The sequence below is a fragment of the Kribbella sp. NBC_01245 genome, from assembly GCF_036226525.1.
Classification (GTDB): domain Bacteria; phylum Actinomycetota; class Actinomycetes; order Propionibacteriales; family Kribbellaceae; genus Kribbella.
Genome location: NZ_CP108487.1, coordinates 1,556,498 through 1,668,215 on the forward strand (window position 1 = coordinate 1,556,498; position 111,718 = coordinate 1,668,215).

Here is a 111,718-nt window from a genome sequence, read left to right on the forward strand (position 1 = left end):
CACAAGAGATCGAGCTAGTCCCCAAGCACTGGTCAGACCGCGATGCGGGTGGTGCGGTGTTGGCTGGGGCGGATGCCGCGGACTCGTTTGAAGGCGGTGCTGAAGGCGAAGCTGTCGGCATAGCCGACCTGGCGCGCGACGCTGGCCACGCTCGCGTCCGTACGTCGGAGGAGGTCGGCCGCGAGCGCCATCCGCCAGCCGGTGAGGTACGTCAGCGGCGGCTCGCCGACGAGGTCCGCGAAGCGCCGGGCGAACCCCGCGCGGGATACGCCGACGTGGCGGGCGAGACCTTCGACGGTCCAGGCGCGGGCCGGGTCGTCGTGCAGCGCGCGCAGGGCCGGACCGACGACGGGGTCGCCCAGTGCGACGTACCACGCGGGTGTCGCGGAATCGGGCCGGTCGAACCAGTCGCGCAGCGCCAAGACCAGGATCAGGTCCAGCAGCCGGTCGATCGCGATCTCCTGTCCGGGGCGGTCGCGTCCGAGCTCGAGGGCGAGCAGTTCCATCGTGGGACAGTCTTCGTCGGGGTTCGTGATGACGAAGACCTCGGGCAGGGCGCTGAGCAGCCGGTCGCTGAGGTCACCGCGCACCTGGTACGCCGCGGTGAGCATGACCATCTCGTTCGCATCGCCGCTCGGGCGATTGCTGAATCGCCAAGTGTGCTTGCCGTCCATCTCAACTTCGCCGATGCACTCGTCCTCATCGCGGATCACCACACCGACCTTGCTGGCCGGATCATCCGCCAGCACGAATCGCACGCCTTCGCGGACCAGCCCGACGTCGCCGCGCCGCAGCAGCATCGGCTCGCCCTCATCGGGGATGAGCCAGGCGTCGTCCGTAACGCCGCACACCAGGGTGAGTGGCGTCGTGATCTCGAATCGCAGGGCCCAGGGAGGCGCCGCGATGGAACGGCAGACCATCGCGCCATTCGCCCGGATACCGCGGAGGAGATCGCCCAGTGCGTCCATTCCGGCGATGTTAGACGATCACACAGGAGATCGAGCGTTATGCCCATGGATCGTCCAGCGCCTGGCTAGTTGACTCGACGCATGACGACACTTGTTCTCGCCGCGACCGGCAAAACCGGCCGCCGAGTCACCTCTTTACTCGGTCCGATCGCTCGTGGGGTTTCGCGTCGGTCGGCCATTCCCTTCGACTGGAACGATCCGAACACCTGGGCCGCCGCGGTGGAAGGCGCGGACGCGGCGTACGTCGTACCGCCGATCGAGAGCCTCGACTACTCGGCCGTACCGGAATTCGTCGACCTGGCAAAGCGCAGCGGCGTACGGAATTTCGTTCTGCTGTCGGCGCGTGGAATGGACCTGACGATGCCGCACGAGGCCGCCGTAAGTGGATCGGGTGTGGACTGGACGATCTTGCGGCCGGCGTGGTTCGCGCAGAACTTCAGCGAGGACATGATGTTGCCGGCCGTACTCGCGGGCGAGGTGGCGCTGCCGACGGGTGACGGCCGGCACGCGTTCATCGACGTGGACGACATCGCGGAGGTGGCCGTCGCGGCGTTGACCGGTGCGGGGTCGCATGCGGGTCAGGTGTACGAGCTGACCGGGCCGGAGGCGATCACCTTCGGCGAGGCCGTCGCGCTGATCGCGGCCGCGTCCGGCCGGGAAATCAAATACGTCGACGTACCGCCAGAGTCCTTCCGCGCCGAACTCGTCGGCCACGGAATGAACCCCGAATACGCCGACCTCCTGACAACCCTCCTCACCGCAATCCGCAACGGCCAAGACGCCGAAGTAGCCGACGGCGTCCAACGCGCCCTAGGCCGCACCCCCCGCACCTTCACCACCTACGCCCAAACCACCGCCACCACCCCCGCCTGGTCCTAACCCCACCCCACCCACCATCCGCCCGCGACCCGCCACCCCGCCGCCCAACTCCCGCCCACGGTCGGACGCAAAATGCGGCCCCCGTCCCGAAACCCCCCGCCACGGTCGGACGCAAAATGCGGCCCCCGTCCCGAAACCCCCCGCCACGGTCGGACGCAAAATGCGGGTGCTGCGCGGCAGCCCCCGGCCACGGTTAGACGCGAAATGGGGCCAGAACCAGGTGACGGTCGGACGCAGAATGCGGCCGACCCAAGCCCACGGTCCGACGCGAAATGCGGCCAGAACCAGGTGACGGTCGGACGCAAAGTGCGGACCGCCCCGATATCCCCGGCGCAAGACCCACGGGCGACTTTGTGGAAAACCCTCCCGCGAAGTGCCTCGTTACGTCGCGCGTGGGCAAACACAACAAGGCACCTCGCGGGAGGGTTTTCCACAATTTGGCGCAGGCTTGTGCGGGTTCCGCTTGTCCGCAGGTTCTGCGCGCCGAGTCCGGCCCCGGCCCAAGGTTCTGGCCGCATTCCGCGTCCGACCGTGGCCGGGGCTTCGGGCCGGGGTCCGTATTTCGGGTCCGACCGTGGATGGGGTTGGCCGGGCAGCTTCCGGATTTCGCGTCCGACCGTGGGCCGGGCTTGTCGGGAAGCTCCCGCATTTTGGGTCCGACCGTCGACGGGGCTGGCCGGGAAGGTCTCGCATTCTGGGTCCGACCGTGGGCGGGGGTTGCCGGGGAGCCCCGCACTTTGCGTCCGATCGGCGGGATGGGTGGGTTATTCGGTGCGGAGGGCGGTGGTGGTGGGGGTTCGGGCGGCCCAGGTGGCGGGGAGGAGGGCGCCGAGGATGGCTAGGGGGAGGCCGCCGGTTAGGAGGAGGGCTAGTTCGGGGGGTTGGTAGACGGCGAGGATGGAGGGTGGGAGTACGAGGCCGGCGCTGTTGCCCATGGCGGGCATTACCCAGCCGTGGAGGGCGATGCCTAGTGGTACGCCGATCAGGCCGGCGGCTAGGCCGGTGAGGGTTACCGAGGTGATGACCATGGCGATGGTTTGGCGTGGGGTCATGCCGAGGGCTTTGTGGATGCCGAGTTCCTGGATGCGTTCGCGGGTGTCGAGGACGACGCCGTTGAGTACGCCGAGGGCGGCCACGACGACGAGCATGAGCGTCAGCATTGCCGCGAGAGCGTTCAGCGTGACGACGATGCTGCTCCCGTTCTCGCCGCTGCCAACGTTGGCCGTCACGCCAAGCGGGTCAAGGGCCTTGTTCAACGAGGTGGTGTAGCTCGCGACGTCGACGCCGGGATCGACCGCGATGTGGTGGGATCTCACCGTCAGACCGGTCGCGCCGGCGAAGGTCGCGGTGTCGGCGAACACCTCGAGACCGTCGTTGCTGGTGTCGAAGACCTCGCCGACGATGCGTACGGTGTAGCTCTTGCCGTGGTGCTTGAGGGTGAGGGTGTCACCGACGCGGGTGCCCGTGGCGGTGAGCAGTGGCGTCGGGACCACCGCCTCGCCGACCTGGCTGAACCAGCGTCCCGAGATCATCCGATACCCGCCCCACGAGGCGTCACCCGTGAACGCGATGACGGTAATCGCGCCGGTCACGCCCGGTACGGTCGCCTCGGTCGTCGCCGCACCGTAGTGCGCGCGCGTGCCAGGCTGCGCCGCGATCGCTGCCGCAATAGCGACCGGATCAGGCTCCTTCTCCGGAGCGCCCGGACCATTCGGGCCAGGCTCGCGCTGGCCGCCAATGCCACCACCACCGCCGGCTCCGATCGTGACGTCGGCGACGTCGTGGGCCCGCGCGGACAGGACCTCGCTCAACGACGACGTCAGCCCCACGCTGAACGTCACGGCCGTCGTACCGAAGACGATCGCCGCGCCCATCGCCAACGTACGAGCGGGCCGCGCGAACGGCCGCGCCAATCCCAAACTGACCGTCCTCGGAACCCGCAACCGCGAGGTCAACCGCGAAGCCCAAACGCCGCGACCAGCATGCGGCGTACGCCCGACGGCAATCGCGTCGACCGTACGGAGGCGACCTGCGCGCCAGGCACTCGCCCAGGCGGCAAGCGCGACGACGCCGAGCACGAGGACGACGACGACCACGTTCACCCAGGGCGTGACGGCCAACGGCGTCGTGCCGTACGCCTCGGTGGTCTGGGCCATCACGGGGATGGCGAGAAGGTTGCCCACGACAACGCCGAGCGCCGTACCGACTGTTGCCGGGAGCAACGCCTGGGCGAGATACGCGCGTACGACCTGCGCAGGGGTGAAGCCGATCGCTTTGAGGATGCCGATCCGGCGAAGGCTCGCGCCGACCGTTCCCGCGACGACGTTGGCGACGATCAGCACCGACATCACCAGGCCGAGGAGACCGAAGGCCATGAGGAAAGGTACGAACAACGCGGTGTCGCGTTCGGCGGTCTTCTTGAGCGTGAGCCAGGACTGGGTGCCGACCACGGGCAGGCCGGCCGTCACCGCGTCCGCGTCAACCGAACCGCCGTTGAACCGATAGAGCATCTGGTAGCCGGCAAGGCCCAGCGACGCGATCTCGGAGGGCACCACCCAGCCATCGGCAGTACGACTGACCGACCGCGCCACGCCGACCACCTTCAGCGTCCGACCACCCGCGAGGGTGACCTGGATGCCGAGGCGTTGGGGGAGTGCGGCGTCGGTCGACACCACGATCTCGCCCGGCCCGGTCGCCCATCGCCCGGACGTCAGCGATACGCGGTCAACGGCCGCGTTGGACGGGTCAGCACGGCCAACGACCGACAGCGGGGCGCCGAACCTACCGGGCGCCATCTCCGGAGTGATCGTGGCGACCCCGAACGGGCCGGCGCTGGCCTCGGCCGCGGCGGCGCCAGCGGTGATCTTCGCCGCCGACGCCTTCGCGGCATCGAACTGCGCCGACAAATGGGCGCCCTGCTGCCGGGCAAACGCCTTCTCAAAAGGCGCGCGAGACGCGACGAGCAGCGAGACGCCGAGTACCGAAGCGGCCACCGCCATCAACGTGGCCAACCCGATCACGATGGTCGGCACCCGACGTCGCGCGACGCCCGAGCGAACGACCCGGCCCAACGCGCTCATCGGACCGCCGCCGTCAGGGTCGCGCCGTCGGACGCGATCCGGCCGTCGACCAGCTCGATCGTGCGAGTCGTGCAGGCCCGGGCCAGGCCGAGGTCATGCGTGACGACCACGATGGTCTGGCCATCCGCGTTCAACTCGGTGAGCAACCGGCACACCTCTTCGCCGGCGGCAGTGTCCAACGCGCCGGTCGGCTCGTCTGCGAGGAGCAACGCCGGCCGGTTCATCAGCGCCCGGGCCACCGCGACGCGTTGACGCTCACCGCCTGACAGCCGGCCCGGATACGCGCCGGCGTGACGGGCGATGCCGAGGTTCTCGAGCAACTCCTCCGCGCGCCGATGTGCCGTACCGCGCGCCATCCCGGCCAACTGCGCGGGCAGTACGACGTTGTCGGCGACCGTCAGATCGTCCAGCAGGTTGAAGAACTGGAACACCATGCCGATTTTGGCCCGCCGGTACAACGCCGAGCCGGCCTCGCCCAGTTGGTCCACGCGTACTCCGTCGACCGTGACCGTGCCCGCGTCCGGACGGTCGAGGCCCGCGATCAGGTTGAGCAGGGTGGACTTGCCGCTGCCGGACGGGCCGAGGATCGCGACCGCCTCACCGGCTCGCACGGCGAACGACGCCTCCTGCAACGCGGGCGGCCCATCGTCGTACTTGCGGCTCACATCGCGCAGCTCGATCACCGGCGTGCTCATATTCGCTCCCTAGCTTCGTGGTCCTCGGGTGGATGACCTTGAAGCTAGGTGCGTTCACGCTGCCGGTACGTCGGCCGCCCGGGCCATTTCGGCTACCGCGCTGGGCTGACGTCATCCTTGCGATGTATACAACCGATGTACAACATGTCGACGCGTGGTGGACGACAAGGCCCTGTCCAGGCGACGACAATGGGCCAGTGACGAGCCCTGGCCCCACCTCACGCTGGCCTGTGATCCGGTTCGTCACGCGTCAGACCGGCCCGCCCTGCCACCCAACTCGCCGCAATCAGCTCTTCGACGCGTTGCTGGCCCTGGTACTCGGCATCTTGATGTTCCGGTTCGCGGAGGACAACGCAGAGCAGCTCGAAGGCCCGGACAGGCCGCCCTTCATGTTCGGGCCGTTAGGACCCCCCGAAGACGGCCCAGGGGCGGCCTTGGTGGTGTTGGCGATCGTGGCGTCGGTCGCTCTCGCACTTCGCCGGCGCTATCCGCTGGCGGTGTTGTGGGTAGTGACGGCTGCGGCGATGGTGACGCCGACGGACCTTCAGAAGCTGACGTTCTACGCATCTGTCATCGCCGTCTATACCGCCGCGATGTACAGCCCGTACCGAGGGGCGACCTTGGTGACGCTGCCGCTCGCGGTGGTGCTCGTGACCACGGCGGGGGACTCGGCCACCTCGTTCATGCCCGACGAGTACGTGCCGTTGCTCGTCCTGATCCCGATCGCCGTGACGGCTAACGGCCTGCGCAACTGGCGTATGCGCAGCGATGAAGGCCAAGCCCGGCTGGCCCAGGTCGAGCGCGAACAAGCCGAGGCGCTCCGCCGGGCCGTCGAAACCGAACGCGCCCGGATCGCCCGCGACCTCCACGACGTGGTGACGCATAACGTCAGCGTGATGGTGATCCAGGCCGGCGCCGCTCGCAAGATCATGGCCAGCGATCCCGAGCAGGCGAGTACGGCGTTGCTCGCGGTCGAGGCCGGCGGCCGCGCGGCGATGGCCGAACTCCGGCACGTGATGGGGCTGCTCACCATGAACGACCCCGACGATCCGGCCGACCTGGAACCGCAGCCGGGTCTGGGCCAGCTCGAGAGCCTCATCGGCAGAGTTCGCGATACCGGTCTGCCGGTCGAACTGGCCGTGACCGGAACCGCGCGGCCGTTGCCGCCCGGGGTTGAACTCGCCGCATATCGGGTGGTGCAGGAGGCGCTGACCAATACGGTCAAACACACGTCGGGGGCTAGCGCCTCGGTGACCATCGAGTACGGCGACGACCAGTTGCGGGTGGAGGTCCTCGACACCGGCGGCGATCCGGGCGAACTCGTGGCCGACGGCAACGGTCGCGGGTTGATCGGCCTGCGCGAGCGACTAGCCGTGTACGGCGGGACCTTGCACACCGTACGACGTCCGCGCGGCGGCTACCGTGTCGAGGCGATCATCCCGCTGGCCGCGCCGACGCCGGCGGCACCGACAACGTCCGCACCGACTACGGAGGCACCGTGACCGAATTGCGCGTCGTCGTCGCGGATGACCAGACGCTGGTCCGGACCGGCTTCCGGATGATCCTGAACGCGGACGGGATCGACGTCGTGGCCGAGGCGACCAATGGCGCCGAGGCGGTCGACGCGGTACGCCGTACCCGGCCGGACGTGGTGCTGATGGACGTCCGCATGCCCGAACTCGACGGGCTGGAGGCCACCCGGCGCATTCTGACCGGCGCCCCCGGCGAACCGCGCGTGATCATCCTGACGACGTTCGACCTCGACCAGTACGTCTATGCCGCGTTGAATGCCGGCGCAAGTGGCTTCCTGCTCAAGGACGTCACGCCCGAGCACCTGGTCGCCGCCGTACGGACGGTGCGTGCGGGGGATGCGCTGCTGGCGCCGAGCATCACCCGGCGACTGGTCGAGCGATTCGCCCAGCGCGATGGTGACGTCGCCGCCGTACATCGGGACCTCACGGCACTCACGCCGCGCGAGCTCGAGGTCCTCGGCCTACTCGCCCGAGGCCTCAGCAACGCCGAACTGGCCGCGCGACTTCAGTTGTCCGAGGCAACGGTCAAGACGCATGTCGCCCGCATCCTCGGCAAACTCGGCCTGCGCGATCGCGTCCAGGCCGTCATCGTCGGCTACGAAACAGGACTGGTCAGTGTCGGTGGCCAAGGGACCGCACAAACCTAGAGGGCCGTACGGCTGCCTTCTGGATCAGCAAAGTGGCGATGCCCGCAAGCGTCATCCCGGCGAGGTTGATGCCGAGTTGGGCCGCGGAGCCGCCGATCTGGTGCGGCGCGCCGAGCGCCAGGGAGAGCGCGAGATCGCCTGCCGCCGGGACCGTCGTGACCGAGATGAAGACGCCGACCAACGCGTTCGAACGACCCGCCGTCTGCGAGAGCACCCCCGCACATCCGGCGAGCACCGCCACGACCGCGGACCACTTGTCCGGCCGCCAGATGAACCCGGTCAACGGACGCGCCGCCGTCACATCGGCGAGGTCGATCCACCCGACACCGCGTGCGACCAGCGCCGCCAGAGCCGTCGCCACGATCGCGACTAAGAACCCGGCCACCAACAACCGCAGCGACCGGACTGCCAGATCGCGACGACCGAGCGCCAGCCCGAGCGCAAGAGCCACCACCACCGCGAACTCCGGCCCGACCACCATCGCGCCGACCACCAGAATGGCCGAATCGGTGACGACGGCAACGGCCGCGATCATCGTGGCGAGGGTGAGGAACGTGTAGTACGCCCACGACCCGCGCGCCTCGCCGTACGCCTGATCGACCACGGCATCCCACACCACCGCGTCATCGGGCGCACCCGGCGCGGCCGCCTCGGTGGCCCGCGCGTTCTTCGAAGGGGAGGCGTCCACGACGGTGACGGCGACGGCGCCCTCGTCGTACATGCCCTCAGCCTTCAGCCAGGACAGGATGTCAGAGGTGGCCTCGCGGGTGACGTCGCAGTGCACGACGTCGCCGGCCGGACGGCGGGCGGCTCCGGGCAGTACGACGATATTCGTGGCTCGGTCGTCGGTCATCAGGGTGTCTGTGACCGTCTCGGTGCGATCCGCGGGGACGATCAGGCGAAGGTGCATCACGGTCACCATCTTGACAGGCCGCCCACTTGGCCAGGTTCTGACGCGACCTTTACCGGCCACGCCGGACAGGTGTACCCGTGGGATGGGACTGTGATGCACTGCATGAACAGGGACTGAGGAGGACAGCATGAGCGCAACTCCGCAAACGGCCGGGACGGACACCGGACGGCCTGAGCTGAAACGGGTGATGGGCCCAGGCCTGTTGCTGTTGTTCGTGGTCGGGGACATCCTCGGCACCGGTGTCTACGCGCTGACCGGTAAGGTCGCGGGCCAGGTCGGCGGCGCCGTCTGGCTGCCGTTCCTCTGCGCGTTCGTCGTCGCGCTGCTGACGGCGACGAGTTATCTGGAGCTGGTCACCAAGTATCCGAAGGCCGGTGGCGCCGCGGTCTATACGCACAAGGCGTTCGGGGTGCACTTCCTGACTTTTCTGCTCTGTTTCGCGGTGATGTGCTCGGGTCTGACCTCGGCCTCCAGCGCGTCCAAGGCCTTCGCGTCGAACTTCTTCGCGGCCGTCGGGATCGACTCCTCCCGGGGTTCGGTGCTGATGATCACCTCGCTGGCGTTCATGACGTTGATTGCCATCGTCAACCTTCGCGGTGTCGGCGAGAGTGTCAAGGCGAACGTCGTGCTGACCCTGATCGAGTTGTCCGGTCTGCTGATCGTGATCGGCGTCGGCGTCTGGGCGATCGCGGGTGGCGATGGCGACACCTCGCGGCTGAACGATTTCAACGTGCCGGAGGGTAAGACGGCGTTCAGTTCGGTGACCGCGGCGACGGCGCTGGCGTTCTTCGCGATGGTCGGCTTCGAGGACTCGGTGAACATGGCCGAGGAGACCAAGGACCCGGTCCGGATCTTCCCGAAGATCATGCTGACCGGTCTGGTCGTCACCGGTCTCATCTACATCATGGTCGCGATCTCGGCGGTCACGCTGGTCTCTCCGGAGAACCTGAACAAGGGCAATACCCCGCTACTGCAAGTGGTCAATGTCGGCGCACCTGGATTCCCGATCGAGATCTTCGCGTGGATCACGATGTTCGCGGTCGCCAACTCGGCGCTGATCAACATGCTGATGGCGAGTCGTCTGCTGTACGGCATGTCGCACGAGAAGGTGCTGCCGGGACCGCTCGGCCGGGTCCTGCAAACACGCCGTACGCCGTGGGTGGCGATCATCTTCACGACGCTGCTGGCCTTCGCGCTGATCGGGTTCGCGGACCTCACCGCTTTGGGTGGCACGACGGCGTTCCTGTTGCTGTGCGTGTTCGCGATCGTCAATCTCGCGGTCCTGGTCCTGCGTAAGGACAAGGTGGAGCACAAGCACTTCCACGCCCCGACCCTGCTGCCCATCCTCGGTGGGGTGCTCTGCGTCTACCTGGCGAGTCCGTTGTCGGGCCGCGCGACGAAGGACTACGAGATCGCCGGCTGGCTGATGCTGATCGGCGTTGGCTTGTGGGCGCTCACCTGGCTGCTGAACAAGTACGTCTTCAACCGGACCGCGGACTTCGACCCGACCCACCTCGACCCGAGCGGACCCGTCAACTGAGCGCGGGTTTGGTTCGGTAGGGCATCTTGGTTCCATGAGTTCGACATCGCCCGCCCCGATCCGCCGCCCGGGTAAGACCGGGTCCCGGATCGGCGGCGGGCTGCAATTCCTCGCGCTGCTGATCGGCCTGATGTGGATCAGCGAGGTGGTCGACACCGCGCTGAACAACTCACTCGATCAGTACGGCATCATCGCGCGGACTGGGGATGGGCTGGTCGGCATCCTTACGGCGCCGTTCCTGCATCTCGGCTTCGGGCATCTGATCTCGAACACGCTGCCGTTGGTCACTCTTGGTGCCCTGATCGCGATCGGCGGCGCGATGCGGCTGTTCTCGGTGACGGCGATCGTGGGGGTCATCGGTGGTTTCGCCACTTGGTTGTCCTCGCCGCCGAACACGGTCACGATCGGCGCCAGCGGTCTCGTCTTCGGCTACGCCGCCTACCTCGTCGCTCGCGGCCTGTTCAACCGCCGCATCGGCCAGGTCCTGATCGGCCTGGTCGTCATCCTCGTCTGGGGCGGCGCCCTCCTTGGCGGCCTACTCCCACAAGACGGCATCTCCTGGCAAGGCCACCTCTTCGGCGCCGCCGCCGGCGTCCTAGCCGCCTGGCTCCTAGCCGACGAGCGCCGCTCTAGCTAAGTGTGGCGGGGTCGGTGTTGGCGCCGCAGCTGATCAGGACGACGTGTTCATTGGGGGCTGGGCGGTAGGTGTTGGTGGTGAGGGCGGCGTAGGCGGTGGCTGTGCCGTGCTCTACGGCCAGGCGGTATTCGCGCCACAGCTCCAACCGGGCTCCGACGATCGCGTCGTCTGGCACGAGCAAGGAGTCCACGTCGTACCTCATCACCGCGTCGTACGCCAATGCGCCGAGTCGTCGCGCGCCCAGCGAATCGGCCGCGCAGCCGCCTACCTCGACGTCCACCGGCTTCCCCGCAGCCAATGCCTGGTGGAGCGTCGGGCACAACTCGGGCTCGACGCCGATCACGCGCGCTTGATTGCCAAGAGCGGTGGCGATTCCCGCGATCAGGCCGCCACCGCCGACCGACACCAGCACCGTGTCGAAAGCCTCGAGCTGTTCGAGTAGCTCCAGGCCGATCGTGCCCTGACCCGCGACGATCTCGGGCTGGTCGTAGGCGTGCACGAACAACGCGCCTGTCGCGGCGCCGTCCTCCTCCGCAGCGGCGAAGGCTTCGGCATATTCACGACCAACCTGTACGACGTCCGCGCCGAGGTTTGCCAGCCTGGCCAGCTTCGGCGCCGGGGCGGTTTCGGGGACGAAGACGCGGGCGGGTACGCCGAGTTCGCGGGCCGCGTACGCGATCGCCGTACCGGCATTGCCGCCGGAGGCCGTCACCACGCCTTGCCCGGTGAGCTTGCCCTGTTCCTTCGCGGACAGCATCCGGTTGAACGCGCCGCGTGGCTTGAACGAACCGGCGTGCTGGTGGTGCTCGAGCTTGATGCTGAGGTTCGCGCTCACCGGCAACACCGGAGTACGCCGTACGCGTCCGGCGATCCGCCTCGCAGCCGCCTCGACATCCACCACCGTCACACTCATACCTCCACCCTATTCGGCTGCCCCAGCGCATCCGTGGCCGGACCGCCACGTCCACGCGAAGGCCGGAACACGGCGGTTGAAGCGTTTCCACGGCCGTCGTGTGGACGTGGCGGTCCGCCTCGCGCCGCTCCGGGGGTCGTTTTGGTGCGCGATGTGGGGGAGACTGCGGCGGAGGACGAGCGGCGACGGCGAAGGGTTTGCGCGTGGGTGCTTATGGCGAGAGCTACCGCAGGAGCCTGGCTGATCCCGAAGGGTTTTGGCTCGAGGCGGCGCGGGCGATCGACTGGGTGGTTGAGCCGACGCGGGCGCTGGACGACTCGCGGAAGCCGCTGTACCGGTGGTTCCCCGACGCCCAGCTCAATACGTCGTACAACGCGCTCGACCGGCATGTTGCCGCGGGCAACGGTGATCGGCCCGCGCTGATCCACGATTCACCCGTGACCGGGACCAAGCGGACCCTGACCTATCGGGAGTTGCGCGACGAGGTGGCGACGTTCGCCGGCGCTTTGCGTGAGCTCGGCGTTGGCCGGGGCGATCGCGTGATCGTGTACATGCCGATGATTCCCGAGGCCGTCGTCGCGATGCTGGCGTGTGCGCGGCTCGGCGCGGTGCACTCGGTGGTGTTCGGCGGGTTCGCGCCCAAGGAACTCGCCGCCCGGATCGACGACGCGACCCCGGTCGTCATCGTGGCGGCGTCCTGCGGGATCGAGCCGACCCGCACGGTCGAGTACAAGCCGATCATCGACACCGCCCTCGGACTCGCGACCCATCGCCCTGACCACGTCGTCGTCCTGCAACGCGAGACGGCGCCCGCCGAGCTTGGCCCGGACGATCGCGACTGGGCGGAGCTGATGGCCAAGGCGTCTCCGGTCGAGCCTGTGACCGTGGCGGCGACGGACCCGCTCTACATCCTCTACACCTCTGGTACGACGGGTAAGCCGAAGGGCGTCGTACGGGACAACGGCGGGCATGCGGTGGCTCTTGCCTGGTCGATGGGCGCGATCTACGGCATTGGCGCCGGCGATGTGTGGTGGACGGCATCCGACGTCGGATGGGTCGTCGGCCACTCGTACATCGTCTACGCACCGCTGCTGGTTGGAGCCACGACAATTCTGTATGAGGGCAAGCCAGTCGGTACGCCGGACGCCGGCGCGTTCTGGCGGGTCATCGCCGAGCATGGCGCGAAGGCGCTCTTCACGGCGCCGACGGCCTTGCGGGCGATCAAGAAGGTCGACCCCGAAGCCGCGCTCGCGACGTACGACCTGAGCGGTTTCGAGGCGCTGTACCTGGCGGGCGAACGCCTCGATCCGGAGACGTACCACTGGGCGCACGCACACCTCGGCGTACCGGTCATCGACCATTGGTGGCAGACCGAGACCGGCTGGCCCATCGCGGCGAATCCGCGCGGGTTGGAGCAGCTGCCGCCGAAGCCGGGCTCCGCGACCGTACCCATGCCCGGGTGGGACGTGCAGATCCTCGACCAGGCCGGTGAGCGGCTCGAGGCCGGCCGGGAAGGCGCTATCGCGATCAAGCTGCCTCTGCCGCCTGGCGCACTACCGACACTCTGGGGCGACGACGAGCGGTACGTCGCTTCGTACCTGGCGCGGTACGACGGCTACTACCTGACGGGTGATTCCGGGTACTTCGATGCCGACGGCTACTTGTTCGTCATGGGCCGTACGGATGACGTGATCAACGTGGCCGGCCATCGGTTGTCCACTGGCAGCATGGAGGCCGTACTGGCCGCGCATCCCGCTGTGGCCGAGTGTGCGGTCATCGGGGTACACGACGCGCTCAAGGGTCAACTGCCGCGCGGGCTCGTCGTACTCAAGTCAGGCGTGTCGGTTGACCCTGAGGTGCTGACGGCTGAGTTGGTCGAAGCGGTACGACGTGACATCGGGCCGGTGGCGGCGTTCCGGCAGGTTTCGATCGTGGACGCGCTGCCGAAGACGCGCTCGGGCAAGATCCTGCGCAAGACGATGCGGGGGATCGCCGACGGACGCGAGGAGCCGGTTCCGTCGACGATCGAGGACCCGGCCGTGCTCGAAGCCCTGCGTTCGGTGCTTCGCCCCTAGGTTCTACTCGTGTAGATCCAGCGGCGGTGAGACCGTCTGAGAGCAGAGGTAGTCTCGGGCCTATGCGAGTCGTCATTGCTGGTGGACATGGGCAGATCGCGTTGCGCCTCACGAGGGTGCTCGCCGACCAGGGCGACGAGGTGGTCGGGCTGGTGCGCAATCCGGACCACGTCGCGGATGTCGCGTCGGCCGGTGGCACCGGGGTCGTGATCGACCTCGAGCAGGCCGACGAAAAGGCCGTCGCGGACGTTCTCGCCAATGCCGATGCGGCGGTCTTCGCGGCCGGCGCCGGCCCGGGCAGCGGCAACGCCCGTAAGGACACCGTCGATCGTGGCGCGGCGGCGCTGTTCGCTTCGGCGGCCGAGCGTTCGCGGGTGCGGCGTCACCTGCAGGTGGGGTCGATGGGCGCCGATCGGGCCGACGAGCCGGGGATCGAGGAGACCTTCGCGATCTACCTGCGTGCCAAGAAGGCCGCCGAAGACGATCTGCGCAGCCGGGACCTGGACTGGACGATCCTTCGCCCGGGCGCACTCGTGAACACGCCCGGCACCGGCTTGGTCCAGCTGTCCGACAAGACTCCGCGCGGGGACATCAGCCGCGACGACGTGGCCGTCGTACTCGCCGCACTGATCCCCGCGAAAACCTCCATCGGCCGGACCCTCGAGCTCATCGCCGGCGACACCCCGGTCGCCGACGCGGTCCGCGCCCTCTGACATCCTTCCTTGCGGTTTCCCCTTCTTCTGAACGGATTTGGTGATACATGGCAGACACCGAGCGCTCGGTCAGCATCGAGCGGGTCGAGAACAGCCGCTACCTGGCGACGAACGTCCGCGGTGGCAAACTCTCGATCGGCAGCGGCAAGGACGACGACTTCACCCCGGTCGAGCTACTGCTCGCGGCGATCGGCGCCTGCTCGGCCATCGACGTCGACGTCGTGGTCAGCCGCCGCGCCGAGCCTGACGAGTTCACCGTCGTGGTGCGCGGCGACAAGATCCGCGACGACGCCGGCAACCGGATGGAAAACCTCGACGTCGCGTTCACGGTCCACTTCCCCGACGGCCCCGAAGGCGACACAGCCCGCGAAGCCCTACCGCGCGCCGCCAAAATGTCCCACGACCGCCTCTGCACCGTAAGCCGAACCGTCGAAATAGCCACCCCAGTAACAATCACCGTCAACCCCTGACGCCTTGAGCCCAAGGCCGGTCGTGCGTGCGGACGGGGTGGTGTTGCGGGAGTGGGGGGAGGCGGATGTGGCGGTGATGGTGGCGTTGTTCGATACGGCGGAGATGGATCGGTGGACGCCGTTGGCGCATCCGTTTGATCGGGCGGCCGCTGTGGCGTATCTGGCGCGGGCCGTGGAAGGGCGGAAGGCGGGGACGTTGCAGTTCGCCATCACCGAGGATGGTGGTGAGGCGTTGGGGGAGGTGTTGCTCTTCCCGACCGAGGCTGACGGCGTTTGCGAGTTGGCTTATGCGGTCGGCGCGGAGTATCGCGGGCGGCGGTTGGCGGCGCGGGCGATCAAGGCGGTGCTGCCGGTTGCGGTGGCGGCTGGTTATCGCGAGGCTCGGTTGTCGATCGCCACGGACAACGTGGGTAGTCAGAAGGTTGCGGTTGCGGCCGGCTTTGCCCGCACGGAGCTGCCGACGATTCGGCGCGAACGCAAGGGCTACGTGCTCGACCTTGCGACGTGGGCTATCACACTCTGACCCATCCACCGCGTTCATTCGTCGGGATACGCCATAGATACAGGCCGTATTCCGACGAATGAACGCAAATAGGGGAGGCCGGTTGGGCAGAGCGGGGCCGGCTAGTTGGTTAGGCGGGTGGCGGCGGTGGTGGCGATGCGGGCGAAGTTGGTGGGGGTGATGCCTTTGCCCATTTCGCCGAAGGCTATGACGCTGATGACGGAGCCGGCGCGGGTTACGGCGTACGGGAATCCGCCGTCTTCGCTGCCGGGATCGCTCGGGAGCGGGTAGTCGTACCAGCGGATGATGCGGGTCGCGTCGCCGCCCTTGATCGCGCGGTCTTCGGTGCGCTTGCGGGCGTGCGTCGGTGCGGGTTTGCCGGCTGTGCAGACGCGGATCGCGGCGATGATCTTGTTGTACGCCGTGGTGGCGGCGGCCTCGTTGTCGTACGAGGTGAGCCATTGGCCGCCGGACGCGTCGAGGCCATTGCTGAAGTTCTTCGTGGCGGTGGCGCGGTTGCCCGGGCCGTGCGTGCTGACCACACCGCAGATCGGGGTCTGCGGCCGGCCCGAGATGGCGGCCCAGTCGCGGCCGGGATCGCCCTTGGCTACGTCGGATCCGCGCAGCTGCATCTCGGGCGTCAACGTCACCGGCCGCCCCGGCTTGGTGGGCGTCGAAGTCGGCGTCGACGAAGGGGTCGGCTTGACCGTCGGCGTCCCAGACGGACCATTCGTCGGCTGCACAGTCGGCGTACCAGGAGGCGTAGCGGAAGGGGTAGCAGTCGGCGCACCGCTAGGAACGACGGTCGGAGCCCCCGAAGGCGTGCCAGTGGGTTGGGTCGCGGACGGCGCACTCCCGGCCGGATTATCGTTGCCGCAGGCCACCAACAGCAGCCCGCTCGTCATTACCGCGACAGCCGTGAAGGCCTTCCTCGTCTCGCGCCGTCCCCGTACAGACATGCTGTCCAACCTTCGCTCGAGTAGTTAACGTCAACCTCTTTGACGCTAACCGCGAGACTTTGGTTGGAACGCACGCCGCGCGAGGCTTAGAGGGTGTCTCACGTGGCAAGGTTTCGCGAGCTTCTTGTAGCAGGTCAGGGCGGCGGCCATGGCCAGGCCTCGGCTCTGCCAGTCGTTGCGGCCACGTACGGGCTTTGAGACCACGGGCAGCCCATGGCAGGCTCATGCCGCATGATCGATGAATTCGCGAAAGACAACCTGCACGGGAGACTGCGGCGGGACCGCAAGGCGCTGCTCTGGAAACTCGACGGCTTGTCCGAATACGACGCCCGCCGACCTTTGACAGCGACCGGGACCAACCTCCTCGGCCTGGTCAAACACGTGGCCACCGTCGAGGCCAGGTACTTCGGCGAGGTCTTCGACCGCCCTTCCCCGGAACCGCTGCCCCGGTGGCAGGACTACAACGGCAGCGATCTGTGGGCGACCGAGGACGAGACCCGCGATCAGATCATCGGGTTCTACCGGCGCACGTGGGAACACTCGGACGCGACGATCAACGAGCTTCCCCTCGACGCCCCCGGCCACGTGCCGTGGTGGCCGGAGCCTTATCCCAACACGAACCTGTTCGCCATCATGGTCCATGTCCTCGGCGAGTCCATCCGGCATGCCGGGCACGCCGATATCCTGCGCGAGGGCCTCGACGGCCGGACCGGGGTGCGCGCCGAAAACGAGACGCAGATCGACGAGGAAGCCCGTGCAGCCTACTGCGCGAAGATCGAGCAGGCCGCCAGGTCGGCCGCACCAATGAAGGCTTAGAGGTTGTCTCACGTGACTTGATGCCGGTCGTGGGTGCTGATTCGGCACGTCGCCCGCCACCGCGCATCGCGCGGCCCGGCATCGAGTCCGGCGAACGCCTCGGTCGGCACTGCCGCCCTGTCCTGCTACAAGAAGCTCGCGAAACTTGCCACGTGAGACACCCTCTCAATCCAAACCGACGTACGACGACCGCGTCAGGAACGCCAACTGCGCCCGCTTATCCGGCAGCTCGATCTCCGGCCCCATGACGAAGCCGGTACGTTCGAGCCGCGCGACGGCCTTCGCGTTCCGCGCATCCGGCTCGACCACGATCCGCTGATTGGCCGGCTCGCCGAACAAGAACGACAGGAACGCCCGGAACAACGAGGCGGTGAATCCCGGCTCGTACGCCTCAGCCGGCCCGAGCAGCAGGTGTGCCCCGATGTCACCCGGCTGTACGTCGTAGCACTCGCCAACCGGATCCGCCGCCGGCTCATACGTTTGCAGCAACGCCACCGGCACCCCATCGCGATGGACCAGATACGCATGATGCGTCTCCAGCGAGTCGAGGTACTCGTAAATCTCCAGCACGTACGACCGGCTGTGCTCGCTCATTCCCCAAAAGCGCGCCCGCTCGGCCGTCACCCATCCGTAGATCAGCTCGATATCCCGCCGCGGATCCACCGGCACGATCGAGACCTCCCCGAAGCCCGGAATCACCTCCCGGTACGCACAGGAGACAGGCACCAACTCACCCCGCTGCCAAAGCGCCAGCTGATCCTGCTGATGAGCATCCCCCGGGATCCCGGAGGCACCGAGTGGCACGATCCACCGACTAGCCGACCGATCAGCCAAGTCCCACACATACCGAGCAACCGACCCCCGCACGCAAACATCGCTCACCCCAGGCACACTCGTCGTCGACATCACGCAATCGTTGTCCCCGGCAAGCATCACGTCCGGCGCCTCATACGCAGGCCCATCAGCCAACCCCGCGAATGCATGCAACGCGAACAACCGATGCGCCGCCCCCCACGGCTCACTGGCCACCTCGGTCTCAGCCAACGCCTCACCGATCACGACATCCAGATCGATCCCCGGCACCCCACGTACGAGGATGTTCTCCAGCGCAAACCCGATCCGCGTCTCCAGCCCGGTCCAAAGGTGAAAGATCTCCGGGTACGCCGCAGGATCGTCCAACCGAGCCAGTACGGGATGCGCCGCGAGCCGCCGAGCAACCGCCGACCTCAACCGCGCGAACGTCGCCGCCTCGTTGCTCGAAGCATCCATCCGCCGATCCCACGCCAACAACACATCCCGAACCTCAGAAGGATCGGCCTTCGCCACCAAGTCCAGCAACACCCCAGCGGCACCGGCATACGTGTCGGTATGAATCGACGCCATCCCCGCTGAATCCCACCGATCGCGCCCGGCCAGCAGGTCACCGATCCGCTCCGAACGATGCGGGGGAGCGAAGTCATGCCCGAGCGCCGCCGCCAGCCCACGCTCATTGGCCATCACCGCGACCCCGTCAACCGTTGCCCGAGGCATCGGCTTCCACCCTCGCCACTCGAACCGCGCGTCATCCGCCGGCACGACCGTCTCGCTGTTCACCGCCGACCGCTCCGGCACCCGGCCCGCGACCCGATGCAGCGTCCCACCCTGCGTATCCGCAGCCAGTACGACGTTCACCGGCTCGACCCATTCGTCGAGCGCGGCATCAACGTCCGCGACCGTACGCGCCTCCAGCAACAAAGGCAGCGCGTCGAACCCAACCGAACCCAACACCCGAGGCGGCAGCAGCAGGCACAACCCCTCGCCACTATCGGGACCACCCGCGATAACCGGCCCACACGCCGTCTCGATCACCTCGACCTCAACCGGATCACCGCCCGCCACCTCGATGACCTCAACGTGCGACGGTACGACGTACCACCCACCAACACCCTCAGCCTCAACCTGACCTTCACCTCGACGAAGACTCGAGCGATAGAGATCCTGGCTGTCGGCAACAGCGTTCGTGATCGCCCAAGCGACGTGTCCGGTGTGCCCGAAGTGGGCGATCCCCGGCACACCCGGCACCGCGAATCCGATCACGTCGTACGACGGGCAAACCAGGCGGATCTGCTGGTACACCCCCGGACTCTCGATCAACCGATGCGGGTCGCCCGCGATGATCGGCATACCGGTCGTCGTACGACTGCCATCCAGCAGCCACCCGTTGCTACCCGATGTCCCCGGCCCCTCTATCGCGAACAGCTCGGCCGCGGAGGGCCCAAGGTGGCGCGCGACCTGCTCCCGCCAGAGCTTGGTCGGGAAGCCGGCGAACAGCACGTGCGTCGTGAGCCAGATCCCGATCGGCGACCACGGCTGCCACCGGCCCGGCACCAACCCGGTCGCCGCGAACTCCGGCGCCGCCAGCGAGGCGTTGGGCAGTTCCGAGTTGACCCCATCGACGTACGACGTGAGCCAAGCCTTGGTCTCGTCGCGGAGATTTGCGAAACACGTCTGGGCGGTGTCGTCGAGCCGGACCTGGCGGGCGAACCGGTCCCAGGCGAGCGCGGTCGGGCCGAGTACGGCGGCGCTGGTGCCGAGACTGCGCCGGCGTTCGAGCTCGATCTGCCAGGCGCGATCGTGCGCGGCGTTCACGCCCTGGAGATGGGCAAGCTCGAGCGCGTCGGTCTCGCTGCGCAGGTGCGGAATCCCCCAGGCGTCCCGTGAGACCTTGACGGCCACAGACGTCCTCGTTTCGTTAGGTTAGGCTGCGCTAACTTACAAGTCAGAAACTGGCGAGGCAATCGGGCCGGCGAACCTTCGCCGCGGGTGGTCGGCCGGCAACAGGAGGTAGTCGTGGGGCATGGTTGGGAGGGCGTCGTCCTCAAGCTTTTCCGGGGCAAGGACTTCGTATTCATGGTGACCGGCGCCGAGCAGGTGGTGTCCGATCGGTACCGGCGGATCGACTTCACCGACGGCGGCATGCTCGCCGCGACCGGGGTACATCCGACCATGTGGGTGCGGCTGTGGTTCGAGCACGCGGGCAAGGCACACCAACGCGCGTACACGCTGGTGGATCCCGATCCGGAGGCCGGCACGTTCGGGATCGAGTTCGCGCTGCACGAGGGATGCGCCAGCGACTGGGCACTGCGCGCGCAGCCGGGGGAGTCGATCGACGCCACGCTGCAGGGGACCGGGTTCGCCGTGCCGAATCCGCTGCCGTCACGCCTGCTGGTAGTCGGCGATGCCGCGTCGTTGCCCGCGATCAACTCGCTGCTCGGGTCGATGCCGAGTGTGCCCGCGACGATCTGGTTCGAGACCGCGCACGACGACGACCAGCAACTGCCGCTACGCCGCGACCCCGCGCTGCACGACGTACGTTTTGTCGAGCGCCGCGGCGACGCACTCGAGCAGGAGGTCCGCAAGGGGTTCCCTGAGCACGCCGCCGACGCTTTTGTGTGGATCGCGTGCGACACCGTCACTACCCGCACCCTCACGACGTACGTCGGCAAGGAGCTGGGGGTGCCGAAGGAACGCATCAAGTCCCTCGGCTACTGGCGTCCGCCTAGCTGAACACGCCTTCTAGCCAGGTACGCCAGGCCTCCTCGGTCCCAGCGGTCGCCGGGTCGAAGAAGTGGTGCGCCACCCCGGCCGGCCAACCCCAGTAGTCGCGCCCGTAGATCCGGTAGAGGGCGTCAGCGGTGCGAATCCCCAGGAACGCGGGGGAGACGTAGTCCACGACGCCCTCGATCGCCGGCAGACCTTCAGGCGTCAGGTGCACCCGCTCACCGACGTAGGTGTCGCTCAGGCCGAGGGCTCGCGTGATCGCCGTCGTACCGCCCTTTGCGGAGCTCTCGGGCGCTTCCACCGACACGTACGTGCTGTCCCGCCCGGCGAAGTGGCCGACGTACTGCCCGAGTGAGTGGTAGTAGAACGCCGTGTGCTGACGGCAAGCGTCCACCTGGCGCTCGACGTCGTCGTCCATCACGCCGTTGTGCGTGTACGTCAGGTAAGTCCCGTGGTCCCGAGCCTCGAAGACGTAGTCGAGCCGGTTGAACCCGTTGGTCTCCGGTGCTTCCGTCCCGAAGTGCTTGCCCGGGTCCCACGCGGTGACCGTGCCACCGCCGCCACTGAGACCACGCTCGGCACCACCCAGGCGCGGCTCGTACTCGATGGCCCACAACCACCCGTCGCTGTGCCGCGTCACCGCGTCCCAGACCACCTCCGGCGTAGCGGGCAGCAGACCCTCCCACGTCACCTGGAATTCCTCAGCCATGTCTCGCACCTCCAGCATCGGGACCGCCCGTCGCGATCCCTTCTACTCGTGCGTCGACTGATCCTCGCCCGTTTCGACACTTTCGCTCAAGGTTCTCGCGGCGCGGGTGTGGAGGTAGCGCTGTTGCGGGAGGCTCGTCGTACGGGCGGCTGCTGCGCGGTAGGCGTCTCTAGCTGCCGGGAGATCGCCAGACATCTCCAGAAGATGAGCCCGTACGGCGTACCAGCGGTGGTCGGTATTGACCCGGTCATCGTCCGCGAGGTCGTCCAGGAGGCGCAGGCCTTCGGAAGGGCCTGAGGCCATTGCGACGGCCACGGCCTGGTTGAGCCGGACCATCGGGTTGTCGGCGAGCTGGACGAGTACGCCGTACAGCGCCACGATCTGCGGCCAGTCGGTCTCGTCGCCGGTCTGAGCCTCTGCGTGCACAGCCGCGATCGCCGCCTGCAACTGGTACGGCCCGACCGGTCCACGCGGTAGCGCCTTGGTCACCAGCTCGATGCCTTCCGTGATCAACTGGCCGTTCCACCGGGTACGGTCCTGCTCGGCCATCGGTACGAGCTCACCCTGCGGGCTGGTGCGACCCGGGCGTCGGGCATCCGTGAGCAGCATGAGCGCGAGTAGGCCCGCCACTTCGCTATCGCCTGGCAGTAGTCGGTAGACCAGGCGGGTAAGCCGTATCGCCTCGGTGGACAGCTCTACCCGGTGCAGGCTCGGGCCTGACGTACTGGCGTAGCCCTCGTTGAAGATCAGGTAGAGCACGTGGAGGACGGCGCCGAGTCTGCTGGCATCTGGTGGCAGGCGGAACGGCTCTGCGATCTCCTTGATCCGTTGCTTCGCTCGCGTGATCCGGCGGGTCATCGTTGCCTCGGGCACCAGAAACGCCCGGGCGATTTCGGCGGTAGTAAGACCTCCGACGGCCCTGAGCGTCAGTGCGATCTGTGAGGCAGGGGAGAGGGCCGGGTGGCAGCACAGGAACAGCAGCACCAAAGTGTCGTCCGTCGCTTCTGCAGGCGCTTCGTCCGGTAGAACCCACGTCTCCTCCCGGACGCGTCGAGCCTGCTCATTGCGCAACAGGTCGGTAAGCCGTCTAGAGGCAACAGTGATGAGCCATGCGCGCGGATTACTCGGCACACCCTCTTGGGGCCACTGCTGGACGGCTGCGAGCAACGCCTCCTGTACGGCGTCTTCTGCCGTGGTGAAGTGGCCATAGCGGCGTACGAGCGCGCCGAGGACCTGCGGCGCCAGCTGACGCAACAAGTCCTCGGTGGTTTCGCTGCCCGGCATGACGGCCTAGAGCGCCAGGTCCTCCGCCGACTCGGCAATCGGCCGTACGTCGGCGTAGTAGCTCGCAGCCGCGGCCTCCGGCCCGGGGCAGTCGTTGAGCTTCGAGGCGATCTCCGTGGCCCGGTCGAAGCTGTCGCACTCGACGATCCAGTAGCCGGCCAGTACTTCCTGGGTCTCGGCGTACGGCCCGTCAGTCACCACTGGCACGCCGTTCTGGGTCCGGATCCGCCGAGTGTGTACGGGCTCGGTAAGGCCGCGGGTCTCGACGAGTTCGCCCGAGTCGATCAGCTCCTGGTTGAACTTCGTCATGAACTCGGCGAGCGCCTGGAAGTCCTCTGGCGTCCAGTTCGACTCACCGTCCGCCTTGCCGACCATGCCGTCGTAGTCCTGCTGCGAGCCGTAGGTCAGGATCATGTACTTCACGATTGCTCCTTTCGGGTGACGCCTGCTTGGCGCCTTACACCGGAGACGTCGAGGCCGACGGATCCAGACCGGACATCCGTGCCCAGACTAATTTCCAACCGCTTCTTCCCGGCCATAGCTGGCTACAAGTTCTGAGCCGAGTCGGGCCAGTTCTGCCTGTACCGACGGCGGGCCGAGCACCTCGATCGTCGCGCCCCAGCCCGCGAGCTGCTGCGCGACCATCAATGGAGTATCCGCCGCCACTCGCACCCGCGACCGCCCGTCCTCGAACGTCTCCTCGACCTCGCAGTGCCGCCCGTAGTGCGTGTGCAGCACGTGCACGAACCGGGCGGGGATGAGCACCCAGGCCGAGACCAGCGAACGGCGCTTCTCGACCTCGGATACCACCTGCTCCCAGGCTTCGGACAACTCGAAGTCGTCCGGACGTTCTGCTGGTTCGTCGGTGACTTCGGCCTCGACCATGCGATCGACCCGGAACGTACGCTGCCCCTTCGGCGTACCGGCGATGAGGTACCAGATGTCGTCCTTGTCGACGAGCCCCCACGGATCCACGAGACGTTCGGACTGCTCGCGCCCGCGGCCGCCGTACACGAGCCGCACCTTCTTCCGCCGTACGACGGCCGTCTGCAGGCGTTCCACCATCGGCGGGCGCGTCTTGAGCCGATCGCCCCAGCGGGCCGGGTCGATCACCACGGCATCCGCAGCGGCCTCCGCGTCCTCCCGGAACGTCCCGGGCAGTGCGCGAACCAGCTTGCGCAACGCCGACTTGGCCTCGCCGGAGACACCTGCAGCCGGCCCGACCAACAGGAAGAGCGCCTGCGCTTCAGTGGCGGTTAGTCCCGTCAGGTCGGTCCGTGCGCCGCCGACCAATGACCAGCCGCCACCGCGACCCGCCTGCGGGTACACCGGAATACCCGCCGCTGAGAGCGCCTCAAGATCTCGACGGGCGGTGGCCACCGAGACCTCGAGCTCCTCGGCCAACTCGGCCGCCGTGACTCTGCCCTTGGACTGCATCAGCAGCAACGTGGCCACCAGTCGATCGGCTCGCATGACCCCAGTCTGCCAAACAAACTACTCAATCCATGAGCACTTTCTTCGGGGCGCATTTGGACCGGTGTGTGCGGCAGGCTTGGGCGGTGAACGATGACGCGATCCGCCGCCAGCGCGAAACCGACCTGATCACCTACTACGACAACGAGGTAGCCGCGCGCACGGACCGGCAGCTGCCGCAGTGGCGGATCGACCAGCGCAGCCAATTCGTCAAGGCACTCCTGGCCGAGCAGCGCAAGTCGATCCTGGAGATCGGCAGTGGCCCCGGCCGGGACGCGCAGGCCCTCGCCGAGGCGGGGCTCGACTATCACGGGGTCGACCTCGCGCCCGCGAGCGTCGCGGCCTGCCGGGAGCAGGGTTTCGACGTACAGGTCGCGTCGGTTCTGGACCTCCCGTTCGAGGCGAACACCTTCGACGCCGGCTGGACCATGAGCACGCTGTTGCATATAAGCGACGCCGACCTGCCCGCGGCTTTGGCCGAGATCGGGCGCGTGCTGAAGCCGGGCGCGCCGCTGGCGATCGGCCTGTGGGGTCACCCAGATGGGCAGGAAGGCGCAGGCGGTGACGATGACTACGGCCCCGCCCGATTCTTCAGCCTCCGAACCGACGAGCAACTCCACGCCCAACTCCGCCGCCTCGGCAGCCTCGAGCAAACCGCCCACCACGACATCGGCACCCCCTTCCACTACCAATGGTCCGTCGTACGCCTCTCTGCCTAACCGCCCGAGGCAGCCGGTCCGCGATCGGCGACACCGGCATGCGAGGCGCGCGCCTGTGGACAGCCCTGCCACGTTCGGGTCTAGGTGCCGTGGGCTCAGTGTCCACAGGGCGAACCGCATTCCGCGTCCGACCGTGGCAGCGCTATCAACAGGCGGGCCGCATTTCGGGTCCGACCGTCGTAGGAGTCTCTGCAGGGAGGCCGCATTTTCGGGTCCGACCGTCGCGGGGGAACCAGGTGCGCCGCATTTTTCGGGTTCGACCGTGCTGGTGTTGTCCACAGGTGAGTCGGTCGGCCCTAACTGAGCTTGAGTATGGCGGCGACGACTTCGTCGAGCGGGATGCTGGTGTCGATCTCGGTGTGGGCGATCGCGCGCAGCTGCGGCTCGACCGTTTGCTTGAACTCCAGGCTGCGGGTGACTTCCTCGGGGTGTTTGCCGTAGGCGTTGGTCGTACGGGTGGTCAGCCGCTCGACCATCACCTCTACCGGGGCGCTCAGCAAGACGATCGAGTCGAACTGGTCGACGAACTTGCCCATGTTGGACGCGCAACCACTAACGAAGAGCACCCCCGCATCGTCGCTCGCGAGCAGCTCCGCGACCCGGTCTTCGCGCCAGACCCAGTCCTTGCCAGGGTGCAGCGGCGACGGGCCGCCGCCGTCCGGACTGTCCGCCCACTCGGACCACGCCGAATCGTCGAGGTCGATCGCTTTGTGGCCCTGGGCAACTAACCGGGTGATCACGGTGGACTTTCCGACCGCCGACATGCCCGTGAGGAGGATCCGCTTCACGTCCTGTCGACCTGCTTTCGGATTGAGGTGAGGGTGGTTGTGGGGGAGTCGTTCGCGTCTATGACGGTGCAGGTTGGGCGGCGGGTGATCAGGTGGTTGATGGCGTGGATCAAGCCGGGGACGTCCTCGGGTCTGACGAGGGTGGCGTTGACCAGGTGCTCGGCGCGTTCGCGGTGAGCGGCACGGCTTTGGAGCCGGGAGAGCAGCACGTCGTGGTCGACGGACAGGACCAGTTCCACGAAGGACGCGTCATGTACGCCGGCCAGGGTCTCGAGCTCTTCGATGAACTCCGTGCGGGCGAGGAATTGGCCCACGATCACGTCTCGACCACTGCCGAGGTGTTCGCGGATGAGGGCGATCGCGAGTCGGCGCGCGGTGATTCCCGACTCGGGCAAAGCCGCTTGCCATTGCCCGAGTGAGTGTTTGAGGACGTCGATGTCGAGCGCCAGGGTCAACGGTTCGTCCTGTGCCAGGAGGTGCGCGAGCGTTGATTTCCCCGACCCCGGCGCACCATTGATCAGCACGAGCTTGGCCACGGGCCGAGGCTACTGCGTCGTCGGATCCCAGCGGAGCCGATACTCCCGGTCAGTCTCGCCGATCTGCCGGCAGCCGAGGCGTTCGTACAGCCTGCGGGCGTTCGGGTTGTCCTTCTCGACGCCGATATCCAGCGGGAGTCCGGCCCCGGTCGCCTCGGATTGCAGCGACTCGATGATCGCCGTACCAATGCCACGGCCTTGCACGCGCGGGAGCAGTTGGATGCCACAGAGCTCGATCGACTCGGCATTGCGCGCGATCCGCAATCTTCCGACGGCCTCGCCGTCGACCTCGATGACGCTGGTCGAGATCTCCGGATCGCCAAGTTGCGAAGCGGTCCAGTCGGCGAATCCCGTCCGCCAGGCCGCCTCGTCGAAGTCCGTCGGCCGCCTGTCATCGGCAGCGATGACCACATCGGCAAGGAAGTCGACGTCAGCGGAGAGCGCCTGTCGCAACCGGTAGGCGGGGTTGGGTGCCATGGCTCGTCAACCTATTCATAGTCAAGGCGATCGGCCACCGGTTTGACCATATGCAACCGATGGTTGCGCACCGAAGGATCGCGGACTATGGTAATGCGCAACCAAACGTTGCAGAAAGCGGGAAGCAGATGGAGTACGGAAGTATCGAGCGCCAGATCCACGTCGACGCCTCGCCCGAGGTGGTCTTCGACGTGATCAGTAGCCCCGAGCACCTCAAGGAATGGTGGCCCGACGAGGCGGAGCTGGATCCGACGCCCGGTTCGGCCGGTGAGCTCATCTGGGGGGACAAGGCCAGTGGCAATGCCCAGATCGCGCCGATCACGGTCGTCGAGGCCGACCCGCCGCGGCTGTTCTCGTTCCGCTGGATCTACCCCGAGGGGGAGGCGCCGACGCCGACGAACTCGCTGCTGGTGACGTTCGAGCTCGTCCCTTCGGGCGCGGGCACGGAGATCCGGCTCACCGAGACCGGGTTCCGCGAGAAGGGCTGGGAGATCGCCGTACTCGAGCAGCAGTACCAGGAACATGTCGAAGGCTGGGACCTCCACTTCCCGCGTCTTGGCGTGTACGTCAAGCGGCTGGTCTCGTCCCAATGACCATCGCGATCGACGACGACCTCTGGTCCGCGATCGGAGACCCGACCCGGCGGCGAATGCTCGACCTGCTCCTGGCCGAAGGCAACGCGACCGCGACCAGCCTCAGCGAGCAACTGCCGGTGACACGCCAGGCCGTCGCCAAGCACCTCGGCGTACTCGACCGAGTCGGCCTGGTCCACGTCACGCCGGCCGGCCGGGAGATGCGCTACCGAGTGGACGAGGCGCAACTCGCTCGTGCGGTGGCGCAACTGTCCACCGTCGGCGCCACCTGGGACGCCCGGCTGCGCCGCATCAAGCGCATCGCCGAGGCGATCCAGCGCAAGCAGGACAACCCGAAAACCAACTAGAAAAAGGGATTCGAAGATGGTGGACATTCTGCACCGGGTCGGCATCAAGACGCCGTCCGTGGACAACGTGTATCAGGCGATCACCACGATCGAAGGTCTGTCGAACTGGTGGACGATCGATACGAAGGGCGATGGCGCGATCGGGGGAGTGCTGGAGTTCCGCTTCCCCGCCGGCGGCTTCGACATGAAGGTGCTCGAGCTCGAGCCGGGCAAGCGCGTGCTGTGGCAGGTCGTCGACGGGCCGGCGGAGTGGATCGATACGACGGTGAGCTGGGAGCTCAAGCAGTCCGACGAGTACGTCATCGTGCTGTTCAAGCACCTGGGCTGGACCGAACCAGTCGAGTTCATGCACCACTGCAGCACCAAGTGGGCGACGTTCCTGATGAGCCTCAAGGCCCTGGTCGAAACCGGCCAAGGTTCCCCGGACCCCGACTCCGTCCGAATCGGCGACTGGCACTAACCGCACGCGCCTGACCGGCAGGTATTTGCCATCAGGCCCTACGCGCCTCGTCCCGCTGCCGGATCAGCTCCTCGACCGCGCTCGGCAGAGTCGTCTCGAAGTCGATCAGCTTCGCCCACGTCGGCGTGACGACGATCCGGACCATACCGTCGTACAGCGAACGCACCTCCGCCTCCCAGTGGACGCGTTGCTCGGGCGTCATCTCGTAACTGCCGTTCATCTGGAGGTACTCGTCGGGAATGCCCTCGACGACGTCCAGCTCGGCATGTCCCCGGATGAGCAGGGTCTTCGGCGGGTGCACCTCGGTATCGATCGTCAGGGCGACCATCGGGTTCTTGCGCAGGCCCGGGAGCTTCGGGGCATTCGTCGAAGTGCACATGACGATCTCCGAGCCGTTCCAGGTGAACCCGATCGGGACATTGCGGGGTGTGCCGTCCTTGGCGATATAGGCCAAGCGGGTCAAGTCGCGGGCCAGCAGCTCTTGGCTGATCGGCCGGTTCAGAACTTCGGTGATCTCGTTCGGTCGCATGGTCATACCTCCAGTCGTCGTTTAGTTGAGTCGCTCGGCGAACGCGACGATGATGCCCTCGGGGCCGCGGACGTAGCAGAACAGATAGTCGTCCCCGACCGGCACCACCTCGCCCATGAGTTCCACGCCGCGCTCTCGCAGGCCGGCGACGAGGGCGTCCAGATCCTTGACGCCGAACAAGACGCGACGAATTCCAAGCGCGTTCGCGGGTGCGTTCTTCGGCCCGGAGCTGACCGCGGCCGGTGAGTGGAACCTCATCAGCTCAAGCCGGCTCTGGCCATCCGGAGTCCGCACCATCGCGACATCGAGTCGCATGTTGTGGAGCCCCACGATGCGGTCCAGCCAATCTCCTTCGGCCGGCGCCTGGCCCTCCAACTCCATGCCGAGTTCGACAAAGAATGCGACCGCGGCCTCGAGGTCCTCGACAACGATGCCGACGTTTTCCATCCGTTCGATCACGGTGTGGTTCTCCTTCGTCCGTCGCGCGGCCCGATCTGGCCGCTCGTGCCCCTGGGACGCAGCCAGGACCACCTTCTCGACATCCGAAGGCCCACCAATTTGTTGCGTGGGGGTTATTGGCCGACGTGGGGGAGGCGTTCGAAGAAGGAGTCGAGGACGACGATCGTCTGGGTGCTGGTGACGCCCTCGACGCCGTGCAGTGATCGCAATGCCGCCTGCAGGTCCTCGGTGCTGCGGGTTCGGACCTTCACCAGGACGGTCGCGGGGCCGGCGATGACGTGAGCTTCCTCCACCTCGGGAATGGCGGCGATGGCCTGAGCGGTGGACTCGTCACCCATCCAGCTTTCCGCGTCCAGCAGGACGTACGCGAGGACGCCTCGGCCCAGCGCGCCCGGATCCACCTCGATCGTCGTACGGCGGATGACGCCGCTCGCCTTGAGCTTGCGAACTCGCTCGTGGGCGGCGCCAGGGGACAGGCCGACCGCCGCGCCGAGGTCGGCGTACGAGCTGGTCGCATCCTGCTGGAGCGCGGTCAGCAGACGCAGATCGATCTCATCAAGGGCCACGGCCGGATCCTAGTCGATTGAACGTCGACTCACCAAGATGGCATAGTGCCAGTTGAAGTTCAGCAAATTGACTCAACAGCAGAACGAGATTCGGTGGAGCGAGGAAATGACAGTAATGCTGGGAGACCCGATCGAGCGTCGTCGCGCAGACTTGGTGACGGTCGACGAGCGGTTCGCGCTGGTGGCTCGAGGCGATGAGAATGTCGAGCGGCTGTACGCCGGCGGACGTTGGCTGGAGGGACCGGTCTACGTGCCCGCCTGGCGATGCCTGTTGTTCAGCGACATCCCGAACGACCGCATCCTGCGTTGGGACGAGGTCTCCGGAACGGTCTCGATCTTCCGCCAGCCCGCCGGGTATACCAACGGCCATACGCTCGACGGGCTCGGCCGGCTGGTCAGCTGCGAACAGGGCAACCGCCGCGTGACACGGACCGAGGCCGACGGATCGATCACCGTGCTCGCCGATCGCTACGACGGCCTGCGGCTCAACAGCCCGAACGACGTGGTGGTGCGGCGCGACGGCTCGATCTGGTTCACCGATCCGCCGTACGGCATCACCAGCGACTACGAGGGACACAAGGCCGAACAGGAACTCGCCGGCTGTCACGTCTACCGACTCGATCCGTCGACCGGCGAGCTGCGGATCGTCGCCGACGACTTCGCCCGGCCGAACGGTTTGGCGTTCTCCCTCGACGAGTCTCAGCTGTACGTCGTCGACACGCCACGCAAGCACATCCGGCGTTTCGACGTGAAGGACGACGGTCGCCTGGCGGGCGGCGACGTCTTCGCGCCGTGCGAGGCGGGCGTCTTCGACGGGATCCGGATGGACGCCGACGGCAGGGTCTGGGCGGCGACCCACGAAGGCGTGCACTGCTTCGACCCGGACGGCACCCTGCTCGGCAAGCTGCTGATCCCCGAAGTCGTCTCGAACATCTGCTTCGGCGGCCCCAAACGGAACCGCCTCTTCATCTGCGCCACCACGTCGGTCTACTCCTGGCTGCTCACCACCAACGGCGCGCCTCAGCCGTACTCATGACGCACGTCACGCGGGTGCGCTGTCACAGATGCCGGGTCGTCGGCATCTTGTGTTCGAACAGTTGCCCGCCTGACGCTTCAAGGAGTACGTCGTGAATCTCGCCCTGTGGATCGTTACCGGACTGCTTGCCGTCGCCTACCTGGTCGGCGGCGGCGGCAAGGTGATCCTGCCGAAGGCGAAGATCGCCGCTGCTGGGCCATCCGCGGCATGGGTCGAAGACTTCAGCGCCGCCGGCGTCAAGACCATCGGAGCCCTCGAAGTCCTGGCTGCCGTGGGCCTGATCCTGCCCGCACTGCTCGACACCGCCCCGATTCTGGTGCCGCTGGCCGCATCGGGCCTGGTTGTCGTCATGGTCGGCGCGGTGATCACACGCATCCGCCGTCACGAGCCCAAGTACCTGCTGGCGGACGTCGTCTATCTCGTCCTCGCCGCCTTCGTGGCGTGGGGCCGCTTCGGACCCGAGGCTTTCACTGGGTGACCTGTGGGCTGTCCGAGTCCGTCTTTTCGGGGAGGGCGCCGGTGAAGGCCTTGGTGACGTTTTGCAGAGCTGTCGTCACCTCGGACGGGATCACCCAGAAGGTGTTGCCGGGACCTTTCGCCAGCTCCGGCAACATCTGCAGGTACTGGTAAGCCAGCAGTTTCGGGTCGGGGTCGTTGCGGTGGATGGCCCCGAACACCGTGTCGATCGCCTGGGCCTGGCCTTCGGCTCGCAGGATCGCCGCCTGCCGATCACCCTCCGCCGTCAGGATCCGGGCCTGCCGTTGCCCCTCCGCCGTGAGGATCGCGGCCCGCTTCTCGCGATCGGCCCGCATCTGCTTCTCCATCGACTCCTTGATCGAAGGCGGGGGATCGATCGCCTTCAGCTCGACCCGGTTCACCCGGATACCCCACTTGCCCGAGGCCTCGTCGAGAACGCCGCGCAACTGGGAGTTGATGTACTCGCGGGACGTCAGCGTCTTCTCCAGATCCATGCTGCCGATCACGTTGCGCAGCGTGGTGACGGTGAGCTGCTCGATCGCCTGGAGATAACTGAAAATCTCGTACGCCGCGGCGCGGGGATCCGTCACCTGGAAGTACAGCACCGTGTCGATATCGACCACCAGGTTGTCTTCGGTGATCACCGAGCGCGGTTCGAAGGACACCACCTGCTCGCGCAGATCGATCAGCGCCCGCGGACGGTCGATGAAGGGGATGACCACGTTCAGACCGGGCTCGAGCGTGCGCAAGTAGCGCCCCAGCCGTTCGACGTTACTCGCTCGGGCCTGCGGCACGATCCGGACCGTGCGCAGCACCAGTACGACGGCCAGCACGGCGGCGACCAGCCCTACGATCAGTTCGGCCATGGCTCCTCCCGGGGATGGACGAGGGCGGTCGCGCCCTCGATTGCGAAGACGTCGACAGTGGTCCCGGCCGGCAACACCAGGTCCGGATCGTAGGCGCGAGCGGTCCATTCCTCGCCGCCGATCCGAACCAGGCCGGCCTCGCGACCGACCGGCTTCAACACGATCGCCTCGCGGCCGATCAGCGCGGACACGCCGCTACGCAACTGCGGCGTACCGGTGAGATGGCGGCGAGCGACCGGCCGTACGAGTGTGATCATCGCGGCGGCCGTGACGGCGAAGGCGAGCAACTGCAGGCCGGTACCCAGGCCAATGGCGGCCACCCCGGCTGCCGCTGAGGCCGCGACGGCGAGCAGGAGCAAGTCGAGCGTGGCCGTCAGCAGCTCGACGGTACCGAGGACCGCGGCGATGGCCAACCAGAGAAGCCAGGACTGCATGCGATCACCTGCCGGAGGAAAGCGTCTCTCCTTCGAAGGTACTCCGCATACCCCGTGCCGTGGTCAGCCCGCAGCTATCGCTTCGGTCTCGCCCGCATCACCGAGAACTCGTTGCCGTCGGGATCGGTCATGGCAACCCGGCCTGCCTCGTCCTGACCGTTGTCGGATCGCTTCGCCCCGAGGGACACGAGGCGGTCGACCTCCGCCTGCAGATCACTGTCGGCCGGGGCAGCGAGGTCGAGCTGCAGACGGTTCACGCCGAGCTTCGGGTTCACCGGGGGACCGCCCCAGGAGATCTTCGAACCGCCCTCTGGCGCCTGGATCGCGGTCTCTTCGTCCTGATCCCAGACCAGCGGCCAGCCCAGGGCCTTGCTCCAGAAGTACCCGACTTGCTGCGTCCCGTCGGACGAAAGCGCTCCGATGACTCCGGTGTCGGCCAGGAAGTTGTTGCCCGCCGCGATGACGCAGAACTCGTTGTGCTCAGGGTCGGCGAGCACGACGTGAGTCGCGTCCGGGCCCTGGCCGATGTCGAGGTGCCGACCGCCGAGCTCGAGCGCACGAGCCACCGTCTGCTGCTGGTCTTCGGGGGACTTGCTGGTCAGATCGAAGTGCATCTGGTTCGGGCCGGTCTTCGGCCCCTGATACGAGACGAAGCGGATCGGGAACTCGGTGTCATCGCCGGGCTGGAGCACCAGACCGTCGTCGGACAGCTCCCTGCCCAGCACGCCACCCCAGAAACGCGCGAGCTTGAGGGGATCGTTCGCGCCAAAGCTGAGTGCGTCCAAGGTCGAAGTCATCCGCTCCACATCTCCGAATAGCTGAAGCCCGTGCCTATGAGAAAGGCAACGCTAGGTGTTGGAGGGATTGCCCCGCAACGCGATTAAAGCGATCGCAGTGAGGTGTCCAACGCGCTCATGAGTTCGGCGACGCGGTTTCCGCTGGACGGAGCCGCGGGGTAGCGCCTGAGCACCGCGACAAGAGCAGGCGTTGCTCGCCGGCGAGCCTGTTCAATGCTCTCTGCTCCAACACTTCGATCCCCGCCGGCGGCCAGCTCCGCCGCGCGTGCTGCGCATGCGGCGGCGCCGAGAATGTGCCCAACCTGCGTCGATTTCGCGAGCGGGTGCAAGTAGGCCGCGGCGGCTGCGTGGCCTGCTGCGCGCGCTGCGTTCTGAGCGGCTTCGGTCGTCGCTTCCCGCCCGGCCTGGTTTGCTGCCAGGGCGGTGACTCGCTGCAACTTCGTGCGCTGAGCGCCTTCAACGAAAGTCCACGCCGCTTCGAGCGCTTCACGAGGCCGTCGGTCATCAGGATCACTTGCCTCGAAGATCGCCAGTGTCTCCGCGGCGCTCTCTGCCGCATAGCGGGCGACCACTCGAAGGTCCTGCGCAGTCAGCTCGATGTCATGTCCGTCATTCTCACGCAACTGTCACGCCTTTCCGCCGGACTGCGGTACGTCGTACAGGAGGTGAGTCACCCGATCGCCCTGCGCGACGAGCGATGGGTCGGCGAGTGTGACCTCGCCGGCGGCGCTGCCGAAGAACGGCCGGCCTTCGCCGAACACCACGGGTACGACGTTCATCACGACCTGGTCGATCAGGCCGAGGCGCAGCGCCTGCCCACCGACGTTCCCGGCCGCGACATCCACGATCCGGTCCCCGGCGACCTCGCGCGCCTGGGCGAGGGCCGACTCGACCCCGTCGGTCACGAAGGTGAACGGTGCGGTGTCGGCGAACTCCCAGTCGGTAGGCGCCTCGTGGGTGACCACGAACACGTGATCGCCGGCCACAGCCTGACCTCCCCAGCCGTTGGTCTGGTCGAACACGTACCGTCCGACCACCATCGCGCCGACGTCGGAGGAGTAGACCGCCTGGAGGAAGTCCTTGGTGGCCTGAGCGGTCCGCATCTCGGCCCCGAGCCAATCCCACGCCACCTCGCCACTCCCGAACCAGTCGAAGAGCTGGCCGATCTCGCCATCCGGCCTCGCAACATAACCGTCAGCCGACACGGCGGCGTACATGATCGTCTTTCCCATCATCACCCATCTCGTCTCAAGCCCCGGCCGGTAGCGCAACCAGACAACTCCGGCGTGACTGTTCTGCGTGACGTCCGACCATCACAGCCGACACGCTAGCGGTGCTGATCACCAAAAGGCGGTCGCCGAGCACAGCATCCCGGCCACGCGACATGGGAGTGGCTCACTGCTACCGGCGAGCAGATGGCAGCCCGCTCATGCCTGGGCACCCGGCAGCACTGTCGCGAGGACCTGGCGATCGCCGTGGACGGTCGCGCCGGATAGCGCTTGATCGATGGTGATCGCCCCAGCGGCGAGTCCCAGGACGACCTCTGGCTGCCCTTCGAGGATGGTGGCCGGACGCCGGTCAGGCGCGAGGGTCACGTGCGGGCCGTCCTTGTCGATCCGCAGTGTCATGAACAACCCGGGTACGTCGATGCCGAGCTCCGCCGGAGTCTTCGACGTCCTTCCGTTGAGTAGCGCTGGGAGTGCGACAGCCAGCCAGCGAGGCTGAAACGAATCGTCGTCCCGGCCAGTCACCATCAGCGGGGTGCTCCAGCGAACGAGTGCCTCGATCGCTTCCCGAAGTTCACCACCCCAGGGCGTCAGGGCGTAGGTCACTCCGCCCGTCTCGCCCAGACGCCGCTCGACCACTCCGGCGGACTCCAGGCTGCGCAGGCGGTCGGCCAGCAGATTCGTCGCGATACCGCCCAGCGCGGCAACCAGTTCGCCGTACCGCATGGGCCCGGGAAGTAGCTCGCGGACGATCAGGAGGTTCCAGCGATCGCCCACTGCGTCGAGAGCGCGCGCAAGACCACAGAACTGCCCGTAGGAGCGTGTCGTCATATGCTTGACTTCCTCAACCTCACTTGATGTTATCAAGCACGCTAGCAGAGGAAAGCCCCGCCGAGAGAGGTCCAATGTCTGTTGCAGATCCAGCCGCCTCCACGTCGCCGGCCTCGACCGCGACCCAGGCCCTGCGCGCCGCCGCGGAGAGGGGAGATGCGGACGCAGTCGCCGACCTACTGGCGCCTGACGTCGTCTTTCACTCGCCGATGACGGAGCGGGTGACGTTCGTTGGCAGGGAAGAGGTCGCAGCGCTGCACCGCGACATCTTCGCCGTCCTCGATGGCCTCGAGACCACCGATCCGCTCGCGCTCGGCGATTCGCGATCGTTCTCTTTTCGCGCCCAGGTTCGAGGGGTGGAACTCGAAGCCCACGTCCTGCTGCACGTCAACGAGCAGGGGCAGATCGACGAGCTCAAGATCTTCGTCCGCCCGTTCCCGGCCCTCGCGACGCTGTTCGGGACACTCCCGCCGCGGGTCTCGGCGAGGCGTCGAGGACCCCTCACGGGCACCGTCGCGGCCATCGTCACCTGGCCTCTCGCCGTCGCAGTGCGCACCGCCGACCGCTTCACCCCGCGATTCCTATAGCCCTGTCAGACGAGGTTCGTCTACGCGACGTCGGGCCGGGTCATCAGGGGTGATCGGAGGTGCAACGCGAGACTGGGGCTGGTTAGTGGTACGACGTTCCAGGTCGCCGTCGCTGTCTCCGCGTCGGCGTCGACCACCAGCCGGACCCGGTGCGGCGAGGTGATGACGTACAGCTCGGCGATGAACGTGTTGCCCTGCCAGGCGCCAGTCGCGACGACAGGGCGGCCGAGTGGCGAACTTTCCCGCCATTCGCCGTGGCCGACCTCGACAGTGAGGGACGACCCGAATCGCAGGCGCCACCCACCGTCCACCGGATCGACGATCACCGTGGTTCCGTCGGGCAGAGCCGAATCCTCGGCCGAGGCGTCGAGTCTCGCCTTGACGGAACGCGCCGGGGCGGCCGGGCAACAGGCAGTCCCAGAAGAGGCCGGGCAGTACGTCTTCCTGTTCGACAGCGCCGGTCACGACGACCACGAGCTCGTGGGACGGGACGACCACGCAGTACTGACCGAAGGCGCCGTGACCGTGGTAGCCATGACGCGACATCCAGAACTGGTAGCCGTACCCGCAAAGAAAGTCGGGGTTTTGCGACCAGTTCGGGAGGGGCAGAGTCTCGCTATGCCGTCTGGTCGCGAGCTCGACCCAGTCGCGCGCGATGAGCTGACGATCGCCCCAGCCGCCTCCGCGCAGCAGTAGTTCACCGAAGGCGGCGACAGCCTCGGTCGTGAGGTGCAGCCCGTGGAATCCGAAGGCGGCACCACTCGCCACCCGATCCCATTCTGCGTGGTCGATGCCCATCGGCAGGAACAGCCGCTCGTCGAGCAGCTCCGGGAGGCCGCGGCCGGTGACGCGTTCCACCATCCGGGCCAGGATGAAAGTGGTCGCGTTGTCGTAGGTGTGCCGGGTTCCCTCGGCTTCGGTCATCGGTACGCGCAGGAAGCCCTTCACCAGGTCGTCCGGTTCCAGCCGCCAGGCCTCGTCCAGGCTATCCGTGCTGTGCCCAGCCGTCATGGACAGCAGATGGTGCACGGTGATGCGTCGACCCTGTTCGGAGATGTCGGCCGGAACGTGCTCGGGCAGCACGTCCACCAATCGATCGTCCAACGTGAGCAGCCCGTCGGCGATCGCGAGCCCCACGGCGACCGAGGCGAACGACTTGGTCAGCGAATAGAGCAGATGCGGGCGTTCGGCCGAGTACGGTGCCCACCAGCCTTCGGCAACGACGTGGCCGCGGCGTACGACCATGATGGAGTGGCATTCGACGGATCGCGCTTCGAGCTGGTCCAGCAGCGAGTCGATCGCGCGGGACGAGATCCCGGCAGCGGCCGGCGTCGACCGCGGCAGAAGGGCACGCTGAGACGGCATCCACGGACCCTAACCAAAGCCGCCGAATCGAGCCACGAGATTTCGCTAAGGATCAGCCGAATGCTGCTGCCTCCGACAAGGTGCTAGTCCGCCGTTCGCTGGAGGAGGGATGACTCGAAGCCCAGCCGTTCTCTGCGGATAGCCGATCTGTCGCTCAGGTCTCGGGACGCGAGGGACAAGCGCGACCCAGGCCATGCCGACGATCTCCGGTCGGACGAGTCGAGCGACATCGGTGAGCCACTGGCCGCGGTTAGGTCCGCGGGCCGATACTGCGGGTTATGCGTAACCGGACTCTCGCCTGCGTCGTCGCGCACCCAGACGACGACGCGTACGGGGTCGCCGGCAGCGTCGCCCTGTACGCCGATGATCCAGACTTTCGGTTCATCCTGGTTCACGCCACCCTTGGCGAGCTTGGCGACATCCGGGACGGATTCCCGGCCACACGACAGACGCTCGGGTCCATCCGCCAGGCTGAGGACGAAGCCGCGTGGCGCGCACTCGGTCGCGTCCCTGACCGTCACGAATGGTTAGGTCTGCCGGACGGTGGCGTCGCCGATGTTCCCTTCGATGACCTTGTCGCAGCGGTCGCGCGGATCCTTGCGGAGGAGGATCCCGCCGTCGTCGTGACGTTCGGCCCCGACGGCATCTTCGGGCATCCCGACCACATCGCGATCGGTGCAGCCACCGACGAAGCGTTCGCACGCCTGCGATCCGAGGACGGGCCTGGCTTCCAGCGCCTCGCGCACGGCGCGGTGCCGCAGACGGTGTTCGAAAGATGGAACCGCCAACGGGCTGAGCTGGGGCTCTATACCTTCGATCCGACGCAGACGTACCACATGCGCGGAATACCGGACGAGCAGATCCGGATCACCGTGGACTGTCGAGAAGTCGCCAGTCGTACCGTCGCCGGCCTTCGCGAGCACAAGAGCCAACTGCACGTCATGTCCGACGATCCCACCAATACCGTTCAATGGGAGCGGCGCCTGCGGCGGGAGTGGTACACGATCGCGTGGCCTGAGCGCGAACGCGATGCACCGATGCTGACCGACCTCTTCGACGGACTCGACTGACGTCGCGGCGAGTCGAACGACCGGGATGCCGGGCGACGTCTCGCGGGGGAGCGAGGACTCAGCGGGGCGGGAACCGGCTCGGACGACGGCCGCCACTCGCGTCTGAGCAGCCCGTAGACCCACGAGTCAGAGACGTCGCCGTTCACGACGCAGTCTTCCCGCAGCGTCCCTTCACGCACGAACCCGAGCTTCTCCAGCACGCGGGCAGATCCCACGTTGCGTGTGTCGGCCTCAGCCTGGATGCGATTCAGGTCCAGCGTGTCGAATGCCCATCCCAGCAAAGCGCGCGCGGCCTCCGTCGCGTAGCCGTGGCCCCACGCCGCATCGCCGAAGCAGTAGCCCAGCGATGCGCTGCGGTAGTCCGGATTCCACCGGTTCAGGGTGCACCAGCCGATGAACGCCCCGTCGGAGAGACGATCCACGGCCAGCCGCGCCCCGGTGCCCTCCTCTGCCATCTGCCGGCAAGCCGTGATGAACCGCTCGGAGCGCGCGCGTTCGCTCCATGGCGGCGAATCCCAGTAGCGCAACACGTACGCGTTGCTCTGCAGCGCGAAGAGGTCGTCCGCATCCGCGTCGTCGAAGGGACGCAGCCGAAGGCGAGCGGTCTGCAGCGTGGGGCTAGGCAGCGACATGCGGGTCTTGCTCCGTCCGATGTTTGGTTGCCGCTCAACCAAACATCCGATACCTGCCACCCGCAACGGGTTTTCCCGGCGAACGGGCATAAGCGCGTGCCCGAACCGCACCGACCACCCAGCACGCACCCCGTACAGGCAACGGAGGTACGGCGTACGGGGGAGGAGCCAGCAGCAAAGACAATGCGTCTCGCAGCGCGGTTGGGCAGGACTGACGCAATGGCAGAGAGGTTGGCGAATGGTGCTTGAGTTGGTCAAGCGGCCGTATAGCGGGCAATCACGTCCACGCAGCGCCGGAATTGCGCCGGCGAAGCTGGGTTCTTCCAACCGAGCTTTTCGAGTGTCCAGTCGATGGCGAAGGCCGGCGTCAACCCGGCATCGGCCGACTCGGGATCAGCGACCCGCGCGTACCCCCGGCGCACCAGGTCCAATCGGTCATGCAAGGGGTCGCCGGCATCCACCTCCCATTGGGCGAGGTCGTATGCCGGCGAAGCAGGGCCAGCGAACTCCCAGTCGATGACGCCGCTGACCGTCCCGTCGTGAATCAGGAGGTTCTTGGGGCAGAAATCGCCCTGGACGAGCGAGAGCGGGGGAGCCGGACGGGTCGTCACCTCTTGGCGCAGGAAGTCAGCACCGCGCTCGACGACCGCGGCTGCCGCCGGACCGAGTGTCTCCCTGACGATGCGTGCGACCCGGATGACTTCGTGCTCTTCGGGCAACCGCAGCTCGTGCCGGATGCCTCGCTCGTCGTCCGGGACCACGCTGTGCACCCGTGCCAAAATCTCACCGGCGTCCATGACCAACCGCTCGAGATCAGAGGCGGGCAGTTCGCCGATGAGCTGCTCGAGCGAACGGCCCGGCAGGAACTGCTGGATCGAGAAGGACAGCAGCTCGCCGTCGTGATCCAGGTGCTCGAGGCCGAGCACCTGTGCAGTCGGCACGCCTACGGCACGCGCCTGTGCCATAAGGTGCGCCTCGTCGACGAACCACGGCGTAGGCTGACGCGCGATCCGGACGACCACAGCGACATCGCCGGCAAACTCGGCGCGGTAGGTCTCATTCATCCCGCCACCGGCCAGGGGAACGAGGCGCTCAACGCCGTGGCCGCAGACTGACCGCACCACCGAGTCGATGATCGGCCGAGGGGTTGTCACCATCGCCCAAGTCTCGTTCAGCGACCCTGACCGAGCCACCCAATAGAACTGTTTCCCCGGGTTGATCGACTGATGCATCTCGGCATTGGCGTCGCAGGCCGCACGTTGTGCAGGGCGGCCGGAGAGTTGTCCGCCCTCATCCGTGTTGACGTATGACAAGAGTGGTGGGGGAGCGGGGTCGGCTCCCACCGTCGAAGCCCACTCGCGCTGTAACGGTGAAAACTCGATTCGCCATCGTGTGTGGCGTTCTGGGGATCGCTAAGGCGGGGGCGCGGGCAGCTATTTTCGTACTCGAGGCCCTGCCGGTCTGACCGATGAATTTCCGCGCGTGTTGGTCTGTACGCCGAATACCGACTCACGGGAGGCTGACGCCATGCGGAAACTGACCTTTGGCATGAACCTGAGCCTGGACGGCTACATCGCCGCGCCCGGCGACGACCTCGGCTGGAGCGTGCCGAGCGACGAGCTATTCCAGTGGTGGTCCGACCGGGTGGGGGCGACGGGCCTGGCGCTGTACGGGCGCAAACTGTGGGAGACGATGAGCTCCCACTGGCCGACCGCAGACCAGCAGCCTGGCGCCACACCGGCGCAGATCGAGTTCGCCCACCGCTGGCGGGACATGCCGAAGGTGGTGTTCTCCTCGACGATCAGCGCGGTCGACTGGAACGCCCGCCTGGTCACCGGCGACGCTGTCACCGAGATCACCCGGCTCAAGACTGAGGATGGCGGTCCCATGGACGTCGTCGGCGCCACCCTCGCCGCGGCGCCCATGCGGGCCGGGCTGATCGACGAGTACGCGATCGTCACCCACCCGGTCCTGGTGGGCGGCGGCACGCCGTTCTTCACGGCCCTGGACAACTGGGTGAACCTGAACCTGGTGGAGACCCGGACGTTTCCCGACGGCGTGCTCCTGACCAGGTACGAGACCAGGCGCTGAATACCCGGGGTAGTGGACCAGGCCCAGCCGCATTGATTCATCTGACGCAATACGCAGAGTGCTAGTTGACATAATGTCGCTTATCGGACATTCAGGGCAGGGGTTTTCAGGGTGCGGGAAGGGGCGATCTTCCTGCCTGATTCGCCTTGTAGGCAAGGCGTTGGATCTGGTGGTGCGCTGTACTGAGCGTCCGGACGTCGCGCTCTGGTGAACGTCGGTTCTGGTTGCGGGAACTCGGCCGGCAGGGTTCAGCTGGTGGGGTTTGGTGGTCGGATCGCCGCACTGTTGGTGCGAGCACTGTCTGTGACGGATGTAGCGCTCTGGAGTTGTCTGAGCGTCCTTCTGCTGGCCGGATCGTCTGGCGGGCACGACGTCCGCGGCTTAGGTTGCCGCTCTCAGAATCGGCGGGACCCGCATCGTCAATGGCGGGGCCTGCTGACCGGATGAACCGGCGGGCGGGCGATTCGCGCGAGATAAGGACGGCATTCGTACGTCATGGGGTCAGGTCGTTGAGCGGATCCCCCAGGGGGTGCGGTGGACCGCTCCTGGCGAATCCTGTCATGCATAATCACTATTATGCAGCAAAAATAGGGATTTTCCGGATGATGTTGTTGCTTGGAGCAACAACTAGTTGCCTGGTGAGATCGGGCGTCGGAAATTGTCGGTGGCGGCCGATAGAAATCACCTATGAAGGTTCTCGCAGCACAGTCGGCATTCTTCGCTGCCCGCCGGCCGCGGAAGGACTCCCCCCACACCACTGATGCCTACCGCCGCGACCTGGCCGGGATCACCGCGCTGCTCACCGACGTCCCTGAGGAGCTCGATGTGGAAGATCTCACCGCTCAAGCCCTCCGGTCAGCGTTCGGTGCGTTTGCCGACGGCCATGCCAAGAGTTCGGTCCTCCGCGCCTGGTCCACTTGGAACCAGTTCCTCACGTTCTGCGTGTCCGACGGCTTGCTGGCGGGCAATCCGATGGGCGCCGTCGCCAGACCCAAAGCCCCTCCCCTGTCCCCCAAGCCTTTGCGCGGTGAAGACACCCCGGAGAAGCTCCTCACCGCCGCGGCAGGTGGTGCCCGCCAGGCCAGAGATCCTTGGCCCGAGCGCGACGTGCTGGTGATCGCCCTCGGATTGGTGGCCGGCCTCCGCTCCGCCGAAATGCGAAACCTGACCGCTCAATCGCTCGCCGGAAGACCCGGGGAAATGCGATTACACGTGCACGGTAAAGGCAGTCGGGACAGATCGATCCCGGTCCAACCGGTGATGGAGAAAATCATTGATGCGTACGTCGATTCGTGCCGCCGGCGTTTTCCGAAGGAAAGGTTCGGGCGTTCCACACCACTTCTGCTGAACCGGGCGGGTGAGCCGATCGGTCGAGGCGGCCTCGAGTATCTGGTCAAGTCCTGCTACCGATGGGCCGGGCTGCACGACCAGGTCCCGGTCGGCGCGAACCTGCACGCGCTGCGGCACACGTTCGCGACCCGGTTGGCGGAGGATGGCGCGACCGCCTCGGAGATCATGGCGCTCCTCGGACATGCCAGCCTGGCAACCAGTCAGAACTACATCGAGGCCACCGGCCGCGAGCAACGAGCTGCGGCAGCAAGCAATCGCACCTACCGCTCACTCGACAAAGTCCTAGACCCCGCCGGCGCGAGCGAGCCACCCGCCTAGGGCAATAGAACCCATTGTTCAACCGGGCGCAGCCTTGCTGGCGCGAACCACGATCTCAGCTGAGATCGACAGGACGACGCAAAGAAGTGGTGCCGATAAGGAATGGGTCGCCAGCGGCAAACATCGAGTACGGACCGGGCAAGGCGGTCGAGCTTGGGACGACGAGGGTGTCGCCGGGCGTAGCCTGGGGTGGTGCAGTACACCGACTGGGGTGAGCGCGCCGCTCGCTGGTCCGGAATTCGCAGCGAGACCGTCGATGTGCACGGCATGAAGGTGCACTACCTGGTGACTGATCAGGCGCGGACGCCGGAAGTGCCGGTTCACCTGCTCGTTCCCAGCCCGGCAATAGCGCCTCGAACTGGCTCGATGTACTCGCGGAACTGCGACCCCACGCGAACGCTGTCGCGGTAGACCTGCCCGGTACGATCGCCGGCCACACCGCGCTGCCGAACCGGCGCGCGGCGAGCATCGAAGCCAACGCGCTGTTCCTGCGCGATTTCGCTGACGCACTCGAGCTGGATCGGGTCGTGGTTCACGGCTGGTCGGCGGGCGGCATGATTGCGTTGCTGTTCGCCGACCAAGCACCTGAACGGGTTGACGGGCTCGTGTTGGTGGCGCCGGCACTTGCTCCCCCTCTGAGCGACGGCGAGGCGCGCAGGTGGCAGACCCTTGGCAGGGTGGGGTTGGCCATCGTCGCACCGGTCGCCCTGGTGCTGCTCCGCGTGTCGGGGCGGCGCATCCTCGCTGCGAAGCTGCGGGTACTGGACGATCCCGCGTCGATTGCGGGCAGCAGGTGGAATACGGGCGGTGACCTGTCGAGGATGTCGCCGGAAATCGCCGGTCTCATGCGGGACGAGATGTCGGCGGTGGAGGCGACGCGGTTGGGCAGCGCGGTCACGGTGTATGCCTCGCTGATGTCGCGGATGTTCGTCCGCCGGCGACTCGTGCTCGACGCGATGCACCGGGTCGCGGCGCCGACTCTCCTTGTCTGGGGCGATGAGGATCGCCTCACTCCCCGCACGTCGATCGATGACTGGACGGCGCAGCGGCCCGACTGGAACCTGGTGGTCCTCCACCGCGTGGGTCACGCGCCGCCGTTCGAAGTCCCCGCCGATTACGCTCGCACGGTCATCGACTGGTCTGATCGAACCAAAAGCTAAGCCAGCCAGCGGTCGAGGTTGGCGGCGACGAAGTCGTCGTCGCGCAGGTGCGGGTACGCCGCCCAGATCCGGTCGATCTCGTCCAGCTGTCCCACCGACAAGTCCTCGGCCGGGTCGAGGCACCAGCGTCCTTCGAGCAGTCCCTGCCGCCGCAACACCTCGTGGATGCCCGGGACACAGCCGTGGAAGTCGTTCGCGACGTCGAACACCGCGGAGTTCGCATCGGTCAGCTCCGACTCGACCGCCAGGAGCCGGCGCAGGGCGTCGTCGTCACCGGAGCGGGCGAGTTCGGCCTCGTTGAGCATCTCGACCGCACCGCGCACCCAGACCGACCATTGGCCGAGCAATCCGCCGACGAACGATAGGTCGACCGCACCCGGAGAGCGGTACGACGAAATCAGGTCGAGCACGATGTGGTCGTCGTTCCCGGTGTACAACGCGACGTCGTCGGCCCGACCCGACTCCCGGACGCCGAGGATGACGTCGAGCGTCGCGTAGCGGTTGAACGGCGCCACCTTGATGCCCGCGACACAGTCGAGCGCGGCCAGCTGACGCCAGAAGTCCCGCGAGAGCACTCGCCCGCCGACCGCCGGCTGCAGGTAGAACCCGATCACCGGAAGGACTTCGCCGACGACGCGGGCACGCTCCAGCAGAGCGTCCTCGCTGTGCTCCCCCGCGTCGTACGGACTGAGCAGCGCGAGGTGATAGCCCAGTCCAGCCGCCAGCTCAGCCTCCTCGACCGCCTGCGATGTCGGCCCGGTGAGACCGGCGACGAGGATCGGCGAGTCGTCGGGGTACTCGCGGGCCACCTCCGCGGCGAGCTCGAGAACCGGGGAAAGCAGGCCCCGCTCGGGCTCATGCAGGGCGAACTGGGTCGTGTGAACCGCGACCGCCAATCCCCCTGCTCCTGCTTCCAGGTAATAACGACTAAGCGCCCGCTGCCGTCGCTCGTCGAGGCGCCGGTCCGCGTCGATGGCCAAGGGATGTGCCGGGATGACGCAGCCGGTGCGGAAACGTTTGAGGGCCTCGTCCATCAGAACCTGCCGTCGCGCCGCTGGAACTTGGTCGGTTTGTCGTGGCGTGGCAGGCCGGCGCTGACCCAGGCCGCGACATCCCCGACCATCGCGCCCAGCGTCTCGTCCGGATAGCCGAAGAGCCGGTGGCACTCTGAGGCGTTCGAGAGCAGGGCGGTGGGCAGCTCCGCGCCGGTGATGACGGGTTCCCGGTCGAAGATCTGTCCGAAGCGCTGAGCGATCTGGCGAACCGAGATGGTCTCCGGTCCGGTCACGTTGAGAACGAACGGCGGGCTCGCGGCGTGGTGGAGGGCGCGCAGCGTCACCTCGTTGGCGTAGCCCTGCCAGACGACGTTGGCATGACCTGTTGTCACGTCGACAGGCTCGCCGTGCCAGACCGAGGAGGCGATGTCGAGCAGTACGCCGTACCGCATCTCCACCGCGTAGTTGAGCCGGATCAAGGCGATGGGGGTTCCCTGCCGATCGCTGGCGTCGGCCAGGATTCGTTCCCGTCCGAGGCAGGACATCGCGTACTCCCCCACCGGCTCGAGGGGCGAGGTCTCGATGGCGCCACCGCTGCCTACCGGCACGAACGGGTAGACGTTGCCGGTCGACAGCGCGACGATGCGCGAGTCCGGGAACCGGCTTGCGACCCTGCCGGGTAGGTAGGTGTTCGTGGCCCAGGTCGCGTGCTCCCGGCCTGCGGTGCCGAACTTCGCGCCGACGAGATACACCACGTTGGCCGCCTCCGGTACTGCGGTCAGCTCGGCGTCGGAGGAGATGTCGGCGACATGCACCTCAGCGCCCGCCAACCGGAGGGAATCGGCGAGGCCGGATTCGGTGAACCGCGAGACCGCGATGACCTTTGTCGTTGTGCCGGCGGCCTCGATCGCGCGCAGCGCCAGCCGAACCAGGCTCGGACCGAGCTTGCCGCCCGCCCCCAGGACGACGATGTCACCTTCGAGCTTGCCGAGGTCCGCCACGAGTTGCGGGCGCGGGAGGGACAGTCGCTCCTCGAGCTCAGCCACGGTTCGCACGCATGCTCCTGCCCTGGTAGGTCAATACCGGGCGACCGTAACTCCCATTATGGCTGTCCGTCAATGCGGGGCGACTCAACGAGGCGGCGAAGAATTCGAGCGGCGATCGGAGTCGATTACGCCGATTCGCAGGATTCGGGCCCTAATATAGGTGCATGATTCTGTCACTAGCGGCCAGCCGAAATCGCTGATCATGCCTTCCGCACCCGAGGAGGTCACGGTCGGTGTCGTCGGCGCCGAGCAGATCGTGCACCGGACGATGGCGCTGGCGCGCGAGCTCGACAACCCGTCCCTGCGGCTCGTCACCGCGGTGTACGACGACGAGCACGACGCGCATGCTCAGGCGAGCCGGATCGCGTCTCGTGTCGACGTCTACCTGTTCGCCGGGCCACTCCCCTACGACATGGCCGTTGCCGCGGGTCAGCTGCCCGTTCCGGCGACCTACGTGCCGTCTGGCGGGCCCGCGTTCTTCTCGACGCTGCTGCGCGGTGTGCTCGAGGACGTCTTCGACCCGAAGCGGATCAGCGTCGACACCATCACGAAGCGCGAGCTCCATCATGCGTACGAGGAGATCGGTCTTAGCGCCTCCGGCGTCCGGCTGATGGAGTACGGCGGTCCCGAGGCGGCGGACAAGTTCTTCGACTTCCACCGCAAGCTGTACGAGCGTGGGAAGACCACTGGTGCCGTGACCACGGTCCCCAGCGTCGAGGCCGCGTTACGCAAGGCGGATATCCCGACTCTGAGGATGGCGCCGTCGGCGATGACGATCCGCCACGCCCTGAGCACCGCGATCCTGATGGGCAGCGGCGCCAAGCTCGAGGAATCGCGAATCGTCACGATGATCGTGCGGGTGCCGGGCTCCGCGCTGCCGGCGCATGCGAGCCCGAGCAACTACTGGTACCAGGAGCTCAAGCTGTCGCTGCATCGAGAGCTGCTGCGTGAGGCCAGGCCGATGGACGCGGCCGTGATTCCGCGGGACGAGCACAGCTTCCTGATCGTCACGACCATGGGTTCCTTGCGCATGGCAACGGATGATCTCTCGATGGCGCCATTCCTCGGCCGGATCCACAAGGAGCTCGGCATCCTGCTGGAGATCGGCATCGGGCTGGGGCGGTCGACTCGCGAGGCGGAGGTGAACGCCCAATCCGCCGTCGACAAGGCAGCAGCGGACGGCGGGCGCACCGCTTTCATCGTCGGACCGCGGGACACGGTGTTGCAGATGCCCGGCGATCGCTCGCACGTTTCCGAGCGGTCGACCTCGACACCGGACTCCAAGGGCGCTCAGGTCCTCGCGCGTCTCGCCGAGCGCCTGGACGAGCTCGGCGACACCGAACGCGTCGTCGACGCCGAGAAGGTCGCTGAGCTGCTCGGTGTGACGTTGCGGACCGCTCGCCGGACGCTCCACACGCTGGTCGACGAGGGGCTCGCCTGGCCGATGCCGCCGTCACACTCGAGCAAGGTCGGTCGTCCCCCGCGTCCGTATCAGCTGCTGATCGAGAAGCTCCCGCGCTGAGCGATTGCGGCCTCGCCGTAATCCCTATTTGGTCCTTGCCAAATTCCCTGCTGGTGCGGCAGGGTGGCTGAACGCCGCACACAGCAGGAGGGTCTCGTGCCAGCACGAAACGCAGTGGCGGTCGTCGTCGACGACGCCGCGATCCAGCGTGCCCAAGAGGCGGGGGCGGACGCCTGGTGGATCTATGTCACCGAAGTGCTCGGCCATCTCAGACTGCCTTTTCGGTCATTGACCCCTGATGAGGCCACGAGCCCGCCCGACGACGTGGCCGTCCTGGTCTTCGCGGGGACGCCCACGCTCGACCCGGCCGCGGTCGCTGAGCTCGAGCGATGGGTGCGCGCCGGCGGGGCACTCATCGTCGTCGGCGATCCGGGACCACTCGCGTCCATCGCGGGTGTCACGTCAGCGGGCGCCGTCGACGACGGACAGGTGACGATCGCCGATAGCCCGGTCTGGTCATCGCGTCCGGACGTCGCCCTGCATGCCGTCGGCGGTGTCCGGCTGACGACGCGCGAGGATGTCGACGTACTCGCTCAGTGGGATCCCACCGATGACGTCGGCGCGCAACCGGCCGCCGTACTTCGCAAGCTGGGCACGGGCCTCGCGATGACCCTCGGCGTCGACGTCTGGCAGAGCATCGTCCGCATCCAGCAGGGGTACGCCGTCGTGGCGGACGGCAAGCCCGCGGCCGACGGAACCGCGCCCATCGACGACGGCATCCTCAAGTGCGAGGACGGTATGGCGCTCAGCTTCGAGCGCGACCGGGCCATGCCGCCCGGTGAGCCTGAGCTGACGGCGCCGTTCGAGCATTCGTATCCCCCGCCCGCCGCCGTGCCGATGTTCGACCAGCCGTACGCCGACCTCTGGCGGTCGGTGTTCTTGCAGTGTGTGTGGTGGGCCGCTGAACAGGCCGACGCCGTCGTGCCCTGGCTCGGCTACTGGCCGGCGGGAGTCGCGGCCGTGGCTCACATGTCGCACGACTCGGACGGCAACGTCGACGAGCACGGTCAGGCGGCCCTCGACTCCTTCGCCGAAGCGGATGTCAAAGTCACCTGGTGCCACGTGTTCCCCGGCGGATACTCGCCTTCGACGGTCGCGGCCATCACCGCGGGCGGGCATGAGCACGCGTTGCACTACAACGCGATGGGTGACGCCGATCTCGCCGAGTGGGGATGGCCGCAGATCCGTGCGCAGTATGCCTGGGCCCAGGCCGTGACCGGCACCGACGAGATCGTGTCGAACAAGAACCACTACACCCGCTGGGAGGGCTGGACCGAGTTCTACACCTGGTGCGAGCGACTCGGCGTCCAGATTGACGAGTCGCGCGGGCCCAGCAAGCATGGCAGTGTCGGCTTTCTGTTCGGCACCGCCCATGTCTCGTTCCCGATCGCCGACGCGTCGGAGGGCAACCGGTTCTTCGACGTACTCAACCTCCCGCTGCACACCCAGGACCTCGCTTGGGCCGGGCATGAGTCGATTCGCGACGTGATCCTCGATGGGGCTGAGGCCGTCCACGGAGTCGCCCACTTCCTGTTCCACGGGCCGCATCTGCACCTGCGTCCGCCAACGCGCGCGGCGTGTGTCGCGTTGGCCCATGAGGCGCGCCGGCGGGGCATGCCGTGGTGGACGAGCGCCCAGATCAACAGCTGGGAGCGACGTCGTCGCGGTGTCACGCTGTCCGCGGCGGCCATCGAGGACGGCTGGGCCATGCGGGCGCAGGCGTCTGACCCGGTTCAGGCCGCGTCGGTGCTGCTGTCGCTGCCGGGCCTAGGCGCGGATTCGAAGCCGGTGCTCCACGATGGCAAGGGATCAGCGCGCGTGGTCGCCAGGCATGGACGCCATTTCGTCGAGCTCGAGGTGGATATCGTTGCCGGTGACAACGACTGGCGCGTGACGCTATCCCGCTGACCTTCAGCGGCTGGTGAACGCGGTGTGCACCTTGCGCAAGGCCGCCGCGATGTCGGCCACGTCATCGGCCGTATAGCGCTCGTTCCAGGAGATCACCAGCAGCCCGCCGCCAATGATCAGCTCCTCCGCTCGCGGGCATAGGCCGGCGACGTAGCGCGGGGCCGTCGGCATGCTCAACGGGAAGCCCGAGTCGCCGTACGTGCGTAGCTCGGTGAAGAGCGGCGTGAGATACAGCGGCCGCTGGATGTACCCGCCACTGGCCGGGATGCCCTCGGCCACAAGCGCCTCGGCGTAGCCGTGCCCGTTGTCTCCGGCCAGCGACTCGTCGATGAAGACTGGAAACTGCCAGTACGACGTACCGTCGGGCGGTGCGGCAGTCAGACCGGGCAACGGCGCGATGGCCGCGGTCAGAGCATCCGCGCTCTTGCGGCGATCCTCGACCACCCCGGCCAGCTTGCCGAGCTGGGCGCGCGCGACGGCCGCCTGCAGCTCGGTCATCCGGTAGTTGAGCCCGAGGAACAGGTGCGTGCGCTCATCGGTGTCACGCGGCCAGGCCTTGTCGGCGAACAGCCGTGCCCGGCGAGCCAACGCGTTGTCGGCGGTGATGGTGATCCCGCCATCGCCGGCCGTGATGTGCTTGGACTGCTGCAGGCTGAAGCAGCCGATATGCCCAACAGTGCCGGCCAACGCGCCGTCTGGTGCGCAGCGCGTGAGGTAGGCCTGTGCACAGTCCTCGATCAGTACGACGCCGTGGGCGTCGGCGATCTGACGCAACTCGGCGACGGGCGCCGGGATGCCGAAGAGATGGACGACGATGATCGCCTTCGTCCGCGCCGTGATCCGCGCGCGGACCGACGCCGGGTCGAGGTTGCCGGTCAGCGGGTCTACGTCGGCGAAGACCGGGATCGCATTCTGCGCGAGGATCGGCAGCACGGTACCCGCGTCGGACAGGCAGGTCGTGATGATCTCGTCGCCGGGGTCGGGATCGACGGCCGCGACCGCCAGGTGAATCGCCGACGTGCCGGACGACGACGCCACCGCATGCGGCACTCCGTAGTAGTCCGCGAACTCCTGCTCGAACTCGGCCGTCTCGGTGCCCACTGTGCTGTTGAGCTTTCCGCTGCGGACCACTCTCGTGACGGCGGCCACCTCCTCGTCGCCGAGGGTGCGGCCGGCCGGACCACTCACGCTCGGGAACGGCTGGGTCCGAACCGGCGGTCCGCCGGCGAGGGCGAGCGATGCAGGTGACTTCGGCACGAGAGAACCTCCAGCTCGACGTACGGCCCATGCTATCGACCGGCAAGTATTTCTCCACTAACGTAATCCAGAATCCGGCTGACCGAAATAGTGCGAGGTGTCGAATATGCCCGCGGAATCCAACGTCCTGGCGATCAACGGAGGTACGCCCGCACTGCCGGCCGACGACCCGGTCCCGGAGTGGCCGACGTACGACGACTCGGAGGAGAAGGCGCTGCTCGACGTCCTCCGATCGAGGAAGTGGGGAAGCACCCATGGCGATGTCGTCGCTACCTTCGAGCGGGAGTTCGCCGCCTACCACCAGGCCGCTCACGGCACCTGCCTGACGAACGGGACGCTCGCGATCGCAGCGGCGTTGCGTGCCGCCGGGGTCGGCATCGGCGACGAGGTCATCGTGCCGCCGTACACGTTCATCGCGACGGCTGCCGCTCCCTGTTCGTGGGCGCGGTCCCCGTCTTCGCCGACATCGACCCCGGCACGCATCTGCTCGACCCGGACGCCGCCGAGGCCGCGGTCACCGAGCGGACGAAGGCGGTCGTCCCCGTCCACCTCGCTGGCCGGCCCGCCGATATGGACGCGTTCCTCGCGCTCGGCGCGCGTTATGACGTGGCGGTGATCGAGGACGCCGCGCAGGCCATCGGGGCGGCGTACAAAGGGCGCCCGGTCGGCGCGATCGGTGACCTCGGCACGTTCAGCTTCCAGAGCAGCAAGAACATGACCGCCGGCGAGGGCGGCGCCGTTCTCACCAACGACGAGGATCTCGCGGCTGCGGTGTACTCCCTCGTCAACGTCGGCCGGGTCCGCGGCGGTGGCTGGTACCAGCACGAGTCGGTCGGCTACAACCTGCGTCTCACGGAGTTCCAGGCCGCGATCCTCCGCGCCCAGCTCGCGCGCCATTCCCAGCAGCAGGAGGTACGGGAGCGCAACGCGGCTCTGCTGACGAAGCTCCTAGGCAACGTGGTGTCACTGGCCCCCGACGATCCAGCTGTGACCGCACATGGCCGACACCTCTACCTGATGCGCATACCGGCGCTGGCTGCACCCGGACGACGTGACGCCGCTCTGCGTGCGCTCGCAGCCGAAGGCGTTGCAGAGGTATCCGGCGGGTACGTGCCCCTGCATCGCAACACGGCTCTCACCACCGAGGCGAGGGCCATCGCCGATCGGCTGGGGCAGCCGTACCCGCAGAGCGAGTGTCCCAACGCGGACGCCGTGTCGAAGGACACCATCTGGCTGGCGCAGACGTCGTTGCTCGGCACAGAGCAGCGGACGCGGGGCATCGCGGCCGCCATCGCCAAGGTCGTGTCCAGCCTGGCGGGCTAGGGGTCCCGGCGTACTGGCAGCACCGCGGCGAGGAGCTGCTTGGTGTAGTCCTGCTTCGGGTTGGTGAACAGCTCCTCGGTCCCGCTCTCCTCAACGATGCGGCCCTTGTGCATCACCGCGACACGATCGGCAAGTCGCTCGACCACCGCGAGGTTGTGCGAGATGAACAGGCAGGTGAGACCGAGCTTCTCGCGGAGGTCCATGAACAGCTCGAGGATCTGCGCCTGGATCGAGACGTCGAGCGACGACGTCGGTTCGTCGCACACCAGCAGGTCGGGGTCGAGTGCCAGCGCTCGTGCGATCGCGATCCGTTGCTGTTGCCCACCGGAGAACTGCCGCGGGTACAGATCGACGTGCCGCGGGTTGATCCCGACCAGCTCGAGCAACTCCAGGCCCTTGGCCCGGCGCGAGGCCTTGTCACCCCGTCCGTGCAGCCGCAGGGGCTCCATGACGTTGCCGATCGCGGTGAAGTGCGGGAGCAGCGAGCCGTACGGGTTCTGGAAGACCATCTGCAAACGGGGCCGCACCGACCGCAGCTCCCGCGCTGGGATCGCCGCGAGATCGCGGCCGCCGAACAGCACCCGCCCGCTCGTACACGGCTGAAGGCCCATGACGATCCGCGCCATGGTCGACTTCCCGCTACCGCTCTCACCAACCAGACCGAGGGTCTCACCCCGTCGTACGTCGAGTGAGACGCCGTCGACGGCGCGCACCTCACCCGCACGGGTCGCGAAGACCTTGGTGACATTCTCAACGCGGACGAGCACTTCAGACATCGGCGGCCGCCTTCCAGCACGCTGCCTGGCGGCCGGGGCCGATGGTCAGGATGTCCTGCTCGGTGTGGCATCTCGGCCGCTCGGCCCGTGCACACCGTGGTTGGAAGGAGCACCCCTCTGGGCGGCGCGCGAGGTCCGGAGGGCTGCCCGGGATGGGGGCGAGCGGCCGGCCTCGTCCACCGACCTCGACGCTCGATCCGACGAGTCCGACGGTGTAGGGATGGAGCGGCAGATCGAGGAGCTCGCGGGTCGGGGCCTGCTCGACGACTCGTCCGGCGTACATGACGACGGCGTCGTCGCAGAAGTAGCGGGCGACGCCGAGGTCATGCGTGATCATGATGATGCCGGTGCCGCGCTCCTTCAAGCCGGCCAGCAGATCGAGGATCTGCCGCTGCACCGTCACGTCGACCGCGGTGGTGGGCTCGTCGGCGATCAGCAGAGCGGGCTCGGTCACCATCGCCATCGCGATCATCGCCCGCTGCCGCATACCGCCGGAAAGCTGGAACGGGTAGGTCCGGATGCGCTTCTCGGGCTCGGGGATGCCGACATCGCCGAGTGCTCGCACCGCCCGCTTGCCGGCTTCCGCCTTGGTGCAGAGGCCGTGCCAGAGCAGGTGTTCGGTGAGCTGACGCTCGAGCGTCAGGGTCGGGTTCATGGCCTCCATCGCACTCTGGAAGACCATGCCGATCTCGCGCCCGCGGATGCGACGCATGTCCTTCTCGCTGAGGGCCAGCAGATCCCGCCCGCCGAATCGGGCCTCGCCACTGGTCACTCGCGCGGTCTTCGGCAGCACTCGCATGACGCTGCGGACGGTGACGCTCTTGCCGCTGCCGCTCTCCCCGACGATGGCCAATGCCTGACCGGGGTGTACCTCGAAGGTCACCCCGTCGACGGCGGTGAGAACCTCGCCGTCGCGCTGGAACGTGGTGCGCAGGTCGCGCACGCTGAGCAGCACGTCGGTCATCTTTGCTCTCCGCTCGAGTCGAACGCGTCCCGCAGGCCGTCGCCGATCCACGTGAATGCGAGCAGGGTCAGGGCGAACAGCACGGCGGGGACGACCAGCATGTGCGGTGCCGCCAGGAGATACCGGCTGCCTTCGCTGATCATCGCTCCCCAGGACGGTGTCGGGGGCTGTACGCCGAGCCCGAGTAGGGCCAGGCCGGCCTCGGCGGCGATGGCGGCGGGAATGGCGAAGCTCGTGGTGACGAGGATCGGACCGATCGCGTTGGGCAGGATGTAGCGGACGGCGATCGTCGGCCCCTTCGCGCCCATCGACCGGGCCGCCTCGACGTACTCGCGCTGCTTGAGCGTCAGCACCTGCGCGCGCACCAGCCGCGCCTGCGTGACCCACGACGCGATGCCGATGGCAACGACCAGCGCGAAGATGCTTCGGCCGAGCACGGTCACCATCACGACGGCGAACAGGTAGCTGGGAAAGGCGTACATCACGTCGGTGCACGCCATCAACGCCTGCTCGACCCGTCCGCCCAGGTACCCGGCGGCCAGGCCGATGATCAGCGCCAGCGTGAGTGCGGTCAGCTCAGCGCCGAAGGCGACCGTCAAGGCGGTGCGCAACCCGTAGATGAGCCTGCTGAGGATGTCGCGACCCAGCAGATCCGTGCCCAGCAGGTGACCGTCGGAGCCAGGCCCGACGAGCTTGTTCGCGATATCGGTCTCGCCATAGCCGTACGGCGCGATCAGTGGTGCCGCGAGGGCGGTGACGACCAGCAGTACGGCGAAGATCAGGCTGCCGAACGCCAGTCGGTGTTGTCGGAACCGGGCCCAGGCACGAGCCCGCGGCCCCCGGGCCCTTGCGACCTCTGCGGCCTCAATGTCCGTGATGGGATCCACCTCCTGCGGCACGAATGCGGGGATCGAGGACGCCGTACAGCAGATCGACAACCAGGTTCGTGACCATCAGGATGAGCGCGAAGAACAGCGCCGTACCCATCAGCAACGGCATGTCCCGGCTCGCGGCAGCATTGGCGAAGTAGAGGCCGAGTCCCGGGATTCGCAACAACGCCTCGACGAAGACCGTGCCGGTCATCAGGGCCGCCAACAACGGGCCGACCACGGTGACCAACGGGATCAGGGAGTTGCGCAGCACGTGCCGGACGATCACGGTACGACGCGGACCGCCTTTGGCCAGGGCCGCGGTGACGTACTCCTCCCGCAAGGTCTCGAGCATGCTCGAACGCACGTACCGAGCCAGTACGGCTGCCGGACCGAGGCTCAGGGCCAGCACCGGGAGGATGAGGTTGGCCGGGCCGCTCCAGCCTCCGGACGGCAGCCACTTCAACGTGGCGGAGAACAGCAGGATCAAGAACGCCGCGGTGAGATAGCTGGGTAGTGCGTGGCCGAGCGTGACCAGGAACATCGTGCCGTGGTCCGTCTTGGAGTTGTGCTTCAGCGCCGTGAACACACCGATGGGTACGGCGATCAGCAACGCCAGGACAACCGCGATCAGGGCCAGCGTGGCCGACACCGGGAAGGCCTCGGCGATGATGTCCTGCACGTCACGACTCGCGTACTTGTAGGAGGGACCGAAGTCCCAGACGACCGCACCCTTCATGAAGATGAAGTACTGCTTCCAGACCGGTACGTCGTCGCCGTAGCGCGACGCGAGTTCGCCAGCCAGCGCCTCGGTACCGACGCCGCCGAAGTTGGTCGCTCCGCTGTTCACCCGCTGCAAGTCCGCGAAGTTGCCGGGCGCGAGCTGGAGCAGAGTGAAGGTCAGAACCGAGACCGCGAGCAGCGACAAGATCAACCGGGCGACCCGTTTGCCGAGGTACGCGGCCAGACGCACGCTCAGCTCCTTACACCCATCGGCTTGAAGTAGAAGTAGTCAGGGTAGGCGCGAAGTTGCAGACCTTCGACTGTTGGCTTGACCGCGTGGAACACGCTCTGCCAGAGCACTGGGACGTAGAGATACTCTTCCTCCCGCAGCTTCGCCGCCTGCTTGTACAGGGCCATGCGGGCGGCGTCATCCGGCTCCGCGGCCGCCTTCTTCACCAGGGCGGCCATCTCCTTCGCCCCCGATGAGGCCTGTGCGTCCAAGATGGCCTGAAGCTGCGCGGACTTCTCTGCCGGCTTGAGGTTCTTGTTCTCCTGGATGCCCTGGTACTTCTGCCACTGGTCACTCGGCAGGCTGAACTCCTGGACGTTCTTGGGCGACCAGAGCGATCCCACCATCGTCGGCCAGGTCGGGAGTCCGGCGAACGTGCCGTAGTAGTAGCCGATGTAGTCGCCCTTCTGGACCTTCCAGCGCCGCTCGACGTACACACCGGATTCGACGTGATCGAGAGTCGCCTTGATGCCCAGCTGGGTGGTCCAGGTGTCGACGATCGCGTCCGCGAGCGTGGTGTCGGTGGCGCCGATGAGGATGCGCACCGGCGGCAGCCCTCGACCGTCGGGGTACCCGGCCGCGGCGAGCAGGGCCTTCGCCTCGGCGACGTTCTCCTTGACCGCGAAGCTGTCGTCCCAGCCGGCGGTCCGGCTGGTGACGAGCGTGACGCCGGGTTGCATACCGGGTTGTACGCCGGCGAGGGTCTTCCGGCCCAGCGCCAGCGAGAGGGCCTTGCGGACCCGGACGTCGTCCAATGCCTTGTGCTCGCTGCGCAGCTTGGCCAGATAGATCGTGCTGTAGTTCTCCGTCTGCTTCAGTTCCTTCGACAGAGCCGGGTCGTTCTGGAAACGCCGGACGTCGGCGCCGGCGACCTCGGTGAGGTTGGTCTCGCCGTTCTCATAGGCCACGGTCGCCGTCGCTGCCGCACTCGGCTCGACCAGGTTGACCCGGATGCGGCCGAGCTTGACCTTGTCGCGGTCCCAGTAGTTCTCGTTGGGCACCAGGATCAGTCGCGAGTTAGCCACCCATTCGGTCACGGTGAATGGCCCGTTGGACACGAAGTTCGGCGGGTTCTGCCAATCCTTCGGCTTGCTCTCGACGAGGCTCATCGGCAGCGGCAGCAGAGCCGGGTGGGTCAGTGCGAGCAGGAAGTCGGGGTTGGGGTAGGCGAGCGTCAGCACGAGTTCGTGGTCGCCGGTTGCCTTGACTCCGACCTGTGCCCAGTCCGTCAGTACGCCGGACAGGAACTCCTCCGCACCCTTCATCCCGGTCGACGCCTGGTAGCTGTTGGCGCCGAGGGTCGTGCCGCCGGCAGACGTCGCCGCGGGGGTGAAGAGCCGCTTGTAGGAACGTTCGAAATCCGATGCCACAACCGGCTCGCCATTGGACCATTTGGCGTTGTCCCGCAGCGTGAAGGTGTAGGTGAGCCGGTCGTCAGAGAGCTTCCACTCCTTGGCGACAGCGGGTACGACGTCGTCGCCCTTCTCGTTCTGGGAGACCAGGCCCTCCGAGATCCCGCGGCACAGGAGCCACATGCCGTTCGTGATGACCTGGGGATCGAGAACCTCGACGGGCACGTAGTCGATCGTGAGCTGCTGTTGACCGTCGGCGGCCTTGTCGTCGCTGCCGAACAGTCCGCAGCCGGCCAGCGACCAGCTCCCGCCCAAAGCCAGAGCGGTCAGACCGGACGTACGCAGGAAGTCTCGCCGGGTCTGGCCGACTTGTGGGACCGCACTCGTAGTCACGCGCTTGCTCATCCGCGGGTGCCGCCCTTTCTGACGTCCTGAATTCGACTTATGGTCGTGACCGTAGGACGCGGGCGGCGCGCTGTCAACGACCCAGAGCTAGTTGCAAGTTGCTGCAGGACGCCCGCTCAGGGGCACGCGAACGACTAGAGCGGGCCGATTTCGGGTAGCACTATTGCGGCCGCTCGCCTGTCCTAAATGAGGTCCACCGGTGCGCGCAGGACGGGGCACTCATCACCCGTCCCGGGACATAAAAAAGGGGAAAGAGGCACCTACCTCTTTCCACTCTCAACTTATAGCGCACCCCTGGGCTTGCCGCAAGCCCCTCTTCGTACCGGAGAATCATCGGCCGAAGCCGAAATCTACGGAAATGAGAGTCACGAAAAATGCGGGTGTTGTTGTCGACGTATGGGTCGCGCGGGGACGTCGAACCGATGGTGGGACTCGCGTTTCGGTTGCGGGAGCTCGGCGCGGAGGTGCGGGTGTGCGCGCCGCCGGACAAGGAGTTCGAGGGGCTGCTGGCCGGTATCGGCGTACCGCTGGTGCCAGTCGGTCCGTCAGCGCGTGCGCTGACCAAGGAGGCGCCACCGGCGTCATCCATCTCCCAGCGGGCGGCCGAGTTGGTCGCCAACCAGGTGGATGTGGTCACCGCGGCCGCCGAAGGATGTGACGCCATGGTGGTGACCGGCATGTTGCCGACCGCGGCCGCCGCGCTGTCGGTCGCCGAGAAGCTGGGCATCCGGTCTGTGTCCGTGACCTTCCAGCAGCTCACCCTGCCGTCGCCGCAACGTCGGCCGCTGGCGTACCCGGGCCGGCCGCTGCCAAAGGATGTGGCCGACAACCGCGTGCTGTGGGAGATGGATGCCGAGAGCATCAACACGCTGTTCGGTGAGGGGCTCAACACCAGCCGGGCGTCGATCGGCCTGCCCCCGGTGGACAGCGTTCGCGAGTACGTCATCGGCGACCAGCCGTGGCTCGCGACCGATCCGACCCTGGACCCATTGACCGACATGCCGGACTTCGACGTCGTACAGACCGGCGCGTGGATCCTGCCGGACGAGCGCCCACTCGCGGCGGACCTGGTGGCGTTCCTGGAGGCCGGCGAACCACCGGTGTACGTCGGCTTCGGCAGCATGGCGATGCACGCATCGGCGGACGTCGCCCAGGTGGCCATCGAGGCGATCCGGGCGCAGGGTCGTCGCGCGATCGTCCGGCGTGGTTGGGCCGACCTGGCCTTGATTGATGACCGGGATGACTGCTTCGTCGTCGGCGAGGTCAACCAGCAGGCGCTGTTCGGCCGCGTCGCCGCCGTCGTACATCACGGCGGTGCGGGCACCACGACGACCGCCACCCGGGCCGGCGCGCCCCAGGTCGTCGTACCTCAGATCGCCGATCAGCCGTATTGGGCCGCGCGGGTCGCCGACTTGGGCATCGGCGCGGCGCACGACGGCCCGACTCCGACCTTCGAATCCCTGTCAGTCGCGCTCAAGACGGCCCTGACCCCCGAGACCCGCACGCGAGCGACCGCCGTCGCCGCCACGATCCGAACCGACGGTGCCGCAGTGGCCGCGAAGCTGCTGCTCGATTGGAGCTGCTGAAGTGAACCCCTTGACCACTAGCGCGTTCAACCTTCCCGACCACCTCTCCCCCAAGGCCGACCCGGCGCTGATCACCGGCGACGAGCAGCACTTCGCGGCCATCGCGGAGAGCCTCGAGCGCTCGATCGCCGAACTGTCCGACCGCCTCGACGCCGCACGCAAAGCGCCTGGCGGCTCGGGCCAGGAGGCGCTCGACCGGGACATGGAGATCCACCGGCTGACGTCTCGTTTGCGCGCACTACGTCGTTTCGGCCTCGACCTGTGCCTCGGACACATCGTCAGCGCGGACGACTCCGAGCCCCTGTACGTCGGACGACTCGGTCTGACCGACAGCGAAGGTCGTCGGCTGCTGATCGACTGGCGTTCCCCCGCGGCCGAGCCGTTCTTCGGCGCGACCCACGCCAACCCGATGGGCCTGGCCAGCCGCCGTCGGTATCGCTGGACCCGCGGCCGGATCAGCGACTACTGGGACGAGGTGTTCACGTCGGACGGCTTCGAAGGGCACGCCGCCGCCCTCGACGACCAGTCCGCCTTCATCTCCAGCCTCGGCAGCAACCGGTCGGACCGGATGCGCGACGTGCTCGGCACCATCCAGGCCGACCAGGACGCGATCATCCGTGCGGGTTCGCGTGGCGCACTCGTCGTCGATGGCGGTCCGGGTACGGGCAAGACGGTCGTCGCGCTGCACCGCACGGCGTACCTCCTGTATTCCGATCCGCGCCTCGGTCACGACCGGGGTGGCGTGCTGTTCGTCGGTCCGCACCAGCCGTACCTGGCCTATGTCTCCGACGTTCTGCCCAGCCTCGGCGAGGAAGGCGTGCAGACCTGCACCCTGCGGGACCTCCTCCCCGAGGGAGCCACGGCACCGAACGAACCCAATCCGGACGTGGCCCGGCTGAAGTCGTCCGCGGACATGGTGAAAGCGATCGAACCGGCCGTGAAGCTGTACGAGGAGGCGCCCACCAAGGGCATGACGGTCGAGACCCACTGGTCCGACATCAGGCTCAGCCCCACCGACTGGGCCGAGGCGTTCGGATCAGCAGACCCCAGCACTCCGCACAACGAGGCGCGCGACCAGGTCTGGGAAGAACTGCTCACGATCCTGCTGGACAAACACGAGGAGGCGTACGACGACGAGGACGTTTCGCTTGACCTCGTGCGCAAATCCCTTCAGCAGAACGAAGAACTGGTCGACGCGTTCAACAGAGCGTGGCCGCTGATCGAACCGACCGACCTCGTCGGCGATCTCTGGTCCGTGCCCGCCTACCTGCGTATGTGCGCTCCCTGGCTCAGCCCTGAGGAGGTCAAGACGCTGCAGCGCGCGGACCCGCAGGCGTGGACCGTGGCCGACCTGCCGCTGCTGGACGCGGCGCGGCTGCGACTCGGCGACCCGGAGGCCTCACGCCGGAAGCGTCGGCAAAAGGCCGCCGCCGCGATCGAACGCGAACGAATGGCCGACGTCATCGACAACATCATCGCGGCCGATGACGACAACGAAGGCTGGGTGCCAATGCTGCGCGGGCAGGACCTGCAGGGCGCCCTGGTCGACGAGTCCGCTCTTCCCACCTCGGACCCGGACCTGCTCGCGGGCCCGTTCGCGCACATCGTCGTGGACGAGGCTCAGGAATTGACCGACGCGGAGTGGCAGATGCTGCTGCTGCGCTGCCCGTCCCGGAGCTTCACCATCGTCGGGGACCGCGCCCAGGCCCGGCACGGGTTCACGGAGTCGTGGGAGGAGCGGCTCGAGCGGATCGGGCTCGACCGGATCAACCTGGCCTCCTTGAGCATCAACTACCGGACGCCGGAAGAGGTCATGGTGGAGGCCGAGCCCGTCATCCGGGCCGTGCTGCCGGACGCCAACGTGCCGACGTCCATCCGCAGCAGCGACATCCCCGTCGTTCACGGGTCTACCGCGGAGCTGGAGTCGATCCTGGACACCTGGCTCGCCGAGAACACCGACGGGATCGCCTGCGTCATCAGCGTCGATGACGTTGATGACTTTGATGACGACAGGTTTGGTACGACGTCCCGCGTCCGCTCGCTGACCCCGGAACTGTCGAAGGGCCTCGAGTTCGACCTGGTCGTGCTCATCGACCCGGAGACGTTCGGCACAGGCATCGAAGGAGCGGTCGACCGCTACGTCGCGATGACCCGAGCAACCCAGCAACTGGTCATCCTCACCAGCTAGCGCGTGAGCCAGTCGGTCCGCGGCGCCGCGATCTAGGCGCCGCGGACCGCCCTGTCTCGTGCGACCTCCGGCTCCCCCATGAGCTCATGCTGGCCCACCGGTCGGGGCACGCCAGAGTTATTCCTTGACACGAATGTTCGTCGTGGAGAATACTTCTGCGCATGGACGCAATCCTCGCGGCACTGGCCGACCCGGCCCGCTGGCGGCTGGTGAGTCTGCTGGCCGAGCGACCCCGCTCGGTCGGCGTCCTCGCCCAGCTCGCCGAGGCGCGGCAGCCGCAGACGACCAAGCATTTGCAGACCCTCGAACGCGCCGGCATCGTCATCAGCCAGCGCACCGGTCAGCGCCGCATCTACGCGCTCCGGCCCGCTCCCCTGCAGGATCTGGCGGCCGTGCTCAACCAGCTCGCCGGCACCGCGGACCGGATCGGTGGCCCGGGTGCGACGTTCGACCGATACGGGCTCAGCCTCGAGGCAGAGCGGCTCGCCGCGGCGGAGTCGGGGTGGGCCGACGGACGCTCGTTCAGGTTCCAGCGGTCGCTGACGGCGGACGCCGAGCTGGTTTGGCGTCACCTGACCGAGGCCGACCTGCTCGCCCAATGGTGGTCGCCCGACGACCTCCGCGTCTCCGAGCTCGTCTTCGAGCCACGACCGGGTGGGCGAATCCTCCTGGAGTACCGCGACGCCGAAGACGCTGACGGCTCCGACCTGGTCGCCGGGCGTGCGGAGGGCGTCGTCGACGACGCACGGGTGAGTGAGCGCCTTTCCTACTGGCTCTCGCCCGTGCTTCCCGACGGCAGCGTCGCCTTCACCGCCCACGTCGACCTCGGCCTCCGGGCGACCGACACCGGCACTGACCTGGACATCCATTGGCGGCTCACCGACAGCACTGTCGACTCCGCCGACTTCATTGCAGGCATCGAGATCGGCTTCGGCCAAAGCCTCGACAAACTCGCGGCGACGCTCGCCGCCACCCAGACAAGGACCTCGAAATGACGCAGGCAACGGCCGCCGAGTCGTCGCCAACATCGCCCTCTCGCTCGATGGCCACTACGACGGGCCAGGCAATCCCACGAACATGGCCTGGGTGATGCCGTACGCCATCACTGATGTCGCCCGCGACCACATGACCAGCCTCCGGGAGTCGGCGACGACGGCCCTGCTCGGGCGGGTCAACGCCGAGGGCTTCCTCGGTTTCTGGCCCACCGTCATCGACATGGAGGGCGCCGACGCGCGCGACGTGGGCTTCGCGAAGTGGCTCGTCGACACCGACAAGGTGGTCTTCTCGTCAACTCTCGGCGAGGCTCCGTGGCAGCGTACGACGATCGTCGACAGGCCGGCCGCCGAGGTGGTCGCGGACCTCAAGGCGACCGAAGGCGGCGACATTCTCGTGCTCTCCAGTGCGAGCGTCATCAAGGCGCTGCTGGCGTCCGACCAGATCGACCGGCTGGCGATCACGCTCTTCCCGGTCTTCCTCGGCGGCGGCCCGCGCCTCTTCGACGACGGTCTGCCCGCCGGTCAATGGACGCTCGCCAGCCAGGCCGCGGGCGACCACGGCACTCTGGCCCTCGTCTACGACCGCGTCCGCTGAGGCCTGGGCCTGCGACCAGGCTCGCCAATTCGTCCGAATGGCTTCCACATGTCGAAGCCATTCGGACGACCTCCATTGCAGGGGGCGCTTGCTCTTGTTGGTCGATGCGAACACGTCTATGATCCGCCAAAGCCCAGAATTCTGACTTCAGCAGTAACCGCCCATAGTCGAAGCGCTTCGACTGTTAATCGACGGCCGGTCTGTCCGGCCGTTTCCTTCGCATGCCCGCACGGTATGGATTCACGTGCTTCCGACACCTTGAGACAGGAAGTGAGGCAATGTATATGGCTTCAAGACCAGGGAAGATCAAGGCAATCCTCCTTACCGCCGCGCTGGCAGTTGCCGTTGCTGTGCCCGGCAATATGAACGAGGCATCGGCCGACAGTAAAGCGTCGAGCGCTGCGCAGATCGTGGCCGATCTGGGCGCCGGCTGGAATCTTGGAAACTCGCTGGAGGCCAACTCCAACGGATATCCCAGCGAGACGGCCTGGAACAATCCGACCGTCACGCAAGCGCTCATTGACAAGGTGAAAGCGTCGGGATTCAAGTCGATCCGCATCCCGGTCTCCTATTTGCGGCACATCGGCCCCGGCCCGAACTACACAATCAATTCCGCCTGGCTGAACAGAGTCCAGCAAGTCGTCGACTATGCCTACAACCGGGGCATGCACGTGATGATCAACATCCACGGCGACGGCTACAAGTCCATTCCCTACGCCTGGCTGATCTGCGACGCGTCCGATCAGACCACGATCAAGGCCAAGTACCAGAAGGTGTGGCAACAGATCGCGTCCAGGTTCCAGAACTACGATCAGCGCCTGATCCTTGAATCGATGAACGAGGTATTCGACGGGCAGTACGGCAATCCGACCCAGCCGTGCTACTCGAACATCAACGCTTACAACCAGATCTTCGTGGACACCGTCCGGAGAGCCGGCGGAAAGAACACTTCGAGATGGCTGCTCGTTCCCGGCTGGAACACGAACATCGACTACACCGCCGGGAATTACGGTTTTGTGATCCCGACGGACCAGTATCGATCTCCCACCATTCCCAGTAGCGAGCGGCGGATCATGATCTCCGTTCACTACTACAGTCCGTGGGATTTCGCGGGCGAGGAAAATGGCAACATCACCCAGTGGGGACGCGCGGCGACCGATCCGTCCAGAAAGTCGACCTGGGGACAGGAAGACTACCTGAATTCGCAATTGAAGATGATGTACGACAAGTTCGTCGTGCAAGGATATCCGGTCGTTGTCGGCGAATACGGTTCGATCGACAAGACCTCGTTCGACTCGTCGAACAACACGTATCGTGCCGATTTCGCGTATGAGGTCACGGCCGCCGCCAAGAGATACGGCGCGGCCACCGTCTACTGGGACAACGGCGCAAACGGGCAGTACGGCTTCGGGCTCTTCAACCGAAGCTCCAATGCGGTGACCCAACAGGGCATCATCAACGACATCAGGAACGGCGCCGGCTGGTAGCGCACCGACAACCAGAGCAACCCGGGGCCGGTCAGCACCCGCCGGTCCCGGGGAGCAAGCCGTCAGTCGAGTTGTTTGATGCGGACCATGTTGCCGGCCGGGTCGCGGAAGGCGCAGTCGCGAACGCCGTACGGCTGATCCGTCGGCTCCTGGACGACCTCGGCGTTGCTGGCCTGCAGCTTCTCGAAGGTGCCGTCCAGGTCGTCCGTGGCCAGGTTGATGCTGGCGTAAGTGCCCTTGGCCATCATCTCGGCGACGGTACGGCGCTCGTCCTCGGTGACGCCCGGGTCGGCGCCCGGCGGGTACAGCACGATGGACGTATCGGGCTGGCCGGCCGGGCCGACCGTGATCCAGCGCATCCCGTTGTAGCCGACATCGTTGCGAACCTCGAAGCCGAGGGAGTCGCGATAGAAGGCGACGGCCGCGTCCGGGTCGTCTTGCGGTAGGTAGCTCGCGTTGATCGAGATGTCCATGGCAAATACGTTAGTGCGGCTCGGCGACCGGCACTTCTCGATTCCTGATCGGTCTGGTCACCTGTTTCGCCACGCACGCCGGTATGCCGTCCGTCGTACGCTCCGCCTCCATCCTCTCCGCTTCACGCCGGTAGACGCTGGGCGGCACCCCGACCAGCTCGGTGAAGCGAGTGCTGAAGGTACCCAGCGACGAGCAGCCGACCTCGAAACAGACGTCGGTGACGCTGAGGTCTCCGCGCCGCAGTAGCGCCATCGCCCGTTCGATCCGCCGCGTCATCAGATAGCCGTACGGCGACTCGCCGTACGCGCGCTTGAACTCACGGCTCAAGTGGCCCGCGGACATGTTCACGCCACGCGCGAGCGCCTCGACGTCCAGCGGCTGCTGGTACTCCCGGTCCATCCGGTCGCGGACGCGTCGCAGCAGCGCGAGATCGCGCAGTTGCTGGGCTGCGGCGGGTCGGTTGGTCACGTTCGAAATCGTGCCATGCCGGGCCGGAGTTTCCTAGCACGCCCGCCGGTCCACCCGGCCGCCGAGGTTTACGGCCGGGCCGAGTTTTCCGGATCCGGACTAATCGCCACGAGCCGTGCTGGAAGGCGATTTTATGAACAGGGCAAGGGATTCCTTGCGAACCATCCGACAGGAGGGTACGAAAATGAGCATTCGGCGAACCGTCATCCGGGGACTCGCGCTGGCAGGCGTTGCGGCGACCACGGCCGTCATGGCACCGGGCGCGAACGCGGCACCGGCACGGGAGGCCGGGCCGACGGCTGTGACCGGCGCCAACGCCAGCATCTGCAAGGCGTACGCCGGCACCGTCCGCGGTTGCGCCTACTTCAGGGCCTACGACGAATTGCTGATCGCGTGCGACCGGCGCGGCGACGGGCGCTCGGTGTACGCCCAGCTGTACTGGAACGGCGCCATTCGCGCGCAGGTCAAGGACCGCAACGGCGCCACGTCCGGTTGCTACGGCCTGGACCTCAGCCTGCCCGAGGGCAAGGCCGTCTGGGTACGGACCTACGTCCAGGGTGTCGGCTTCAGCAGCTGGCGTCGCGGCACCGCCTGAGTCACCGCATAACTGAACCAGGCCCCGGGCAAAGCGCCCGGGGCCTGGTTGTTGTTGTCCGACTTGTTGTCCGACTTGTTGTACGTCAGAGCCAGCCTCGGCGGGCCACCTCCAGACCGAGCTGGAACCTGCAGTCGACCCGAAGGCTCCGGCACATGTCCGCGACCGCACGCCGTACCGTCCGGTCGGTGACGCCGAGCTCGCGCCCGATCGCCTCATCCGTCAGCCCTACCGCCAGCAGTACCAGGACCTCCCGGGACCGGGTGTCCAGCTGGTCGGCCGGATCGTCGCCGACCAGGTCGTCGACATCCTCGGCCTCGTCCCAGGTCGCCGCGAAGGCCGCGTCGACCGGGCGCAGCAGGTCCTCTGCCTGGACCAGCAGCGCCGCCTGATCCGGAGGTGTCGCCAGCATCGGCAGCAGCGCCGCGGTTCGGTCCACCATGATCAGCTGGGTCAGCGGCAACCGTTCGGCGGCCCGCAACTCCTCACCCAGCGAAATTACTGTCCGGAGGTAGCCACGCACCAGCTCGGCCTCCGGACCGAGCAATCGCTCCCGCGGCCCGATCGTCTGGACCCGGATGCCACGAGCGACCAGCTCCGCCACGCGTTGCGCGGATTCGGTCTGCTCACCGTGCGGCAACTGGCTCTGGAAGGATCGCAACGAGCTCCGGCAGCCACCGACCAGCCGGTCCCGCACGGCCTGGATCTCGGCCGCTCCCTCCAGTCGCACCACACGCGGGTCGTCGCCCTTTTCGGCGACGGTGTACAGGTACCACAACAGGCGTCGCAGCCCTGATTCGACGTCGACATTCGACATTCCCCCTCCCCCGAGGTTTATCGGGCCGCCCCCAGCGGACCGATATGACTTTCTATGCAAGGGGGTTGGTGACGGAGTGTCAAGGTGCCGGGCCGCTGCGGTGAGACAGTAACCGCGGGTGATGTCCGGTACCGGACACCACCCGCGGACAGGCGGCCGGATGCCCCTTTCGGCTGCCTGTCGTGCGCTTTCAGCTGCCCACGTACGCCGCGAGGTGCTCGCCGGTGAGCGTGGAACGATCGGCGATCAGGTCGGCCGGAGTGCCCTCGAAAACGATCTGGCCGCCGTCATGACCAGCACCCGGCCCGAGGTCGATGATCCAGTCGGCGTGTGCCATCACCGCCTGGTGATGCTCGATCACGATGACCGACTTGCCGGAGTCGACCAGCCGGTCGAGCAGTGCCAGCAGGTGCTCGACGTCGGCGAGGTGCAGACCGGTCGTCGGCTCGTCGAGGACGTACACGCCGCCCTTATCGCCCATGTGAGTGGCCAGCTTCAGGCGCTGCCGCTCGCCGCCGGACAGCGTGGTGAGCGGCTGGCCGAGGCTGATGTAGCCGAGCCCGACGTCGACGAGCCGGGTGAGGATCGTGTGCGCGGCAGGCAAGCGCGCGTCGCCCTCACTGAAGAACTTCTCCGCCTCGGTCACCGACATCGCGAGCACCTCGCTGATATCGCGGCCGCCGAGGTGATAGTCCAGCACTGATGCCTCGAACCGCTTCCCGTCGCAGACCTCGCACGGGTTGGCGACACCGGCCATCATGCCCAGGTCGGTGAAGACGACGCCGGCGCCGTTGCAGTTCGGGCAGGCGCCCTCGGAGTTGGCGCTGAACAACGCCGGCTTCACGCCGTTGGCCTTCGCGAACGCCTTGCGGATCGGTTCAAGCAGCCCGGTGTACGTCGCGGGGCTGCTCCGTCGCGACCCACGAATGGGCGCCTGGTCAACCGACACCACGCCTTCCGACGCGGGGATCGAGCCGTGGATCAGCGAGCTCTTGCCGGAACCCGCCACACCGGTGACGACGCACAGCACCCCGAGCGGTACGTCGACGTCGACGTCGCGCAGGTTGTGCCGGTCGGCGCCGCGGATCTCGAGCTTGCCGTTGGGCGTACGCACTTCCGGTTTGAAGGACGCGCGGTCGTCGAGGTGGCGGCCGGTGACGGTGCCACTGGCTCGCAAACCGTCGAGCGTGCCCTCGTAGCAGACGGTTCCGCCCGCCGTACCGGCTCCAGGGCCGAGGTCGACGACGTGGTCGGCGATCGCGATGGCCTCTGGCTTGTGCTCGACGACTAGCACGGTGTTGCCCTTGTCGCGCAGTCGCAGCAGCAGGGCGTTCATCCGCTGGATGTCGTGGGGGTGCATGCCGATGGTGGGCTCGTCGAAGACGTACGTGACGTCGGTGAGCGCCGAACCGAGGTGGCGGATCATCTTGGTGCGCTGCGCCTCACCACCTGACAGCGTGCCCGCGGGCCGGTCGAGCGAGAGGTAGCCGAGCCCGATCTCCACGAACGATTCGAGCGTGTGCAGCAGCGCGGCGAGCAGAGGCGCGACCGACGGCTCGTCGAGGCCGTTGACCCACTTGGCGAGATCGCTGATCTGCATCGCGCAGGCGTCGGCGATGCTGATGCCGCCGACCTTCGAGGAACGGGCCGCCTCGGTGAGCCGGGTTCCGTCGCAATCGGGGCAGGGGCCGAAGGTGGACGCCCGTTCCACGAATGCCCGGATGTGCGGCTGCAGGGCATCGGGATCCTTGGAGAAGAACGACTTCTGCACCTTGGGGATCAGGCCCTCGTAAGTGAGGTTGACCCCCTTGACCTTCACCTTGACCGGCTCTTTGTAGAGGAAGTCGTTGAGTTCCTTCTTGGTGAACTTGCGGATCGGCTTGTCCGGGTCGACGAAACCCGACTCGGCGTAGACCCCGACGGTCCAGAAGCTGTCCGACTTCCAGCCGGGGATCGTGAACGCGCCCTCGGCGATCGACTTCGAGTCGTCGTACAGCTGGGTGAGGTCGATATCGGAGACCGAGCCGCGGCCTTCGCAATGCGGGCACATACCACCGGTGATGGAGAAGCTGCGCCGCTCCTTGGTGGTCTTGCCGCCCTTCTCGATCTTGACCGCACCCGCGCCGCTGATCGAAGCGACGTTGAAGGAGAACGCCTGCGGCGAGCCGATGTGCGGCTTGCCGATCCGGCTGAAGAGGATGCGCAGCATCGCGTTGGCGTCGGTCGCGGTACCGACCGTGGAGCGCGGGTCGCCACCCATCCGCTGCTGGTCGACGATGATCGCGGTCGTCAACCCTTCGAGTACGTCGACCTCGGGCCGCGCCAGCGTCGGCATGAAACCCTGCACGAACGCGCTGTAGGTCTCGTTGATCATCCGCTGCGACTCCGCTGCGATCGTGCTGAACACCAACGAGCTCTTGCCCGAGCCGGAGACGCCGGTGAACACCGTCAGACGGCGTTTCGGGATCTCGATGCTGACGTCCTTGAGGTTGTTCACGCGGGCACCGTGCACGCGGATCAAGTCGTGGCTGTCGGCAACTTGCGGCGCAGGCGACTGCTTGCTCGTCTTGGTGGCCCTGCTCATCGTGTCTCCATTCGCACAGTAAATCAGCGGTCCTGAATCAGACCGAGAACGTTGCCGTCGAGGTCCGTGAAGGTCGCCACCAGACGGCCGCCACCAACGTCGCGCGGCGCGTCCTTCAGGGTGGCGCCCGCAGCGGTCACCTCGGCGAGCTTCGCCTCGATGTCCAGCACGTGCCAGTAGGCGACCGGCGAGGTCATGGCCTGTGGTCCGCCGTTCGGTACCAGCCCGATCTGCTGGCCCTCGGCCTCGAAGCCGACGTAGTAGTCCCCCTCGGCCATCGGCTTCACGCCGAGCAGTGCGGTGTACAGCGCCGTAGCCGCCGCCAGGTCGGAAACGGGGTGCAGCACGGTCTTGATTCCCTGGGTGGTTGAGCCGGTCATGATCTCTCCTGAAGTCGTGGTGATGCCTACGACCATCAAGCTAGTTCCGGCCCAACGACCCGCGCTTCTCGATTCCTGATCGGTTACTCAGAGGTGGGCTTGCGCCAGACGGAGACGTGGCTCTCACTGTCGGCGGTGAAGGGGGCCCGGTTCCAGTCGGCGTATCGCTCTTCTAGTTCCAGTCCGGCCAGCTGGGCCATGAGGTCGCACTCGGCCGGCCAGATGTAGCGGAAGTTGCCGGAGGCGTAGTGCGTTGTCCCGTCGGCCTCGTGCCAGTAGTGGTGTGAGGTGCACTCCTGCGTGACCAGGTCATAGGTGTCGAACACGAGATGCCCGTCGTCGCCAAGGCTCATCGGCACGGCCGTCTGACCGGGAGGCAGCCGACGTACCGGCGGCACCCAGAGCTCGATGACGAACCGTCCACCAGGGCTGAGATGCCTCGCGGCGTTGCGGAAGCACTCGACCTGTTCGGCCTGGGTGCGGAGGTTCGAGATGGTGTTGAAGACTAGATAGACCAAGGCGAACTCGCCGGAGACGCGCGTCGTGGCCATGTCCCCCATGACCACGGGCAGGGTCGCCTCGTCGACCTTGTGCCGCAGCTCGGCCGCCATCGGTTCCGACAGCTCGATCCCGGTCACGGGAACACCACGCGTGGTAAGCGGGATGCCGACTCGGCCGGTGCCGACCGCGAACTCCAGTGCCGCCCCGGACCCGGCCAGATCCGCCAGGAAGTCGACCGTCGGATCTAGCTTTTCCGGCGCGAACATCTCGGGTGAGGAGGCGTCGTAACGTTTCGCGGTGTCCTCGGTCCACACTTCGCTGCTCGTCATGGTCCGGAGCCTGCTCGACGGGACCTGACGCTGTCCAGCCGTTTTCACGACGCCGTATGAGACGGTACGAACTCGGATCTTCGGCTGGGGGCGCGGTGGCAAATAGCGGAGTTCTCGTACTGGCCGGGCCGCCATGTGCCGGCAAGTCCTCGGTCGGCAAGGTGCTCGCTGCTGACTCGTCGCACGGTCGCTCGAGCTATATCGAGGTCGACGCCCTCTTCTCACTCCTCCTGCCTGGGTCGGATCGAAACCGGGATGATCGGATGCTCGCGTACGACGCGGCGCACGTGCTCGCTCGCACACTCGTCGAGCGCGGACGGACCGCGATCCTCGAGTGCACGTACGCGCGGCACGAGCAACGGGCCAGCCTGCTGAAGGCGATGGCGGACCTTCCAGCAGCACCGTTATGGGTCGTGGAGTTCTACGTTTCCCCCGACGACGCCATCGAGCGCTTCCGCCGACGGGACCAAGCCACGGACCTCGACGAAGACCTCGTACGCGAGCGGGCGCAAAACTTCCCGTACTCCGATCAAGCCCTACGCCTGGTGTCCTCAACAGCCACTCCGGACGACCTGGCCAACCAAATCACCACCTGGCTACGCCACCAACCTGAGCCGGTTGACCGGGACCTATGGGCCAGCACGGGACGAGGTTGGAGCTGACTCCCCCGCTAGCTTGGGCGAGTGCGGAGGTGGGTGGCCAGACCGCGAATGGTGGCGGGGGTGATGCGGCCGTTGGCGAGGCCCAGCTCGACCAGGTCGTCGAATACGCGTTGATCGGCGGCCGCGGCCCGGATGCCAGCGTCGAGCACTTTCCCGGAACGACACAGGCGCGCGCTCAACGCCGTATGGCGAAAGTGCTTCCCAAGCAACGCGCGCGAGGCCCGTCGATACCGAGGCACCAGCCGCGCGAAGTCGCCCGACCGGACCGCCTCCGCAGCCGCCTGCCCCGCGAGAAGACCTGTCGCGACCGCGTAATAGATGCCCTCACCCGTCATCGGATTGACCAGCCCGGCCGCGTCGCCCGCGAGCAACACCCGCCCTTCGCCGGCACGCCAAGACGGTACGGCCAACGGCAAGTGATGCGCCCGCCAATCGGTAGCACCTTCGGCCGCGCCGGGCAGTAGCCGATCGAGCTGGCTAAGCAATTCCCGCCGAGTGGGCCGAGGCCGCCGATCGGACCGGGTGTCGGACCAGCGATCGGACCGGGCATCGGGTAAGGACTCGCCGTAGCCGATGTTGGCGAGGCCGTCGCCACGATCGAAGGACCAGGCGTACGACGGCTGGCGGTTGGTGCCGAACACGATCAGCTGTACGCCCGCGCGGTCCGGCGGCGTCGGCGCATAACCACGGATGGCCAGTGCCATCGGCCCTGGTCGGACGCCGAGCATGCGTCGTACGACGGAATGGGCGCCATCCGCGCCGACCAGCACCTTCGCCTCGAGGTCGTCCACGCGCAGCGGGTCCAGTTGGAGGGAGCGCACGCGGTGCCGGATCAGGGTGGCGCCGGCGTCGAGCGCAGCCAGCAGCAGGCGGTGATCGAAGACGGTGCGCGGGATCACCCACGCCGGCCGGGCCATCTCGCGACCGACCGCGAGAGGTCCGCGTTGCAACTGGAGGCGCCGTACGGGAATTAGGTCGTCGGTGAGACCGGTAACGCCAACGTCGGCTAGGAGGTCGAAGACATGCGGGGCGATGCCGTCGCCGCAGGACTTGTCGCGTGGGAAGTCGTCACGGTCCAGTAGCGCGACCGCCAAGGACGGGTCGGCCCGCAGCACTCCGAGGGCGGCCGCGGCCCCGGCCGGACCGGCGCCGACGATCACGACATCCCACTGCGACCTCACCGGCTCAATCCGATCAGTCCGGGCGGATCAGTTGGAACATCAGCATGTCCTGCCACTCGCCCGCGATCTTGAGGTATTTCGGCGCCATGCCGAACTGCTGGAAGCCGACCCGTTCCAGCACTCGCCGCGATCCCAGGTTGTGCTCGATGCACTCCGCCTGTATCCGGTGCAGCCCGAGCTCATCGAACGCGATCCGCACGACATCCGCAACGCAGCCGTCGCGACTCCACGCCCGGTCATGTCCGCGGCCACCCAATAGCCGACCGCACACGATTGGAAGAACCCGTGCACGATCCACTCAAGGTGATCCGCCCGACCACCCGATCGTCGTCCACGATCACCTGCGGCAGCGTCGTAATCACACCCCCATCCTCCCAGCCCCACACCAACACCTAGCCACTGCGGCCGACGCCACCACGCCAACGTCGGCATCACGCTTGCGAGTCCGCATCGCCTAAGCACGCTAAACCAGCACCACGAAAGACGAGCGCCCGGGCAGGCGCCGTTCCTGGCAGGCCATTAGCGTCCATTGGTCAGGATTTGCCCGCAGACCGTCAGCTTTCAGACTGACCCGCCGCTGGAGCGGTCAAATCCAGACCAATGGACGCAGTGCTTAGGGGGTCGGTTCTGCGGGCGTTATGCCGGTGTTGGCGTGGCGGCGGGTTGGTGAGGGCCGGGGTGGCGGGGTCCCGGCCCTCGGTGGGGTTAGCAGTCGGCGATGCGGACGTAGGTGTCGGGGCCTGGGTAGGTGGCCCAGGTGCTTTGGCCGAACTTGGCGGCTACGACGACGCCGTCTTTGATCTGTTCGTAGTGGAGGTGTGGGCCGGTCACGTTGCCGGTCCCGCCGACGCGGCCGATCCGGGTGCTGTCGGTGACGCGGTCGTTGACGCCGACCTCACGAATCTGCAGGTGCGCATACAGCGTGTGCCAACCATCGCCATGTGCGATCTCGATGTAGTTGCCGTAACCACCGGCGTCGTACGACGAACGGACGACCGTACCGGAAGCGCTGGTCTTGACCGGCTTGCCGAGGTCGTCATCACCGGCACCCCAGTTGAAGTCGAGCGACCAGTACGACGGGCTGTGACCCGAGCGGCTCGCGCCCGTCCACCGCTCGTCGCAGCGGAACGGTACCCGCAGCACCGGCCGTGCCAGTACGGCAGACGGAGCCGCCGCGGTCTTCTGCATGGCGGCGCGCTGAGCCATGTAGCTGTTGGGGTTGATCGTCGGAGTCGGAGACGGACTTGCCTGAGCCGTGAGTGCGCCAGCGGCCAAGGCCACTGCCGTCGTGACGAGTGCTAGTAGACGTTGCACGGTTTCCTCCAGAGGGGCGGTCGGAGAAACCCTGGGCCGGCGATCCCGAAAGACCTCGAACACCCAGGCGGTCACCGCCAGCCTCGACCCACCACGACGCCCCGACCACGAAACCGATCAAACTCGGTCACCTGACGGCGAGGTCGCCTGTCGTGGGCAGATAAATCGGTTGTTGGCCGACCGCCAACGCTGCTGTACTGCTGGAGAACTGTTCGTCTACCCAGGAGAAACCAATGCGCCGAGCGTCGATGTCCGCCGAGAAGGGGTATTTCACCTATCTAAGGGACATGACGCGCAGTGTTGAGTTTGAACTTGGGCATTCTGGCGCACATCGACGCCGGTAAGACCAGCCTCACCGAGCGGCTATTACACGCCGCCGGCGTCATCGACGAGATCGGCAGCGTCGATGACGGCAACACCCAGACCGATTCGCTGGCCCTAGAGCGTCAGCGTGGCATCACGATCAAGTCGGCCGTCGTGTCGTTCCAGCTGAACGAGCTCGCGGTCAACCTGATCGACACTCCCGGCCACCCGGACTTCATCGCCGAGGTGGACCGCGTACTCGGTGCGCTCGACGGCGCCGTGCTGGTCGTCTCGGCCGTGGAAGGTGTGCAGGCGCAGACCCGCGTGCTGATGCGTACGCTGCAACGCCTCCGCATCCCCACGATCATCTTCGTGAACAAGATCGACCGAGCCGGCGCACAGTACGACGCACTGCTCGAGCGCCTCGCGGCCAAACTCGCACCGGAGATCGTCGCGATGGGCTCGACCACCTCCATCGGCACCAGGGCCGCCCGCTTCACGCCGTACGACGGCACTGATCCGGGCTTCACCGCGAACCTGGTCGACGTACTCGCCGAGCATGACGAAGACCTCCTCGCGGCGTACGTGCGAGACGAGTCGTCCATCGAGTACGGCGAGTTGCGCAAGCGCCTGGCCGTCCGTACGGCGGAGGCGCAAGCCCATCCGGTGTACTTCGGCTCGGCGATGACCGGGGTCGGGCTCGACGAGTTGATCGCAGGGATCCGCGAGTTCCTGCCGGCAAGGGCGGGTGATGCCGACGGGCCTGTTGCGGGCACGGTGTTCAAGGTCGATCGGGCGCCGTCGGGTGCGAAGGTCGCGTACGTACGTCTGTTCTCGGGCACGATCCGGACCCGCGACGTGCTGCCGTTCGGAGACAACGCGGAAGCCAAGGTGACCGCCATCGACCGATTCGAGGGCGGTGTGCCGGTGAGCGGCAACGCCTTGGCGGCCGGCCAGATCGGGCGCCTCTGGGGCCTGAGCGAGATCCGGATCGGCGACCGCGTCGGCACCGGTGTAGTTGCCGAGGGCAAGCACTTCTTCGCCCCGCCCTCGCTGGAGTCGGTCATCTACCCCGAGCGCCTCGCCGACAAGGGCCGCCTGCGGATGGCGCTGGCGCAATTGGCCGAGCAGGACCCGCTGATCAATGTCCGGCAGGACGATATCCGGCAGGAGATGTACGTCTCGCTGTACGGCGAGGTGCAGAAGGAGGTCATCCAGGCCACCCTCGCGAACGACTTCGGCATCACCGTCGGCTTCCGCGAGACCACCACGATCTGCGTCGAGCGGCTACAAAGCACCGGCGAGGCGTTCGAGGTGATCGCGACGGGCGAGAACCCGTTCCTGGCCACGGTCGGTCTGCGAGTGGAGCCGGGCCCGATCGGCAGTGGTGTGGAGTTCCGGCTCGAGGTGGAGCTCGGTTCGATGCCGATCGCGTTCTTCCGTACGGTCGAGGAGACCGTGCACGAGACGTTGGAGCAGGGCGTGCACGGCTGGCAGCTGACCGACTGCGTGGTGACGATGACGCGGTCCGGGTATTGGGCCCGGCAGAGCCACTCGCACGGCACGTTCGACAAGAGCATGTCGAGCACCGCCGGCGACTTCCGCAACCTGACGCCGCTGGTGCTGATGGACGCGGTGCAACGTGCGCACACCGTCGTACACGAGCCGGTGCACCACTTCCGGATGGAGCTGCCGGCCGATGCGTACGGTCCGATCCTGCCGCTGATCACCCGCCTGCGCGGCATCCCGCATTCCCCCGAGCTCGACGGCGTGACGTGCGTACTGGAAGGCGATATCCCTGCCGCCAGCGTGCACGAGCTGGAGCAAATGCTGCCCGGGCTGACCTCCGGCGAGGGCGTACTGGAAACGGCCTTCGAGCGGTACGACCCGGTCACGGGCCTCGTGCCGGAACGTCCGCGCACCGACCACAACCCCCTCAACCGAAAGGAATACCTCCTCCACGTCGAGCGACGCGTCTAAGTCTCAATATCGGTCGAGCAGCCACTGCCCGAGCGTGCGCAATTGGTCCGAAAGCTCCGGCGGTTCGATGACGTCGAGGTCGAGGTTGAAGTAGGCGAGCCATCGCGCGGCCCAGTCAAGATCGTCGGTCCCTAGGTGGATCTCGCACTCGTCGCCAGCCTCGACCACGCTCGCCACGGTCGGGTTGACGAGTGACCGGACGAGGTCGGCCGACGTATGCACCCGCACGCGCACGCGATATCGCCACGGCCCGTGCGCGAGCGTGTCGGCGACAAACCCCGCGGCGTCGGATGGCGCCTCTGGTACGTCAAACCGGGTGCCGAGCGGCTGGATGTGGTCAACGCGGTCGAGCGCGTACACCAACCAGTCGGTGGCGCCACGTGGACAGGCGACCAGGTACCAGCGGCGGCGCAACGTGACCAATCGATGCGGCTGTACGTCGGTTGGGCGGGCGTCCGAGGTGTCGTGGCGGCGATGCCGGATCCGGATGGCCTCGTTCGCCCGGCAGGCGAGCGCGGCCGGGATCAGGACGTCACGATCGGCCCGGCGACCTGACTCCGCCGGCAACGCCTCCACCTCGCCGAGTGCGCTGAGCCGGGTCCGCCAGCGCGACGGCACGACCTGGGTGAGCTTGGCCAAGGCGGTGATCGCGGCGGCCTCCAACCCGTCGACCGCGACCGCCGTACGCAGGCCGAGCGCGACGGCCGCCACCTCGTCGGCATCGAGCAGCAAAGGTGGCATCGCGCGGCCGGCGGCGAGCCGGTATCCACCTTCCCGGCCGGCTTCGGCGTCGATGCGATAGCCGACCTCGCGCAGGTGTGCCACGTCGCGTCGGGCGGTGCGCTCGGTGATGCCGAGGCGGGCGGCCAGCTGGGTGGCGGAGATGCCCGGATGCGCCTGGAGCAGCGCGAGCGTCTCGAGACGGCGGCTGGTTGTGCTCATGCGGCAATATTGCCCTGCATACCCGGACAGTAGCTGTCCTAGTAGTGCGTCATGCTTGATTCATGACACAGATTTCGCTGCTTCGTCCCGCAGAACTCGTCCAGTCCCCCGCTTTCACCCACGTCGCCGTGGTGCCGCCGGGCGCCACGACCATCTATATCGGCGGCCAGAACGCTGTCACCTCCGACGGCACACTCGTGGGCGGTGATGACGCCGCCGCTCAGACAGAGCAGGTGATGACGAATCTGAAGGTCGCACTGGCCGCGGCGGGCGCAACGGTCCACGATTTGGTGATGATGACGGTCTTGTTCGTGGACGGCGTCGACCTCAACGCCGCCTACCCGGTCGCGGCCGCCGGGCTGGAGGGCGCTGCGCCGCCGGTTGTCGGCATGCGGGTGGCTGGTCTCGCCGTACCCGGTGCGCTGCTCGAGGTCAGCGCGGTCGCGGCGGTGCTGCGATGAGCCCGGTCGGACGCACCCGCGATGCCGGCTGGCAGATCGGGGTTTCGAAGACCGTCGATCGCCCGGTCGCCGAGGTGTGGGAATTCGTCACGTCGCAGGCGGGCGTCGCGATCTGGCTCGGCGACGACGTCACGGTCGTTCCCGAGCGCGGCGCGGGCTACGAGACCAGCGCCGGTGTGCGCGGCGAGACGCGCGGCTATCGCGAGCTCGACCGCATCCGGCTCACCTGGCAGCCATCCGACTGGACCCACGACACGACCCTGCAGCTGACGGTGTCGAGCGCCGGCGCCGGTAAGTCGCGGCTGGTAATCCATCAGGAGCGGCTGGCGGACGCCGCCGAACGTGAGCAGCAGCGCCGCCATTGGCAAGGCGTGATGAACGCACTCGCGGCCGAGCTCGTTGCTTAAAGCTGAGCTGTACGTCGGAGCTCGGACTCTGGGGGCTCGCAGGTGCCGCCGGACTCGACGAGGTCCTCGTAGATGCCGACCTTGAACGTGATCAGGTCGAGGCATTCGGTCAGCTTGGCGATCTGCGCGCGCACGTCCTCCTGATGCTGACGCAACAGGTCGAGCCGGTCCTTCTCGTTGCCGCTGCCGTCGCGCACCAGCTCGGTGTAGCGGCGGATGGCCGGCAGCGGCATACCCGAGGCGCGCAGGATGATGCAGAGGTTGAGCCACTCGACGTCGTGCAGGCTGTAGACGCGACGGCCGCTCGAGTTGCGGCGCACCGGACTGGCGAGAATGCCCTCACGTTCGTAGAAGCGCAGGGCGTGAACGCTCAGGCCGGTCTGCGCGGCCACCTCACCGATGCTCAGCTCCACCGCGGTATCAGTCACCCGGTCAGCATATTGGCTTGACCTAGAGTCGCCTCTAGCTCCTAGCCTCAGGCTGTCTTTTCAAGGCTGATGAGGGAGTTCCATATGCGTTACCGCAATCTCGGCGGCACCGGTATCGAGGTCAGCGTGCAGTGTCTCGGCGCGATGATGTTCGGCGCGGTCGGCAATGCCGATCACGACGACAGCGTGCGCATCATTCACGCCGCGCTCGACCAGGGCATCAACTTCGTCGACACGGCCGATATGTATTCCACTGGGGAGTCCGAGGAGATCGTCGGCAAGGCGCTGCTCGGCCGCCGCGATGATGTCGTGCTGGCCAGCAAGTTCCACTTCGCGTTGAGCGAAGGCCCGAACCACGGCGGCAACTCGCGCCGTCACATCATCAACGCGGTTGAGGACAGCCTCCGTCGCTTGCAGACCGACTGGATCGACCTCTACCAGGTTCACCGGCCCGACCACACGACCGATATCGAGGAGACGCTGTCGGCGCTGACCGACCTGGTGCAGCAGGGCAAGATCCGCGCCTTCGGCTGTTCGTCGTTCCCGGCCGAACAGATCGTCGAGGCCCACGTCGTGTCCGAGCGGCGTGGCCTGCACCGATTCCGGACCGAGCAGCCGCCGTACTCGTTGCTTGCCCGCGGCATCGAAACCGCGCTGCTGCCGACGGCCCGCCGCTACAACATGGGCGTGCTGACCTGGAGCCCGCTCGCCTCCGGTTTCCTGTCGGGCAAGATCCGCAAGGGGCAGCCGATCGACCTGAGCAAGGGCCGGGCGGCGATCACGCCGTTCCGGTTCGACCCGTCGATCCCGTCCAACGAGGTCAAGTTCGACGTACTCGAGCAGCTGGTGGAAGTTGCCGAAGGCATCGGTTGTACGTTGCCGGAGTTGGCGCTCGCCTTCGTCGTCGCGCACCCGGCGGTGACGTCGGTGATCATCGGTCCGCGCACGATGGAGCAGCTCGAAGGCGCGTTGAAGGGCGCTTCGCTGGTGCTGGACGACGCGACGCTGGACCGGATCGACGAGATCGTCCCGCCGGGCACGAACGTCTACCCGCCGGACGGCGTGTGGAAGCCGCAATCCCTGGTGGACGTCAACCAGCGTCGTCGCCCGGTCGCTGACCGCTCGGCGGCCTGAGGTCTGCTCGGCCTAGGCCTGTGGGTCGGTGACGTCGGCGGTGGTGGCGTTGAGAGCGTCGGCGAGTTCTTTCGCGTCGACGGTCAGGCCGACACCGTGGTCGCCGCCACCGATGGAGATCGTGCCGGTGATGCGTTCGTCGGCGATCACCGGCCACGCGTTCGTGCTGCCGAGAGGCGTGATCGTGCCGCGCACGTATCCCGTCACTGCGAGCGCCGTCGCCGCATCCGGCATCGACATCCGCTTGACCCCCAACACGGTCCGTAGCTTGGGCCAGGCGATCTCCCGGTCGCCTGGCACCAGCACGAACCGGTAGTCGTCATCGGCCAACCTCACCACGATCGTCTTGATCAGCTCGGCCGGCTCGATCCCACGAGCCGCGGCCGCCTCTGCCAGCGAGTTCACCCGGCCGTGCCTGGTCACCTGGTGAGCCAGCCCGAGGGCCTCTGCGGCTTCAATCGCTCTAGTCATCGCTGCAACTCCTGGTCGATCGTGGCCGGTTTGCCCACTTCAGATCCTGCCACCCGGATGGGAATTCGCCGGAGCAGCATTGCCAGGAGAAGCGTCACCAGCAGCAGTACGACAGCCTCGACCGCTACGCCATACCACCCGGCGCTGGTCCACGCCGTACCCGCTAGGCCGCCGAATACCGACGACCCGAGGTAGTACGCGAAGAGGTAGAGCGAGGCGGCTTGCCCGGTTCCACCGCCACCTAGATGGGCCCGGACTGCTACCCAGCCACTGGCCACACCGTGGACCGCGAAGAACCCTGCGGTCATGACAGCTAGTCCGAGCACTACCACTGGCAGTGGGCTTGCCAGCGTCAGGAGTACGCCTGCGATGGTGATCGCGCACGCGGTCGGTACTACGGCCCGACGCCCGTACTGGTCGGCAAGGCGGCCTGCGTACGCCGAAGAGGCCGAGCCCACGACGTACACCGTGAACACGAGACCCGCTAAGCCCGGCCCCAGCCCGTACGGCGCTGACGCCAACCGGAAGCCAGTGGCGTTGTACACCGCGACGAATGCGCCCATTGCGGTTGCGGCTATCCCGTAGAGCGCTAGTAGTGCGGGATCGGTTAGTACGCCGGCGGTCTGCTTGAGGAGGTTGCGGGGATGCGCTGATTGCGGGTGGAAGTTCCGCGAGTCTGGGAGAAGTACGGCGACCACTACCGCGCATGCCAGGCCGAAGGCGGCGATACCCGCCATGGCGAGCCGCCAACCGCCTAGGTCCGCGAGGCCGCCCGCGATGAGTCTGCCGGTCATACCGCCTACGGCCGTCCCTGCGACGTACAGGCCGCTAGCGCGAGCATGCCTGCTCGCGTGGACCTCTTCGCGTAGGTAGGCGACTGCGACGGCTGGAAGTCCCGCGAGCGCTACGCCTTGGAGACCTCGCATGACCAGTAGTGAGTTCCAGGTCGGCGCTAGAGCGCAGCCGACGGCGATAACCGCTGCTGCTGCCACCGACCAACGCATCAGGCTAGTGCGGCCTACAACCTCTGACAGCGGTCCTACGATCAGTAGCGCGATACCGAGGCCTAGGGTCGCCACCGAGATCGCCAAGGCGCTACGGGCTGGGGAGATGGCGAAGGCGTGCACGAGCTCCGGGAGCAACGGCTGCGCGCTGTACAGCATCGCGAACGTGGCGAGGCCGGCCGCGAACAGTGCAACCGACAATCGGCGATAGCCGGGATCACCCGGGAGGTAGCCGATCGTCATACCGTCGACGATGCCAGGCCTTCGGTGATACGTAAAATGCGCGAAACAGCCTGAAACGATGCGCTATCCGTATCATTTGGTGCATGCATATCGACGACTTGCGCTGGTTCGTCGTCCTGGCCGAGACCGAACATCTGACCGACGCGGCAGCTCTGCTCGGGATCAGCCAGCCGACGTTGTCGCGCAGCCTGCGCCGCGTCGAGGACGAGTTCGGCGTCCGCCTCTTCGAACGCGAACACCGCGGGCTCCGCCTCAATCCGCACGGCCGCAACGTCCTCGCGGCCGCCCGTACGAGCGTCACCGCGGTCGACGCCACCCGCGAGCAGATCCGCGCCGAGCACGACCCGGACTCGGGCACGATCCGCCTCGCGTTCCTGCATTCCGTCGCCACCGGAGTGGTGCCGGACCTGCTCACCGCGTTCCGCAAGGTCGCGCCGAACGTCCGGTTCGCCCTCCGCGAAGAGCCGTCCCACGAGATCGTCCGCGACCTCGAATCAGGCGAGGCCGAACTCGGTATCACCGGGCCGAGACCCGACCCCGAGATCTTCGGCTGGCACCTGCTCGAACGCCAACGCCTCTGCCTCTACGTACCACCCGGCCACCCACTCGCCGTACGCAAAAGAGTCGCCCTCTCCGAAGCCGCCGCCGAGCAATTCGTTGCCCTACGCCCCGACTTCGGCTTCCACCGGGTCACCGACGACCTGTGCCGCGACGCCGGCTTCATCCCCCAAGTGGCCTTCGAAAGCACCGACCTCACCACCATCGACCGCCTCGTCGGCGCCGGCCTCGGCGTCGCCATCCTCCCCGCCGGCGCCGTCCGCGGCACCGCCAGCGGCGCCACCGGCATCCCCCTCTCCGGCATCCGAGCCCGCCGCGACATCGGCCTGACCTGGCGCCTCCACCACCCCCTCTCCCCCACCGCCACCCTCCTCCAAACCTTCATCCGCACCCCGCCGCCCTAGCCTCCCCGGCGTGTCTGTATTCCGCTCATCGGGCCCTTGTGACGCGGCGTGTCGCAGTTCGTCGGTCCCTTCTGACCGCCGGGACGACAGGCGGCGACAAGATGTGGTCCGTATAGTTGGGGTGATCATGAGTACACATGCCAAGGCTTCTGTGGACACCTCTGCGCAGTTGGTTGAGGTGTTCAAGGCGCTGGGCAATCCGGTGCGGCTTCAGGTGTTGCAGTGGTTGCGGGAGCCTGAGCGGCACTTTTCGCCGGATGAGGCGATCGCGGATATGCATGAGGTTGGCGTGTGCGTGAGTCATATCCAGGCCAAGACCGGGCTGGCGCAGTCGACCGTGTCCGCGTATATGGCATCGCTCGAGCGTGCGGGGCTCGTGCGGTCCACCCGGATCGGCAAGTGGACGCATTACCGGCGCGATGAGCAGCGCATCAGTGAGCTCGTTGACGTGCTCGGTCGCTCGCTCTAACGAACCCGCTCAACAGCTGCTGACCTCTGTGGACCAAGACGTGAACTTCGCTCGAGCATCATATCGAGATTCTGCGATACTTCGATTCGAACAAACCACGATGAGGAGAAGCGGCTATGGAGCTGGGCAGGTTCGGCGTGTGGACGTTCGACTTTGAGGATCAGCCGGCGAGCTTGATCCGGGATGAGATCCAGGAGCTCGACGAACTGGGCTGGCCGGCCATCTGGTTTCCCGAAGTGGGTGGTCGCGAGGCGATGACGCTGGCCGGATTCCTGCTGGCGAATTCGACGAACATCACGGTGGTCAACGGAATTGCGCAGGTTCTGCATCGGGATGCGCTGCGCACGTACGGCGCTGCGTCCTTGCTGGCCGAGGCCTATCCGAATCGGCACCTGCTTGGCCTGGGAGTCGGCGATGCGCGTCCCGGGCTGAAGCCGATGCAGGTGATGCGCGAGTACCTGGATGAGCTCGATCAGAAGGGACCGATCAGGCGTTTGCTCGCGGCGTACGGGCCGAAGATGCTCGAGTTGGCGCGGGAGAGGGCCGATGGTGCGCACACTTATCACGTGCCGGTGCGCCATACGGCGGAGGCGCGGGAGATTCTCGGCGAGGCGCCGTTCCTTGGCGTGGAGCATGCGGTGTTGTTCGAGGCTGATCCAGGGAAGGCGCGGGAGATCGCGCGCGAGCATCTGCACGTCTACTCGACGCAGAAGTACAACATCGCCAAGTACCTTCGCCAGGGGTACACGGAGGCCGATTTCGCCGATGGGGGCAGCGATCGGTTGGTCGACGATCTGGTGTTTTGGGGTGATCTCGACACGATCGTCCGCAAGCTGCAGGGGCATCTCGACGCGGGTGCGGATCACGTTGGCATTCAGGTCATCGGGATCGAGCCCGGTCGATCGGCTATGCCGCAGTGGCGGCGGCTGGCCGAGGCCTTAAAGCCGGGTGTTCCTTTGAAGGCAGGTGTTCACAGCACCTCGCCGCGGGTCTGATCGAGCGGCGCGAGTTGGAACCAGCGTTGGCTGGGTGGCACGAATTGCAGCACGATCGCCGCGACCGCGAACACGGCGGGCAGAAGGGCGAGGCAGCTCGCGCCACCCATCACCAGCAGCACCAGTCGTACGTCGCGACCGCCGGCGAGTAGCGTCCCGAACCACCAGACGGCGAAGCCCAGAACGACTAGCAACGCGCTCGCGGTCAGGTTCGTGGCGTCTACGAACGCGAGCCAGCCTGTCACCAGGAGGAAGCCGCCGAAGAGGATGAGGGTGGCTGCGACGATCATCCAGAGCAGGTACGCCGCGGTGATCGTCCGTGGCCGCGCTACGACCTCTGGCCCCTCCATCCCACTCCCTTTCGTCGCCCCAGACAGTAATTCATGCGACCACATGGAAAGGGAAGACCATCCACGAAAGCGTTTACCCAAGCCAGCTCCCCCGACCGCCAGAGCACGCCAACACCGGCATCCCGCCCGCGTCCCGCATCGCCTAAGCCCTGCGTCCATTGGTCTGGATTTGACCGCTCCAGCGGCGGGTCAGTTTGAAGGCTGACGGTCTGCGGGCAAATCCTGACCAATGGACGCTAATGGCTGGCCAGGGACCGCGGCCGCCCGGGGATGGTCATTCGTGGTGCTGGATTAGCGTCGATTGGTCAGGATTCGCCCGCGGGCCCGAGTTGACCAAGGTGGCCCGTCGCGAGGGCGGTCGAATCCAGACCAATCGACGCAGTGCTTAGGTGGTGCGCACCCGCGGGCGTCATGCCGGTGTTGGCGTCGGCGGCAGGGCTTAGGGGGTGCGGTGTCGCGGGCGTGGTGCCGGTCTTGGCGGGTGTCGTTAGACCAGTTCTGAGATCAGTACGGCCGTGGTGTTTGGTTCGAGGGCCTCGAAGATGTGGGGGGCGTCGCCTGGGTAGCTCACGTAGTCGCCCGGGGCGAGCTCGATTGGGTCCTCGCGGGGGCCGATTAGGGCGCGGCCTTGGCTGAGGACGACGTGTTCGACCGTGCCGGGGTTGTGGGGATCGGAGGCGCGCGGTTTGCCTGGGCTGACCTGGATCAAGTAGATGTCGCGACGCGCGTTCGGCGGGCACGACGCGAGCAGAGTCGCCGAATAGTCAGCCTGTTCGGAGTACATCACCGGCCCCTCGCCGGCCCGGACTACCCGTACGACCGCACGCGGCGGATCCACCAACCGGCTGAACGGCACATCCAGCGCCACGCTCAGCGCCCAAAGCGTCTCAACACTCGGATTACCCGAGCCGGACTCGAGCTGGGACAACGTCGATTTCGCCAGGTTCGCCTGCCGCGCGAGCTCGGTCAGCGTCAGGCCGGCGTTGTCGCGCTCACGCCGGATGGCGGCCGCGATCATCGCGACCGGCGACCTACCACCCTCAGAGACCACCATCGTTCGCTCCAGACTTTCCGCTTTGTTCGACTTGACGAACACCTGTTCGCTGTTCACTGTAGTGGACATGAATTCGTTATGGCGAACACTCGACCGCGGCACGCTGCGCGATATCGGCCTGCTCTGTGTCGCCGACGCGGTCGTGGGCGCGTCGTTCGGCGCGATCGCGGTTTCGGGTGGACTCGACACCTGGGTGCCGATCGTGATGTCCGTGCTGGTCTTCGCCGGTGGCGCGCAGTTCGCCGCGATCGGCATCGCGTTGTCCGGCGGCAGCGCCATCGCGGCGGTGGTGACCGGGCTGCTGCTCAACGCGCGCCTGATGCCGTACAGCCTCGCGCTCGCCGACGTCCTCGGCTCAACCTGGCGAAAGAAGCTGGTCGGCGCGCAGATCCTGACCGACGAATCGGCCGCCTTCGCACTGCAGGGCGCCGACCCCGCGAAGAGGGGAGCCGCCTTCTGGACTTCCGGTTTGGCGTTGTTCGCCGTCTGGAACATCTCCGTTGTGCTCGGCGCCATCGCCGGCAATGCCGTAGGTGATACCGAGGCATTCGGCCTCGATACGGCATTCCCGGTAGTGCTACTGGCCCTGGTCATGCCGGCGCTCCGCGAACGCCGTACCCGCAACGCGGCCCTCGCCGGCGCAGTCGTCGCCGTGGCCGCCACGCCTTTCCTGCCCGCAGGTCTCCCCGTCCTCGTCGGCCTAGTAGGCCTGTTCCTGGCCCGGAAGCCGCCTCACCAAAAGGCAACAACGTGATGCCACTAGTAGCAATTCTCGTTCTCGCAGCCGGGACCTATGCGTTCCGTCTGGCCGGCCCTGTGTTCCACGAGCGGGTGCAGATCCCTGAGCGGTGGCAGGAGTTGCTGTCGGTTGCGGCCGTCGTGCTGCTTCTGTCCCTGGTAGCGACTGGTGCCGTCATGGATGGCCAGTCGTTCGCCGGATGGTCTCGCCTGGCCGGCGTCGCCGTCGGCGCGGTACTGGCCCTACGCAAAGCCCCGTTCCCACTGATCGTCATAGCGGCCGTAGCGACTACAGCCCTACTGCGCCTGGCTGGCCTGGAATAGAAGCTGGCAGACCCAGTGGGGGCTGGGTCTGCCAGGACGCACCTCCTAAAAGGTAGTTATGGACATGTGCCGTTCACGGGCCCGTTCAAGCCGGTCCACATGTACGCGTCGCTGACCCAGGTGCCGTCGCTCAGCCGGTTCCACAAGCTGCTGGCGCCCCAGCGACCTGTGTGAGTCGTGCCGCTCTTGGAGCACGAGATGTTGACGGTCGTGCCGTCGGCAACACTGCCGGCGAGCGCGTAGCCCGTCCCCGGACCCGTGCGCTTGTTGACGGTGCCGCCACCGAAGGCGTCCATGATTCCCTGGGTGAACCCGAGCGCGCCGTAGTTGTACAGGCTGCCGCCCGCGTTGCGCTGAGTGCTGCCGTGCAGCGCCCAGCCGTTGTAAGCAGTGCTGGCGTTCTGGAAGACCCAGCCGCCGACGTTATGGTTCGCGATACCGACGTACGCGCTGTTCTGCCGTAGCGCGAAGTGCACGTGCGCACCACTGGCCGCGCCACCGCACGACACGTCCGTGCCGATATTGCCGAGGAAGCTGCCCGCACTCACAGCCGTACCGTTCGCCGCGATGTTGTTGAACAAGTGGTAGTAGTCCGTGGAATAGCCCCGGTCGTGAATAACCCGGATCCATCCACGCCCGTTGCCACACATGGTGTACGCCGTACCGCCGCGTGCCGCGAGGACCTGGCCGTTGCCACCCGCAAGATCGATAGCGCTGTACGGCGTATCCGTCCCGGCCCAACCGTGCGAGCCACCAGGCATGCTCCACGTGTGGCCCACAGCGAACGGCAGGCGCATCCCGGTCCGATAGTCACCACCGGCCACCTGAGGAGCGAAGGCCGTCTGCTTGAACAGAGACTTCTCCTTCGCCGACACGACCGGCGAGGCGGCAGACAGCTCCGCGAACGCCGCCGAGCCTTCAAAGCCAACCTGCCATCCACCGGCAACGCGACGCGCAACGAACAACCAGCCCTCAGGGTGGGTGTCCTCCCCGCGAGGCGTCAACGCGACTGCCGTGCCGAAAGCCCAGTCGCCGTCGCGGCGGATGACGTTGACCTGATTGCCCGCACGCTTCGCGTTCTTCTTGGCGACAGCGTCGATCTTGCCGCTGACCACCTGCTCCAAAGAAGCCGGCGCGGACTGCGCAACAGTCGTCGCACCCGCACTGATGAGGACACCCGCACCGAGTGCCGCGATCCACCGAGAACCTAACCGAACACGCATTTCCAACCTCCTGATGGGCGGAACAGGACTGGTGGCTGGACGCTATCGATCAACTACCGGCTGTCGGCTATGTTTTCGGCTGTGAGGCGTCCAGAGAGTGTCCATTGAGTCCGCTTGACACGTCATCGGGCAGTTCACCTGCAGTAGTCGCACTGGGGGCGGCGATGTTGAGGTACCGCCTTGCCCACGGTCTTTCGTTGCGGCAGCTCGCGGGTCGCCTCGGCATGCAAGGACACGGCGGACTTTCCGACTACGAAAAGGGCCGGCGCCTCGCCCCCGAAGACCTGATCGCGCGCTACGAAAGCCAGTTGCGCATCACCGACGGCGAGTTGCGTTCGTTGCACGCGGCCGCCCTCGCCGAACGCGCATCAGCCCGTACGACGGACGCGACCGCCCAGCCCGAATCACTCGTCATCGCGGAGTTGCCCGCCGCCCCGGCCGACTTCTGCGGACGCGATACCGAGCTCGCCACCATCGCCGCCGCGGCCGGCGAATGCCTGGCTGGGCGTGGACCCGTGACGGTCGTGATCGCGGGACAACCCGGCGCGGGCAAAACGACGTTCGCCGTACAGGCGGCCAGCCGGGCGATCGGCCTCGGCTTACGCGACGCGCAGTTCTTCGTGGAGTTGGGCGAGGCCGCGCCGGAGGCCGTGCTCCATCGTTTGCTGCGCGCACTCGGCGTACCGGACTCGCAGCTGCCGGCTGACGCCGCCGGTGGCGCGGCGATGTTCCGATCGCGTTTGGCCGGACGGCGTTGCGTGATGGTGCTGGACAACGCACGTGACGAGGCGCAGGTGCGTGCCCTCTTGCCCGGGCCCGGTCCGGCGCTCGTCCTCATCACCAGTCGCGATCGCCTGACCGGGTTGACCGCGGCCCGCCGGGTCGACCTCGGCGAACTCACCGAGCAAGACGCGACCGGCCTCCTCGCCGACATCGTCGGAACGGAACGCGCCCAAGCCGAGCCGGAGGCCATGGCCGAAGTCGTCTCCGCCTGCGGCCGATTACCTCTCGCCGTACGGATCGCGGGCAACCGGCTGGCCTCCTGGCCGAACTGGTCCGTCGCGCACCTGGCCGACCTGCTGCGCGACGAGCAACGCCGCCTCGGTTGGCTCACCGCGGGCGATCTCGCCGTGCGCGGAGCCTTCGCGTTGTCGTACCGCCGCGTGCCCGCGACGACCCGGCGGTTGTTCCGGCGATTAGCGCTCGCGCCCGGTCCCGACTTCGGCGCGGAAGCGGCCGCCGTACTCCTGGATGAACCAGCCGAGGAACACCTCGACGCCTTGGCCAGCGCAAGCCTGCTCGGCCTCGCCGCCACGCCCGGGCGCTACCGCTTACACGACCTGTTGAGGTTGTACGCCGCGGAGCTACTCGTGGAGGAAGAACATCGCCACGACCGGGAGAAGGCCGAACACGCCTTATTTGGTTGGCTTTTCGACAATGCCCGGGCAAACGCGGACGCGATCGCGCCGTTGGCCGAGAACGGTCCCGAGGCCCGAGCCGCAGCCCTCACCTGGCTCGATACGGAAGCGGCGGCGTTGCTCGAGGCGGCCCGCATCACGGCGGCGCGCGCGGACGGCGTACTGGATTCGTTGTTCCGCGAGCTCACCCAGCGCATCCCCTGGTACTACGACCTGCGTTGCCGCTGGCCCGACATGGTGGAGGTCGCGAGCCTGGCCATGGTCGTCGCCGAACGCTCGGACGATCTGCGCGAACGGGCCTACGCGCACAGCATGCTCGGCCTCGGCCGGATCGGTCAGCACCGCTACCGTTCCGCGGTCACCGAGCTCCAGGCGGGGATGACGGATGCGCGCGCGATCGGTCTGGCCGAGGAAGAGGCCGAGCTGTGCGGCCGCCTGGGCCTGGCGTACGAAGGACTCGGGCGGTACGCCGAGGCGGAGGCGAGTCATGCCGAACACGCTCGCCAATGCCAGGCCCTGGGCGATCGGTGGGGTGAGGCGGCCGCGATCGGCAGGCGTTCGCACGCGTTGCGGATGCGCGGTGAGCACAGCGAGGCGGCGGTCTGCCTGCGCCGCGCGTTGGCGATGCGCGCGGAGCTCGGCGATGACCGTGGCGTGGCGATGGCGGAGTTCCGGTTCAGCGCGTTGCGCAATGACCAGGGCCGGTACGGCGAGGCGTTGCGGCGGGCGGATCGCGCGCTCACTGTGTTCGAGGCGCAGGACGATCGCTGGGGCTCGGCCGTGGTGCGGTTCGAGTTGGGCCGGGCGCTGGCGGGGCTCGGGCGGTACGCCGAGGCGGCAGCGTCGTACCGGACGGCAGTGACCGGGCTGGACCAGGTCGGCGAGTGGCAGCGCCGGGCCGAGGCGGCGTCGGCGCTCGCGGAAGCACAGTCGAACGCACTTCGGCACAACGGCGGACCTCCGCACGGCTAGTGTCGAGCGATGAAGTACATGCTGCTCATCTACGGCAACGAGCAGACCTGGAAGTCCATGGACGAGATCGGCATGGACCACGTCATGGACGTACACCAGAGTCTGTTCGAGGAACTGACCAAGACCGGCGAGTACCTCGGTTCGGCCGGCCTGACGATCGCGGACGCGAAGGTGGTCCGCGTCCAGAACGACGTACCTGCTGTCACCGACGGGCCGTTCAGCGAGGCCAAGGAAGTGCTGGCCGGCTACTACCTGGTCGACTGCGAGTCGAGCGAGCGAGCCGCCGAACTGGCCGGACGGCTGGTCGAAGCGCAGTACTCCCCCATCGAGGTCCGTGCCGTCATGGACGACCCCAAGGACTGACACAGATCGCGCCCCCTGCTCCGGCCTCACACCGGAGCAGGGGGCGCCTGACCTGCTTTGCTACCAGGTCTTTTGACCAGTTGCGGTGGTCACCAGTGACGCATTGCCGGGGCCATGGTCACCGAAGCCACTCGCTCCTCGGACTCGCAGAGTTGAGCCGATCGCCGGCACCGTTGCACCGGCCGGCAGCCGGACGCCAACAGACATCCGGTTGGTCAGAAGGACCCGGACCATCGGGTTGGCGCCACCTGTCGCCTCCACACCGGTCACGAATCCCTGCTGGACCCTCGCTCGCCCCAACCCCTTGGCCGCACCAGCCTGCTCCCGCCGGCTGCTGTCGACCAGTACCTCGAGCTTTGACACTACCCCTCCTCGCCTTGACCCCATTCGAAGGCTGAAGCGTGTCGTAACTGCCAGGACGCGGCAAGCCGACACTGGGAGTTTGCAGGCTCCTGCCAATTTGGGCGCAGAGGTTTAAACGGCCCGATCACTGGCCACCGAACCCGGTTGTAGCAATACCCTTGATGATCTGCCGCTGGAAGAACAGGAACACGAGCACCAACGGCAGCGCCGCCAGGATCGATGTCGCCATGTTCTGCGCGTATTGCAAGCCGTAGGCACTTTTCACAGTGGCCAGTCCGACCGGCAGGGTCATCAGGTCCGCATCAGTGGTAACGATGAAGGGCCACAGGAAGTTATTCCAGGCGCCGATGAAAACAAAGATCGCTACCGCCGCCAGGATCGGCCGCGACAACGGCAGCACGATCGACGCGAACACCCGCACCCGGCTGGCCCCGTCAACGCGGGCGGCCTCCTCCAGTTCGATCGGGATCTGGTCGAAGAACCGCTTCAGGATCAGCACCATCGCCGGCGCGAACGCCTGCGGCAGGATGATTCCCCAGTAGGTGTCGACCAGGCCGAAGGCGAGCATCTCGTAGAACAGCGGCACGATCAGCACCTGCGGCGGAATGATGATCGCCCCGATGATCGCGGCGTACAGCCAGCGCCGTCCGGCGAAGTTGATCCGCGAGAAGGCGTAGCCCGCCAGCGCGGCCGTCGCGACCGTCACCAGGGTGATCGCGACGGACGTGAGCAGGCTGTTCAGCGCCCAGGCCGGGATGTTGCCGGCCGCGAGCACCTTGCGATACGCGTCCAGGCTGAACCCGTCCGGCGGCGACAGTTGCAACTCGGACGCGCCCGCGTCGGTCTCACTCTTCAGCGACGTGAGGATCGCCCAGGCGAACGGGACCAACCAGAGCGCCGCCATCACGGCCAGTACGGCGAACGCGACGATCCGGCCGAGCGCCCAGGGGTTCTCCCCCGGTTTGTGCGTGCGACGCGTCAACGTTCGGGGCGCGCGGGTCAACGTGTGCGTGGCCATCTACCGATCACCCTTCCGGAAGGTCAGACGGAATTGCAGGAGCGAGACGACGACGATGATCGCGAAGAACAGATACGAGATGGCCGAGGAATAGCCGAAGCGGTAGCCGGTGAAGCCCGTCTCGTAGATGTACTGCACGATCGGCCGCGTCGTACCGGCCGGGCCGCCGTTGGTGAGCAGGTAGATCTGGTCGAACACCTTGAGCGAGGCGAGCAGTTGCAGCATCACGATCAACGCGGTCGTCGGCGCGAGCTGCGGGATCACGATCGAGAACAGCTGCCGCCATTTGCCGGCACCATCCAGCGCGGCCGCCTCGAACTGCTGGTCCGGGATGTTCTGCAGCGCCGCCAAGTACAAGAGAAAGTTGAACCCGATCGTCCACCAGACAGTGGTGAGTACGACGCTCAGCATCGCCACCTTCGGATCCTGCAACCAGGCGACCGGCTCGAACCCGAACTGGGTCAACACGCCGTTGATCATGCCCAGCTTCGGGTTGTACATCCACGCCCAGAACAGCACCACCACGGTCGAGGCCAGCAGGTATGGCATGAAGAACGACAGCCGCCAGAGCCATTGGCCCGGCAGACCCAGGTTGACGAGCAGCGCGAGCGCCAGCGGCACGATCACGAGCGGGATGGTGCTGAGCACGGTGAACCAGGCAGTGTTGCCGAGCGACTTCCACATGTCCGGGTCTTTGAGAGCCTCGGCATAGTTCGCGAGGCCGATCAGCTCGCCGTTCGCGCCGGTTAGCGAGCGACCGGTGAAGCTGAGGTAGAGCCCGTAGATCGCGGGGCCGACCAGGAAGAGCACGAACAGAACGGTGAAGGGTGCGGCGAAGGACCAACCGGTGAGAGTCTCCCGGCTCTTGGCACTGACTTCCCGGGGCTGTCGGACTTTGCTGCGTTTGCGGTCGATGACGACAGAGGATGACATCTGAGTCCTTCCGATCAGACCGGTTGCGGGCGGTCGAGCAGCACGTTGAGCCTCTTCACGAACCCCTCGAAACCGCGCGCCGGGTCTTGGGCTCCGACCAGCACGTTCTGCACGTTCTCCGCGAAGTACTTGTGGAAGTCGCTACCCGCGCCGCTGAACCAGACGTCCGGGTCGTAGTTGACGTAGTCCGTCACCTCGGCATAGCTCGCCTGCGGCTTCAGCGCCTTGTACTCCGCCGACTCCACCACCGGCGCGTACGCCGGGATGTGGCCGGCGCCGGCCCACGTCACCGAGGTCTTGAGCAGTTCGGCCACGAACCGATAGACGTGGCGCCGTCGTTCCGGATCGTGTTTCGCCTGCCGCGGAAGGACGAACGTGTGCGAATCGGCGTACGCCGCGGGCTTGCCGAACAGTGGTGGGATCGGCCGCGCGTCGAACGGGATCTTCTCCGCGAGGATCGTCGGCAACTCCCAGACGCCGCCGAAGAGGATGCCGCTCTCGCCGTGGAGGAACTCGCTGGTCGCCGTACCGCCGTCGCCGCTGCGGCTCGCGATCTTGTCGTCGAGCAACGACCTCAGGTAGGTGAGCGCGTTGACCGCCGCCTGCTCGTCGACCTGGGCCTGCTGCCCCGGGACCAACCGCATCTCGGCGCCGGACTGCCGGTAGAACGTGTAGAAGAGCCGCCACATCTGCGAGCCGTCGCCGAGGAAGCCGTACGACATGGCGTGTTTGCCGGTCACCCGCTGGATCTTGTGGCAGGCCTCCACGAACGCGCCGGCCTCGGTGATCCCGGGTAGGTCGGTGGCGCCTGCTTTCGCCAAGATTTCTGGGTTATAGAACATCACAAAGGGGTGCGTATCGAGGGCTACCGCGTACAGCTGGTCCTCGGAGAACCCCTTCTGCCAGACCAGTGGCGGGAAGTCCTTCTCAGTGAGGCCGACCTCTTTGAGCAGGTTCAGGTCCCACGGTTCGAGCAGGCCGCCAGGGGCGTAGCCGGCGATTCGCGACGCGTGCATGACCGCTAGATCCGGTGCGCGTCCACCGGCCGAGGCCATCGCGAGTTTCGTGTAGTACGGCGGACCCCAGGCGAGCACGGTCTGGGTGGCGTGGAAGCCGAGGTTCCGGCCGTTCGCCTGGTCGACCAGGCCTGCCATCACGACGCCGTCGCCGCCGGACATCGGGTGCCAATAGCTCAGTTCGTCTTCGCTCGCCTGGCTGCCGCAGCCGGACAGCAGGCCGCCACCGACCACCGCGGCAGCGGCGCCGAGCAACCCCCGCCGGGTCATTGGACGATCTCTCACCGATCCACTCCTTCGTCGAGTGCCCGATGATTACATCGTTGGAACGCACTCGACAAGAGCGAAACAGTTCATTTTTGTTGATTCGCGTGCGGCACCTTGCCATTCATTCGTCGGAATCCGCCCTCTCCCGCCGCCGACCTGTGCAGGTCTGCTGTGATGAGAGGGCGGATTCCGACGAATGAATGTCTAGGTACCGGTGGAGGCACGCGCGATGATGCGGTGCGGGATGACGATGCGGCGAGGTGCGGCGGTGCGGTCGCGCATCGTCTCCTCGAGCAACTCCAGGCCGGCCGTGACGAAATCACGCTTGCTGAAGTCGACCGTCGTCAACGGCGGCACGGCGAACTCGCTGTCCGTCACGTTGTCGAACCCGGCCACCCCGACATCACCCGGCACCGCGATCCCCAGATGCCACAGCGCCGACAACACCCCGCTCGCGATCGTGTCGGTGAAACAGAAGAACGCGTCCGGCAGGTCGTGATCACGCAGGTACGACGTGACCGCCTCGGCCGCGTTCTCGGGGTTCCATCGGTCGAACGGTACGAACAGGTCGTCCTCGATCGGCAGGCCCGCCTCGGTCAAGGCCTGCCGATAGCCGATGGTGCGCAGCCGGGCGGCCGCCGTACCGCTTGATTTGACCTGGTCGGGTCCCGGTTCGGGTGTGCCGACGGCGGCGATCCGGCGATAGCCCGCGGCGAGGAGATGGCGGACCATGTCGGCGGCCGCGGCGACGTTGTCGATGCAGACCTGGCTCACCACGTCCTGGTCGACGTCTCCGATGAGGACGACCGGCGGCAGTCCGTCCGGGCCCGCGGTGACGACGCTGTCGCCAAGGTTGATCGGGTTGAGGATGAGGCCGTCGACCAGATGCGCCCGGGCCTTCGAAAGCAACTCCCACTCGCGCTGCGGCTCGGCGGCGGTCTGCTCGATCTGCACACCCCAACCGCGTTCGTGGGCGAGTTCGACGAACAGGTGGGTGATCTCGGCGGAGTACGGCCGCAGCAGATCCGGCAAGGCGAGGCCGATCATGCCGGAACGCCCATTGCGCAGGCCTCGGGCGCTCAGGTTCGGCACGTAGTTCAGGGCCGCGAGTGCCTCTTCCACTCGTGCCTTGGTCTCCGGCCGGACGAATATGACGCCGTTGATGACGTTGGAGACCGTCTTGGGCGAAACTCCCGCCCGCTCGGCCACATCTTTGACGGTCGCACGCATGCACACATCATCACCCACGCCCGCCTCACGTTCGCGTTATCGCGTCGTCCAGGCGCCGCCGTTCACGTTCAGCACCTGACCGGTGATGTGCCGTGCGCCGGCTGACGCGAGGAAGTGGACCGCGGCCGCGATGTCTGCCGGATGGCCAGTCCGCCCGTTCCGGGTTTGCTCGACCAGCCGCCGCCGCCGTTCGTCGGTCATCCGCCCTTGGAAGAACTCCGTGTCGTCGATGAATCCGGGCGACACCACATTCGACGTGATCCCCCGGGGCCCGAGCTCCGCCGACAGGTCCAGGTTCCAGGTCGAAAGGGCCACCTTCACCGCGCCGTACGACCCGCCGCCGGAACCCCGGTCCGCCGCGATCGACCCGAGCAGTACGACGCTGCCGCCGTCGGCCAACCGATCCGCCAACGCGGCAGTGGTGAGCACGGCGCTCAGCACATTCGCCGCGAAGTTCGCCTGCCAGGCGGCAGCCAGTCGCGCCAAGCCAGTCTCGGTCTCGCCCTCATCCGGGCCGGTCTGGCTCGATCCGGCCTTGCTCGAGGCGGCGAGGTCGGCGTTGCCGCCGGCGTTATTGACGAGTACGTCGATCCGCTCGGGAAGGCCCGCGACCATGGACTCGACCTTGGCTGGATCGGACGCGTCGCACACCACCGGGCGCGCGCCGATCTCCGCCGCGACCCGCTCGAGCAGCTCCGCCCGGCGGCCGGTGATCACCACCTCGTCACCGTCTTGGCGGAACCGCTCCGCGATCGCTCGCCCGATACCGGCCGATCCCCCGGTCACTACGACTGTCCGCATAACCTCACTCATCTCGTCGCACGTTTAGCTCTAAACGTTCAGGTCTAAACGTTAGCATGGGCAGATGCGAGGCAAGCCCGATGGCGGCGGTGATCGGTATCCACTCGATGGGCCGGGCGACTACCCGGTCGAGGAGATCGCGGCGGCCTGGTTGCGGGAGCGGCCGGGTACGCCGGTGGACTCGATCGGGATCGTCACTCCCCTCTGGCGATTGGCCAAGCTCTTCGCCGACGACCGGCGCCGGCTGCTCGCCGACCTCGGGGTGGACCCGGCGACGCTGGATCTGCTCAGCGTGCTCAGACGCAGCGGTCCGCCGTACGAGCTGAACACGCGCGAGTTGACCCGTCGCTCCCTGGTCACCGCAGGCGCGATCTCGCAACGGATCGCGCGCGCCGAACGGTCGGGCCTGGTCGAGCGCCGTACCGAGACGGACGGCAGCCGCGCCGTCGTCGTCACGCTCACGCCAGCCGGCCACGACCTCATCGAGCGAACCGTCGACCAGGTCCTCACCCGCGAGTCGTCCCTGCTCACCTCGCTGGACGACGGCCAACGCGCGGCACTCGCGCGTCAACTCCAAGCCCTCCTGGCCGACGTCCGCCAAACCCTGGAGGGCCCTGACCGTTAGGCCGGTGGGTGGCCGGATTGGGTTGGGGGGCGAGTGCTGGTCAGGCCGTCCTTGACGGTGGTGAGCAGGTTGAGGGCTGCGGCGAGGTGGGTGTCGTCGCGGCCGGCGGCTTCGCTGATGGCGGTTGCCCACTCGTGCCGTACGAGGGCGTAGTTGCTGCGTCCGCGGTCGGTCGGGCTGACGGTGACGCCGCGGCCGTCGGTCGGGTTGGCTTGGCGCTGGATGAGGCCCTTTTGCTCGAGCCCGCGCAGCGTTGCCGAGAGGTTTGTGCGCTGGAGTCCAGTGGCGGCGGCGATTTGGCTAGGGGCGGCGGGATCGTCCTGGAGGAGATAGCGCATCACCATGCCCTCGGACTGGGTCAATCCGACTGCTTGCGGGTCGGCATAGCCGCGGTACTGGAGCTCCCGGCTGATGATCAGTGCCAGGTCGGCGAGGTCGGCCCAGCTCTCCTCGGCGGCCGACCGGCGCGTCCGTCGAGGGCTGCGCCGCGGCGATGGGGTTTTCGTCACATCGCCACGATAGATGATTGTCGGCACATAGTTATGAGCACATACTGATCTTGCCATAATAGTTATGTCCTCATAATCATTTGGAGCGGCAATGTCCATCACTCTTTCCGCGCGGCAGGCCTCGCCACGTGCGGTTGCGCTGGCCGGTGGGCTTCACCCGGCAGGCGTGTTCTTCCTGCTCGCCGGCGCGTTCCTGCCGATCATGGACTTCTTCATCACCAACGTCGCGCTACCGAGCATCGACGCGTCGCTGCATGCGTCGGCGTCCGAGCTGGAGTTGGTGATCGCCGGGTACGGCGTCGCGTACGCCGCCTTGCTCGTCCTGGGCGGCCGGCTGGGCGACCGCTTCGGTCGGCACCGCGTCTTCCTGGGTGCGCTCGCAGGGTTTGTGGTGGCCTCGGCCGTCTGCGGCTTCGCGCCGACCGTCGGCGTACTGATCGCCGCGCGCGTCGTGCAGGGTGCGACCGCGGCACTGCTCGTCCCGCAAGTGCTCGCGACCTTCCACCACACGCTCGAGCACGAACGCAAGGCGCGCGCCCTGGCCCTGTACGGCGCGACGTCCGGCATCGCCGCCGTCGTCGGGCAGTTAGTGGGCGGCCTGCTGGTTGGTGCCGATATCGCCGGCACATCGTGGCGGCCGATCTTCCTGGTCAACGTGCCGATCGGTCTGGTGGTCCTGTTGGTGGCGGCGCGGATCGTGCCCAACACTCGCTCGGATCACCCGGTCGGCGTCGACCTGCCGGGCACCGTGCTGTTCGCCGCGACGCTCACCGCCGTACTGGTCCCGCTGACGGAAGGTCACTCGCTCGGTTGGCCGTGGTGGACCTGGGCCATGATCGCGCTCGCGGTTTTGCTTGGCGCCATCACCTTCCTGGTGGAGCGGCGTGCCGAGCAGCACGGTGAGATCCCGCTGTTGCCGCCGTCGCTGCTGCGGCTGCCGTCGATGTCCCGCGGGCTGGTGATGGTGTTCGCGTTCAGCATCGGCTTCGGCGCCTTCATGTTCGTCTTCGCTCTGACGGTCCAGGATGGTCTGCACGCCGACGCTCTCCATGGCGGGCTGGCCATCTTGCCGATGGCGGTGCTGTTCTTCCTCGGCTCCGTATACGCGCCACGGGTGATCGGCCGCTTCGGCCGGGCCGCGCTGTCGGTTGGCGCGGTCATCCAGCTGGCCGGCCTCGGCGCACTCGTGGTAGTTGTCGTCCACGGCTGGCCACACGTGAGTCTCTGGGCCATGGCGGTCCCGCTCGCCCTGGCCGGTGCCGGTCAATCGATGCTGTTCGCCGGGCTGTTCCGCAGCGTGCTGGCCGATGTCCCGACTCATCTGGGCGGCGTCGGCAGCGGCGTACTGATCACTCTGCAACAGAGCGGTCTCGCGCTCGGCGTGGCCACACTCGGCACCCTCTACCTCACGCAGGCGGAGCGCAACACGGCCCACGCCTTCGCAACCGTCGAAGCCGTGCAGATGGGGATCATCGCCTTGCTAGCCATCGGCGTCGCCACGCTCCCCCGGTTCACCACGACCGCTTCCGAGGCGCCTCTGCTCGACGCCTGACCGTTAGCTGGAGGGCGAGTCGGGGTGAACGTCTGGTTGAGGGTCAGGCATTTTCGGCGGCGGCCTCGATCAGGTCATGCCATGCGTCGTACAGCGCGCTCGGGTCTTCGGAGATCGGGCCGGTGTGGGTTACGAGTAGGCGCGCTCCCCCGTTGCCGTCGCGGAGGTGCCAGGAAACGGTGCCGTCGTACTGCCAGCCGTATTCCATCGAGGTCGGCTCGGTGACGACGTCGGCCGTACGCGGTTCGATGCCTTTGGCAACAAAGCCGGCCGGTGCGGCGCAGCCCTGTGCTGGTCTGTCGTCGCCGCATAGGTAGGACCAGACCTGCTCCTTCGGCTTGGCCACTTGCCGTTCGAAGCGAATCGTCCAGCGGTCGCCTTCGCGGTCGATGGTGCCCGCGTCCAAGCCGAACTCCCGAACGTATTGGTCATGCAGCGGCGCGTAGTCCTTGATGGGCTCGTCGGATCCACCGAGCGCACGATCGAGGGCGGAGAAGCAGGTCAGCCAACCAGCGGTGTAGCTCGCCGCGGCAGCACGATCGTCGAACGTCGCGGTCAACGTCATCAAACAACCCGCCCCATCAGGCGCGAGCTCCCAGCGCAGCACCTCGACGCCCCAGTTGTACTCGAGGAGCCGAGGCGGGTCGTACGCACGGATCACGCCGGTGTTGTCCGGATCCTCGACGAAGTCGTCCTCCCCCTCGGCAAACGCGAACGCGATCCGCCCATCCAGCCGAAGGTCCAGCTCCACCGCCGCCGGGAACCACGCCGCCAGCTCGGCCGGCTCGGTCAACGCCCGCCAAACCTTCGCCGGCGGATGATCCAGCCGCCGCTCGATCCGCAACTCCGTACGCCCGTCCACACTCCTCAATCGCTCAGTCATAACCCCGACCATACCCACCCAGCTATATAACCACAACCGCATGCACGACCATCGCTCGAGCCGCCGCAGTCGCCCATGCGACGAAGTACGCCAGCTGTCAGGCAACGGTGTTCGCCGGCTATTGGGCGAAGCGGGATTGGTCGGATTGTTCGGGGGTTAGGTTGGCGGATTCGGTGGGCCAGAGGGTTAGGTTGCGGGCGGCGGTGGGGCCGTCGTGGGTCCAGGTGCCGATGACGCGGCCGGCTTGCACGATGGCGGGTTTGAGCATGCCGCCGCCGGGGTGGATCTGGCGAGCGTAGGCCTCGGGGACCATCAGGCGGCGGTCGCGATAACCCAGCAGGTATGCGTCGAACTCGCCGAGCAGGCGTACCGACTCCGACTCCCCCGGCTCGCCGACCATCGCATAGGGCGAACCCTCGACGGTCACCACCCGATCCGCCACAGCCTCGATCGCCCGTCGCGATACCGGCACGGACAACCCGGACCAAGTGGCGAGATCTGCCGCGGTTGCAGGCCCGTACGCCGCGAGGTAGCGCCGGGCGAGCGTCTCGGCCGTCGCCGGGCCTTCCGCCGCCAGAGCCGCCGGAGCCGCCAGTGCCGACAGCGGCTTGCCGAGCCAACTCTCGACGCTCACCCAGGTCTCCGCCGCGTCGTACCCGGGCCCGTAGCAAACCCGCCCGAGCAACCCGGCATGCCGGATAAGCGCGTAGACGGCCTGCCCCCGCGGCGACGGCAACAACCCTTCCGAGACGAACAGCTCGCCGATAGCGGCACGACCAGCAGGCCCGTTAGCGGCGAGACACGACTCGAGTACGTCGACCGCGCGTTCCCTCGTCTCCGCCGACAGCCCCAACTCGCCGTACCGGCGCTCGGTCCCACGGATCAACCCAGGACCGAGCAGCTCGAGCAACCACCCAGCGTCCGAAGTCGCGACAAGTTGAAGTGTTCCCCGCTGGAACCACCCGCGTACGACGCAGCGATCGACCTCGCGGGCCTGGACGACGTCGGCCCAGGTGGTCGCCGTACTGCGGGCGCGGACCGCATGCGCCGCGCCTCGCCAGGACTGGGCCTGAAGCCCAACCGTCCGGCGTACGACGTCGGCTACCCCTCCGGAGCCGGCCTCGTCCGCCGGACGATCCAGGCCGTTCGCGGAAGCACGGGTCCGAAGCAACCATTCGACAGACCCGTGCGACACACTCGCATCACATCATCATTCGAGCGTGCCGCACAGGCCTATGGCCGTTCCGTTATGTCAGGTGGTCGTCGACCATGTTGGCGTAAGCGGTCTGGCCGGTGGTGTTCGGGTGGTACGACTCGCTGATCGGGTTCGACAGGCCGTTGATCCACTCGGGGCTGCCGCAGACGGCGTGACCGATGTACGCCGAAGTCGGATTCACGAAGGTGAAACCGGCCGCGTTGGCCCGCGAGAGCAGCTTCGAGTTGAGCAGGTCGGCGGTCTGGTTCAGCCGGGTCATCTCCGAGCTGCTGAACCAGGTGCCCGCGTTGCAGTCCGTGCCGTTGAACAGGCGCGGATAGCCGACGATGACCACCTTGGCCACGCTCGCCCGGCTGCGGACGGTCGCGTACAGGCCGTCGAGGCGGGCGGGCAACGTGTTGTTGATGACGTTCTGCGCGTTGTTGATGGCCGAATCGCAGTTGCTCATCCACGCCGGTTTGGCGCACTCGGTGATCACCGACGAGAAGCCCGCGTCGTTGCCGCCAACCTGCAAGGTGACGAACTCGATGCCGCTGTTCAGCGCGCCGAGCTGGTTGTTCGTCACGTCGGACACCCGTGCACCGGAGCACGCGACAAAGCTGAGGTTGGCGGCGATCCGGTTCTTGATCAGCGACGGGTACGCCGCCAGGGAGCGCTGGCAACTCCCGCTCTCACTGGTGTAGCTGCGGGTGCCGACGCCGGAGGCGTACGAGTCGCCGAGTGCGACGTAGTCGGGGGCCGCCGCGGCCGCGGTGGCTGGGGTGAGGAAGGCCGTGGTGATGACCGCGGCGCTGAGGAGGAGGGCGGCTCGTGGCCGGCCGTGGAGGAGTCTCATGCTCGACCGCCTTGCACTTGGTAATGGGACCAAAGGCGCGTGACTGATCCCGGTAGGAGAACCAGCCATCGGGACGATCGATCGAGGGGTGATCGACAAAAACGGGGGCCGCCTCACGAGACCAACTGACAGTCACCATGACGGACCGGTCAGTAACAACACAAGGGCTCGGTAAGAAATTCACGGCAAATTCTGCAAAGAGGTTGCTACCGATCGGGTGCGTCAGGCGGGTTCGAACGTCGCGAGCAGTGCCTCGAGCGCGGCCTGGTCCGGGAACGAGAATTCGGGTCCCTCCGGAGCCTCGGCCAGGGTGGCGAAGAGCTGCTCGTTCATCCCGATCGCAGGCGGGAGATGGGTGCTGAGGATCGCGGAGGGATCCAGGCCGCGGATCTCATCCACGACGCGCCCGTACGCCACGCGATCCACCAGTCTCACCCACGGACTGTCCACGCCCGCCCACAGCAGCTGCGCGGCTCGGCGGTCATCATCCGGCACGTCGCGCAGGTCGGGGCCGCTGGCAAGCTCGGCGGTGCTCATGGCGCCACCGAAGCAGTCCGAAGCGAAGAACGCGCCGCTGCGGCTTTCCTGGAACCCGACGGTGACCGGACTGTCGAACAGCGGCGGACGGTAGGCCGTGAGCACGCGGTCGCCGATGTCGAGCTGCTCGCCCGGGTTCAGCAACTGGATGCGATGCATCGGTACGTCCCACTCGCAGGACAGAATTCCCATGCCGCCGAAGGTCGTGATCAGGCGTGCTTGGGGTGCTGCCTCCAGCAGCCGCCACAATCCGCCGGTGTGGTCGCGATCCGGGTGAGTAAGCCAGATCCAGCGCACGTCGGCGGGATCGATCACGCCAGCGAGCGCTGTCAGGTAGTCCTTGTCCGGGTTACTCAGTCCGGTGTCGACGACCACGGGTTGCTCGGCGTGAAGGACGAACGTGTTGACCGGCAGGAAGCCGATGCCCGGCACTACGGCGTGGTCGCTGAGCACGGTGATCTCTGGGCTGATGCGGTGTCGCTCCATGTCCTGGCCTGCTATCTGTTGACTGGTTGTGCTGGGGTCGGAGCCGCGTGCCGGGACCGAGGGGTGTGCAACATCGGCGCGTCATGCACCGACGACTCGTTCTGCGCCAGTGAGAGCAGGTGGGCGGCGACGTCGCCGGTCCGAACTACGCTCCACGGGCCGAGCGAGAATCTGCCGGCCCTCGCCCGACCGGATGGCGCGCCTTCCACCATGCGAGGTATCCGTACGAGGGTCCAGGCGACTTCGTCGGTTGCCCGCAGTAGCTCGCCGAGTTCGGCGCCGTAGGGCACCAGTAGACGGCAGCGCAGCCTGAGGTACGTCTCGACGAACCGTCTGCCCAGGCTCCAGGGGTCGCCTGGGAAGTCGATGTGGAAGCCCTGGAGTACGACGAGCCGACTGCCACCGGTCTCGCGCATTGCGGTGATGATGTTCCGCGTGCCGGCCGCGATGCTCTCCGGCCCGCGAAAGCCACCCAGAGTCGAGATGACAGCGTCGGCGCCCCTGAGTGTGCGCTCGACGGCGGATGGATCGAGCGCGTCTCCCCGGATCACCTCAACACCAGGAACGGCGTTGGGCCCGCGGACCAGCGCTCGCACCTCATGGCCGTTCTCGAGGGCCAGCCGGCTGACCGCCGCCCCTGCCAACCCTGCGCTTCCGAACACCGCTAACTGCATGGCCGTCTCCCCACCTCGTCGTTGCCACGACCGTAAGACGGTGGCGTCGCGCTGCCCATGCCAGAAATCGGTCATGTTCGGGGCACGGTCCAGGTGCCTACCATGGGTCATGGAGTCCGAGGTCCTGCCACGCGCAGTCGACAAGGTCGCCCGCCTCGCCGGGCAGCCGACTGACCTCGCGACGTTCTGGCGCTCGTGCACCGAGGTGATCACCACCGTCGTGCCGCACTTTTGGGCGCCGTGCTTCTTCACGCTCGACCCGGCCTCGCTGCTGGTCACCAGCCACTTCCACGAGGGCCTGGACGAGTTCCCTCCAGAGGCGCTCGCGCATGAGTACTACGGCGACGACGTGCAGAAACTGGTCGACGTCGTGCGCACCCCGACAGGCGTCTCCACCATTCACGAGGCAACGGGCGGCGACCCGAGTAGCAGCCCGCGCTGGCAGTTCAACATGTCCATGGGCGGAGATCAGGAACTGATCGCGCGGCTGCGAACTCGGCAGGGCGAGACCTGGGGGGCGGTCGGCTTGTATCGCGAGCCCGGCGCACCGATGTTCGGCGACGGTGACAAGGAGTTCCTGCGGGCGATCGGGCCGCACCTCGCGCTCGGCGCACGCCAGGCGATGACGTTCGGCGAAGCGACCGATCCCGAGGTTCCGGATGGTCCGGGGCTGGTGGTCATCGACAGCGCCTGGCAGATCCGCTCCACGACCGCAGGCGCTGACCATTGGATCTCCCGCCTGCCGGACGGCGACCTCGAGCACGGGCGTTTACCGACGGCCGTGCTGTCCGTTGCGGCGCAAGGCTTGCGGGATCGGAAGCTTGGCCAGCCCTCGACCGTCGCGTTCGCGAGGGTTCTGGCGAAGGATGGCACCTGGCTCTTGCTGCACGGGGCTCCGCTAGAAGGCGATGACCAGCCTCGGGTCGCCGTGATCATCGAACCGGCCCACCCTGCACGCATCTACCCGCTGCTGATGTCCGCCTATGAGCTGACCGAGCGCGAGCGCGACGTGGTCAAGCTGGTGCTCACCGGCTCGTCGACCACCGAGATCGCGCAGACCCTCGTGGTGTCGCCACTCACCGTTCAGAACCACCTCAAGAGCGTGTTCGAGAAGACTGGCGTCCGGAGCCGGCGCGACTTGGTGGGCAAGATCTTCTTCACCCACTACGAGCCGCGCTTCCGCGAGAACGAACAGCGTGTCCTGCGTGGCCGGCCCATCCGAGGCGGACCGGTGCCGCACGCCACGCAGAACTGACCTCGGTTCAGCGGCGTTCGGGGCCTGGGACGGAGAGGGGGTCGAAGCCGTAGGGCAGTTCGAGTCGGTTGGCGGCCATCAGCTCCGCGTCGCCGAGCAGCTCGCGGGTGGGGCCGTCGGCAACGATGCGGCCGCCGTTCATCAGCAGGCTCCGGTCGCACAGCTGCAGCGCGTAGGGCAGGTCGTGCGTGATCATCAGCAGGGTCACGTCGAGCCCGGCGAGGATATCGGCCAGCTCCCGGCGGCTGGCGGGATCGAGATTGCTCGACGGCTCGTCCAGCACCAGCACCTCGGGCCGCATCGCCAGCACGGTCGCGACGGCGACCCGCCGCCGTTGCCCGAACGAGAGGTGGTGTGGCGCGATATCGGCGTGATCCTGCATGCCGACGGCGACCAGCGCCTCGCGTACTCGTTCCTCCAGCTCAGCACCGCGCAACCCGAGATTGGCCGGGCCGAAGGCAACGTCGTCCCGCACGGTCGGCATGAACAACTGGTCGTCGGGATCCTGGAAGACCAGGCCGACCTTGCGCCGGATCTCGGTCAGGTGCTCGCGATGCAGATCCGCGCCGCCGACCTTGATCCGCCCGCTGCCGGTGCCGCCGGCAACGGAGCCGAGGATGCCGTTCAGGTGCAGCACGAGCGTGGTCTTGCCTGCGCCATTCGGCCCGAGCAAGGCGACCCGCTCGCCCTTGCCGATCTCGAAGTCCACCCCGAACAGGGCCTGGCGGCCATCCGGGTACGCGAAAACGAGCCGTTCGACCAGGATGGAGGGTCCGTTCACCACGCGAGCATTCTCTCAGTGATAGCGACGAGTACGGCGACCGCGGGCAGCACGAGGCCTTTCGCCCACTCCGCCCGGGTGGCGCCGCCCTGGGATAGCGCGGGCATGGTCCCGGTATAGCCGCGGGCGAGCATCGCGAGATGGACCCGCTCGCCGCGTTCGTACGACCGGACGAACAACGCACCAGCGCCCGCCGCGACCGCCTTGAGATGACCCGCGCGCCCACCGGCGTACGCCCTGGACTCCCGGGCGATCCGCATCCGCTGCAGGTCGCCCGACACCACGCTCAGGTAGCGGACCATGAACGACAGGATCGCGACGAGCGTTGCCGGCAGGCGCAGGCGTTCGAGCCCGGCGAGCAGCTCGCGCGGCGACGTACTCGCGGAGAGCACGATCGCGGCGAGGACGCCGAGGGTGCCTTTGGCCAGCAGGTTCCACGCGCCGAGCACGCCGGACTCGGACAGACTCAGACCCAGTACGTCGACCTTCGGCCCGGTGGCGACGAACGGCAGCAACAGCGCGAACACGATGAACGGCGTCTCCACCGCGAGCCGGCGCACCACCGTTGCCCCGGGCAACTTGGCGAGCCGGATGACGCCGATGGCCAGGACGGCGTACAGCAGGAAGGCGACGAACCGCTCGGCCGGGGTCGACACCACGGCGAGCACGAAGACCAGCAGGGCGACGATCTTCACCTGGGCCGGCAGCCGGTGAACGGGGCTGTCGGCAACGACCAGGAGCCCGTCGCCGGCTGACATCAGACGTTGACCTTCTTGTCGATAACGCGGGTCGTCCGCAGCGAGGCGATCTTCGCGACGGCCAGGCCGATCGCGATGGTCAGCAGTACGCCGATGATGCCGGCCAGGGCTCCGGAGACGCGTTCGTTGCCGACACCACTCACGCCATAGTCGGCCAACGGGCTGCCAGCGACGGCCGAGTCCTTCGCGCTTTCGCCGAAGCCGAGCGATTCGCCGACGAACTCCAGGCCGTCCGGATGGGCGCTCGCGAACAGGCTGATACCGCCCGCGATCAGCAGCGTCACCGCCAGCGCGACCCCCATCGGCCGTCGGCCCGCGTTGACCGCGATCGGCTTGTCCGCGGTCACGGTCGAACTGTTGCCGTCGGCATCGATCAGGACCAGGTCGGGCTGCAGGTGGCGCGCGACGTACACGAGGTCGGGCCGGGTCGCGACCACCGCGCTCAGCACGGCCGCGGTGATGGCCGCCTCCCCCAGACCGATCAGGACGTGCCAACCGACCATCGCGCCGGCCAGTTTGCCGATCGGGATCGCGACGGCTCCCCCGGCGGCGTACAACCCGGTGAAGGCCAGGGCCGAGACCGGTACGGCGAGGAGCGCGCCGACGGCGGCGGCCGGCACGACGCTACCGACCCGCTTCGGCAGGACGGCCAGGAGCGTGCGCGTGACGATGAACCCGACCAGCACGCTCACCACGCCCATCAGCGTGATGTTGGTGCCGAGAGCGGTCAGCCCGCCGTCGGCGAAGAGCAGGCCTTGCACGAGCAGGACGACCGACATCACGAGTACACCGGTCCACGGGCCGACCAGGGCGGCGGCCAGCGCACCGCCGAGCAGATGACCGCTGGTGCCGGCGCCGACCGGAAAGTTGACCATCTGGACCGCGAACACGAAGGCAGCCGTCAGCCCCGCGAGCGCCGGACCGGTCTCGCGGATCTCGCCACTCGCCTTGCGCAGGCTCACCCCGACGGCCCCGGCCGCGATCAGACCGGTGGCAATGGACGTGGGCGCGTCGAGAAAGCCGTCGGGAACATGCATGCGCACATGATCGCTTCTTCTGCGACCCATTCGCAACAAGCCGTCTCAGTGGTGTCAGAGCGTGCGCAGGGCGTCGCCGATCGTGCGGTGGAAGGTCGGGTAGGCGTAGATCATCTGCTGCAGCGAGTGCACCGGCACCTCCGCGTGCACGGCGACGGCCAGCGCGCCGAGCACCTCTCCCCCGGTCGGCCCGGCCGAGGTCGCGCCGACGAGGACCCCGCGTTCGGAGTCGACCACCAGTTTGATGAAGCCCTCGTTGCCCGCCTTGTGGATCCAGCCACGGCTCGACGACGGGATCTGCGCGCTGCCGGTCTTGACCTCGATCCCCGCCTCGCGCGCCTGCTTCTCGGTCATGCCGACCGCGCCGATCTCCGGATCGGTGAAGGTCACCCGGGGCACTGCGTGGTACGCCGCGACCGGCGCGCCCTCGGTCCGGAGGATGTCGTGCACCGCGACATTCGCCTGGTACATCGCCATGTGGGTGAACGCGCCCTTGCCGGTCACATCGCCGACCGCCCAGACGCCGTCGGCCGCGCGTACGTGCTCGTCGACCTCGATCGACCGGCTCTCTGGATCGATCCCGACGACGTCGAGGCCGAGGCCCTTCACGTCGAGACGGCGGCCGGTCGCGACCAGCAGCTTCTCGCCTTCGATCGTCTTGCCGTCTTCCAGGCTGACCGTGAACGCGTCGCCGTTGTGGTCCACCTTGATCGCCCGCACGCCGGTGTGGAACGTGACGCCGTCCTTCTTGAGGGCGTCTTGGGCGAGGTCACTGGACTCTGGTTCCTCCATCGCGAGAATCCGCTCGGACGCCTCGATCACGGTGACCTTGGTGCCGAACCGGGCTGCCACCTGAGCGAGCTCGAGCCCGATCGCACCGCCGCCGAGGATCAGCAGCGAGGCCGGCAAGGCCTTGGCCTCAATGGCGTCGTGATTGGTCCAGTACGGCGTGTCCGCGAGGCCGTCGATCGGCGGTATGACGGGCACGGTCCCGGTCGCGATGACGATGCCTCTCGAGGCCTTGAATTCGCGGTCGCCGGCGGTGACCACGCCGGGCCCGGTGATCCGGCAGCGCTCACGGAGGAACGTGACGCCCTTCTTCACCAGGCGGTCGACCGCGACCTGGTCGTTCCAGTCGTCGGTCGCCTCTTCCCGGATTCGGGTCGCCACCGGCGTCCAGTCTGGTTCGACTGTCCCCTTGCCGGCCATGCCGTCGACCCGGCGCGTTTCGGCGACCAGGTTGCCCGCGCGGATCATCATCTTGCTCGGTACGCAGCCCCAGTAGGGGCATTCGCCGCCGACCAGTCGGTCATCGACCCCGACGACTTTTAGCCCGGCCTCCGCGAGTCGGCCCGCGACCTCCTCGCCGCCGACGCCGAGTCCGACCACCACCACGTCCACCTGTTCAACCATGACGTCAGGCTTGCAGACGGCCGCCGTCCAACCAAGGGATGGCGCGGCGCGTCACCGCTCGGTAATGCTTGGATCTTCTTCGGCTTCTGTCGCTGTGGGTGGCAGGGTCGGGTAGTCGAAGATCGGGAAGAGGCCGACGGTGAAGCCGTAGGTGGTGTCGCCGGAGCGCGGCAGTTTGTCGAACTCGTGGATGATCGGCATCACCCGCCGCCAGAACTCCGCCGCCCTCTCCTCGGGGATCCGGGCGTGCCGGATGAACGAGCGCAGTTGGCCGGCGTCGTACGCGCCTTCGGACTCTTTGGCCGCGACCTCGAGATCGTTGGGGTCCGGCGGGTCCTGGGCGCTGGTCGACCGACGACCCAGGCCGTAGTAGAACATCCGCGCCGCGCGGCCGTAGTACCGCTCCTCGATGGCCCGAACCCGACGAGTCCGTACGACGCGCAGGATGCCGGCGTCGGCCAGCACCTTCACGTGGTGAGCCACGGTGCTCTTCGGCCGTTTGACCGCTGTCGCGAGCTCGGTGACGGTCGCGGCACGTTCGTGCAGCAGCCCGAGGATCGTCGTACGCAGCGGATCGCTGATCGCGCGCACCTGCTCGGCGGTGGTGAGCTCCAGAGTGTCCTCGAGGTCGTAGTCGGGGACCGGGCTATTGATTGCCATGGTCCGATCAGACTAGCATCATGGATTGTTCGACTTATCTGGATCATTCGATGGAAAGTGGGCTGGACGATGGCCGAGATCTTGCTCTTTCACCACTCGCAGGGACTGACCGATGGCGTTCGCGCCTTCGCCGAGGAGTTGCGCTCAGCGGGTCACACCGTGCACACGCCGGACCTCTACGAGGGGCATACCTTCGGCACCCTTGATGAAGGGATGGACTATGCGCGGCAGACCGGGTTCGGCGTGGTCAACGAGCGCGGTCTCGCCACCGTCGAGGGATTGGGTGATGCGCTCGTTTACGCGGGGTTCTCGCTTGGCGTGATGCCGGCGCAGCAGTTGGCGCAGACTCGCGCCGGGGCCAAAGGGGCGCTGCTGTTCTACTCGTGTATATCGGTCTCCGAGTTCGGTGATCGGTGGCCGGACGGGGTTCCGGTCCAGGTTCACGGCATGGCCGATGACCCGTTCTTCACCGAGGAAGGCGGCGACCTCGACGCCGCCCGCGCGCTCGTCGCGTCCACCGACCAGGCCGAGCTCTTCCTCTATCCCGGCAAGGAGCACCTGTTCGCCGACTCGTCCCTCCCCTCGTACGACGCCGAAGCGGCCGCTCTCCTGACACGACGGACCCTCGACTTCCTGGCCGCGATCCACTGAGACGTCTCCATGGTGGAGGGGTCGATGGCCCGCTGGCATGAGGAGTGCGCTGCGGCGGATGCCGTGATCGCCCGGTATGGCGACTTGTCGGACCTCGCCCCGGCAGGTCGTGGCACTGTCCGTGCGTACCTGCTGAAGGTGCTCCAGGAGTACGCGCGGCACAACGGTCACGCGGACATCATTCGCGAGCGGATCGACGGACGCCGAGGCGAATAGGCCTGCGGGGGTCTGCAGCCCCCCGAAGGCTTATTTACTTGAGGTTGGCGCTGGCGTAGACCTTCATGGCGTCGCGTAGGTACTCGACCAGGCTGTCGTTGCCGCCGCCGATGTTGTCGCGGAAGCGCTCGTCATCGACGTACATCTGAGCCAGGCCCTCGTACGCCTCCTTGGTCGGCGTCCAGAACAGGCACGTCACGTCGTAGTGCAGGTGAATCAGCTCCTGCACGCGCGGATCCGTCACCTCGGCTCCCTCCGCCAGCAAGGGCGCGAGCCCCTCGTGCACCTGGCCGTACCCCGTGCGGGCCTTCTCCGCATCGCTGTCCGACCAACCCTGCATCCGCCGGTAGCCGGCGTCGACCACGTCATCGCCCCACCGTTCCCGAGCCTCGGCCTCGTACGGGTTCTTCTCGAACCCGGCGAACACCTTCTTCGGCTCCATCTCGCCTCCATTTCGCAAACTGTCGATGGTGGAATCGACCGTGCCCACGAGCCGCTCGATCCGCCGTTGCTCGTCGATCAGCCAGTCGCGGTGCTTCACGAGTACGGCGATCGTGCTCGAGGCGTTCTGCCGTTCGAGCACATCCGCGATCGCGTCGAGGCTCAACCCGAGTTCCCTGAGCAAGAGGATCCGCTGGAGCCGCAACAACTGCTCCTGCTCGTAATACCTCCGCCCACTCGAACTCGTCCAAGCCGGCACCAGCAACCCGATCGCGTCGTAATGCCGCAACGCCCGCGACGTAACCCCCGACTCCCGAGCCACCTCCGCGATCGACCAACCCACGCCCACAACCTCCACCACCAGACCGGCCCATCCGGTCGTGCCTCTCACGCTAGAGCTTGCCGATACGTCAACTTCAACCCCATTACCGTCCCGCCACCCCACCTCGCGCTCCCCCAACACCCAGCCATGAAACGCCCCCTCGCGTCCCGCGTACGGCGGTCGGACGCGAAATGCGGTCCGGCGCAAGCCCACCCCACAGTCGGACGCGGCGTACGGCATCACAACCGACCACGGTCGGACGCGAGATCCACAGATTTGTGGACATACGAGCCGACCCAGCGACGTCGACCAGCTGGCGTAGCCCGGCTCAGCTCGCGCGGTTGCGCTGATCGAACACCTTCGTCGCGGCGTCGAGAACGCCGGAGGCCGCTTTGGTGACCCACCAGACCCGGGTCAGGTCGTTGGTCAGCCGCAAGGTCTGGACGTGGCCGTCCTGGCTGATGATTTCCCGCTTGAGGAGGGACACCTCCGGCCATAACCGCCCGTGTGTGAACCCCGAACAAGCCTGCCAAGCGAGGAACTGCCGCCGCTGCTTGTCGGGCGGCAGAAGCCCCTCGACCTCCTTGACGATGGCGCTCGGGTGAAGGCTCGGGATCTTCTTCGAGCCACAGACGCGTAGCGCGATCGCTTCCAGGTCATTCAGGCGATCCTCGCGTGAGCGATGCACCGGGATCCCCGCCTGAGTGGCCGCGCCGTCGCCGTCTATGACATCTTGGCGCGCCAGCTGGAGCCGCCGAAGAACCCGCTCCGGCCTCTGCTTGGGGGCCAGCAGCCAGAACGCCATGGCGCCGGTCTCGATGGCGGCCCTTGCCAACGTGAACGGAGCACTGGGGTGAAGCGCCCCAGAGCGAATCAGGCAGCCGAGAGCATGGAGGTGCTGATACCCGACGCCGATCAGCCGGCCGACGTCGTGGGAGACGTGGTAGGGATCCGACTTCTTGTCGTCGCCTGCCAGAGCGCTCCCGGGGATCACAGCGAACCGCCGCTGTGGGCTATCGAGCCTGGCCTGGATCTGGTCGGCCAGGCCAAAGATCTCGTACAGCTGCCGCTCGCACTCTTGTTGCGTGTCTTCCTCGCTGATCGTCATACCGTCCACCTGAAGTTGTTCCGAATCAGCCGCTGCCCACCGCACGGCTGCGAAGTTGCAGACGGCTAGAGCTGGCATACCACGCGACCAGACGTTGCGTCGCCGGGATTGTCGAGCTCCTGCCAGACCACGCACTCGAACAGGGAACGGTGCAAGGTGCCAATAACGCCTGCTGCCCTTCCGCGAGTTGCCTGGTTATGCGGGGGCTCGCTACCAGGCAACTCGCGGCAGAGTTATCTCCAAATT

118 protein-coding genes and 1 pseudogene are annotated in these 111,718 nt (G+C 67.1%); 50 read left to right on the top strand and 69 right to left on the bottom strand.

What is annotated here, in order from left to right:
- Positions 1-32: 32 nt before the first annotated feature.
- Positions 33-968: an AraC family transcriptional regulator gene (locus OG394_RS06770; RefSeq protein WP_328994082.1), complete on the bottom strand. Its 936-nt coding sequence runs from the start codon at positions 966-968 to the stop codon at positions 33-35.
- Between the two features lie 81 nt (positions 969-1,049).
- Between OG394_RS06770 and OG394_RS06775 the strand changes: the two genes are divergently transcribed.
- Positions 1,050-1,847 (top strand): NAD(P)H-binding protein, encoded by a 798-nt coding sequence (locus OG394_RS06775; protein WP_328994083.1) that lies wholly within the window; start codon positions 1,050-1,052, stop codon positions 1,845-1,847.
- A gap of 764 nt (positions 1,848-2,611) precedes the next feature.
- Here the strand turns inward: OG394_RS06775 and OG394_RS06780 are convergent.
- Positions 2,612-4,927: an ABC transporter permease gene (locus OG394_RS06780; RefSeq protein ID WP_328994084.1), complete on the bottom strand. Its 2,316-nt coding sequence runs from the start codon at positions 4,925-4,927 to the stop codon at positions 2,612-2,614.
- Positions 4,924-5,622, bottom strand: coding sequence for an ABC transporter ATP-binding protein (locus tag OG394_RS06785; protein WP_328994086.1), 699 nt, complete (start codon positions 5,620-5,622; stop codon positions 4,924-4,926). Before OG394_RS06785 ends, OG394_RS06780 begins: the two co-directional genes overlap by 4 nt.
- A 197-nt stretch (positions 5,623-5,819) precedes the next feature.
- Here OG394_RS06785 and OG394_RS06790 point away from each other — a divergent pair, with 197 nt between their 5' ends.
- Complete coding sequence (locus tag OG394_RS06790) at positions 5,820-7,124, top strand: sensor histidine kinase (protein ID WP_328994088.1); 1,305 nt, start codon at positions 5,820-5,822, stop codon at positions 7,122-7,124.
- Positions 7,121-7,801, top strand: coding sequence for a response regulator transcription factor (locus OG394_RS06795; RefSeq protein ID WP_328994090.1), 681 nt, complete (start codon positions 7,121-7,123; stop codon positions 7,799-7,801). Before OG394_RS06790 ends, OG394_RS06795 begins: the two co-directional genes overlap by 4 nt.
- Here the strand turns inward: OG394_RS06795 and OG394_RS06800 are convergent.
- Positions 7,767-8,711 carry a DUF389 domain-containing protein gene (locus OG394_RS06800; protein WP_328994091.1) on the bottom strand — a complete coding sequence of 315 codons (945 nt, stop codon included), beginning with the start codon at positions 8,709-8,711 and terminating at the stop codon, positions 7,767-7,769. The genes OG394_RS06795 and OG394_RS06800 overlap by 35 nt on opposite strands.
- 130 nt (positions 8,712-8,841) lie before the next feature.
- Between OG394_RS06800 and OG394_RS06805 the strand changes: the two genes are divergently transcribed.
- Both OG394_RS06805 and OG394_RS06810 read left to right on the top strand, forming a co-directional pair.
- Positions 8,842-10,254, top strand: a complete 1,413-nt coding sequence (locus OG394_RS06805; protein ID WP_328994092.1) for an APC family permease — start codon at positions 8,842-8,844, stop codon at positions 10,252-10,254.
- 34 nt (positions 10,255-10,288) lie between these two features.
- Positions 10,289-10,891: a rhomboid family intramembrane serine protease gene (locus OG394_RS06810; protein WP_328994093.1), complete on the top strand. Its 603-nt coding sequence runs from the start codon at positions 10,289-10,291 to the stop codon at positions 10,889-10,891.
- Here OG394_RS06810 and OG394_RS06815 read toward each other — a convergent pair.
- Positions 10,884-11,804, bottom strand: a complete 921-nt coding sequence (locus tag OG394_RS06815) for a threonine/serine dehydratase (protein ID WP_328994094.1) — start codon at positions 11,802-11,804, stop codon at positions 10,884-10,886. The two genes, OG394_RS06810 and OG394_RS06815, sit on opposite strands and share 8 nt — an antisense overlap.
- 203 nt (positions 11,805-12,007) lie before the next feature.
- Here OG394_RS06815 and OG394_RS06820 point away from each other — a divergent pair, with 203 nt between their 5' ends.
- The 4 genes from OG394_RS06820 (at position 12,008) to OG394_RS06835 (ending at position 15,585) form a co-directional block, all read left to right on the top strand.
- Positions 12,008-13,879 carry a propionyl-CoA synthetase gene (locus tag OG394_RS06820; RefSeq protein WP_328994096.1) on the top strand — a complete coding sequence of 624 codons (1,872 nt, stop codon included), beginning with the start codon at positions 12,008-12,010 and terminating at the stop codon, positions 13,877-13,879.
- Positions 13,880-13,941: 62 nt separating this feature from the next.
- Positions 13,942-14,592, top strand: a complete 651-nt coding sequence (locus OG394_RS06825; protein WP_328994098.1) for an NAD(P)H-binding protein — start codon at positions 13,942-13,944, stop codon at positions 14,590-14,592.
- 47 nt (positions 14,593-14,639) lie between these two features.
- The gene (locus OG394_RS06830) at positions 14,640-15,062 is read left to right on the top strand and encodes an OsmC family protein (RefSeq protein ID WP_328994099.1); all 423 of its coding nucleotides are present in this window, start codon (positions 14,640-14,642) and stop codon (positions 15,060-15,062) included.
- Between the two features lie 22 nt (positions 15,063-15,084).
- Complete coding sequence (locus tag OG394_RS06835) at positions 15,085-15,585, top strand: GNAT family N-acetyltransferase (protein WP_328994100.1); 501 nt, start codon at positions 15,085-15,087, stop codon at positions 15,583-15,585.
- Between the two features lie 101 nt (positions 15,586-15,686).
- On the opposite strand, the gene OG394_RS06840 is transcribed toward OG394_RS06835, so the two are convergent.
- Positions 15,687-16,523: a hypothetical protein gene (locus OG394_RS06840; RefSeq protein ID WP_328994102.1), complete on the bottom strand. Its 837-nt coding sequence runs from the start codon at positions 16,521-16,523 to the stop codon at positions 15,687-15,689.
- Between the two features lie 231 nt (positions 16,524-16,754).
- Here OG394_RS06840 and OG394_RS06845 point away from each other — a divergent pair, with 231 nt between their 5' ends.
- Complete coding sequence (locus tag OG394_RS06845; RefSeq protein WP_328994103.1) at positions 16,755-17,339, top strand: DinB family protein; 585 nt, start codon at positions 16,755-16,757, stop codon at positions 17,337-17,339.
- 165 nt (positions 17,340-17,504) lie between these two features.
- On the opposite strand, the gene OG394_RS06850 is transcribed toward OG394_RS06845, so the two are convergent.
- Positions 17,505-20,054, bottom strand: a complete 2,550-nt coding sequence (locus OG394_RS06850) for a GNAT family N-acetyltransferase (RefSeq protein WP_328994104.1) — start codon at positions 20,052-20,054, stop codon at positions 17,505-17,507.
- Positions 20,055-20,168: 114 nt separating this feature from the next.
- Between OG394_RS06850 and OG394_RS06855 the strand changes: the two genes are divergently transcribed.
- The gene (locus OG394_RS06855) at positions 20,169-20,885 is read left to right on the top strand and encodes a siderophore-interacting protein (RefSeq protein WP_328994105.1); all 717 of its coding nucleotides are present in this window, start codon (positions 20,169-20,171) and stop codon (positions 20,883-20,885) included.
- Here OG394_RS06855 and OG394_RS06860 read toward each other — a convergent pair.
- The 4 genes from OG394_RS06860 to OG394_RS06875 form a co-directional block, all read right to left on the bottom strand.
- On the bottom strand, positions 20,878-21,588 hold the full coding sequence (locus tag OG394_RS06860; protein WP_328994107.1) for an SRPBCC family protein: 711 nt from the start codon (positions 21,586-21,588) through the stop codon (positions 20,878-20,880). The two genes, OG394_RS06855 and OG394_RS06860, sit on opposite strands and share 8 nt — an antisense overlap.
- A gap of 42 nt (positions 21,589-21,630) precedes the next feature.
- Positions 21,631-22,872: an RNA polymerase sigma factor gene (locus OG394_RS06865; protein WP_328994108.1), complete on the bottom strand. Its 1,242-nt coding sequence runs from the start codon at positions 22,870-22,872 to the stop codon at positions 21,631-21,633.
- Positions 22,873-22,878: 6 nt separating this feature from the next.
- Complete coding sequence (locus tag OG394_RS06870) at positions 22,879-23,286, bottom strand: YciI family protein (protein ID WP_328996808.1); 408 nt, start codon at positions 23,284-23,286, stop codon at positions 22,879-22,881.
- Between the two features lie 96 nt (positions 23,287-23,382).
- Positions 23,383-24,345: a helix-turn-helix transcriptional regulator gene (locus OG394_RS06875; RefSeq protein ID WP_328994109.1), complete on the bottom strand. Its 963-nt coding sequence runs from the start codon at positions 24,343-24,345 to the stop codon at positions 23,383-23,385.
- A gap of 32 nt (positions 24,346-24,377) precedes the next feature.
- Between OG394_RS06875 and OG394_RS06880 the strand changes: the two genes are divergently transcribed.
- Positions 24,378-25,064, top strand: a complete 687-nt coding sequence (locus OG394_RS06880; RefSeq protein ID WP_328994111.1) for a class I SAM-dependent methyltransferase — start codon at positions 24,378-24,380, stop codon at positions 25,062-25,064.
- 296 nt (positions 25,065-25,360) lie between these two features.
- Here OG394_RS06880 and OG394_RS06885 read toward each other — a convergent pair whose 3' ends face one another.
- From OG394_RS06885 to OG394_RS06895, 3 genes are read right to left on the bottom strand one after another with little or no spacing between them, the layout of a single operon-like run.
- Positions 25,361-25,852, bottom strand: a complete 492-nt coding sequence (locus OG394_RS06885; RefSeq protein ID WP_328994112.1) for an AAA family ATPase — start codon at positions 25,850-25,852, stop codon at positions 25,361-25,363.
- Entirely contained in the window at positions 25,849-26,388 is a 540-nt protein-coding gene (locus tag OG394_RS06890; protein WP_328994114.1) for an AAA family ATPase, read from the bottom strand. The genes OG394_RS06885 and OG394_RS06890 overlap by 4 nt, the downstream gene beginning before the upstream one ends.
- Positions 26,389-26,397: 9 nt before the next feature.
- A complete protein-coding gene (locus OG394_RS06895; RefSeq protein ID WP_328994115.1) occupies positions 26,398-26,865 on the bottom strand; it encodes a GNAT family N-acetyltransferase in 468 nt (155 codons plus the stop codon).
- A gap of 128 nt (positions 26,866-26,993) precedes the next feature.
- Between OG394_RS06895 and OG394_RS06900 the strand changes: the two genes are divergently transcribed.
- Genes OG394_RS06900 through OG394_RS06910 form a run of 3 tightly spaced genes read left to right on the top strand, consistent with a single transcriptional unit; the run spans position 26,994 to position 28,265 of the window.
- Positions 26,994-27,458 (top strand): SRPBCC family protein, encoded by a 465-nt coding sequence (locus tag OG394_RS06900; RefSeq protein ID WP_328994116.1) that lies wholly within the window; start codon positions 26,994-26,996, stop codon positions 27,456-27,458.
- A complete protein-coding gene (locus OG394_RS06905) occupies positions 27,455-27,805 on the top strand; it encodes an ArsR/SmtB family transcription factor (protein ID WP_328994117.1) in 351 nt (116 codons plus the stop codon). Before OG394_RS06900 ends, OG394_RS06905 begins: the two co-directional genes overlap by 4 nt.
- Positions 27,806-27,821: 16 nt before the next feature.
- The gene (locus OG394_RS06910; protein WP_328994119.1) at positions 27,822-28,265 is read left to right on the top strand and encodes an SRPBCC family protein; all 444 of its coding nucleotides are present in this window, start codon (positions 27,822-27,824) and stop codon (positions 28,263-28,265) included.
- A 31-nt stretch (positions 28,266-28,296) separates the two neighbouring features.
- On the opposite strand, the gene OG394_RS06915 is transcribed toward OG394_RS06910, so the two are convergent.
- The 3 genes from OG394_RS06915 to OG394_RS06925 form a co-directional block, all read right to left on the bottom strand.
- On the bottom strand, positions 28,297-28,800 hold the full coding sequence (locus tag OG394_RS06915) for a pyridoxamine 5'-phosphate oxidase family protein (protein ID WP_328994121.1): 504 nt from the start codon (positions 28,798-28,800) through the stop codon (positions 28,297-28,299).
- 15 nt (positions 28,801-28,815) lie between these two features.
- On the bottom strand, positions 28,816-29,253 hold the full coding sequence (locus tag OG394_RS06920; RefSeq protein ID WP_328994122.1) for a VOC family protein: 438 nt from the start codon (positions 29,251-29,253) through the stop codon (positions 28,816-28,818).
- A 113-nt stretch (positions 29,254-29,366) separates the two neighbouring features.
- On the bottom strand, positions 29,367-29,819 hold the full coding sequence (locus OG394_RS06925; protein WP_328994123.1) for an Lrp/AsnC family transcriptional regulator: 453 nt from the start codon (positions 29,817-29,819) through the stop codon (positions 29,367-29,369).
- Between the two features lie 106 nt (positions 29,820-29,925).
- On the opposite strand from OG394_RS06925, the gene OG394_RS06930 reads away from it, so the two are divergent.
- Positions 29,926-30,855, top strand: a complete 930-nt coding sequence (locus OG394_RS06930) for an SMP-30/gluconolactonase/LRE family protein (RefSeq protein WP_328994124.1) — start codon at positions 29,926-29,928, stop codon at positions 30,853-30,855.
- 91 nt (positions 30,856-30,946) lie between these two features.
- Entirely contained in the window at positions 30,947-31,333 is a 387-nt protein-coding gene (locus tag OG394_RS06935; protein ID WP_328994125.1) for a DoxX family protein, read from the top strand.
- Here OG394_RS06935 and OG394_RS06940 read toward each other — a convergent pair.
- From OG394_RS06940 to OG394_RS06965, 6 genes are all read right to left on the bottom strand, one after another.
- Positions 31,323-32,198, bottom strand: coding sequence for an SPFH domain-containing protein (locus tag OG394_RS06940; protein WP_328994126.1), 876 nt, complete (start codon positions 32,196-32,198; stop codon positions 31,323-31,325). The genes OG394_RS06935 and OG394_RS06940 overlap by 11 nt on opposite strands.
- Positions 32,186-32,632 carry an NfeD family protein gene (locus OG394_RS06945; protein WP_328994127.1) on the bottom strand — a complete coding sequence of 149 codons (447 nt, stop codon included), beginning with the start codon at positions 32,630-32,632 and terminating at the stop codon, positions 32,186-32,188. The genes OG394_RS06940 and OG394_RS06945 overlap by 13 nt, the downstream gene beginning before the upstream one ends.
- 74 nt (positions 32,633-32,706) lie before the next feature.
- A complete protein-coding gene (locus OG394_RS06950) occupies positions 32,707-33,429 on the bottom strand; it encodes a VOC family protein (protein WP_328994129.1) in 723 nt (240 codons plus the stop codon).
- An 83-nt stretch (positions 33,430-33,512) separates the two neighbouring features.
- On the bottom strand, positions 33,513-34,052 hold the full coding sequence (locus OG394_RS06955) for a putative immunity protein (protein ID WP_328994130.1): 540 nt from the start codon (positions 34,050-34,052) through the stop codon (positions 33,513-33,515).
- A gap of 3 nt (positions 34,053-34,055) precedes the next feature.
- Positions 34,056-34,664, bottom strand: coding sequence for a dihydrofolate reductase family protein (locus OG394_RS06960; protein ID WP_328994131.1), 609 nt, complete (start codon positions 34,662-34,664; stop codon positions 34,056-34,058).
- Positions 34,665-34,856: 192 nt separating this feature from the next.
- On the bottom strand, positions 34,857-35,486 hold the full coding sequence (locus OG394_RS06965; protein ID WP_328994132.1) for a winged helix-turn-helix transcriptional regulator: 630 nt from the start codon (positions 35,484-35,486) through the stop codon (positions 34,857-34,859).
- A gap of 74 nt (positions 35,487-35,560) precedes the next feature.
- Between OG394_RS06965 and OG394_RS06970 the strand changes: the two genes are divergently transcribed.
- Positions 35,561-36,073: a nuclear transport factor 2 family protein gene (locus tag OG394_RS06970; protein ID WP_328994134.1), complete on the top strand. Its 513-nt coding sequence runs from the start codon at positions 35,561-35,563 to the stop codon at positions 36,071-36,073.
- On the opposite strand, the gene OG394_RS06975 is transcribed toward OG394_RS06970, so the two are convergent.
- Positions 36,068-37,438 (bottom strand): serine hydrolase domain-containing protein, encoded by a 1,371-nt coding sequence (locus tag OG394_RS06975; RefSeq protein ID WP_328994135.1) that lies wholly within the window; start codon positions 37,436-37,438, stop codon positions 36,068-36,070. The two genes, OG394_RS06970 and OG394_RS06975, sit on opposite strands and share 6 nt — an antisense overlap.
- Before the next feature lie 278 nt (positions 37,439-37,716).
- Between OG394_RS06975 and OG394_RS06980 the strand changes: the two genes are divergently transcribed.
- Positions 37,717-38,508, top strand: coding sequence for a PIG-L deacetylase family protein (locus OG394_RS06980; protein WP_328994136.1), 792 nt, complete (start codon positions 37,717-37,719; stop codon positions 38,506-38,508).
- Here the strand turns inward: OG394_RS06980 and OG394_RS06985 are convergent.
- Together OG394_RS06985 and OG394_RS06990 are read right to left on the bottom strand one after the other, a co-directional pair.
- Complete coding sequence (locus tag OG394_RS06985) at positions 38,406-39,140, bottom strand: GNAT family N-acetyltransferase (RefSeq protein ID WP_328994138.1); 735 nt, start codon at positions 39,138-39,140, stop codon at positions 38,406-38,408. The genes OG394_RS06980 and OG394_RS06985 overlap by 103 nt on opposite strands.
- Before the next feature lie 254 nt (positions 39,141-39,394).
- Positions 39,395-40,297 carry a phosphotransferase family protein gene (locus OG394_RS06990; protein ID WP_328994139.1) on the bottom strand — a complete coding sequence of 301 codons (903 nt, stop codon included), beginning with the start codon at positions 40,295-40,297 and terminating at the stop codon, positions 39,395-39,397.
- Positions 40,298-40,667: 370 nt separating this feature from the next.
- Between OG394_RS06990 and OG394_RS06995 the strand changes: the two genes are divergently transcribed.
- The 4 genes from OG394_RS06995 to OG394_RS07010 all read left to right on the top strand — a co-directional run bounded on the left by OG394_RS06995 (position 40,668) and on the right by OG394_RS07010 (position 44,059).
- On the top strand, positions 40,668-41,231 hold the full coding sequence (locus tag OG394_RS06995) for a dihydrofolate reductase family protein (protein WP_328994141.1): 564 nt from the start codon (positions 40,668-40,670) through the stop codon (positions 41,229-41,231).
- A gap of 687 nt (positions 41,232-41,918) precedes the next feature.
- Positions 41,919-42,899, top strand: coding sequence for a tyrosine-type recombinase/integrase (locus OG394_RS07000; protein WP_328994143.1), 981 nt, complete (start codon positions 41,919-41,921; stop codon positions 42,897-42,899).
- A gap of 192 nt (positions 42,900-43,091) precedes the next feature.
- Complete coding sequence (locus tag OG394_RS07005) at positions 43,092-43,310, top strand: hypothetical protein (protein ID WP_328994144.1); 219 nt, start codon at positions 43,092-43,094, stop codon at positions 43,308-43,310.
- A complete protein-coding gene (locus OG394_RS07010) occupies positions 43,280-44,059 on the top strand; it encodes an alpha/beta fold hydrolase (protein ID WP_328996809.1) in 780 nt (259 codons plus the stop codon). Before OG394_RS07005 ends, OG394_RS07010 begins: the two co-directional genes overlap by 31 nt.
- Here the strand turns inward: OG394_RS07010 and OG394_RS07015 are convergent.
- Positions 44,056-45,093 carry a dihydrodipicolinate synthase family protein gene (locus OG394_RS07015; RefSeq protein ID WP_328994146.1) on the bottom strand — a complete coding sequence of 346 codons (1,038 nt, stop codon included), beginning with the start codon at positions 45,091-45,093 and terminating at the stop codon, positions 44,056-44,058. The genes OG394_RS07010 and OG394_RS07015 overlap by 4 nt on opposite strands.
- On the bottom strand, positions 45,093-46,109 hold the full coding sequence (locus OG394_RS07020) for an NAD-dependent epimerase/dehydratase family protein (protein WP_328994147.1): 1,017 nt from the start codon (positions 46,107-46,109) through the stop codon (positions 45,093-45,095). Before OG394_RS07020 ends, OG394_RS07015 begins: the two co-directional genes overlap by 1 nt.
- 193 nt (positions 46,110-46,302) lie before the next feature.
- Between OG394_RS07020 and OG394_RS07025 the strand changes: the two genes are divergently transcribed.
- Both OG394_RS07025 and OG394_RS07030 read left to right on the top strand, forming a co-directional pair.
- Entirely contained in the window at positions 46,303-47,622 is a 1,320-nt protein-coding gene (locus OG394_RS07025) for a hypothetical protein (protein WP_328994148.1), read from the top strand.
- Positions 47,623-47,718: 96 nt separating this feature from the next.
- Positions 47,719-49,530: a hypothetical protein gene (locus OG394_RS07030; protein WP_328994150.1), complete on the top strand. Its 1,812-nt coding sequence runs from the start codon at positions 47,719-47,721 to the stop codon at positions 49,528-49,530.
- Positions 49,531-49,533: 3 nt separating this feature from the next.
- On the opposite strand, the gene OG394_RS07035 is transcribed toward OG394_RS07030, so the two are convergent.
- On the bottom strand, positions 49,534-50,787 hold the full coding sequence (locus OG394_RS07035) for a DegT/DnrJ/EryC1/StrS family aminotransferase (protein WP_328994151.1): 1,254 nt from the start codon (positions 50,785-50,787) through the stop codon (positions 49,534-49,536).
- Between the two features lie 106 nt (positions 50,788-50,893).
- Between OG394_RS07035 and OG394_RS07040 the strand changes: the two are divergent.
- A pseudogene (locus OG394_RS07040) lies at positions 50,894-51,157 on the top strand (DegT/DnrJ/EryC1/StrS family aminotransferase); the annotation flags it as partial.
- Positions 51,158-51,225: 68 nt separating this feature from the next.
- Positions 51,226-52,110: a DegT/DnrJ/EryC1/StrS family aminotransferase gene (locus OG394_RS07045; RefSeq protein ID WP_328994152.1), complete on the top strand. Its 885-nt coding sequence runs from the start codon at positions 51,226-51,228 to the stop codon at positions 52,108-52,110.
- On the opposite strand, the gene OG394_RS07050 is transcribed toward OG394_RS07045, so the two are convergent.
- Genes OG394_RS07050 through OG394_RS07070 form a run of 5 tightly spaced genes read right to left on the bottom strand, consistent with a single transcriptional unit; the run spans position 52,107 to position 57,476 of the window.
- A complete protein-coding gene (locus OG394_RS07050; protein ID WP_328994153.1) occupies positions 52,107-52,886 on the bottom strand; it encodes an ATP-binding cassette domain-containing protein in 780 nt (259 codons plus the stop codon). The genes OG394_RS07045 and OG394_RS07050 overlap by 4 nt on opposite strands.
- The gene (locus tag OG394_RS07055; RefSeq protein ID WP_328994154.1) at positions 52,879-53,850 is read right to left on the bottom strand and encodes an ABC transporter ATP-binding protein; all 972 of its coding nucleotides are present in this window, start codon (positions 53,848-53,850) and stop codon (positions 52,879-52,881) included. The genes OG394_RS07050 and OG394_RS07055 overlap by 8 nt, the downstream gene beginning before the upstream one ends.
- Entirely contained in the window at positions 53,847-54,737 is an 891-nt protein-coding gene (locus OG394_RS07060) for an ABC transporter permease (protein ID WP_328994156.1), read from the bottom strand. The genes OG394_RS07055 and OG394_RS07060 overlap by 4 nt, the downstream gene beginning before the upstream one ends.
- Positions 54,715-55,692 (bottom strand): ABC transporter permease, encoded by a 978-nt coding sequence (locus tag OG394_RS07065; RefSeq protein ID WP_328994157.1) that lies wholly within the window; start codon positions 55,690-55,692, stop codon positions 54,715-54,717. The genes OG394_RS07060 and OG394_RS07065 overlap by 23 nt, the downstream gene beginning before the upstream one ends.
- Positions 55,693-55,694: 2 nt before the next feature.
- On the bottom strand, positions 55,695-57,476 hold the full coding sequence (locus tag OG394_RS07070) for a peptide ABC transporter substrate-binding protein (protein WP_328994158.1): 1,782 nt from the start codon (positions 57,474-57,476) through the stop codon (positions 55,695-55,697).
- Positions 57,477-57,862: 386 nt separating this feature from the next.
- On the opposite strand from OG394_RS07070, the gene OG394_RS07075 reads away from it, so the two are divergent.
- From OG394_RS07075 to OG394_RS07095, 5 genes are all read left to right on the top strand, one after another.
- Positions 57,863-59,074 carry a glycosyltransferase gene (locus tag OG394_RS07075; RefSeq protein WP_328994160.1) on the top strand — a complete coding sequence of 404 codons (1,212 nt, stop codon included), beginning with the start codon at positions 57,863-57,865 and terminating at the stop codon, positions 59,072-59,074.
- Between the two features lies 1 nt (position 59,075).
- Complete coding sequence (gene helR / locus OG394_RS07080; protein WP_328994161.1) at positions 59,076-61,262, top strand: RNA polymerase recycling motor ATPase HelR; 2,187 nt, start codon at positions 59,076-59,078, stop codon at positions 61,260-61,262.
- A gap of 161 nt (positions 61,263-61,423) precedes the next feature.
- Entirely contained in the window at positions 61,424-62,257 is an 834-nt protein-coding gene (locus OG394_RS07085; RefSeq protein WP_328994162.1) for a metalloregulator ArsR/SmtB family transcription factor, read from the top strand.
- Positions 62,172-62,852, top strand: a complete 681-nt coding sequence (locus OG394_RS07090) for a dihydrofolate reductase family protein (protein WP_328994164.1) — start codon at positions 62,172-62,174, stop codon at positions 62,850-62,852. The genes OG394_RS07085 and OG394_RS07090 overlap by 86 nt, the downstream gene beginning before the upstream one ends.
- 284 nt (positions 62,853-63,136) lie before the next feature.
- Positions 63,137-64,339, top strand: coding sequence for a glycoside hydrolase family 5 protein (locus OG394_RS07095; protein ID WP_328994165.1), 1,203 nt, complete (start codon positions 63,137-63,139; stop codon positions 64,337-64,339).
- 62 nt (positions 64,340-64,401) lie between these two features.
- Here the strand turns inward: OG394_RS07095 and OG394_RS07100 are convergent, their stop codons facing one another.
- Both OG394_RS07100 and OG394_RS07105 read right to left on the bottom strand, forming a co-directional pair.
- The gene (locus OG394_RS07100) at positions 64,402-64,812 is read right to left on the bottom strand and encodes a VOC family protein (protein ID WP_328994166.1); all 411 of its coding nucleotides are present in this window, start codon (positions 64,810-64,812) and stop codon (positions 64,402-64,404) included.
- 10 nt (positions 64,813-64,822) lie between these two features.
- Positions 64,823-65,281, bottom strand: a complete 459-nt coding sequence (locus OG394_RS07105; RefSeq protein ID WP_328994167.1) for a helix-turn-helix transcriptional regulator — start codon at positions 65,279-65,281, stop codon at positions 64,823-64,825.
- A gap of 184 nt (positions 65,282-65,465) precedes the next feature.
- Between OG394_RS07105 and OG394_RS07110 the strand changes: the two genes are divergently transcribed.
- Positions 65,466-65,876: a hypothetical protein gene (locus tag OG394_RS07110; RefSeq protein ID WP_328994168.1), complete on the top strand. Its 411-nt coding sequence runs from the start codon at positions 65,466-65,468 to the stop codon at positions 65,874-65,876.
- Between the two features lie 85 nt (positions 65,877-65,961).
- Here the strand turns inward: OG394_RS07110 and OG394_RS07115 are convergent, their stop codons facing one another.
- The 4 genes from OG394_RS07115 to OG394_RS07130 form a co-directional block, all read right to left on the bottom strand.
- A complete protein-coding gene (locus OG394_RS07115; RefSeq protein WP_328994169.1) occupies positions 65,962-66,693 on the bottom strand; it encodes a helix-turn-helix transcriptional regulator in 732 nt (243 codons plus the stop codon).
- Positions 66,694-66,883: 190 nt separating this feature from the next.
- Positions 66,884-69,277: an excinuclease ABC subunit UvrA gene (locus OG394_RS07120; protein WP_328994170.1), complete on the bottom strand. Its 2,394-nt coding sequence runs from the start codon at positions 69,275-69,277 to the stop codon at positions 66,884-66,886.
- Between the two features lie 23 nt (positions 69,278-69,300).
- Entirely contained in the window at positions 69,301-69,657 is a 357-nt protein-coding gene (locus OG394_RS07125; protein ID WP_328994172.1) for a VOC family protein, read from the bottom strand.
- Positions 69,658-69,740: 83 nt separating this feature from the next.
- Entirely contained in the window at positions 69,741-70,487 is a 747-nt protein-coding gene (locus OG394_RS07130) for a class I SAM-dependent DNA methyltransferase (protein WP_328994173.1), read from the bottom strand.
- 95 nt (positions 70,488-70,582) lie between these two features.
- On the opposite strand from OG394_RS07130, the gene OG394_RS07135 reads away from it, so the two are divergent.
- Entirely contained in the window at positions 70,583-71,149 is a 567-nt protein-coding gene (locus OG394_RS07135; RefSeq protein ID WP_328994175.1) for an AAA family ATPase, read from the top strand.
- An 8-nt stretch (positions 71,150-71,157) separates the two neighbouring features.
- On the opposite strand, the gene OG394_RS07140 is transcribed toward OG394_RS07135, so the two are convergent.
- From OG394_RS07140 to OG394_RS07150, 3 genes are all read right to left on the bottom strand, one after another.
- Entirely contained in the window at positions 71,158-72,330 is a 1,173-nt protein-coding gene (locus OG394_RS07140; protein ID WP_328994176.1) for an NAD(P)/FAD-dependent oxidoreductase, read from the bottom strand.
- Positions 72,331-72,343: 13 nt separating this feature from the next.
- Entirely contained in the window at positions 72,344-72,529 is a 186-nt protein-coding gene (locus tag OG394_RS07145; protein WP_328994177.1) for a GNAT family N-acetyltransferase, read from the bottom strand.
- A 506-nt stretch (positions 72,530-73,035) separates the two neighbouring features.
- Positions 73,036-73,644 (bottom strand): M23 family metallopeptidase, encoded by a 609-nt coding sequence (locus OG394_RS07150; protein ID WP_328994178.1) that lies wholly within the window; start codon positions 73,642-73,644, stop codon positions 73,036-73,038.
- A gap of 297 nt (positions 73,645-73,941) precedes the next feature.
- Between OG394_RS07150 and OG394_RS07155 the strand changes: the two genes are divergently transcribed.
- Positions 73,942-75,927: a translation factor GTPase family protein gene (locus OG394_RS07155; RefSeq protein WP_328994179.1), complete on the top strand. Its 1,986-nt coding sequence runs from the start codon at positions 73,942-73,944 to the stop codon at positions 75,925-75,927.
- Between the two features lie 3 nt (positions 75,928-75,930).
- Here OG394_RS07155 and OG394_RS07160 read toward each other — a convergent pair whose 3' ends face one another.
- Complete coding sequence (locus OG394_RS07160) at positions 75,931-76,869, bottom strand: helix-turn-helix transcriptional regulator (protein WP_328994181.1); 939 nt, start codon at positions 76,867-76,869, stop codon at positions 75,931-75,933.
- Positions 76,870-76,931: 62 nt separating this feature from the next.
- Here OG394_RS07160 and OG394_RS07165 point away from each other — a divergent pair, with 62 nt between their 5' ends.
- On the top strand, positions 76,932-77,330 hold the full coding sequence (locus tag OG394_RS07165) for a RidA family protein (RefSeq protein WP_328994182.1): 399 nt from the start codon (positions 76,932-76,934) through the stop codon (positions 77,328-77,330).
- The gene (locus OG394_RS07170) at positions 77,327-77,737 is read left to right on the top strand and encodes an SRPBCC family protein (RefSeq protein WP_328994183.1); all 411 of its coding nucleotides are present in this window, start codon (positions 77,327-77,329) and stop codon (positions 77,735-77,737) included. The genes OG394_RS07165 and OG394_RS07170 overlap by 4 nt, the downstream gene beginning before the upstream one ends.
- Here the strand turns inward: OG394_RS07170 and OG394_RS07175 are convergent.
- Complete coding sequence (locus OG394_RS07175) at positions 77,734-78,165, bottom strand: MerR family transcriptional regulator (protein WP_328994185.1); 432 nt, start codon at positions 78,163-78,165, stop codon at positions 77,734-77,736. The two genes, OG394_RS07170 and OG394_RS07175, sit on opposite strands and share 4 nt — an antisense overlap.
- 84 nt (positions 78,166-78,249) lie before the next feature.
- Between OG394_RS07175 and OG394_RS07180 the strand changes: the two genes are divergently transcribed.
- Entirely contained in the window at positions 78,250-79,299 is a 1,050-nt protein-coding gene (locus tag OG394_RS07180; protein WP_328994186.1) for an aldo/keto reductase, read from the top strand.
- 12 nt (positions 79,300-79,311) lie between these two features.
- On the opposite strand, the gene OG394_RS07185 is transcribed toward OG394_RS07180, so the two are convergent.
- Positions 79,312-79,770 (bottom strand): aminoacyl-tRNA deacylase, encoded by a 459-nt coding sequence (locus OG394_RS07185; protein WP_328994187.1) that lies wholly within the window; start codon positions 79,768-79,770, stop codon positions 79,312-79,314.
- Positions 79,767-81,017 (bottom strand): MFS transporter, encoded by a 1,251-nt coding sequence (locus OG394_RS07190; protein WP_328994188.1) that lies wholly within the window; start codon positions 81,015-81,017, stop codon positions 79,767-79,769. The genes OG394_RS07185 and OG394_RS07190 overlap by 4 nt, the downstream gene beginning before the upstream one ends.
- A gap of 83 nt (positions 81,018-81,100) precedes the next feature.
- Between OG394_RS07190 and OG394_RS07195 the strand changes: the two genes are divergently transcribed.
- The 3 genes from OG394_RS07195 (at position 81,101) to OG394_RS07205 (ending at position 83,443) form a co-directional block, all read left to right on the top strand.
- Complete coding sequence (locus OG394_RS07195; RefSeq protein WP_328994189.1) at positions 81,101-81,979, top strand: LysR family transcriptional regulator; 879 nt, start codon at positions 81,101-81,103, stop codon at positions 81,977-81,979.
- Positions 81,980-82,106: 127 nt separating this feature from the next.
- Complete coding sequence (locus tag OG394_RS07200) at positions 82,107-82,448, top strand: ArsR/SmtB family transcription factor (protein WP_328994190.1); 342 nt, start codon at positions 82,107-82,109, stop codon at positions 82,446-82,448.
- A 116-nt stretch (positions 82,449-82,564) separates the two neighbouring features.
- Positions 82,565-83,443, top strand: a complete 879-nt coding sequence (locus OG394_RS07205; RefSeq protein WP_328994191.1) for a TIGR03620 family F420-dependent LLM class oxidoreductase — start codon at positions 82,565-82,567, stop codon at positions 83,441-83,443.
- On the opposite strand, the gene OG394_RS07210 is transcribed toward OG394_RS07205, so the two are convergent.
- Positions 83,419-83,793, bottom strand: coding sequence for a hypothetical protein (locus OG394_RS07210; RefSeq protein WP_328994192.1), 375 nt, complete (start codon positions 83,791-83,793; stop codon positions 83,419-83,421). The two genes, OG394_RS07205 and OG394_RS07210, sit on opposite strands and share 25 nt — an antisense overlap.
- A 487-nt stretch (positions 83,794-84,280) precedes the next feature.
- The gene (locus OG394_RS07215; protein WP_328994194.1) at positions 84,281-84,916 is read right to left on the bottom strand and encodes a helix-turn-helix domain-containing protein; all 636 of its coding nucleotides are present in this window, start codon (positions 84,914-84,916) and stop codon (positions 84,281-84,283) included.
- On the opposite strand from OG394_RS07215, the gene OG394_RS07220 reads away from it, so the two are divergent.
- Positions 84,915-85,601 (top strand): AzlC family ABC transporter permease, encoded by a 687-nt coding sequence (locus OG394_RS07220; protein WP_328994195.1) that lies wholly within the window; start codon positions 84,915-84,917, stop codon positions 85,599-85,601. The two genes, OG394_RS07215 and OG394_RS07220, sit on opposite strands and share 2 nt — an antisense overlap.
- Entirely contained in the window at positions 85,601-85,909 is a 309-nt protein-coding gene (locus tag OG394_RS07225; RefSeq protein WP_328994197.1) for an AzlD domain-containing protein, read from the top strand. Before OG394_RS07220 ends, OG394_RS07225 begins: the two co-directional genes overlap by 1 nt.
- A 56-nt stretch (positions 85,910-85,965) precedes the next feature.
- Here the strand turns inward: OG394_RS07225 and OG394_RS07230 are convergent, their stop codons facing one another.
- Positions 85,966-87,132: a peptidoglycan DD-metalloendopeptidase family protein gene (locus OG394_RS07230; protein ID WP_328994198.1), complete on the bottom strand. Its 1,167-nt coding sequence runs from the start codon at positions 87,130-87,132 to the stop codon at positions 85,966-85,968.
- A gap of 164 nt (positions 87,133-87,296) precedes the next feature.
- On the opposite strand from OG394_RS07230, the gene OG394_RS07235 reads away from it, so the two are divergent.
- Positions 87,297-89,522, top strand: a complete 2,226-nt coding sequence (locus OG394_RS07235) for an ATP-binding protein (RefSeq protein ID WP_328994199.1) — start codon at positions 87,297-87,299, stop codon at positions 89,520-89,522.
- A gap of 9 nt (positions 89,523-89,531) precedes the next feature.
- Positions 89,532-89,885: a YciI family protein gene (locus OG394_RS07240; RefSeq protein WP_328994201.1), complete on the top strand. Its 354-nt coding sequence runs from the start codon at positions 89,532-89,534 to the stop codon at positions 89,883-89,885.
- Positions 89,886-89,945: 60 nt separating this feature from the next.
- Here OG394_RS07240 and OG394_RS07245 read toward each other — a convergent pair whose 3' ends face one another.
- The 6 genes from OG394_RS07245 to OG394_RS07270 form a co-directional block, all read right to left on the bottom strand.
- Complete coding sequence (locus OG394_RS07245; RefSeq protein ID WP_328994202.1) at positions 89,946-90,248, bottom strand: hypothetical protein; 303 nt, start codon at positions 90,246-90,248, stop codon at positions 89,946-89,948.
- Between the two features lie 124 nt (positions 90,249-90,372).
- The gene (locus tag OG394_RS07250) at positions 90,373-91,266 is read right to left on the bottom strand and encodes a carbohydrate ABC transporter permease (RefSeq protein ID WP_328994203.1); all 894 of its coding nucleotides are present in this window, start codon (positions 91,264-91,266) and stop codon (positions 90,373-90,375) included.
- On the bottom strand, positions 91,267-92,199 hold the full coding sequence (locus OG394_RS07255; RefSeq protein ID WP_328994205.1) for a carbohydrate ABC transporter permease: 933 nt from the start codon (positions 92,197-92,199) through the stop codon (positions 91,267-91,269).
- Between the two features lie 14 nt (positions 92,200-92,213).
- Entirely contained in the window at positions 92,214-93,500 is a 1,287-nt protein-coding gene (locus tag OG394_RS07260; protein ID WP_328994206.1) for an extracellular solute-binding protein, read from the bottom strand.
- Positions 93,501-93,686: 186 nt separating this feature from the next.
- On the bottom strand, positions 93,687-94,712 hold the full coding sequence (locus OG394_RS07265) for a LacI family DNA-binding transcriptional regulator (protein ID WP_328994207.1): 1,026 nt from the start codon (positions 94,710-94,712) through the stop codon (positions 93,687-93,689).
- A 36-nt stretch (positions 94,713-94,748) separates the two neighbouring features.
- Positions 94,749-95,513, bottom strand: a complete 765-nt coding sequence (locus OG394_RS07270) for an SDR family NAD(P)-dependent oxidoreductase (protein ID WP_328994208.1) — start codon at positions 95,511-95,513, stop codon at positions 94,749-94,751.
- Between the two features lie 64 nt (positions 95,514-95,577).
- On the opposite strand from OG394_RS07270, the gene OG394_RS07275 reads away from it, so the two are divergent.
- Positions 95,578-96,138: a MarR family winged helix-turn-helix transcriptional regulator gene (locus OG394_RS07275; protein ID WP_328994209.1), complete on the top strand. Its 561-nt coding sequence runs from the start codon at positions 95,578-95,580 to the stop codon at positions 96,136-96,138.
- Here OG394_RS07275 and OG394_RS07280 read toward each other — a convergent pair.
- Entirely contained in the window at positions 96,135-96,647 is a 513-nt protein-coding gene (locus OG394_RS07280) for a MarR family winged helix-turn-helix transcriptional regulator (RefSeq protein ID WP_328994210.1), read from the bottom strand. The two genes, OG394_RS07275 and OG394_RS07280, sit on opposite strands and share 4 nt — an antisense overlap.
- A 91-nt stretch (positions 96,648-96,738) precedes the next feature.
- Here OG394_RS07280 and OG394_RS07285 point away from each other — a divergent pair, with 91 nt between their 5' ends.
- Positions 96,739-98,199: an MFS transporter gene (locus OG394_RS07285; protein ID WP_328994211.1), complete on the top strand. Its 1,461-nt coding sequence runs from the start codon at positions 96,739-96,741 to the stop codon at positions 98,197-98,199.
- A 43-nt stretch (positions 98,200-98,242) separates the two neighbouring features.
- Here OG394_RS07285 and OG394_RS07290 read toward each other — a convergent pair whose 3' ends face one another.
- The 5 genes from OG394_RS07290 to OG394_RS07310 all read right to left on the bottom strand — a co-directional run bounded on the left by OG394_RS07290 (position 98,243) and on the right by OG394_RS07310 (position 102,830).
- Positions 98,243-99,082 (bottom strand): SRPBCC family protein, encoded by an 840-nt coding sequence (locus OG394_RS07290; protein WP_328994213.1) that lies wholly within the window; start codon positions 99,080-99,082, stop codon positions 98,243-98,245.
- A gap of 118 nt (positions 99,083-99,200) precedes the next feature.
- Complete coding sequence (locus OG394_RS07295; RefSeq protein WP_328994214.1) at positions 99,201-100,277, bottom strand: winged helix DNA-binding domain-containing protein; 1,077 nt, start codon at positions 100,275-100,277, stop codon at positions 99,201-99,203.
- A gap of 52 nt (positions 100,278-100,329) precedes the next feature.
- Positions 100,330-101,133, bottom strand: a complete 804-nt coding sequence (locus OG394_RS07300; RefSeq protein ID WP_328994215.1) for an SGNH/GDSL hydrolase family protein — start codon at positions 101,131-101,133, stop codon at positions 100,330-100,332.
- Between the two features lie 222 nt (positions 101,134-101,355).
- On the bottom strand, positions 101,356-102,156 hold the full coding sequence (locus OG394_RS07305; protein ID WP_328994216.1) for an MBL fold metallo-hydrolase: 801 nt from the start codon (positions 102,154-102,156) through the stop codon (positions 101,356-101,358).
- Between the two features lie 11 nt (positions 102,157-102,167).
- A complete protein-coding gene (locus OG394_RS07310) occupies positions 102,168-102,830 on the bottom strand; it encodes an NAD(P)-dependent oxidoreductase (RefSeq protein WP_328994218.1) in 663 nt (220 codons plus the stop codon).
- Positions 102,831-102,939: 109 nt separating this feature from the next.
- Between OG394_RS07310 and OG394_RS07315 the strand changes: the two genes are divergently transcribed.
- Complete coding sequence (locus OG394_RS07315; protein ID WP_328994219.1) at positions 102,940-104,085, top strand: helix-turn-helix transcriptional regulator; 1,146 nt, start codon at positions 102,940-102,942, stop codon at positions 104,083-104,085.
- Positions 104,086-104,092: 7 nt separating this feature from the next.
- On the opposite strand, the gene OG394_RS07320 is transcribed toward OG394_RS07315, so the two are convergent.
- The 5 genes from OG394_RS07320 to OG394_RS07340 are packed head-to-tail and all read right to left on the bottom strand — an operon-like array spanning position 104,093 to position 108,734.
- Positions 104,093-104,866, bottom strand: coding sequence for an energy-coupling factor ABC transporter ATP-binding protein (locus OG394_RS07320; RefSeq protein WP_328994220.1), 774 nt, complete (start codon positions 104,864-104,866; stop codon positions 104,093-104,095).
- Positions 104,863-105,624 (bottom strand): cobalt ECF transporter T component CbiQ, encoded by a 762-nt coding sequence (cbiQ, locus tag OG394_RS07325; protein WP_328994221.1) that lies wholly within the window; start codon positions 105,622-105,624, stop codon positions 104,863-104,865. Before cbiQ ends, OG394_RS07320 begins: the two co-directional genes overlap by 4 nt.
- Positions 105,624-106,661 (bottom strand): energy-coupling factor ABC transporter permease, encoded by a 1,038-nt coding sequence (locus OG394_RS07330; RefSeq protein WP_328994222.1) that lies wholly within the window; start codon positions 106,659-106,661, stop codon positions 105,624-105,626. The genes cbiQ and OG394_RS07330 overlap by 1 nt, the downstream gene beginning before the upstream one ends.
- Before the next feature lie 54 nt (positions 106,662-106,715).
- Positions 106,716-108,074 (bottom strand): dihydrolipoyl dehydrogenase family protein, encoded by a 1,359-nt coding sequence (locus OG394_RS07335; RefSeq protein WP_328994223.1) that lies wholly within the window; start codon positions 108,072-108,074, stop codon positions 106,716-106,718.
- A gap of 51 nt (positions 108,075-108,125) precedes the next feature.
- Positions 108,126-108,734 carry an ArsR/SmtB family transcription factor gene (locus OG394_RS07340; RefSeq protein WP_328994224.1) on the bottom strand — a complete coding sequence of 203 codons (609 nt, stop codon included), beginning with the start codon at positions 108,732-108,734 and terminating at the stop codon, positions 108,126-108,128.
- A 69-nt stretch (positions 108,735-108,803) separates the two neighbouring features.
- Here OG394_RS07340 and OG394_RS07345 point away from each other — a divergent pair, with 69 nt between their 5' ends.
- Together OG394_RS07345 and OG394_RS07350 are read left to right on the top strand one after the other, a co-directional pair.
- Positions 108,804-109,385 (top strand): dienelactone hydrolase family protein, encoded by a 582-nt coding sequence (locus OG394_RS07345; RefSeq protein ID WP_328994225.1) that lies wholly within the window; start codon positions 108,804-108,806, stop codon positions 109,383-109,385.
- A 9-nt stretch (positions 109,386-109,394) separates the two neighbouring features.
- Positions 109,395-109,601 (top strand): mycothiol transferase, encoded by a 207-nt coding sequence (locus OG394_RS07350; RefSeq protein ID WP_328994226.1) that lies wholly within the window; start codon positions 109,395-109,397, stop codon positions 109,599-109,601.
- Between the two features lie 34 nt (positions 109,602-109,635).
- Here OG394_RS07350 and OG394_RS07355 read toward each other — a convergent pair whose 3' ends face one another.
- Positions 109,636-110,385 carry a MerR family transcriptional regulator gene (locus OG394_RS07355; protein WP_328994227.1) on the bottom strand — a complete coding sequence of 250 codons (750 nt, stop codon included), beginning with the start codon at positions 110,383-110,385 and terminating at the stop codon, positions 109,636-109,638.
- Between the two features lie 307 nt (positions 110,386-110,692).
- Positions 110,693-111,472: a hypothetical protein gene (locus OG394_RS07360; RefSeq protein WP_328994228.1), complete on the bottom strand. Its 780-nt coding sequence runs from the start codon at positions 111,470-111,472 to the stop codon at positions 110,693-110,695.
- Positions 111,473-111,718 lie beyond the last annotated feature (246 nt).

Excerpts from the sequence above, each read along its gene's own strand:
- OG394_RS06770 (WP_328994082.1), bottom strand. The coding sequence starts at position 968 with ATGGACGCACTGGGCGATCTCCTCCGCGGTATCCGGGCGAATGGCGCG.
- OG394_RS06775 (WP_328994083.1), top strand. The coding sequence starts at position 1,050 with ATGACGACACTTGTTCTCGCCGCGACCGGCAAAACCGGCCGCCGAGTC.
- OG394_RS06780 (WP_328994084.1), bottom strand. The coding sequence starts at position 4,927 with ATGAGCGCGTTGGGCCGGGTCGTTCGCTCGGGCGTCGCGCGACGTCGG.
- OG394_RS06785 (WP_328994086.1), bottom strand. The coding sequence starts at position 5,622 with ATGAGCACGCCGGTGATCGAGCTGCGCGATGTGAGCCGCAAGTACGAC.
- OG394_RS06800 (WP_328994091.1), bottom strand. The coding sequence starts at position 8,711 with ATGCACCTTCGCCTGATCGTCCCCGCGGATCGCACCGAGACGGTCACA.
- OG394_RS06805 (WP_328994092.1), top strand. The coding sequence starts at position 8,842 with ATGAGCGCAACTCCGCAAACGGCCGGGACGGACACCGGACGGCCTGAG.
- OG394_RS06810 (WP_328994093.1), top strand. The coding sequence starts at position 10,289 with ATGAGTTCGACATCGCCCGCCCCGATCCGCCGCCCGGGTAAGACCGGG.
- OG394_RS06815 (WP_328994094.1), bottom strand. The coding sequence starts at position 11,804 with ATGAGTGTGACGGTGGTGGATGTCGAGGCGGCTGCGAGGCGGATCGCC.
- OG394_RS06825 (WP_328994098.1), top strand. The coding sequence starts at position 13,942 with ATGCGAGTCGTCATTGCTGGTGGACATGGGCAGATCGCGTTGCGCCTC.
- OG394_RS06830 (WP_328994099.1), top strand. The coding sequence starts at position 14,640 with ATGGCAGACACCGAGCGCTCGGTCAGCATCGAGCGGGTCGAGAACAGC.
- OG394_RS06840 (WP_328994102.1), bottom strand. The coding sequence starts at position 16,523 with ATGTCTGTACGGGGACGGCGCGAGACGAGGAAGGCCTTCACGGCTGTC.
- OG394_RS06845 (WP_328994103.1), top strand. The coding sequence starts at position 16,755 with ATGATCGATGAATTCGCGAAAGACAACCTGCACGGGAGACTGCGGCGG.
- OG394_RS06860 (WP_328994107.1), bottom strand. The coding sequence starts at position 21,588 with ATGGCTGAGGAATTCCAGGTGACGTGGGAGGGTCTGCTGCCCGCTACG.
- OG394_RS06865 (WP_328994108.1), bottom strand. The coding sequence starts at position 22,872 with ATGCCGGGCAGCGAAACCACCGAGGACTTGTTGCGTCAGCTGGCGCCG.
- OG394_RS06870 (WP_328996808.1), bottom strand. The coding sequence starts at position 23,286 with ATGATCCTGACCTACGGCTCGCAGCAGGACTACGACGGCATGGTCGGC.
- OG394_RS06875 (WP_328994109.1), bottom strand. The coding sequence starts at position 24,345 with ATGCGAGCCGATCGACTGGTGGCCACGTTGCTGCTGATGCAGTCCAAG.
- OG394_RS06880 (WP_328994111.1), top strand. The coding sequence starts at position 24,378 with ATGAGCACTTTCTTCGGGGCGCATTTGGACCGGTGTGTGCGGCAGGCT.
- OG394_RS06895 (WP_328994115.1), bottom strand. The coding sequence starts at position 26,865 with ATGGCACCCAACCCCGCCTACCGGTTGCGACAGGCGCTCTCCGCTGAC.
- OG394_RS06900 (WP_328994116.1), top strand. The coding sequence starts at position 26,994 with ATGGAGTACGGAAGTATCGAGCGCCAGATCCACGTCGACGCCTCGCCC.
- OG394_RS06905 (WP_328994117.1), top strand. The coding sequence starts at position 27,455 with ATGACCATCGCGATCGACGACGACCTCTGGTCCGCGATCGGAGACCCG.
- OG394_RS06910 (WP_328994119.1), top strand. The coding sequence starts at position 27,822 with ATGGTGGACATTCTGCACCGGGTCGGCATCAAGACGCCGTCCGTGGAC.
- OG394_RS06915 (WP_328994121.1), bottom strand. The coding sequence starts at position 28,800 with ATGACCATGCGACCGAACGAGATCACCGAAGTTCTGAACCGGCCGATC.
- OG394_RS06930 (WP_328994124.1), top strand. The coding sequence starts at position 29,926 with ATGACAGTAATGCTGGGAGACCCGATCGAGCGTCGTCGCGCAGACTTG.
- OG394_RS06940 (WP_328994126.1), bottom strand. The coding sequence starts at position 32,198 with ATGGCCGAACTGATCGTAGGGCTGGTCGCCGCCGTGCTGGCCGTCGTA.
- OG394_RS06945 (WP_328994127.1), bottom strand. The coding sequence starts at position 32,632 with ATGCAGTCCTGGCTTCTCTGGTTGGCCATCGCCGCGGTCCTCGGTACC.
- OG394_RS06950 (WP_328994129.1), bottom strand. The coding sequence starts at position 33,429 with ATGACTTCGACCTTGGACGCACTCAGCTTTGGCGCGAACGATCCCCTC.
- OG394_RS06960 (WP_328994131.1), bottom strand. The coding sequence starts at position 34,664 with ATGATGGGAAAGACGATCATGTACGCCGCCGTGTCGGCTGACGGTTAT.
- OG394_RS06965 (WP_328994132.1), bottom strand. The coding sequence starts at position 35,486 with ATGACGACACGCTCCTACGGGCAGTTCTGTGGTCTTGCGCGCGCTCTC.
- OG394_RS06970 (WP_328994134.1), top strand. The coding sequence starts at position 35,561 with ATGTCTGTTGCAGATCCAGCCGCCTCCACGTCGCCGGCCTCGACCGCG.
- OG394_RS06975 (WP_328994135.1), bottom strand. The coding sequence starts at position 37,438 with ATGCCGTCTCAGCGTGCCCTTCTGCCGCGGTCGACGCCGGCCGCTGCC.
- OG394_RS06980 (WP_328994136.1), top strand. The coding sequence starts at position 37,717 with ATGCGTAACCGGACTCTCGCCTGCGTCGTCGCGCACCCAGACGACGAC.
- OG394_RS06985 (WP_328994138.1), bottom strand. The coding sequence starts at position 39,140 with ATGTCGCTGCCTAGCCCCACGCTGCAGACCGCTCGCCTTCGGCTGCGT.
- OG394_RS06990 (WP_328994139.1), bottom strand. The coding sequence starts at position 40,297 with ATGGTGACAACCCCTCGGCCGATCATCGACTCGGTGGTGCGGTCAGTC.
- OG394_RS06995 (WP_328994141.1), top strand. The coding sequence starts at position 40,668 with ATGCGGAAACTGACCTTTGGCATGAACCTGAGCCTGGACGGCTACATC.
- OG394_RS07000 (WP_328994143.1), top strand. The coding sequence starts at position 41,919 with ATGAAGGTTCTCGCAGCACAGTCGGCATTCTTCGCTGCCCGCCGGCCG.
- OG394_RS07015 (WP_328994146.1), bottom strand. The coding sequence starts at position 45,093 with ATGGACGAGGCCCTCAAACGTTTCCGCACCGGCTGCGTCATCCCGGCA.
- OG394_RS07025 (WP_328994148.1), top strand. The coding sequence starts at position 46,303 with ATGCCTTCCGCACCCGAGGAGGTCACGGTCGGTGTCGTCGGCGCCGAG.
- OG394_RS07050 (WP_328994153.1), bottom strand. The coding sequence starts at position 52,886 with ATGTCTGAAGTGCTCGTCCGCGTTGAGAATGTCACCAAGGTCTTCGCG.
- OG394_RS07055 (WP_328994154.1), bottom strand. The coding sequence starts at position 53,850 with ATGACCGACGTGCTGCTCAGCGTGCGCGACCTGCGCACCACGTTCCAG.
- OG394_RS07075 (WP_328994160.1), top strand. The coding sequence starts at position 57,863 with ATGCGGGTGTTGTTGTCGACGTATGGGTCGCGCGGGGACGTCGAACCG.
- OG394_RS07085 (WP_328994162.1), top strand. The coding sequence starts at position 61,424 with ATGGACGCAATCCTCGCGGCACTGGCCGACCCGGCCCGCTGGCGGCTG.
- OG394_RS07095 (WP_328994165.1), top strand. The coding sequence starts at position 63,137 with ATGGCTTCAAGACCAGGGAAGATCAAGGCAATCCTCCTTACCGCCGCG.
- OG394_RS07100 (WP_328994166.1), bottom strand. The coding sequence starts at position 64,812 with ATGGACATCTCGATCAACGCGAGCTACCTACCGCAAGACGACCCGGAC.
- OG394_RS07110 (WP_328994168.1), top strand. The coding sequence starts at position 65,466 with ATGAGCATTCGGCGAACCGTCATCCGGGGACTCGCGCTGGCAGGCGTT.
- OG394_RS07115 (WP_328994169.1), bottom strand. The coding sequence starts at position 66,693 with ATGTCGAATGTCGACGTCGAATCAGGGCTGCGACGCCTGTTGTGGTAC.
- OG394_RS07120 (WP_328994170.1), bottom strand. The coding sequence starts at position 69,277 with ATGAGCAGGGCCACCAAGACGAGCAAGCAGTCGCCTGCGCCGCAAGTT.
- OG394_RS07125 (WP_328994172.1), bottom strand. The coding sequence starts at position 69,657 with ATGACCGGCTCAACCACCCAGGGAATCAAGACCGTGCTGCACCCCGTT.
- OG394_RS07130 (WP_328994173.1), bottom strand. The coding sequence starts at position 70,487 with ATGACGAGCAGCGAAGTGTGGACCGAGGACACCGCGAAACGTTACGAC.
- OG394_RS07160 (WP_328994181.1), bottom strand. The coding sequence starts at position 76,869 with ATGAGCACAACCAGCCGCCGTCTCGAGACGCTCGCGCTGCTCCAGGCG.
- OG394_RS07165 (WP_328994182.1), top strand. The coding sequence starts at position 76,932 with ATGACACAGATTTCGCTGCTTCGTCCCGCAGAACTCGTCCAGTCCCCC.
- OG394_RS07170 (WP_328994183.1), top strand. The coding sequence starts at position 77,327 with ATGAGCCCGGTCGGACGCACCCGCGATGCCGGCTGGCAGATCGGGGTT.
- OG394_RS07180 (WP_328994186.1), top strand. The coding sequence starts at position 78,250 with ATGCGTTACCGCAATCTCGGCGGCACCGGTATCGAGGTCAGCGTGCAG.
- OG394_RS07185 (WP_328994187.1), bottom strand. The coding sequence starts at position 79,770 with ATGACTAGAGCGATTGAAGCCGCAGAGGCCCTCGGGCTGGCTCACCAG.
- OG394_RS07190 (WP_328994188.1), bottom strand. The coding sequence starts at position 81,017 with ATGACGATCGGCTACCTCCCGGGTGATCCCGGCTATCGCCGATTGTCG.
- OG394_RS07195 (WP_328994189.1), top strand. The coding sequence starts at position 81,101 with ATGCATATCGACGACTTGCGCTGGTTCGTCGTCCTGGCCGAGACCGAA.
- OG394_RS07200 (WP_328994190.1), top strand. The coding sequence starts at position 82,107 with ATGAGTACACATGCCAAGGCTTCTGTGGACACCTCTGCGCAGTTGGTT.
- OG394_RS07205 (WP_328994191.1), top strand. The coding sequence starts at position 82,565 with ATGGAGCTGGGCAGGTTCGGCGTGTGGACGTTCGACTTTGAGGATCAG.
- OG394_RS07210 (WP_328994192.1), bottom strand. The coding sequence starts at position 83,793 with ATGGAGGGGCCAGAGGTCGTAGCGCGGCCACGGACGATCACCGCGGCG.
- OG394_RS07220 (WP_328994195.1), top strand. The coding sequence starts at position 84,915 with ATGAATTCGTTATGGCGAACACTCGACCGCGGCACGCTGCGCGATATC.
- OG394_RS07215 (WP_328994194.1), bottom strand. The coding sequence starts at position 84,916 with ATGTCCACTACAGTGAACAGCGAACAGGTGTTCGTCAAGTCGAACAAA.
- OG394_RS07225 (WP_328994197.1), top strand. The coding sequence starts at position 85,601 with ATGCCACTAGTAGCAATTCTCGTTCTCGCAGCCGGGACCTATGCGTTC.
- OG394_RS07230 (WP_328994198.1), bottom strand. The coding sequence starts at position 87,132 with ATGCGTGTTCGGTTAGGTTCTCGGTGGATCGCGGCACTCGGTGCGGGT.
- OG394_RS07235 (WP_328994199.1), top strand. The coding sequence starts at position 87,297 with ATGTTGAGGTACCGCCTTGCCCACGGTCTTTCGTTGCGGCAGCTCGCG.
- OG394_RS07240 (WP_328994201.1), top strand. The coding sequence starts at position 89,532 with ATGAAGTACATGCTGCTCATCTACGGCAACGAGCAGACCTGGAAGTCC.
- OG394_RS07250 (WP_328994203.1), bottom strand. The coding sequence starts at position 91,266 with ATGGCCACGCACACGTTGACCCGCGCGCCCCGAACGTTGACGCGTCGC.
- OG394_RS07255 (WP_328994205.1), bottom strand. The coding sequence starts at position 92,199 with ATGTCATCCTCTGTCGTCATCGACCGCAAACGCAGCAAAGTCCGACAG.
- OG394_RS07265 (WP_328994207.1), bottom strand. The coding sequence starts at position 94,712 with ATGCGTGCGACCGTCAAAGATGTGGCCGAGCGGGCGGGAGTTTCGCCC.
- OG394_RS07270 (WP_328994208.1), bottom strand. The coding sequence starts at position 95,513 with ATGCGGACAGTCGTAGTGACCGGGGGATCGGCCGGTATCGGGCGAGCG.
- OG394_RS07275 (WP_328994209.1), top strand. The coding sequence starts at position 95,578 with ATGCGAGGCAAGCCCGATGGCGGCGGTGATCGGTATCCACTCGATGGG.
- OG394_RS07285 (WP_328994211.1), top strand. The coding sequence starts at position 96,739 with ATGTCCATCACTCTTTCCGCGCGGCAGGCCTCGCCACGTGCGGTTGCG.
- OG394_RS07290 (WP_328994213.1), bottom strand. The coding sequence starts at position 99,082 with ATGACTGAGCGATTGAGGAGTGTGGACGGGCGTACGGAGTTGCGGATC.
- OG394_RS07300 (WP_328994215.1), bottom strand. The coding sequence starts at position 101,133 with ATGAGACTCCTCCACGGCCGGCCACGAGCCGCCCTCCTCCTCAGCGCC.
- OG394_RS07305 (WP_328994216.1), bottom strand. The coding sequence starts at position 102,156 with ATGGAGCGACACCGCATCAGCCCAGAGATCACCGTGCTCAGCGACCAC.
- OG394_RS07310 (WP_328994218.1), bottom strand. The coding sequence starts at position 102,830 with ATGCAGTTAGCGGTGTTCGGAAGCGCAGGGTTGGCAGGGGCGGCGGTC.
- OG394_RS07315 (WP_328994219.1), top strand. The coding sequence starts at position 102,940 with ATGGAGTCCGAGGTCCTGCCACGCGCAGTCGACAAGGTCGCCCGCCTC.
- cbiQ (WP_328994221.1), bottom strand. The coding sequence starts at position 105,624 with ATGTCAGCCGGCGACGGGCTCCTGGTCGTTGCCGACAGCCCCGTTCAC.
- OG394_RS07330 (WP_328994222.1), bottom strand. The coding sequence starts at position 106,661 with ATGCATGTTCCCGACGGCTTTCTCGACGCGCCCACGTCCATTGCCACC.
- OG394_RS07335 (WP_328994223.1), bottom strand. The coding sequence starts at position 108,074 with ATGGTTGAACAGGTGGACGTGGTGGTGGTCGGACTCGGCGTCGGCGGC.
- OG394_RS07340 (WP_328994224.1), bottom strand. The coding sequence starts at position 108,734 with ATGGCAATCAATAGCCCGGTCCCCGACTACGACCTCGAGGACACTCTG.
- OG394_RS07345 (WP_328994225.1), top strand. The coding sequence starts at position 108,804 with ATGGCCGAGATCTTGCTCTTTCACCACTCGCAGGGACTGACCGATGGC.
- OG394_RS07350 (WP_328994226.1), top strand. The coding sequence starts at position 109,395 with ATGGTGGAGGGGTCGATGGCCCGCTGGCATGAGGAGTGCGCTGCGGCG.
- OG394_RS07360 (WP_328994228.1), bottom strand. The coding sequence starts at position 111,472 with ATGACGATCAGCGAGGAAGACACGCAACAAGAGTGCGAGCGGCAGCTG.